Below are 112,452 nucleotides of genomic sequence, written 5' to 3'. Positions count from 1 at the left end.
ACCTCGATGTCGGCAGCGCGCGCGACGCGCCGTTCGAAGCCGGCGGCAGGGGCCTTTTGCTGCTGGGCGATTTCCAGCCGCCCCATGACGTTTACTGTCCACGCGCGCAGCTGCGCGCCGAACTCGCGCGCTACGCCGCGCTGGGCCTGGAAGTGCGCGGCGGCTATGAACTCGAATTCCGCCTGCTCGATGAAAACGCCATGGATCTCACGCGCAAGTCGGCCGCCCAGCTGCATTGCGCGCCGGCCTTCGAGCGCATGTATGGCCTGGTCGACCAGGCCGGCAGTAGCGACTTCCTGCATGGACTCGAACGCTGGGCGGCGGCCATGGATGTGCCGATAGCCACCGTGCATCACGAATTCAAGGGCATGGTGGAAATGTCCCTGGCCAGGACGGGCGGTCTCGCCATTGCCGACAACGCGGTGCTGGCGCGCAGCCTGGCCGCGATACTCGCCGCGCGCGAGCGGCGCCTTGCCTGTTTCATGGCCAGGCTGGCGCCGGGTCTGCAGAGCGCGGGCGCGCATCTCAACCTGTCCCTGTGGCGCGACGGCCGCAATGTCTTTTTCGATGATGGTGGCGATGATGGCAGCGCCACGCTGCGCGCCTTCATCGCCGGCCTGCAGGCCGAAGTGCCCGGCCTGTTCGTGCTGTGCGCGCCGACCATCAATGCCTACAAGCGTTTCGCGCCGGACAGCATTGCGCCTGGCCGCAACTGCTGGGGCGTCAACAACAAGACCGTCGCCTATCGGGTGGTGGAAGATGACGCCGAGCATGCGCGCGTCGAGATCCGCGTGCCTGGCGCCGACGTGCATCCGCACCTGGTGCTGTGCGCGATGCTGGCGGCCGGGCGCCATGGCATCGAGCAAGGCCTCGCGCCGACCGCGCCCTGCCTGGGCGATGGCGCCGATCCGTCGGCGCCGGCGGCCGCGCCGTTTCCGCGCGATCTCGCCAGCGCCACCGCCGCCTGGCGTGCATCCGCCGCGGCCGCGCGACTGTTCGGCGCCGAGTTCGTCGATGCCTATGCGCGCAGCCGCGAATGGCAGCTGCAGCGCTTCGCGAGCGCTGTCACCGATTGGGAGCTGCAGCACTATGCACGCAGCGTGTGAGCGCGCGCCGTGATTGCAATCGCGGGAGGCGGCTGCTTCAATGCGGCCCCGGCACCCGCGGTGCTCCCAATGCCATCCTGATCCCAGCCCGTCATGTCACAAGCGAACATCCCCACGCCCTACATCGGTTATTCCCTGGTCAAGCCCGCGTGGCTGGACGCCAATGGCCACATGAACGTTGCGCATTACGTGTCGGCCTACGACGACGGCAGCTGTCCGATGTTCGACGACTTCGGCCTCGGCTGGGATTACACCCACCAGGGCGTCGGTTCGATGTTCATGGTGAGCTCCAGCATCGATTTCCGGCGTGAACTGATGGCCGGCGACCCGCTGGAAATGACCACCCTGCTGCTCGGCTACGACCGACGCCGCATCCACATCTACCAGGAGCTCTATCACCGCGAGCAGCGCTACCTGTCCGCCCAGGCCGAGTTCGTGTTCCTGCATATCAGTTTCGCCACGCGCCGCGCGTCGGTGATGCCGGAGCCGTCGCTGCAACGCCTGGCCGAGATCGCGGCCGTGCATGGGCGCGTGCCGCGGCCGCCCTTCGTCGGCCGTTCCATCGGTCTCGAATGGAAGCCGGGCTGAGCGCCGACGCGCCCATCGTCGCGCGTCACGGCGCGGCCGCCACCAGTCAGCGCCTGGCGACGCAGGTCGCCGTCGATTTGTTGCGCGCCGGCGGCAGCGCGGTTGACGCCGCACTCGGCGCGAATGCGATGTTGAGTCTCATCGAGCCGCACATGTGCGGGCCGGGCGGCGACCTGTTCGCCCTGGTGTGGGAGCCCGGCGAACGCCGTCTGCATGGATTGAACGCCAGCGGTCGCGCCGCGCGGCGGCTTGAGCCTTGCAGAGCTGCGCGCGCGACTGGGCGACGCCACCACCATCCCGATCCACGGCGTCCATTCCATGACCGTGCCCGGCGCGGTGCGCGGCTGGCAGGCGCTGCATGAACGTTTCGGACGTCTCGATCTCGGCACCATCTACGCCCCCGTCATCGACCATGCACGGCGCGGCGTGGAGATTGGCCCGGCCACCGCGGCGTGGTGGACGCATGCGGCGGCGGCGGTGCAGGCCGCCGACATCGGCGCGCTGGCGGCAGGCTTCATCCGCACCTTCCTGCCGGCGGGCGCCGCGCCGACGGCCGGCACGCGCTTTCGCAACCCGGCGCTGGCCTCGACCTATGCCAGCCTTGCCGCGCGCGGTTTCGATGATTTTTATAGCGGCGAACTCGGCGCACGGCTGGCCGACTATCTCGCCGCCTGCGGTTCACCGGTCGATGCCGCCGACCTTGCCGCTGCCAGCGCAGAGTGGGTGACACCCATCACCACCTCGTATCGCGGCTACGACATTTACGAACTGCCGCCCAATGGCCAGGGCCTCGCGGTGTTGCAGATCCTGAACATGCTGGAGAGCTTGCCGCTCGCCGACTGCGCGCCGCACAGCCACGATTACTGGCACGCCTTCATCGAAGCCAAGAAGCTCGCCTTCGAAGACCGCGCGCGTTTCTACGCTGACCCGGCCTTCAGCGCCGTGCCGATAGCCGCGCTCGCCGACAAGGCCTACGCCGCGCAGCGCATCGCGAGCCTGGGCGTGCGCGCCAACCAGGCGCCGCGGCCGGGCGCCGGCGCCATCGCGGTGGGCGACACCACCTATCTCACCGTGGCCGACGAACGCGGCATGATGGTGTCGCTGATCCAGAGCATCTTCCAGGGCTTCGGCTGCGGGCTCACGCCGCCGGAGCTCGGCTTCGCGCTGCAGTGTCGCGGCGCGGGTTTCACGCTCGAAGCGGACAGGCCGAACAGCTACGCGCCGGGCAAGCGTCCTTTCCACACCATCATCCCGGCGTTCGTAATGCAGGGCGGCGAGCCCTACATGGCGTTCGGCGTGATGGGCGGCGACGTGCAGCCGCAGGGCCAGGTGCAGGTGCTGGTCAATCACCTCGATTTCGGCATGGACATCCAGGCCGCCGGCGCCGCGCCGCGCATGCGTCACGACGGGCTCAACAGCCCGAGCCAGGCCCGCGAGTCCGACGGCGGCGTGGTGTTTGTCGAGGACGGTTTCGCGCCGGCGCTGTTGGCGGCGCTGGAAGCGCGCGGTCATGAGCTCAAGCCCGCCACCCATCCGGTCACGCACTTCATGGGCGGCTACCAGTGCATACGGCGCACTTCGACGGGCTGGCAAGCGGCCAGCGAACCACGCTTCGACGGTTGCGCTCTCGGCTATTGAGGGGCGCGCGCGGCGCGCCCGCGCCGCCCTGCGCGACGGCCTGTTAAACTGCCGGCTTCCCGGTTCCGCGCAGCGTCTCGCCCATCATGAAAGCACCTCCCAAGATCGGTTTCGTCAGCCTCGGCTGTCCCAAGGCCCTGGTCGATTCCGAGCGCATCCTCACGCAGTTGCGCGTCGAGGGCTATGCCATCTCGCCGACCTATGACGACGCCGCGCTGGTGGTGGTCAACACCTGTGGCTTCATCGACAGCGCCAAGCAGGAATCCCTCGACGCCATCGGCGAAGCGCTGGCCGAGAACGGCAAGGTCATCGTCACCGGCTGCATGGGCGTCGACGAGCACAACATCCGCAACCTGCATCCGGCAGTGCTGAGCGTCAGCGGTCCGCAGCAATACGAGGCGGTGCTGTCGGCCGTGCACGCCCACGCGCCGATGACGCGGGAGCATGATCCCTTCACCGACCTGGTGCCGCCGCAGGGCATCAAGCTTACCCCGCGTCACTATGCCTACTTGAAGATCTCCGAAGGCTGCAACCACAAGTGCAGTTTCTGCATCATCCCCAGCATGCGCGGCGCGCTGGTCAGCCGGCCGATAGGCGAGGTGATGGACGAAGCCGAGCGCCTGGTGGCGGCGGGGGTCAAGGAACTCTTGGTGATCTCGCAGGACACCAGCGCCTACGGCTCGGACCTGCGCTATCGCACCGGTTTCTGGCAGGGCAAGCCATTGAAGACCAGCTTCCAGGCGCTGTGCGCGGCGCTCAAGGAACTCGGCGTGTGGGTGCGCCTGCACTACGTCTATCCCTATCCGCACGTCGACGAAGTGCTGCCGCTGATGAGCGAGAGCGGCCTGCTGCCTTATCTCGACGTACCTTTTCAGCACGCCAGTCCACGCATTCTGAAACTCATGCGCCGGCCGGCGGCCGCCGAGAAGACATTGGAACGCGTGCAGGCCTGGCGGCGCGCGCAGCCCGACATCACCCTGCGCAGCACTTTCATCGTCGGCTTTCCCGGCGAGACCGACGAGGACTTCGAAGCGCTGCTCGACTTCCTGCGCGAAGCCGAGCTCGATCGCGTGGGCTGCTTCCAGTATTCGGCGGTGGCGGGCGCGGCGGCCAACGCGCTGGCGGGCGCGGTGCCGGAAGAGTTGAAACTCGAACGCTGGGAGCGCTTCATGGAAACCCAGGCCGAGATCAGCGCCGCGCGTCTCGCGCGCAAGATTGGTCGCGAAATGACCGTGCTGGTCGATGACATCGAAGGCGAGCTGGCGCTGGCGCGCAGCAGCGCCGACGCGCCGGAAATCGATGGCCTGGTGCGCATCGACGGCGCCGCCCATCTCGAGCCGGGCCAGCAGGTGCGCGTGCGCATCATCGACTCTGACGACTACGATCTCGACGCCGAACTTGTGGACTGACGCCATGGCCAATGTCGCCTTCATCGGACTCGGCAACATGGGTTATCCCATGGCCGGTCACCTCAGCAACGCTGGCCACGCGGTGACGGTGTTCAATCGCACGGCCGCTACCGCCGCGCGCTGGCAGAGCGAGTACGAAGGCAAGCTCGCGGCCAGCCCGGCACTGGCGGCGCGCGACGCCGAGTTCGTATTCACCTGCGTCGGCAACGACGACGATCTGCGCAGCGTGGTGCGTGGCGCGGGCGGTGTGCTCGAGACCCTGCCTGCCGGCAGCGTGCTGGTCGACCACACGACCACCTCGGCGGAGGTGGCGCGCGAACTGGCGGGGCTGTGCCACGCACGCGGCGCGGCCTTCATCGACGCGCCGGTGTCGGGCGGCCAGGCCGGCGCCGTCAACGGCGTGCTGACCATCATGTGTGGCGGCAACGAGCATGATTTCGAACGGGCGCGCGCGGTGATGTCGGCCTATGCCCGGGCCTCGGCGCTGGTCGGCCGCGTTGGCGCCGGTCAAATGACCAAGATGGTCAACCAGATCTGCATCGCCGGCGTGCTGCAGGGGCTCGCCGAAGGGCTCAATTTCGGCCAGTGCGCGGGGCTCGACATGAATGTCGTCATCGAAGTCATCGCCAAGGGCGCGGCGCAGTCGTGGCAGATGGACAACCGCGCCGCCACCATGTGTCGCGGCGAATACGACTTCGGTTTCGCGGTGGACTGGATGCGCAAGGATCTCGGCATCGTGCTCGACGAGGCCGCTCGCAATGGCGCGCGCGTGCCGGTCACGGCGCTGGTGGATGGCTATTACGCCGAAGTGCAGAAGCTCGGCGGGCGACGCTGGGATACCTCCAGCATCATCGAGGCGCTGCGTAAACAGTAGGTGCGAATTCATTCGCACATTCGAGCAGATGTGTGCCAGCGAATGTCGCTGAAGTCTGACGAGCTTCGCTCACTTCTTTGTGGGGCGACTTCAGCTGACATCGCAAGGCGCAGAATTCATTCGCACTCTTTACTGTGGGTCAGGCTTAAGCCTGACACGCGAAGCGTGCGAATGAATTCGCACCTACGAGGCCAGCTGTTTGAACAGCGCCTCGGTCGCGGCGTCCTCGGGAAAAAAGGTCTCGACGCGGATCTCGTCGGTGGTGATGTCGTAGGGCGTGCCGAAGGTCGAGATCATCGAGATCAGGCGCAGTTCCAGCGTGTCGTGTCCCATCACCAGCGGTACCAGCGGCGGCGCCGCGCCGAGCGAGGCGTTGGCCGTCATCCACTGCGCGGGGATGCTCGGGTCCTTGCGCAGTTCCTCGATGAAGGCCAGCGCCTTGTCGTTCTTGGCGGCGGCGAGTTCGCGGTACAGGCGTTGCAACATGAACGGCCCGACTTCGTCGAAATTACGGATGAAGGGCCGTGCGCCCGCGTTGTGAAACACCAGGCGCAAGAGGTTGGGGCGGCCGTCGGGGCAGCAGGCCGCCCACACCGCGGCCGGCTCGCCGAACAGGCCGAGCATGGCGGTGAAGCCGCGATTCTCCAGCAACACGTCGTAATCCCTGTCGACCACCACCGCCGGATAGGGATCGTGATGGGCGAGCATGCGCGTCAGCGCATCCTGCACCGGCGCCATGTCGCGTTCCGACAGGCCGCGCTCGCGATAGAAGGGCGCGAAGCCGGCCGCCGTGAGCAGGCTGTTGCGCTCGCGCAAGGGCACTTCCAGGACTTCCGCCAGCTGCAGCACCATCTGTTGACTGGGGCGCGCGCGGCCCGATTCGAGAAAACTCAGGTGGCGCTGGGACACCGCGCTCTCGAGCGCGAGTTCGAGCTGGCTGAGCTTGCGGCTGGTGCGCCATTGGCGCAGCAGCGCGCCAAAACGGAGTTCGGGCAAGGTCATGGTGATCTGCGACATGGGCCGGTCTCGCTGCTCATTCCACGACGCACAGCATAGACGCTGGCGTGCCCGCCACAATTACGTGCAGCGTAATTGCAGGACCTCACCACGGTGCCTGATGGTAGCCCCACGCACCTTTGATGCGTGTATCCAATTCAACCGGGAGTACCGACATGACCATCAAACCTGTTCTCGTCTTTTGCATACTCTTGCCTTTCAGCCTGCTGTCCGCCTACGCAATGTGGGAAGTGGGCTACATCGGTATCTTCACCTCGAGCTTCGACAACTGGGGCACCGTGCAGGTGCTGTGCGATCTCGTCGTCGTGTGCCTGCTGGCGATAATCTGGATGATCAACGATGCGCGTAGTCGCGGCCTCAATGCCTGGCCCTACGTGGTGGTGACGGTACTGGCCGGGTCCTTTGGGCCGTTGTTCTACCTCTTGAAGCGAGGCGCGGCGAGCCACGCGTGAATGTGCGGATGAATTCGCACCTGCAGGTGCCGCGGCACGGGGCCCCCCCCGTGGGCGCCGTCCGGCCCGGCCCGCCCGCGTTGTGGGTCGGGCCGGGGGCGGCGGCCCGGTGTTTGGTTTTGTTTTTTTTTTGTTTTTTTTTGTTTTGGTGTTCGCCGTTGTTTTTGTTTTGTTTTTTGCTTTGCCGTGTTGGCGGTGGGTGTTCCCGTTTTTTTTGTGGTTTGCCCCCGCCCGGCCCCGCGGCGTGGGTGCGCCCTGTGCGGGGCGCCCCGCGGCGGGCGCCCGGGGTCGCGCCGCCCCCCGGCCCCGCGGCCGGGGGCGCGGGCGGGCGGCTTCCGCTTTGTTTGTTGCTGTGCTGTGGTTTGCTGTTTCCCGCCGTTTTCGGGGCCGCGCCGCGTGTTTGTGGGCTTTGGTGGCGGGCGCCCGGGGGGCCTGCGTGCGGGCGGCTCGGCCCGCGGGCGGCGCGGGCGGTGGGCGGGCGGGTTTTTTGGCCGGGTGCCGCGGCTGTGCGCCGGGCTGGGCCCGGGGCGTTTCCTTGGTTGGCCGTCGGGGGCTTGTCGGCCTGCCGGTTTGGTGCCGTTTTTGTTTTTGTGTGGGGGGGTTGGTTTTGTTGTGTTTGGCGGTTTTTTTTGCTGTGGTGGTTTTTTGTTGGTGGTGCGCGCGGGGCGCTTGGTGTGGTGGCCGGGCCGTTTTTGTTTGTTGGGCCGTTTTGGGGGGGGCCGGCGCGGCCCGCGCGGCGCCGGGCGCGGCGAGCCGACCGACCCACAGGGCAGGGCGGCGCGGAACGGCGCCGGCGGCGCCGGGCCCCGCCACGCGCCGCCCGCCGGCGGGGCCGGCGGCGGGGGGCCCCCACAACACCGCCGCCGGGAGACACACGGGCGGCGGCGCGCAGGGCGCACGCGCGACCAGCACGCGCAAGAAAGCCGGCGCGGGGGAAGAGGCCGGGGCCGGGGGGCGAGCACCGCCCCCCCCAAGACACAACAACCAGCCCACCCAACCAACCCGCCCGAACGACCCAACGCCGGGGCGGGCAGGCACCGGCGGGGGGGGCACTCCCCCAACGGCGCGGCGGGGGCGGGGCGCGGCGGCGCGACCGCTCCGGGGCAGAACGACGGGGGGCGCGGCGGCGACGCTACAGGCGGCGGGGGGGCGGGCGGGCCCGGACAACAACCCCGCGGCGCGGCGCGCGGCGGGGCGCGACCGCCCCCCCTTCCCGCCCCGCTTCCTGTAGGTGCGATTTCAATCGCACATTCAAACGATCCTCAGCGCGGCTCGACCTCGCGCAGGAAACGCAGCATCTGCGCGGTGGTCTCGGCGGGTTTCTCGACCTGCAGCCAGTGCCCCGCACCTTCGATGATGTCAAGGAAGCGCAGATCGTCGAAATCTTTCGGAAACGATTCGCGCCAGTTCGGATCGTAGAGCAGCACGTCGTCCTCGGAGCCGGCGACGAACGCCGCCGGCTGCTTGAAGCGCGCCTTGTCGAGTTCCGGCGTGATGGCGTTGTTGTAGAGCATGTTGCGGTACCAGTTGTTGGGACCGCGAAAGCCGCTGCGCCGGTATTGCGCGAGGTAGTAGGCGAAATCTTCGTCGCTCAACCACGCCGGCAGCCGCGTGGGCGTGGGCAGGGTGTCGAGCAGGCCGGCGCCGCGTGGGAATTCGAGCTGCTTCATCCACGCGCCGAAGGGCGAGTCGGCGGCCAGGCCGTAGTAGAGCTTCATGAGGCTGGCGGGCAGATCCTTTTCGAGCTCGGCCTCGGCCACGCCCTGCTGCTGGAAGTAGCGGATGTACCAGAAGCGATCGTCCAGGCCCGGCGGGTTGAGCGTCGCGGCAGTCGGTCGCCAGAACGGCACCGACAGGCCCATCACCGAGCGACAGGTGTCGGCATGCAGCAGCGCGGTGTTCCACGCCACCATGCAGCCCCAGTCGTGGCCGATGAGATTGAATTGTTCATGGCCGAGCGCGCGTGCGATGCCGGCGACGTCGGCCGCCAGTTCGCGGATGTTGTAGGCGCGCACGTCGAGCGGCTTGCTGCTGCCGCCGTAGCCGCGCTGATCGGGCACCGCCACGCGGTAGCCGGCCGCGGCCAGCGGCGCTATCTGGTGACGCCACAGGTACCAGCACTGCGGCCAGCCATGCAGCAGGATGACCAGCGGGCCTTCGCCCGCCACCACGGTGCGCAAGGTGATGCCATTGCTGTCGAGATACTGGAAATCGGGTTCTTGCATCGAAGTGCCTCGTGGTGAGTGAGCGCGCAGCGCCGGCTCAGAACAAGGGCGGCAGGCGCGGCGCGAGAAAATAGTAGGCGACGAAGGTCGTGATGCCGATCAAGAGCGGTCGGTAGGCCTTGACGTTGGGCGCGCCTTCGCTGCGCAGGCTCATGGCCACGCCGCAGGCCGCGCAGGCGGTGCTGAGCGCGAACAGCACGAAGGTCAGGCCGAACTCCACCACGTCGCCGCTGCCGTAACGCGCGCCCGCGGCCTTGGGCATGTGCCCGTACCAAGCGAGCCGGAATGCCACGCCGGCGGTCGCCACGGCGAGCACGGCCCATTCAAGCGAGCGTGCGATGTTTTCCAGGCGGGCAAGGGTCAAGCGGCGGGCCTCCGTACATGAACAAAGCGGGTTGCCGCGCCGCGTCGTGAAGGCTGGCGCGAATTGGCGCCGGCATGCGCCGCGACGGTGCGTCGGCATGGTAACCTGTCGCCCGTTTCGAACCGACTCCGACCGACATGGCCACCATCAATCGTACGGCGAAATTCCAGATCGGACAGGTGGTCCGCCATCGCCTGTTTCCGTTTCGCGGCGTGATCTTCGACGTCGACCCGACCTTCAACAATACCGAGGAATGGTGGTTGTCGATCCCCGAGGAAATGCGTCCGTCGAAAGAGCAGCCCTACTATCATCTGCTGGCCGAAAACGCCGAGACCAGCTACATCGCCTACGTGTCCGAGCAGAACCTGCTGGTCGATGACAGCGGCAAGCCCGTCTCTCATCCCGACGTGCCGCAGTACTTCGGTGAATTGCGCAACGGCTACTACGCCTTGAAGAGCCGTCGCGCGCATTGAGGGATGGCCATTAATTGACGTTGCGCGCGCGCCCGCGCCAATAGGGCTCGCGCAATTCGCGGCGCAGGATCTTGCCGGATGGATTACGCGGCAGGGCGCTGACGAAATCCACGCTCTTCGGCACCTTGAAACCGGCAATGCGTTCGCGCGCATAAGCTATCAATTCATCGGGCGCGACCTCGGCGCCCGGCTTCAACACCACCACCGCCTTGACCGCTTCGCCCCAGCGATCGTCGGGCACGCCGATCACCGCCACGTCGGCGATGGCCGGATACCCGAACAAGGCATTTTCGACTTCCGCCGGGTAGACGTTTTCGCCGCCGGACACCACCATGTCCTTCACGCGGTCGTGGATGTACAGATAGCCTTCATCGTCGAGATAGCCGGCATCGCCGGTATGAAACCAACCATCGCGGATCGCTTCGGCGGTCGCTTCCGGGCGGTTCCAATAGCCTTTCATGACGATGCCGTGGCGGATCACGATTTCGCCCACCGTGCCGGTGGCGACGTCATGGCCTTCGCCGTCGATGACCTTGACGTCGACGCCCGGGTAGGCGGTGCCGCAGGAACGCAGCTTGCCGGCGGCATGGCCTTCGGGCATCAGGCAGGTGCCGCCGCCGGTGGTCTCGGTCAAACCGTAGAGGCCGAAGAACTCGCAGGCGAACAACTGCTGCGCGGTCTTCAACAGGTCTTCGTTGATGGGCGAGGCGCCGTAGAACAATTTGCGCAGCGACGAGAAATCGGTGTTCGCCGATTGCGGCAGCTGGGTCAGCATCAGGATCAGCGCCGGCACGAACAGCGCATAGGCAACGCGATAGCGCGGCACGAATTCGAGAATCTTGTGCGGGTCGACATCCTTCAGGATGAGATTGGTGCTGCCCTGGGCGAGGGCGAACACGCCCATGTTGCAACCGGCGACGTGGAATACCGGCATGCAGGTCAGGGTCACCTGTTCGGCGTCGAACAAGCCCCAGCGCGCGGCTTCCGAGGCTTGCCACAGCGCGCAGTAGTTGCCGTTGGTCAGGCGCACGCCCTTGGGGTGGCCGGTGGTGCCGCTGGTGTAGAGCTGCAAAACATCGCTATCGGCGTGCATCGTCAGCAAGGGATCGATGGCGCCATGGGCATCGCGCCAGGCGTCGAAGGCCGGCCAGGCGGGATGGCCGCCATCGAGCGCGATGATGCGTGCGAGGCCCGGGTTGCGCGCCGCCAGCTGTTCCATGAGCTCGTAATACTCGGCGCCGACGAACACCGTGCTGCAGCCGGCATCGTTCAATATGTATTCGATCTCCGGCAAGGCCAATCGCCAGTTGATGCCGACCAGCACGTTTTCGGCCTTGGCGGCGCCGAACAGCAGTTCGAAATAGCGGTCGGAATTCTTGCCCAGGAAGCCGATGCGGGTCTGCGCGGGCAGGCCGGCCGCGATGAGTCCCTGCGCGACCTGGCTGGTGCGCCGGTCGAATTCGCTGAAAGTGGTTTCGCGGTCCTCGAATATCTGGGCAATGGCCGCGCCGCGGCTGCGCGCCTGCAGGCGTGGCACATCGGCCAGGCCTCGGATCTCGTCGAGCTTGAACACGCGCTCCCCCTTTGTATTGTTATGCTCAGCCAGTGTAACCGCTCGCGCCGGCTTTGAACCGCCGGGCCGGCGGCGGAGAACCCATGCCCACGGAGGCCAGGACCATGCGCTTGATGACATTCCTGTTGGCGCTTGCCACGCTGCTCGTCGGCTGCGGCGCCCCACACGATACGCCCACCGTCACGGTCAGCGACGCCTGGATACATCCGCCGACCGTCGAAGATCCAAAGGCAGTCAAGCTGCCGCCCTTCCTGGTCTACCGCGTGCACGCCGACATGTTGAAGGAGACGGCCACCGAACTCGCCGAGGAACCTTACATCCAGATCAGCCCGGCCATGGCTTCGCGCTACACCAAGAGTGACGTGCACGTGCCGATGGAAATGCGGCCGTTCCTGATCCGCGGCGTGGTGGGCGGCGCGACTGACATCACGGTCGTGCAGTCGATGCAGGGGCTGTGGGTGAAAGCGGTGGGCAGCGACGTCGCTCACCCCGCGCGGCAGCCGCTGGTGGTGCTGGTCGACCCTACCCCCATCGATATCTTCGTCACGCTCGAGCCCAAGGGCTGACGCGCCGTGGCGGCCTGCTAGAATGCGGGGACCATGTTCAGCAAATGAGGAGTGAGGCCGTGAGCATACAACCCGGAAGCATGGCAGCGAGGGATCTCGAATCCATGCTGCACCCGCAGACCCACCTGGGCCAGCATGCCAAGACCGGTCCGATGATGCTGAAGCGCGCCGAGGGCGTGTACATGTACGACGACCAGGGCAAGCAGTACCTGGAAGGCCTGGCCGGCCTGTGGTGCACCTCGCTCGGCTACGGCAACGAGGAACTGGCGCGCGCCGCCTATGACCAGATCAAGGAACTGTCCTACGCGCAGCTGTTCTCCAGCAAAAGCCATGAAGTAGGCGTGATGCTGGCGGAGAAGATCAAGGCGCTGGTGCCGCTGCACAAGTCGAAAGTGTTCTTCGGCAATTCGGGCTCGGATGCCAACGACACCCAGATCAAGCTGGTGTGGTACTACAACAATGTCATCGGGCGCCCGCAGAAAAAGAAAATCATCGGGCGCGTGAAGGGCTATCACGGTATCACGCTCGCCTCGGGCAGCCTCACCGGCCTGCCGATGTCACACAAGGGTTTCGATCTGCCGCTGGCCGGCGGACGCTTCCTGCATACCGATCTGCCGCACCACTGGCGCAATGCACAGCCGGGCGAAAGCGAAGAGCAGTTCTCCTCGCGCCTGGCGGACAACCTCGAACAGCTCATCTTGAAGGAAGGGCCGGACACCGTGGCCGCCTTCATCGCCGAACCGGTGATGGGCGCGGGTGGCGTCATCGTGCCGCCGCGTACCTACTTCGAGAAGATCCAGGCGGTGCTCGCCAAGTACGACGTGCTGTTCATCGACGACGAAGTGATCTGCGGCTTCGGCCGCACCGGCCAACCCTTCGGCGCCGACACCTACCACATCAAGCCCGACAGCATTTCGCTGGCCAAGGCGCTGACCTCCGCCTACCAGCCCTTGAGCGCGGTGGTGGTGAAGGATGAAATCTACGACGCGATCCTGAAAGCCTCGGATGAAATGGGGCCCTTCGGCCATGGTTTCACCTACAGCGGTCACCCGGTGGCCTGCGCCGTCGGCTTGAAGACCCTCGAGATCTACGAGCGTGACAAGATCTTCGAACATGCCGCGAGTCTCGCGCCGCAGTTCCAGGCGCGCCTCGCGCGTTACGCCGACCACCCACTGGTCGGCGAAGTGCGCGGCGTGGGCCTGGTCGGCGCGGTCGAGCTGGTGGCCAACCGCCACACCAAGGCGGCCTTCGAGCCGGCCGGCAAGGTCGGCGCGGAGTGCTTGAAGAACTGCCAGGACAACGGCCTCATCTGCCGCGCGATCGGCGACGTGATGGCGTTCTGCCCGCCGCTGATCATCACCTCGGCGCAGGTCGACGAGCTGTTCGACAAGTTCGACAAGGCCATGGCGCAGACCTTGGAATGGGCCAACGGCCAGGGCTTGCTCGCCGCCTGAGGACCACGCCATGACGACGGCCGAGGCGGGCCTGCTCGCCGCGGCCGGGCATGCCATCGAATTCGAGCGCCTGCCCGGTTCCCAGCCCGGCCCGACCCTGGTGTTGCTGCACGAGGGTCTGGGCTGCGTCGGCATGTGGCGGCGCTTCCCGGCATTGCTGAACGCGGCCAGCGGCCTGCCGGTATTCAGCTATTCACGTCCCGGCTACGGACGCTCTTCGAGCGTGGACTTGCCGCGGCCCTTGGATTTCCACACCCGCGACGCCCTCGAGGTCTTGCCCGCGGTACTGGACGCGGCCGCGATCGCCGACTGCATCCTCATCGGCCACAGCGATGGCGCGTCGATAGCCGTGGTGTATGCCGGCGCGACGCGCGATGCGCGCCTCAAGGGCCTGGTGTTGATGGCGCCGCATGTGCTGACGGAAGAGAAGACCGTCATGAACATCCGCGAGGCGCGGCTGACGTACCAGGCCACCGACCTGCGCGACAAGCTCGCGCGTTATCACGGCGACAACGTCGACTGCGCATTCTGGGGCTGGTGCGATGCATGGCTCGATCCCGACTTTCGGCGCTGGGACATCACCGCCTGGCTGCCGGCCATCGAATTGCCGGTGATGACCGTGCGCGGCAACGACGATGCCTACAACACCGCGTTGCACGTGGAGCGCATCGCGCGCGGTGTGCGCGGCGCGGGTCACGCGTCTGGACCTCGATGACTGCGGGCATGCACCGCATCTCGAGCAGGGCGAGAAGGTGCTGGCCGCGGTGACGGCGTTCGTCACTGCAGCGGTCGTGCCGCAACCCCTTGTGGGTCAGACTTCAGTCTGACATTCGAAGGAAGGCTGTCGGTTTATCTGCGTCGTTCGTCAGACTGAAGTCTGACCCACGAGGAATGGATCCCTTCGCACATTCAAGCCAACACCCCAGCCAGGAACCTCGCCACCGCCAGGCGCGCTGACGCGAGGCCTATGCCCTGTACGTCGATGGCGGCGAACGGCAACCACTCGATGGCCGACACGTCGTCCTGTGCCGTCACGGCGGGACGCGCCGCCAGCTCGATGGCGAAGAAGCTGTCCGCGGTGGCGTAGGTGACGTCGGCATAGGGATAGACATTCGGCAGTGAGAACAGGTAGCGCGGTGCGCCCGCGTCCAGGCGCAGCCCGAGTTCTTCGTCGAGTTCCCCGATGCGTCAACAGCAGGTGGCCGTCGTGCACCAGCAAGGCGGCGACGGCGGCGGCGACATTGTGGAAATAGCGAAAGCCACACCTGTCGCAGCGAAATTCACGCGGGTTGGTCGAGGCGCTGGGGGCGGCGCACGCCGGGCAGTGGCGGAAAGGCGAAGCGAGTTCGGTCAAGTGAAGATGCCGCGAGTCGGAAGCGCCGCTATTGCATACCGGCGTCGGCGCTTCGTACAAGCGCCAAGCGCGGCGGCGATGCGTCGCCGCCGTGATCGGCACGAGAGGGCGAAACTAGGCCCGGCTGCGGCGACGACGCAGCGCGCCGACGCCGGCCAGCGCCAGGCCACTCAGCACCAGCGAACCGGGTTCCGGCACCGGGTTGCCGGTGAAATCGCCGCGCAGTCCCATGATGGCGTTTATTTCGTTGTCGCCGTCCGACTGCAGGCCGCCAGGGCCGCCCCAGATCACCGAGGCGTAGCGGAAGGTGTCGCTGGTACCGGTGCCGACCGCGTAGACGAAGCCGTCCCACACCACGCTGGTGTCGCTGAAGATGCCTTCCAGCCACACGCGTTCGGTGACGGCCACCGTCCAGTTGATGAGATCGTTCGACAGGTAGACCGTCGATTCGATCGCTTCGAGCGGCAACGGTCCGTGATCGATGGTGTTGAAGATGGCGGCCTTGGTCGCCTTGAAGCCGAGATCCCACACCGTGTTGCCGACGACGTTGTCGGTCTGGATCCAATGGGCGTCGACCGCGTTGGCGGCGGGACTGACGTCACCAACGCCCGTGCCGTAGTTGTAGGTGCCGTCGTTGGCGTCGCTGACGCCGGGCTGATCGAAGGAGGTGCCGGTGGCTCCGGCGAGCGGGCCGGCCACCGCGCTGCCGTTGTACTTGATGATCTGGCCGGAGACATAGCCGGTCGAATCGAAGTTGCCATCGTCCAGCAGCTGATCGTCGATGACCTGCTGACGATTGGCGGCGTTGTCGGCGCCGTGATAGAGCTGCGCGAACGTGCCAACCGTGGCGCCCTGCCAATTGCGGGCGTCATTCGGATCGGTCAGCAGCGTGGCGTGCGCCGGCAGGGCGGTGCTGACGAGCGTGGCGCAGGCCACGTTGAGTAAGGTCCGGTGGTTCATGATGTGATCTCCCTCGCGCGTTATTTTCGTGCGCGGCGCCGCGCCCATGGCGCACACCGCGACCCTCGATGCTCCTGGTCCTGGCCCGAGTGTGCCACCGGAGCGGCCCGCAACCTGTGAACTATTCCCGCAAGGGCTAGCCCGGTCGCAGGCGGAATGACTTCATGGTGTGCCGGCGGCCGGGTTGCCGACCTCGACCGTCGCCGCCCGCGTGATGAGCGCCTTGAGGGCCGGGCTGGTCAGGCTTTCGAGGAAGGCCACCAAGTCCTGGCGCTCCCCGGCCGTCAGCTGCAGCGGTTTCAACAGCGGGTCGAGCAAGTCGTTCTTGACGCCGCCGCCATCGTAGAACGCCACCACGTCGGCCAGCGTCGACAGCGCGCCGTTATGCATGTAGGGCCGCGTGAGGGCGACATTGCGCAAGCTCGGCGTGCGGTATTTCCAGCGGTCGTCGGGATCCTGGCTGACCTCGTAGCGGCCGAGATCATTGGGCGGCGTTTCGCTGGACGGCGCGACCGCCGCGAGGTCGTAGTCGATGGCGGTGCCGGGCGCGAGTTCGGAGCGGCGCCGTCCGCCGGCGGGCGCCATCGAGGCCAGGAATCCCAGGCCGGTGTTGTGCAGTTTCTGGTCGGTGAACAGCGCCGATTTCTCGCCGATGGCGTGGCAGGCCACGCAGCGCGCCTTGCCGCGGAACAGGGCGAAGCCACGCTGCGCAGCGGGGCTCATCGCGCGCGCATCCTTGCCGTAATACCAGCGGTCGAAGTCGCTGCCGCCCGCCACCAGTGTGCGCTGGTAGGCGGCGAGGGCGTGCCCGACGTTCTCCATGCCGGGGCCGGCGCCGTAGGCCGCCTGGAAGCGCGCCGGGTATTCGGGCCAGCGCGCGAGATTGTCCAGCACGTAGCCGATGGAAGGATTGCCCATTTCATTGGCGGCCAGCAGCGGCGCCCACACCTGCTGCTCGAGACGGTTCTCGCGGCCGTCATGAAACAGGCTGTGCAGGTAGCCGACATTGAGCAGCGTCGGCGCATTGCGTTTGACGGTACGTCCTTCGATGCCGACCGCGGTGGCGAGATCGTTGACCGCGAAGGCCTGCGCCGGCACGTGGCACATCGCGCAGGACAGCGTGCGGTTCAGCGACAGGCGCCGATCGAAGAACAGCCGTTCGCCGAGTTCGACCTGGGCACGGGTATCGGGCGCGCCGACGTTGGCCATGTGCGCGGGCAGGCCGAGATGCGCGTCGTCACCTGCCGCGACGTGCGCGCCGGCGACGGCCGCGCCGTGCGCCTTGCCGCTGGCATCGATATCACCTTGTTCGCGCAATACCGTTTCGACGTCGGCGGCGAGCGTGTCGGCGTGCAGGAAGGCCGGGCTGTAGATGTTGCGCACGCGGTTGTGCGAGTCGATGAGGAACACGCGCAGGATGTGGGCAAAGGCATGGCCTTCGCTCTGCTGCACGCCTTGCTGGTAAGCGGCGAGGGTCGGCGCCAGCGTGGCCAGGCTCGGGCTGGTGACGAAATCCCAGTCCACGCCCGGCGGACGGAAAGGCTTGGCATAGCGTTCGAGTTCGGCCGGCGTGTCGCGCGCCGGATCGAAGCTGTAGCTCACCAGCCTGAGCTTGGGCGCGATGCGCGGGTCGGCATGGAGGCGCTTGGCAATCTGCCCCATCACGAAGCTCGCCAGCGGACAGCCGTTGACGTCGTCGCAATGGGTGTAGATGAAACTCAAGATCGTGACGCGGCCAGCGTACAGGTCGTGCAGCTGCCCGCGCTGACCATGGGAATCGACATAGGGCGCATCGGCGGCCGGCTGTATCGGCGGCAGCTGGTAACTGCCCGGCAGCGGCGCCGGGTAGTTGAGCGGGCTGTAGCCGGGCGCCAGCACCACCGGCGGGCCCTTGGGCTGTTCATGGGCGACGGCGCCGGCTGCCAGCAGCGCCATCGACAAAAGGAGGCCGGATGCGCGGGCGCGCATCCGGATACGGGACATGACGGGCGACCGAAGCGCGGGGTCGCTCAGGGCTGCGTGGCGACCTGCACGTCGGCCGCCGGCTTGGCGGCGTACAGCGCGCGTGCGCCGAAGCGCATCTGGTGCGGACGACCGAGCTTGGCGGCGATGAAGTCGATGGCGAACGTCTGCTTGAGCGCCTCGCCATCCCAGCCGTAAGCCTTGAAGTACTGCACGTCGCCGGCCTTGCCTTCCTTCTTGTCCCAGTTGCCGAGCAGCGACGAGGTGTAATACACGCGCTTGCCGTCCCAGCTCTGCGACAGCATGTTCACCTGGTCACCAATCTTCTGCGTGAAGATCTCCTTGGCCTTGCGCGGATCGGAGACATCGAACAGGCGCGTCATGCCGTCGTTCCAGGTGTTGACCCACAACAGCTTGTCGTCGGCCGAGATCGAGATGTCGACCGGCAGCGGGATCTTGGAGGCGTCGCCGATGTCGGCGATTGCCTGCGAAGTCCAGTTGCCCTTGGCATCGGCTTCCAGCAGCCAGATCTTGGAGGTCAGCGCGGTGGTGGTGAAGCAGTAGTCGTGGTTGGCGCCCCACGCGCAGCGGATCTCGAGCGGCGCCCCCGGCACGTCCAGCACCTGCTTGGGCTTGCGCGTATGCAGGTCCCACACCACGGCGGTGTTGCCGAAGTGCTTCATGGCCTCGGGGTCGGCCATCATCTTGCCGAGGTCCATCATGTAGTTGTTCCAACCGGTGAAGGACGAGGTAAGCAGCACGTTCAGACGCGGCAGCGCGCGCACGTCGTAACCGTAGCCGTCGGCGAACTTGCCGGTCTTGACCGCACCGTTCAGGGCGCCATCCTTGGGCATCCAGTAGGTCGCGATGTAGTCGCCTTCGTTGGTGTATTCGACCATCGCGGTTTCGCCGCCATGGTCCTTGTGATTGCTGAGGCCGGTGACGAGCATGCGACCCGGCAGGGCGTAGGTGGTATGCGGACCGACCACGCCACCGCTCTTCTCGACGAAGTCGGTGATGGTCTTCTTCAAGGTCGGCTTGGCCGGATCGCTCTTGATGTCGAAGATGAAGATCTTGTTGGTGTCGAGGCCGCCCGCCCACAGCATGGAGCGATCGTCGGTGAGATCGGAATGATGGGCTTCGTTGCGACCGCCGACCGACAGGGCGTTGATCACCGTGCCATAGGTCTTGGAGGCGGGATTGACGTCGACCGTGACCAGCTTGTCCTGTTCATCGCCGAGGCCCTGCACGCCCAGCGTCCAGATGTAGACGAAGTCCTCCTGGCCGACGATCTTGGCCATGTAGGGCGACAGGCACGTTTCGTCCGCGACCGCGCTGCCGGCGGTCGCGACACAGGACAATCCAAGCGCAAAATTGATCGCGCGCGTCACTGCGCGCACCGAGCTACGTAGGGTGCTGATGCGTGATTTCATGGCTGCCTCCAACCTCGTTGCCGCCGGACGGCGGCGCGGGTCCGAGACCATAATCCAGCCCATGGTGATAAGCAAATGCACGCGCCGCGCGCCCGCGCGCCGACGCTGTCAGTCGCTGGGGCGACGCAGTCCGCGCACGCGCTGCGAGGCGAGCAGGGCCAAGGTCACGATCGCACCGCACAACAGGCCGAAGTGCGCGGTCGGCGCAAAGGCGGCGGTGCCGAGCGTGGCGAGTCCGGCGCCGACGCTGACGATGCCGAGGCTGGTCACGGTGCTGCCATAGGGATCGCGCGGCGGTGGCGCGCTGTTGTTCTTCAACACCTGCGGCGCGGGGTTGTCGACCAGGCGCCGCCCGGCGGTGCGGATCTGTACGAACAGCGCGAAGGCCACGCCGCTGGCGGCGACCGTCAGGATGTCGAGATGGATGCCGTGCCAGCCGGCCACGCCCATCACGCCCAGCGCCGCGATCAAGGTCGGCGTCAGCAGGCGCGAGGCCGCGCGCGGCGTGCGTCCGCTCAGGATCACGAGGGCAAGGCTGGCCAGCGCCGACAGCGTGCCCACCACCACCAGCGTGGGCGGCAACAGGTCGGCCATGTGGGCATAGACCACGTAGGCGCCGCTCAGACGATAGTCCGAGGCCTGTAACTTGAAGCGCGCCACGAGTTCGCGTTCGATATGCGACAGCAGCGCGGCGCGCGTCATGCCGGGCGGCGGCGTCTTCATGCGCACCTCGATACGCACCGCGTCGTGGCTCGGCTGCACGAACGGATCGATGAGGCTCTGCCGCACCGCGCGTGGCAGGCGCTTGTACATGAGATTGAGTTCGAACGGGCTCAAGGGCGTGCCGTCGTTCAACTGCTGCCCGACTTCCAACAACGAGGCCAGCGACAGCACGCGGCCGACGCCGGGCTGGGCTTGCAGCCAGCGATGCACGGCCTCGACGCGCTTGACGCGCTCGCTGGTGAACCAGGTGTCGTCGCGGTTGCTGTCGCCGGCGGCCTCGCGATAGGGCGAGTCGGCGATGATGGCGGGCGCCGGCGTGGCCACCTTGACCGGCGGCAGCGTCAATACCAGGTCGAAAGTCAGCGCACCGCCGTACAGGTGTTCGACGGTGCGCAGGGCGTCGCGCGCGGCGCTGGCACGTGGCAGGTAGGCGGCCAGCCCCGCCTCGTGAATGAAGCGCGGCACGCCACCCACCGCCGCCGCCGCCAGCACCGCCGCGAGGCCGATGCTGAGCCAGCGTGCCGGCACCACCACCGGCACCGGCGACAGGGCCTGGGGTCGGCGCCGCGCCACCGCCAGCAGGCAGGGCCCGAGTCCGAAAGCCGCCAACCACGCGCAGCCGAGTCCGCCCAGCAGCAGCACGCCGAGCTGGTGGGCGGGATGCAAGGGACTCAAGGACAAGGTCGCCGCCATCAGCAGCAGCACGCCGCTGGCCGGCAGGCTCGCGCGCAGCGCGTGCTCGACGGTGGCCGCCAACACGTCGTGGGGATCGTCGCTGTCGGTCTGCGAGACATGCAGCTTGTAGCTGACGCGCAGCGTGAAACTCAGCAGCACGGCGAGCACCACCACCAGCGGCAGCGCCGCCGCCGGCACCGCGCCCAGTTCGTCGAACAGCGTCTGCCACAAGCCGGCCGTGGTCAGCACCGCGAAGCTGCCACAGGCGAACTCGAGCACCGGCGGGCGTCGCGTGGCGGCGGCGATCAGCAACAGCATGACGGACAGCACCAGCACCGGCAGACGCGCCAGGTCGGACGTCACGGCGCGTGCCACCTCGTCCGCCACCACCGCCGCGCCGCTGAGTCCCACCTCGGCCTGGGCGGCGTAGGGTTTCAGCACCTCGCGCAAGGCGGCCAGCGTGGCGCCGCGCGACGCGGCATCGGCGCCTTCGTCCGTCGCGCGCAACGAGACCAGCAGCGCGGTGTTGCGACCGTCGGCGCTGATCAGCACCTCGCGAAACAGCGGACTGTCGATGAGTTCCGCGCGCGCCTTGTCGTAGTCGACATCGGCGCTGCGCAGCGTGCGGCGGTTGTTCTCGAGCTGCGCCAGGGGCCCGTGCACCTGGCGCAGCAGCGGCGCGTCGAGCACCGAGTTCACCGCCGCCACGCCGGGCACGGCGGCAATGTCCTTTTGCAGGTGCTCGAGCAGGGCGCGGGTCGCGGCATTGCGCACGCCGCCCGGCGCCGCCACCGTCACCACCAGTTGCTCGGGCAGATGGAACATGCGCGCGGTGTCGCGCCAGGCGTCGACGGCGGCATGGGGTTCGCCGAGCAGCGTACGCGCCGACACGTCGACGGCGAGATCGGGCAGGCGCACCATGAGCAGCGCGCCGGCCACCAGCAGCAAGGCCAGCAGACTGCGCGGCCAACGCAATACCAGCCGCGCGGCGGGGCCGGTCACGGGCGTGTTCATGGCGGCGCCGAAAGCGCGGCGCCATCCATGGCCATCCTCGGATACGGCGCGTGCGACTGTCGCGCCGCATTCGTCATCAAGCCTGTCATCCCGCCCTTCATAGCAATGCATTGTGCCGCAATGTGCCCCACGGTTGTGCAGCCGCGCGCGGTTGGCAAGTGCGCGAGGCGATGCGATCATGCGCGGCCCTTCTTCGCCCGCGGGTAATTACGCACGTCATGGCCGGTCTCGATCGCGACACCATCTGGGAATTCTTTCAGCACCTGGCCGAGGTCGCGGCACGCGAGACCTTGCCGCGCTTTCGCGCGCCGCTGGCCATCGACAACAAGGACGCGGCCGGCGGCTTCGATCCGGTCACGCAGGCCGACAAGGCCGCCGAAGCGGCGCTGCGCGCCGCCATTGCCGCACGCTTTCCCAGCCACGGCATCCAGGGCGAGGAGGAGGATGACAAGCGCGGCTCGAGCGTGTGGTCGTGGATCATCGATCCGATAGACGGCACGCGCAGTTTCGTCAGCGGCATGCCGACCTGGGGCACCCTGGTGGGCCTGCTCGAGGACGGTGTGCCGCGCTACGGCATGATGAGCCAGCCCTTCGTCGGTGACTGCTTCATCGGCGGCGGCGGCCATGCCGACCTGTTCAGCCACGGCCAGCGCACCGCGCTGCGTTGTCGGCGCGATCGTGGCCTCGAGGCGGCCACGCTGTTCTCGACCACGCCCGACATGTTCGCGCCCGGCGCCGAGCTCGATGCGTTCAATGCGCTGTCCAAGGCGGTGCGCCTGACGCGTTTCGGCGCCGACTGCTACGGCTATTGCCTGCTCGCCGCCGGCCATGTCGACCTGGTGGTGGAAGCCAACCTCGGTTTCTACGATGTCGCGCCGCTGATCCCGATCATCGAGGCCGCTGGCGGCGTGGTCAGCGACTGGTCGGGCAAGCCCATGCGCGGCGGTGGCCGCGCGGTGGCCGCGGCCAGCAGCGCCCTGCACAAGGCCGCGCTCGAGTACCTCGGCTCGGTGGCCTGAGATGGCCGATATCGCGGTGGTGTGCGCGCGCTGTCAGCCGCCCACCCGCGCGCACTTCGCGGCGCTGGCCGCCGCCGCCACGCTGGCGCCGCGCGTGGCGCTGCTGGTGCTGAACGCCGACGACGCCTGCTCGCCGGCCAATCCCTTCGACAACGACACGCGCCTGGCGCTGCTGGGCGCGGCGCTGGATCCCGCGCTGCCGGTGCTGCTGCTGCGCGATCGCCGTTACGAGCCGGCGCGCTGGGCCGCCGCCGCCGAGGCCACGCTGCGCGCCGCGCTGGGCGCGGGCACGGTGGTGGTGCTGGGCGATGACGACAGCGCGACCAGCAGCCTGCCGCTGCCGCCCGCGTGGCGGCGCGCCGCGCACGACACGCGCCTGGCGGCGGCCGAGGCCGAAGCGCGCGCCGCGCTGTTCCACGACGAGGGGACGGACTGGGCGCGTCTCGCCGCCATGCTGCCGCCGCCGGTGCTGACCGAGCTGCGGCGCTGCATGGCGACGCCGCAGCTCACGCGCATCGCCGCCGAGGCGCGCTTCCTCGGCGACTACCGTCGCGCCTGGCAGGCCGCGCCCTATGCGCCCATGTTCGTGACGGTCGACAGCGTCGCCACCTGGCACGACCAGGTGCTGTTGATCGAACGCGGCCACATGCCGGGGCGTGGACTATGGGCGCTGCCCGGTGGTTTCATCGATGTCGATGAACGCATTGCCGCGTCGTGCCTGCGTGAACTGCGCGAAGAGACCGGCGTGGTGCTGGACGAGGATGCGATACGCGCTTGCCGCGTGTTCGACGATCCGCTGCGCTCGCAGCGCGGTCGCACCATCACCCATGCTTTTCGCTTCGTGCTCGACGCGCTGCCGGCGCCGCCGCTGGCGGTTGGCGCCGACGACGCGGTCGCGGCGGCCTGGCTGCCGATAGCCGAGCTGCGGCCCGAGCGCCTGTTCGACGATCATTACTTCATCCTGCAGACCTTCCTCGGGCTCGATTGAGCGTCCGCAGCGGTCAATAAAGCCGCTCGCGGGCCGCTAAGGCGGTCATGAAATTGCCGTCGACCCTGTTTCCGAGCCTGGCAGCGTGGCTGCTGAGCGCCTGGCTGACGCCGGCCGCGGCGCTGTCCAGCCAGCAATCGCTGGCGAGCGCCGCGCCGGAACTCGGCCGCGCCTCGGCCGCCACCCGCGCGGCCTTCGTCGAAGCGGCGGTCGCGGAACTGGCGGCCGCCCATCGCGCTGCCGCGCGTGGCAAGGGCGGCAAGCCGCGCGCGCGCGGCGCCAATCCGAAAGACAACAAGCAGGCCAACTGGCAGCGCGGCGCGCAAGCCTATATCGCGCGTCTCGAGAGCGCCGCCGCCGCCGCGCGCGCCGGTGCGCCGGTGCGCCTGGTGGTCGACCGCGGGCGCTTGCTGCGCGTGGTGGTCGGGCGTCAGCCCGCCCGCCAGTTCATCGTCACCGCGCCGCAGGCCAAGGGCCGGCCGGCCCTCGAGCGCGCCATCCTGCGCCGCCTGTGCGCGGTCGAAGGCTGCGAAGGCCAGGCGCTCACGGCCGCCAGGGGCGAGCCGCCGTTGACCAGCGTGCGCATCACCGCGCCGAACGGTGGCGCCGCGCCGGCCGGGCAGCCGGCGCCGCCCTTGACCGTCTACCACCCGCCACCCGCACCGTCGCCACCGCCGGCGCCGCGCCTGGTCACCACGCTGCCGGCCAACGACGGGCTGTCGTGCGCGCAGGATGGGGTGCGCCATCACGTTCTGTACGACAATGCCTGCAAGGCGCTGCTGACCGACACGCGTGCGCTGCTGGCGGCGCTGCACGCGGCGGCGCGGCGTGGCACCGTCATCGACTGGCGCATGCCGGCGCGCCCGCAGGCGCGCGGCGAGACCTTCGAACTCGCGGTCAATGGCCAGGGCGGCAAGGTGCAGGTCAAGATGCCGGCCTTGGGCGCGGCGCCCGAACTGCTGGTCGCCATCCTGCCGTGGGCCGAAGCGCGCCTCTACGGCCACGCGCGGAGCCTCGCGCTGCAGCCACCCGATTACCTGGTGTACAGCGGTGCCGTTGCCGCGCGCTGAACTCACCATCGACGAGTCCTGAACGAGCATGGAAACGATATTGAAGAAACTGCTGCTGGCAGCCTCGCTGCTGTGTATGAGCATCGGCGCGCTGGCCGGCTCGGAAGGGCGCTACCAGGCGATTCCCATCGACCCGGGCGAGGGCTACGGCGCGGAGAAAGCCCTGATCCTCGATAGCGTGTCGGGCCACCTGTGGATCTGGATCGAGAGTCCGACCGTCGATGACGATCCCGGCGGTCGCTTCCTCATCTACCAAGGCCAGCTCACGCCGGGCCGCAAGATGGGCGACATCATCGACAAGCAGGAGTGGGCGGCCAAGCCCGGCAAGGACACGCCGCCGGCGATCAAGACCGACGTGCTGCCGGAGCCCGCGCGCAAAGCTCGTTGAGCGCGCGGCACGCTTTGCAATGCGGCGGTCAAGTGCGCTGTAATCGGCCCTCGCTTCAAGGGGAGACCGATCATGCCGAAACTCACCGATGCCGAGCGCGACAGCTTTCTCGCCGGCGAAAATCTCATCATGAACATCGCGACCGTCGACAAGGACGGCGCACCGTTGGTGACACCCATCTGGTTCATCCACGAAGAAGGGCGCATCTGGTTCACGCCGCGCCAGCATTCCGAATGGCTGCGACACATCCGTAACGATCCGCGCGTCGCGCTCAGCATCGACGAGCCCGTGATTCCCTATCGCAAGGTGGTGGTGCGCGGTCGCGCGACCATCGACTTCGAAGTCGGCAACGACGACGCGTGGCGCGATCGCTATCGCCGTATCGCGCAGCGTGACATCCCGCTCAACGACGCCAACGCCTATGTCGACGGCACCGACGATCAACCGCGCGCGCTGTGCTCGGTGGCGCTGGCCGGCGCCGAGGTGCGCAGCTGGCGCATGCCCGTCGGCGACGAAGCCTATGACGGTATCTGGGCCAAGCGTTACTGGACCAAGGACGCCAAGGTCAAGCAACAGGCGCCGCAGGTATTCGACAAGAGCGTGTGAGGCGATGGCCGGACCTCGCGCCGGCCGAGTGCGCGCCGCCGTGCGGCGCGCCACGCGTGATGGCAGTCGACATGATCCAGGGTGTATTCCGCTGTGCGCTGCTGCTCACGCTGTTGGCCGTGTCGGCCTGTGGCTGGCAGCGCTACCAGGCGGCGCCCCTCGATCGCCAGCGCGTACCGGGCACGGCGGCCGTCGCCAGTCTCGACGATGCCACGCTCGGCGCGGAGCTCACGCGGCGTGGCGCGGTGGGCGTATGGCCATTGTCGACGTGGACGCCGACGCAACTGGCCCTGGCCGCGGCGCTCGGCAGCGCCGAGGTGCGCGAGGCCCAGGCCGCGCTCGCGACCGCGCTCGCGGCGCGCGTGGTGGCCGGCCAGCGCGCCAATCCCAGCGTCGCCCTGAGCGTCGAACACCACGGTCAGCGCGACAGCGACCAGTCCTCGCACTGGAGCGTCGGGCCCAGCATCGAATTGTCCCTGAGCCCGCAATCGCGCCGGCGCATCGCGGTGGCGCTGGCCGACACCGCGGTGGTGACGGCGCGTGTCGACATGCTGGAGCGCGCCTGGCGGGCGCGCCAACGCGCGCTCGACGCCGCGCTCGACGTGCTGGAAAGGCGCGCGAGCGCAGCGCTGCAGGCGCATGAGGCCGAGGCGCGCACGCGGCTGGTGGCGGCGGCGCGCGCGCAGGTCGCGGCCGGCCTCGATTACGCCTTTGAATGGCAGACCCTGGAACTCGAAGCCAATAGCGCGCGCCTGGCGCAGCTCGACGCCGAGCACGCGCGCAGCGTGGCCGAGGCCGAACTCGCCGCCGCGCTCAAGGTCGGCGCCGCGAGTGTGCACGACGTGGCGCTGGTCGCGCCGTCGTCAGCGACGCCCGTCGAACTCATGACTTTGCAGGCACAGAGTCTGAATGCGCATCCCGATATCCTGCGCGCGCTGGCCGAGTACGATCGCGCCGAGCACGCGCTGGCCATGGCGGTGGCCGCGCAATATCCCGACCTGCGCCTCGGCCCTGGTTATTTCTTCGACCAGGGCGACAACGTGTGGTCGCTGGTGGGCGGCGTGGTGGTGCCCTTGTTCGCCAGCCATGATGCCGCCATCGGCGAGGCCAGCGCCGCGCGCGATGCCGCGCGTGAACATTTCTACGCGGTGCAGGCCGCCACCATCGCCGCCGTGCAGAGCGCCTACGCGCAATGGCAGGCGGCGCGCGCCGCCGAAAGCGCCACGCGCGCGGTGGCGCGCGACATCGATGCCAGCGCCGCGGCGCTGCGCGAGGGCGAACGCGACGGCATGGTCGACAAGATCATCGTCGCACGCGCCGGCGTACAGCAGGCCGAGGTCGCGACACGCGTGGCCGGCAGCGAGGCGCGGACCTGGCGCGCGCGGTCGGCGTTGGAAATGGCGGCACGTGTGCCGCTGGATGACGCGCCCTTCAGTGCCTATCTCGGCGAGCTCTACGCCGAGCCCGATCCCACCCACCCGGTATCCCCCTGATGCGTGCATGGCTGTTGATTGTCGGTATCGCGCTGGGCGTGGCGGCGAGCGCCCTGTGGCAGGCGCGTCATGCCGCGCCGCCCGTGTCGTCGGCGCGCGAGGCGCCGTCGCGCGCGCGCGACGCACAAGCGACGGATGATGCGCCCGGCGCGGCGAGCTCGCCGCGCGTGCATCTCGATGCCGACGCGCGCGCCTTGGCCGACATCCACACCGAGCCCGCGCAGGCGAGCGAACTTCGCGTCGAGCACTACACGCCCGGGCGCGTGCTGGACGGCGGCGCGCTGCTGGCGGCGCTGCGCGAACGGCGCGCCGCGCGCGACGCGGTGCGCACCCAGCAGGCGTTGCTCACCACTCAGCGTGCGCGACTCGAACGCCTGCGCGCCTACGCCGCGCGCGGTGAAATCAGCGTCGCGCGCGAGCTCAACGCGCTCGAGCTCAGCGTGCGACGCGAAGCCGATGTCGAGGCCCGCCGCGTCGCGCAGCTGGCCGCCAGCGAAACGCTGCTCGGCGCGCGCTGGGGCACGACGCTTGCCAGGCGCGACGGCCTGGAAGCGAGTCTCGCCGCCGGCGACGCGCAGCTGGTGGAATTCGCGGCGCCAGCCGCGCCGCGCCAGGTCTACGTGGCGCGCGACGAGCAACGCGCGGCGGCGCTGCCCGCCGAGGTGTTGGGCGCCGCGCCGGCCGCGCTCGGCAACGCCGCCGCCAGCACCTGGGTGGCGCTGCTGGCCGATAGTTCGCTGCGCGTGGCGATGCGCGTCAGCGTGTGGGTGCCGAGCGGTGACGCCACCCTGCGCGGCGTGCTGGTGCCGGCCGCGGCCATCGTCTGGCACGGCGGCGTCGAGTGGTATTACGTCGAAACCGCGCCCGGCGAATTCGAACGCCGGCGCCTCGGTGAAGCTCACCGCCATGCGCTCGGCGTCGTCATCGGCGACGGCCTCGAGGCCGGCAGCGCGGTGGTGGTGCGCGGCGCGCAGGCGCTGCTGGCCGAGCAGCTGCGCCAGCACATCCCGTCCGAGGACGATGACTGACATGCGCGCCGCGCGGCGATGCTGAGCGCGCTGGTCCGCTTCGCCATCGAGCGGCGCGCGGTGGTGCTGGCCGCTGCCATCGCCCTGGTCGTCTACGGCGTGTTCAAACTGTCCAGCACCGGGCTCGACATCTTTCCCGAATTCGCGCCCAAGCTCGTCATCGTGCAGACCGAGGCGCCGGGCCTCAGCGCCGAACAGGTCGAGGTGCTGGTCACGCAGCCGCTGGAGGCTGCGCTGGGCGGCCTCATCAATCTCGATCATCAGCGCTCGGAATCGATCCAGGGATTGTCGATCCTGACCCTGGTGTTCAACGACGCGAGCGATATCCATCGCAATCGCAACCAGGTGAGCGAGCGGCTGGCGAGCGTCGCGGCGCTGCTGCCGGCGGGCGTGCGCGAGCCGGTGATCGCGCCGCTGGCGTCGTCGTCGGCGACGGTGCGCACCATCGGCCTGGTGGCGGCCGACGACGACGCGCTGCGCCTGCGCGACATCACCGAGCAGGTGGTGGTGCCGCGCATGCTCGGCGTGCCGGGCGTGGCCGACGTCAACGTGTTCGGTGGCGCCGCGCGTGCGCTCATCGTCGCGCCGCGCGACGTGGCGATGGCGCGCCTCGGCGTGACCATGGCCGAGCTCGCCGCCGCCGCGCGCAACGCCGGCGCCGACCTGGCGCTGGGCGTGGTCGAGAACCTCAATCAACAGATTGCCATCACCGGCACGAGCGCGGCGCTGACGCCCGCCACGCTGGCCGCCGCCACGGTGCGCGCCGAGGACGGCGGTGTCATCACCATCGGCGATGTCGCCGACGTGCGCTGGGGCGCCTTGCCGCGCATCAGCGCCGCGCAGGTGGGTGGACGCGCGGCGGTGGTGATGATGGTGATCGGTCAGCTCGGCGCCAACACGCTGACCGTCTCGAATCGCCTGGACGAAGTCTTCGCCGACCTGGAACCGACGCTCGCGCAGCACGAGGTCACGCTGCACGCGCGGCTGTTCGTGCCGGCCGAGTACATCACCACCGCCATCGGCGACATCGCCCGCCATCTCCTGTTCGGCGGCGCGCTGGTGCTGCTGGTGCTGCTGGTCGGCCTGTACAACCTGCGCACCGCCTTGATCTCGGCGCTGGCCATCCCGCTGTCATTGATGACGGCGGTGATCGTGCTCATCGCCGCCGGCGTCAACCTCAATGTGCTCGTGATCGGCGGCCTGGCCATCGCGCTCGGCGAAGTGGTGGATGACGCCATCATCGATACCGAGAACATTTTCCGGCGCCTGCGCCAGGCCGCGCCCGGCGAGCATCTGGCCAGCGTGGCGTTGGCCGCGTCGCTGGAGGTGCGCGGCTCGGTGGTCTACGCCACCTTCATCGTGGCCTTGGTGTTCGTGCCCTTGCTGACCTTGGGCGGTGTCAGCGGCCGCCTGTTCGCGCCGCTGGGGTTGGCCTACATCCTGGCGGTGCTGGCCTCGCTGCTGGTGGCGGTCACGGTCACGCCGGCGCTGTGCGTGAGCCTGCTCGGCAACGCGCGCACGGGCGCGCGCGAGGCGCCGGTGTTCCGCTGGTTGAATCCGCGCTACGGCGCGGCGGTGCGCCTCATCGCCGCCAGGCCGACGTTTGCTGTCTTCGCGAGCGGCCTGTGCGTGGTGGCGGTCGCCGCGCTGCTGCCGGGCCTCGGCGCGCGCTTCCTGCCGGACCTGCGCGAAGGACATTTCATCGTGCACACCACCGGCCTGCCGGGCACCAGTCTCGACGAGTCGCTGCGCATGGGCAGCAACCTGACGCGACGCTTCCTCGACATCCCGGGTGTCGAGTCGGTGTCGCAATGGGCGGGACGCGCCGAGCGCGGCGCCGACACCTACGGCAGTCATTACAGCGAATACGAGATTGGTCTCGCGCCTTCCAGCGGCACCGCGCAGCAGACCATCCTCGAACGTCTGCGCGCGGTGCTGGCGAGCTATCCCGGCATCACTTTCGAGGCCAACACCTTTCTCACCGAGCGCATCGACGAAACGATTTCCGGCTACACGGCGCCGGTGGTGGTCAACCTCTACGGCAACGATCTCGATGTGCTGGACGCCAAGGCGCTGGAACTGGCGGCGCTGCTGCGCGAGGTGCCGGGCGCCGCCAACGTGCGCGTGCGCGCCGCCTACGACACGCCCGGGCTGCGCATCGCGCTGGACGCGACGCGCCTCGCGCGTTACGGCGTGTCGGCGCGCGCCGCGCTGGAAGCGGTACAGAGCGCTTATAGCGGTCTCGCGGTGAATGAAACCCGGCTCGACAACCGTCGCGTGCCGGTGACGGTGCTCGCCGACGCCGCCACGCGCGGCGACGTGGCGCGCGTCGGCGAGGTGATCGTGGCGGCCGACGAGGGCGGGCCGATACGCCTGCGCCAGGTGGCGGACATCACGCAGAGCGCCGGGCGTTACAACATCCTGCATCGCGACGCGCAGCGCCTGCAGGTGGTGACGGCCGAGGTCGAGGGGCGCGACCTCGACGGCTTCATGCGCGAACTGCGGCAGCGCGTGTTCGCGCACCTGGAGTTTCCCGAGGGCGTGCACGCCGAATTCAGCGGCGCGGCGGTGGAGCAGGCCGCGGCGCGGCGCGAGCTCATCGCGCACGCCGCGATCGCGGGCGTCGGCGTGCTGCTGCTCATCTACATGGCGGTCGGGCGTTTGCGCTACCTGCTGCTGATCCTCATGAACCTGCCGTTTTCGCTGCTCGGCGGCGTGCTGGCGGTGGTGATGGCGGGCGGCGTGGTATCGGTCGGCTCGGTGGTCGGTTTCGTGACCCTGTTCGGCATCACGGTGCGCAACAGCATCATGCTGGTCTCCCACTATGAGCACCTGGTGCGACACGAAGGCTGCGCGTGGAATCTCGATACCGCGCTGCGCGGCGCGCGCGAGCGTCTGCCGGCCATTCTCATGACCGCGCTGGTGACGGCGCTGGCCATGCTGCCGCTGACCATCGACAGCGACAATCCCGGCCGCGAGATCATGGGCCCGATGGCGGCCATCATCATCGGCGGACTGGTGTCGTCGACGCTCTTGAACCTGCTGGTGATGCCGGCCCTGCTGTATCGCTACGGCCGCTTTGGCGAGAGTACGCACGCACACATGTGAACGGGCGGCGTTTTCGCGTATGGTCGCGCCTCGGCGTCGCTGAACGCGCGCGCGACAGTGCACACAGCACACCGCGCGCATGGCCCTCGTGTTGGCAAGATCGGCGCGCACGCTTGAACCATCGGGGGAGTGCATGAGCAACACCGCGGCTGTCGATTCCAATTACGCCTGGGCGAGGCTGTTCGCATGCCTGACGCTGACCACCATCGGCAGCGCCGGCATGTACGTGGTGGTGGTCGCGTTGCCGGCCTTCCAGGCCGATTTCTCCATCACGCGCGCCGGCGCCTCGCTGCCGTTCACCATGGTGATGCTGGGCTTCGGCATCGGCGGCATCGTCACCGGCAAGCTCATCGATCGCCACGGCGTAGCCCTGCCGATAGCCGGCTGCGTGCTGGCCTTGGGCGTGTCACTGCTGTGTGCCGCCCACGCGCCCAACTATCCCTTGTTCCTGCTCGCGCACGTCGCGCTCGGCTGGTTCGGGCCGGCCTCGACCTTCGGGCCGCTGCTGGCGGATATTTCCAAGTGGTTCTTCAAACGACGCGGCCTTGCGGTCGCGATCGCGGCCAGCGGCAATTACCTGGCCGGCGCGCTGTGGCCCAAGCCCTTGTACAAGCTGCTCGAAGCCAACGGCTGGCGCGATACCTACACGACCATGGCCATGATCAGCGTGACGGTGATGCTGCCCCTGATCTTCATGCTGCGCGCGCGGCCCGAGCGCAGTTCGGTGGCGGTCAGTCACGGTGGTTCAGCGGGTTCGCCCGCCGAACTCGGCCTCACGCCGACCAGCTTGACGGCGCTGCTGTGCGTGGCCGGCGTCGGCTGCTGCGTGGCGATGGCCATGCCGCAGGTGCATCTCGTGTCGCTGTGCGCCGATCGCGGCTTCGGCGCGGCGCGCGGCGCCGAGATGCTGAGCGTGATGCTGGGCGCCGGCATCATCAGCCGCCTCATCTTCGGGCAACTGTCGGACCGCCTGGGCGGGCTGCGCACCCTGCTGATCAGCGGCATTCTGCAGGGCGTGGCCTTGCTCATGTTCCTGCCGGCGCAGGGCATGGTGGCGCTGTACGTGGCGTCGGCGATGTTCGGGCTGTTCCAGGGCGGCATCGTGCCGTCCTATGCGCTGATCGTGCGCGAATACTTTCCCGAGGCGCAGGCCGGCGGACGCATCGGCCTCATCATCTTCGCGACCATTGTCGGCATGGCTTTCGGTGGCTGGGGCTCGGGCGCGATCTACGATCTCAGTCACTCCTACACGCTGGCCTTCGTGCACGGCATCGGCTGGAACCTGGTCAACGTGTGGGTGACGGTGTTCCTGCTGTCGCGCGCGCGCGGACGTCAGCGGCCGTCCGACAGCGATGGCGTGATGGCGACCGCTTGAACCTGGCGAGGAATGATCGTGGACAAAGATGTGAACTTCGATTCGGTGGCGGCGTTCTTCGACGACATCGCGCGAACCTTCGGTGGCGGTGACCTGGCGGGCTTCCGCGCCCTCTACCAATTACCGGCGATGGTGGTGGTGCCGCAGGGCGCCCATCCGCTGGCGGACACCGCCGAATTCGACGCGTTCTTCGCGGTCATGCTGGATCGCCTGCGCGAACAGCATTTCGCACGCTCGGCCTGGGAGCGGCTGTCGGTCAAGACCCTCGCGCCGACCCTGGCGCTGGCCGCCATGCACTGGACGCGTTATCGCGCCGACGGCAGCGTGCTGGAAACCCTGGGCGCGACCTATACCCTGGTGCGCAATGACGGCGGCTGGCGCATCGTGGCGCTGGTCGGCCACGGCGCCGATGCCGTGCCGGTATTGAGCTGAGCGATAGCCTGCGTCGGCTTTACAGGCCGGCGCCTTCCGGCAGGCCGAGCATGAGGTTCATGTTCTGCAGCGCCGCGCCGCTGGCGCCCTTACCAAGGTTGTCGAGACGCGCCACCAGCATCGCCTGCTGCTGGTCATCATTGGCGTACACGAACAATTCCAGCCGATTGGTGTGATTGAGCGCTTCGGGCTCGATGAAGCTGCCCTCGCGCAGCGCCGCGTCGTCATTCAAGGGCCGCACGCTCACGAACTGCTCGCCGGCGAAATGAGCGGCGAGCGTTTCTTGCAGGCGCGCGCCATTCACGGCGCCGGCGCATTGCGCGTAATGCAGCGGCACGAATACCAGCATGCCGCGTTCGTAATAACCGACCGAGGGTGAGAACACCGGCTTGTGGCTCAGAAGGCCGTGCCCCTGCATTTCGCCCAGGTGCTTGTGGTTGAGCGTCAGGCCATAGGCGCCGAAATTCTGTGGCTGGCTGCCGGGCGCGGCGTCACGGTAGGTTTCGATCATCTTGCGACCGCCGCCGGAATAGCCCGACACCGCGTGCACCGCGAGGCGTGCATCGGCGGCCAGCAGGCCGGCATCGCGCAGCGGCCGCACCAGGCCGAGAAAGCCGGTCGGATAGCAGCCCGGGTTGGCGACGCGCTTGGCGGCCGCGATGGCCGCGCGCTGGCCGCCACACAATTCGGGAAAGCCATATACCCAGCCCGGCGCGGTGCGATGCGCGGTGCTGGCATCGATGACGCCGGTGCGCGGGTTGTCGATCATCGCCACGGTGGCCTTGGCGGCGTCGTCCGGCAGGCACAGGATGACGAGATCGACCGCGTTCACGACCTCGCGCTTGGCGGCCTCGTCCTTCGATTTGTCCCGCGCCAGGCTCACCACCTCGACATCGCCACGCGCACGCAGCCGCTCGCGGATCTCGAGCCCGGTGGTGCCGTGTTCGCCGTCGATGAAGAGCGTGGGTGTGGCCATGGGGGAGGTCTTGTGTCTGGTTCCGTGAGAGGGGCGACATCATACTGGCCCCTGCGGAGCGCGGGAAGCTAAGGGGCGAGCGGTCCCCGCATTGTGGGTCAGACTTCAGTCTGACATTTCATCGACCGGCAGCGTGCGATTCACAACCCGATTCGGCCGGGTTACATTCGACCGGCGACAGGATGTCGCGATGAATTCGGAGGCCAAGGATGGTCTATGCCCAACTGCGCAAGGGACGCGTAAGCCTTCCCGGTCAGGTTTATTTTCTTACGACGACGACTCACCAGCGGCGGCCGCTTTTCAGCGATTTTGCATGCGCACGCTTCGTCATCAACGAAATGCGGCGTCTGCACGAATGCGCCCTGGTCACGTCGTTGGCGTGGGTGCTCATGCCTGACCATCTTCATTGGCTGTTTGCATTGGGCCACAGCCACTCGCTCGAGATCGTCGCGAAGTTGCTCAAAGGCCGCACCGCCCGTGCTGCGAACCGGACAACCTGTCGCGATGGGCCGGTATGGCAACCGGGCTACTACGAACATGCAGTGCGCGAAACCGAGGATTTGACGGCCATTGCCCGTTACATCGTTGCCAACCCGTTGCGACGGCGCATTGTCGTGCGGGTCTCTGATTATCCCCATTGGGATGCGGAGTGGTTGTGATTGCGCATGTCAGACTGAAGTCTGACCCACAAAGAAAAAGCTAGCGTCGGACCAGGAAAAACGCCTGCTCCGTGCCCGGCTGCCCCTTCACGTCGGCGGCGCGCGTGCCGAGATCCTCGATGGTCCATTGTTCGCCGTACAAGGCCGTGACTTCAGCGGCGCTGACGGCAAAGGGCGGTGCTGAAACGGCGCCGGCCTCGTACTCGACGCTCACCAGCAGCATGCGCGTGCCGGGCGCGGCCAGTGCGCCGAGCGTCGCCGCGTAGTCACGACGCATGGCGGGCGGCAGGGCAATCAGGGCCGCACGGTCGTAGATGGCGCTGAAGGCGCCAAGCACGTCGCGCGTCAGCGCGAAGAAATCCCCGCACAACAGGCGATAGCCGGGCGCGCGGTATTCCTCGTAGCCCGCCACCGCGCTGTGCGCGGGCGCGAGGCCACGCTCGCTGAAGAACGCTTGCACGGCGATGTCCGAGAGCTCGATGCCGAGTACCGCCAGGCCGCGCGCGGCGAGCCACGCCATGTCGTTCGATTTTCCGCACAGCGGCACCAGCACCGCGCCGCTGTCGCCGAGGCGCGCGCCATGGGCGAGCAGCATGGGATGCACCTCGGCCTCGTGGAAGCCAATCTGGTTGGCTTCCCAGCGCGCTTTCCAGAACGACGCGTCCACTAGCGGGCCGCCATCACTGGCACTGGTCCAGCGCTTCCTGCAGCAGTTCCAGCGCGGCGCGCGTGAAGACCTGCATGTTGCCTTCGCGATCCGGGCTGCCGGTCTCGAGACGACGGGTGACCGTCACCGGGCCGACCACCGCCAGCACGCAGATGCCCGGCGGATGGCCATAGGGCGTGCCGGCAGGGCCGGTGGCGCCGAGTTCGGCGATGCCCCAGGTCGCCTTGAGACGCTCGCGTATGCGCTGGGCGCACAGCGTCACGTAGTTTTCGGTCAAGGGTTGTTGCTGATCGAGCGTGGCCTTGTCGATGCCGAGCAGCTCGCGCCGCGCGCGCATGGTGTAGATGACGCTGCCGCCCATGTAATAGGCCGAGGCGCCCGGCACCGCGAGCAGGTTGGCGGAAATGAGACCGCCGGTGGACGACTCCGCGACCGCGATGCTTTCCTTGCGTGCCTTCAATACCTCGGCCACATCGGCCGCCTGTCTGGATAACGTGATCATGCTGATTCCGATTATGATGCCTGCCGTTCTAGGGGATAGCTGACGCATGAGCGAGAGCACTGCGAGTCACCGCGCCTGGCGCTGCCACGCGTTCGGAGATTACCACACGCTCGGCGTGGCCGAAGTCGCGTCACGCGCGCCCGGCCCGGGCGAGATCCTGGTGCGCAACCGCGCGTTCGCGGTGGGCTTTCCCGACATGCTGATGGTGCAAGGGCTGTATCAATACAAGCCGCCGCTGCCGTTCACGCCCTGCGCGGAATTCGCCGGCGAGGTGCTGGCGGTGGGAGAGGGCGTCGAACGTTTCCAGCCCGGCGCGCGGGTGATGGGCACGATTCGCGCCGGCGCCGCCGCCGAGCAGGTGGTGACGGCCGCCAGTGATTGCATGCACCTGCCCGACAATTTCGACTTCGCCCACGGCGCGGCCTTCATCATCGGCTACAAGACCGCCTACGTCGGCCTGATCGTGCGCGGCCATCTCGCGGCCGGCGAAACCGTGCTGATACACGGCGCGGCCGGCGGCGTCGGCCTCGCGGCGGTCGAACTCGCCGCCGCCATGGGCGCGCGCGTGATCGGCATGGCGGCCGGCACCGCCAAGCTCGAATTGGTGGCGAGCCGGGGCGCGGCGGCGGTCATCGACTATGCGTCGGGTCCGTTTCGCCAGGCGGTCAAGGCCTGGACCGACGGCCGCGGCGCCGACCTGGTGTTCGATCCGATAGGCGGCGACGTGTTCGATGAATCCCTGCACTGCATCGCGCCCTTCGGACGCATGCTGGTCATCGGCTTCGCCAGCGGCCGCATTCCGAGCGCCACCGTCAACCATGCCTTGCTCAAGCAGTATTCCATCATCGGCGTGCGCGCCGGCGAGTACGGCCGCGTGTATCCCGAGGGTGGCCGCCAGGTGCACGCCGCGCTCGAACAATGGGCGGCCAGCGGCAAGCTCACGCCCCATGTGCATGCGCGCCTCGCCTTCGAGGACCTGGTGGACGCGCTCGACACCATTGCCGCGCGCCGCGTGATGGGGCGCGTGGTGTGCGAACTGCCGTGACAAGAATCTTCACACGTCGGCCAAGAGGAAAGTGACATGCGCCATCGCATCGAATGTTTTTTCGACTGTTCCAGCCCGTGGACCTACCTCGCCTTCGAGTACCTGCAAACGCGCATGGCCGGTCTCGATGTCGACATCGAGTGGCGGCCGATCCTGGTCGGCGGCATCTTCAACACCGTCAATCCCAGCGTCTACCAGTCGCGTGAAACGCCGGTGCCCCTGAAGGCCGCCTACATGCGCAAGGATCTCGCCGACTGGGCGCGCCTGGTCGGCATCGGCATCACGTTTCCGCCGCCGGTATTCCCGGTCAACAGCGTGAAAGCCATGCGCGGCGCCTATCTCGCCATCGACCGCGGCTGCCTGGTGCCCTATGCGCGTGCGGTGTTCAAACGCTACTGGACCGAGCTGGTCGATATCTCCCAGGACGAGGCGCTGGCCGACATCGCGACCGGCCTCGGCTTCACGCGCGAGGAGTTTTTCGACGGCATCGCCAGCAGTGCGTGCAAGGAGCGCCTGCGCCAGGCGACCGAGGAAGTGGTGGCGCGCGGCGGCTTCGGCTCGCCGACAATGTTCCTCGACGGCGACGACATGTATTTCGGCAACGACCGCATCGACCTCATGCGTTCGCGCATCACCCATTCAGCCTGAGGAGCCAAGCATGACGAACCTGGTCACTGTCGAGATTGCCGAGGGCATCGCCGACGTACGCTTCAATCGCCCCGACAAGCACAACTCCCTGACCCTGGAGATGTTCGCCGCCATCAATGATGCCGGCGCCGCGCTGGCCGCCAATCCGGCGGTACGCGTGGTGGTGCTGTCGGGCAATGGCCCGAGCTTTTGTGCGGGCCTCGATTTTTCGGTCATGGCCGAGATGCTGAAAGGTCCCGACGCGGCGCGCGCGGTGATGGACCGCCTGCTGGCGCGCGACGGCGCGCCCGACAACCGCGCGCAGCGCACCGCGGTGATCTGGAAAACCATGCCGATGCCGGTGCTGGCGGCGCTGCACGGCGTGGCGTTCGGCGGTGGCTGCCAGATTGCGCTCGGCGCCGACATCCGGTTCGCCGCGCCCGACACGCGCATGTCGGTGATGGAGATCAAGTACGGCCTGGTGCCGGACATGGGCCTGACCCAGACCTTGCCGGACCTGGTGCGGCTCGACGTCGCCAAGGACTTGACCCTGAGCGGTCGCATCATCGATGCCGAGGAAGCGTGCGCGCTCGGCCTCGTGACGCGCGTGGTGGCCGACCCCTTGGCCGAGGCCATGCGCAGCGCGCGCGCCATCGCGGCCCGTTCGCCCCACGCGGTGCGCGCCTCCAAGCGCCTGTTGAACGAGTCCTGGCGCGCCGACGCGCGCACCGGTCTCGCGCTCGAGGAGTCCCTGCAGCTCGAACTCTTGGGCTCGCCCAACCAGGTCGAAGCGGTCAACGCCGCGCTGCAAAAGCGCGATGCGCGCTACGCCGACGTCGGTGGCGCGGCGTGAGCCATGAGTTGACGGCGCTCGAAGCGCGCGTGGTCGGCGCGCTGATTGAAAAGGAGATCACGACGCCCGATCAGTACCCGCTGTCCTTGAATGCCCTGCAGGCGGCGTGCAACCAGAAGACCAACCGCGAGCCGATACTGGAGTTGTCGGCGCACGAGGTGCAGGCCACGCTCGACGGCCTCATCAAGGCCCACGTGGTCAGCGACCGCGGCGGCTATGGCGGTCGCGTCACCAAGTACCGGCAGCGCTTCTGCAATACCGAGTTCGGCCAGTTGAAGTTCAACGCGCAGGAACTCGGCATCGTCTGCGTACTGCTGCTGCGCGGTGCGCAGACGCCCGGCGAATTGCGCGCCCATACCCAGCGCCTGTGCGAGTTCGCCGATGCGCAGGCCGTCGAAGCCACGCTCGAGGGCTTGATGACGCGCGGCTACGGGCCGTTCGTCGCGCTTTTGCCGCGTGCGCCGGGCGCGCGCGAATCGCGTTACGCGCACCTGTTCAGCGGCCACATCGATTCGGTGGCGGCGCCGCCGCCGTCAGTGCCGGCCGCGCGCGGCGACGATCTCGAGGCGCGCGTGGCGAGTCTCGAACAAACCGTCGCGCGCCTCGGCGCCGAGATCGCCAGCCTCAAGGCCAGCCTCGGCGAGTCCTGAGCCGGCCGCGCGCGCACTGCGCCGCGCGCCGGCGCGGCCGCTACCCTGGCCGCGAACTGCTACCATCGCCCCACACCACGGAGGAGTCGAGCATGCTCAGTGCCTTGGAATCTCTCCTGCCTCAGCGTTACTGGGCGTGGGCGGCCTGCGGCGCGGTCACCGTGCTCGGCGCCTTGCTCACGCCCCTGGTCCACGAACTGCTGCCGTTCACGCTGCTGGCGGCCGGCCTGTCGGTGGTGGGATTCATCGATTATCACCAGACGCGCCAGGCCATACGCCGCAACTACCCGCTGCTGGCCCATTTCCGCTTCTTCTTCGAATACATCCGTCCCGAGATCCGCCAGTACTTCATCGAAGCGGATCGCGACGAACTGCCGTTCTCGCGCGCCCAGCGCTCCATCGTCTACCAGCGCGCCAAGGGCACCATCGACAAGCGCCCCTTCGGCACCCAGCTCGATGTCTACCAGCCGCACTACGAGTGGATGAACCATTCCATCGCGCCGACGGAAATCGGCAGCCACGACTTTCGCATCGAGGTCGGCGGCGGCGACTGCACGCAACCCTATTGCGCCAGCGTGTTCAACGTCTCGGCCATGAGTTTCGGCGCGCTGTCGGCCAACGCCATCATGGCCTTGAACGAAGGTGCGCGCCGCGGCGGTTTCTTCCACGACACCGGCGAAGGATCGATTTCACGCTATCACCGCGAGAAGGGCGGCGACCTGGTGTGGGAGATCGGCAGCGGCTATTTCGGTTGTCGCGATGCCGAAGGCCGCTTCGATGCCGACAAGTTCAGCGCCAACGCCGCGCTCGCGCAGGTCAAGATGATCGAGGTGAAGCTTTCGCAGGGCGCCAAGCCCGGCCATGGCGGCGTATTGCCGGGGCCCAAGGTCACGCCCGAGATCGCGGCGGCGCGCGGCGTGCCGGTCGGCGTGGACTGCATATCGCCGGCGCGTCATTCGGCGTTCTCGACGCCGCTCGAACTGATGGCCTTCGTCAAGACCTTGCGTGAACTTTCGGGCGGCAAGCCGGTGGGCGTGAAGTTCGCCGTCGGTCATCCGTGGGAATGGTTCGGCATGGCCAAGGCCATGCTCGAAACCGGCATCACGCCGGACTTCATCGTGGTCGATGGCGGTGAAGGCGGCACCGGCGCCGCGCCGCTGGAGTTTTCCGATCACGTCGGCGCGCCGCTGCGCGAAGCGCTGATGCTGGTGCACAACACCTTGGTCGGCATCGGCCTGCGCGAACGCATACGCATCGGCGCCTCGGGCAAGGTCATCACCGCCTTTGACGTCGCGCGCACGCTCGCCATGGGCGCCGACTGGTGCAACTCCGCGCGCGGCTTCATGTTCGCGGTCGGTTGCCTGCAATCGCAGACCTGTCATTCCGGGCATTGTCCGACCGGCGTCGCGACCCAGGATCCGAAGCGCATGCGCGCGCTGGTGGTGACGGACAAGGCCGAGCGCGTGTTCCAATACCAGCAGAACACCTTGTCGGTGCTGAAAGAAATGCTGTCGGCGGCGGGTTTGAGTCATCCGCGTGAACTCGGGCCGGAACACGTGATCCGACGCGTGTCCTCGACCGAAGTGCGATCGCTGGCGGCGCTCTACAATTGGCTCAAGCCCGGCGAACTCTTGAATTCGACGCCGGACTCGCCGGTGTTCAAGGTGTTCTGGGAGGCGGCGCGCACCGATACCTTCGCCGCGCCGCCGAATATCCTGTCGATGCGTTCGGGCAAGGCCCAGTAGCGACCGCGCCGCGGGTTCAGGTGCGCGGCTTCTGCGCGTCGAGGAAGCCCTGGATGGTGGCGGTGGCGAGCACCTTGCCCTGTCGGTCGAGCACTTCGAACAACTTGCCGTCGTCGACGGCCTGGCAGCTGAACAACACCACCGCGCCGCTCGGTCCGCCGTGTTCCATGTGCACGTCGCCGCCGGCGCTGTGGGTGTAGAAGCCCGGCTTGCGCACCTTGTGGATGGTTTCGAACGGCGTGGTCTCGATGATGTGCTGCTCGCCTTCCAGCACCAGCACCGACATCGGGCCGAGGTGACGGTGGTAGTGGCAATAGGCGTTCGGTTCCCACTTGCTGAGGAAATCGATACGGCCGGTTTCAAGGTTGGCGCCGAGAATCGCGACCCAGTAATCAATCGGGTAGTCGAACCTGGCCGAGCCGATGGAGCGGGTCCAGAGGATGGGCTGGGTGGTGTAACCCGACGCGACGGGATGCAAAGGGGAGACGGCGTTCATGGAGTGCCCTCGTGCTGGCTGCCTGATGGCCGGATTGTCCCCGCCTTGGCGGCGACGCGCAATTCCGCCAGCGGGGGGCCGCGCCGTAACGCTAGAAGCGCCAACCGTGGCTGCCGGCAGCGGCGCCGAGCACCGTCACCACGCTGACGGTCAGCAGCACGCGGTGCAGGCGCTGGATGAGGGCGAAAGTACCCTCGGCATCGAGCGCCGCGCGGGCATGGAACCAGCGGTGCAGGAACCACGGTTCGAACACGAACAGCATCAGGGTGAACAACAGCCACACCGCGACCATGGCATGCATCCACCAGTAGTGAAGGTCGCCAAAGCGTGACCAGGCGTCGAGCCGGTGCACCAGCCACAGGCCCGACAGCCCGGTGACGGCGGTGGTGACGCGCGCCTGCGTGGCGAACGCGCCCTCGATACGGTCGAACATCGCCACCCGTTCGTCGGCCGCGACGCTGCGGCGCAGCGCTGGCAGCAGCACCAGGGTGACGAAGGCCACGCCGCCTATCCACAACACCACGCCCAGCACATGCAGGGCGCGCGCGAGGTAGAAGTCACCCATGGAAGTCGCGACTCAGGCGCGCTGCACGAACTCCACCACGTTGCCGTCGGGGTCGCGCACCATGGCGATGGTCACGCCCGGCATGAATTCGTTCATCTCGACGTCGAACTTCACACCGGCCTGCTTGCAGGCCTCGCACACCTCGGCGATGTTGGTGACCGGGAAAGTGAGATAGCGAAAGCCCAGCGCCTGCTCGAGCCCGAGCGTGCCGGCCGGCGGCACCTTCTTCGGATCGACCAGCTTGATGAAGCTGTCGCCGAACGCCATGCGGTGCATGGTGCCGAACCACAGCGGCATCTCCTGCACTTTCTTCAAGCCCAGCACGCCTTCGTAAAACGCGAGGCTGGCCCGGATGTCGCCGACCACCATGCCGATGTCGACCGCGTTCTTGGCGGGATTCATGCCCATGTGAGTGTTCCCCTGGCTAAGATTGAGTAGCCGGGAGTGTACCGTAGGTGCGAATTCATTCGCACGCCGACGATCAGCGACGGCGCCTCGGCGCCCTTCCTGCAATGTCCGAATGAATTCGCACCTACGGAAGATGCGCTAGCATGCCATGCGCGCCGAGTCCCCTGAGGAGCCCCCCCTGATCCCCGCCGACGCCGCCGCGCTGGGATTCGACCCCGACCGACTGGCCCGCGTCACGCGACGCGTCGAAGCGGACATCGCCGCCGGCCGCTGCAATGGCGTGGCGCTGCGCGTGGCGCGTCACGGCCAATGGGTGCTGGACATCTGCGAAGGCTACGCCGATCGCGACGCCGACCTGCCACTGGAACCCGACTCGGTGTTCCATCTCATGTCGCTGACCAAGGCCTTGACCTCGACCGTGGCCTTGAAGCTGGTGGAAGACGGCATGTTCCATCTCACCACGCCGATTGCCGAGGTGATTCCGGAATTCGGCCGCGCCGACAAGCAGCTCATCAACCTCCATCATCTCCTGACCCAGACCGGTGGCCTGCCCATCGACACGCCCGGCGTGCCGCCCGAGGTCATCGCCAATCTCGAACAGTACGCGGCCTGGACCTTCGACCGGCCGGCCTCCTGCACGCCCGGCACGGCGGTGGCCTACTCGGTGCTGGTCGCCCATTCGGTGCTGGGCCTGTTCATGCAGCGCGCCAGCGGGCGTGCGTTCACCGAACTCATGCAGGAGCACCTGTTCGCGCCTCTCGCCATGCGCGACACCGCGTTCGGTCCGCGCGTCGACCTGATGGCACGACGTTGCCCGTTGCAGCCGGCGTCCTATCTCCTGCTGCCGCAACACCAGCACGCCGCCAACATCGCCGCCACCCATATCGCGCGCATCAGCGGCTATGCCACTCATCCGCACTCGGTGGTGCCGGGCGGCGGCGCGTTCTCGACGCTGGCCGACATGTGGCGCTTCACCGAGATGCTCAGGCGCGGCGGCGAACTCGACGGCCAGCGCATCCTGTCGCCGGCCATGATCGACCTCATGTCACGCAATCACACCGGCGAAATGCCGAACCAGGTGTTCAAGTGGTTGTTCGCCGGGCGGCACTGGCAGGAATGCCCGGCCTACCTGGGCCTGGGTTTCTGGGGACGCGGTGAGAAGCCGACGCCCGGACCTTTCGGCGATCTGAACTCGCCGCGCACCTTTGGCGGCATCGGTCGTGGCACGACATTGTTCTGGGTCGACCCGGCACGTGATGTTTCGCTGGTGTTGCTCAGCACCGGCCTCATGGATGAAGCCGACAACTTCGTGCGTTACCAGACCCTTTCCGACCTGGTGATTTCTTCGTTGGTGGCGTGAGGGTTGTCGCGCGGCGCGCTCACGCGCGCCAGCGCAGTTCGAGGGCCGGCATGCTGGCGACGATGCCGCCGTTGGTACGCGGTGCCTGGGCATTGGCGAGTTCGAAATCAGGAATGCGCTTCAGCCACTCCTGCAAGGTGATCACGAGTTCCTGGCGACCGAGGATGGCGCCGGGGCAGCGGTGGATACCGTGGCCAAAAGTGGCCAGTTGCACGGTGCGACGCGCAGGATCGAAGCGCAGCGGCTCGGGAAAGATCTCGGGGTCGAGGTTATAGAGCATGGTGGCGGCAGTGATCATGTCGTCGCGCCGCAGTGCGGTGTCGGCGAACGTGATGTCGGCGACTACGCGACGACTCATCACCACGATGGGGAAGCGCCGCGTGAACTCGGTGGCCGCGCCCTGCAGGCGCGCCGCATCATCGCGCAGCGCGCGGCGCTCGTGGGGATGACGGGCCAGGTACTCCAGCACGAACACCAGCAGCGAGGCGACCGTGTCGAGACCGGCCATGCACAGGTGGATGGCGGCGCCCACGGCTTCTTCGGTCGCGATCGGCGCGCCGTTGACTTCCAGGTTTGCAATCGCGCTCAGCATGTCGCTGCCGCCGCCACCGCGCCGCGCGGCCAGCACCGGCGCGAGGTAATCGGCCAGCGCCATGAAAGCCTGCTGGCGTGCCACGAGGTCGGCGCCGCGCACCGTCTCGGCGGTCCATGCCGCAAGCATTTCGCGATCGGCGAGCGGCAGGCCGACGAGTTCCAGGAACACGCTCAAGGGCAGCACATCGGCGAAGTCGCGCACCACCTCGCAATGGCCGCGGTGCCGGAAGCCTTCGATGAGGGCGACGGCACGGGCGCGGATCGCCGCTTCGTTGTCGCGCACCACGCGCGGCGACAGGCCGACATTGAGAAATTGGCGCCACTGGCTGTGCTCGGGAGGATCCTTGATCAAGGCGCCGAGCGGCTGTTGCGCGCCGACCGCGCGCGGCACGCCGAAGGCATCGACCGAGAATCGCGTGGCATCGGCATAGACCTCGAGCACCTGCGCGCCGCGCGTCACCACCCAGTGTCCGCCGTGGCGCGGCGTCCAGATCAGCGGGAAGGGCATTTCGTTGCGGAAGCGCAGCCAGGCTTCGAAGTAGTCTTCACCGGCGGCGTGGGGAGCGTAGATGTCGAAGTCGAACACGCGCTCGGGCGGCACGTGGGGCGGAATCGCGATGTCGGTACCGGATGCTCGCAGCGCTTCGTTCATGGCCTGTCTCCCCGCGGTGCAAGCAGTCTACAGGCGCGCGCGCGGCGCGCCACGGGTGCCGCTGTCAGCTCATGTAGGTGGGCCAGTGTTGGTCGGCCACGACCTTGTGCGTGGCCTCGGCCCGCCATCAAGCCTTGAAGAACGGCGCGGCGCTCAGGATCTTGTTTTCCTGGTGCTGGATGAGCGGCGCGGCGGACTCCGCATACACCGGCCACGCCGGGTCCGCCATCATGCGCGCGCGACGCTCGGCGCGGTCGTTGAGATCCTTGAAGCGCCACATGTGCACGACCTGGTTCAACTGCCCGATGTCCATCGAGCTGTACCAGCCCACGCAGTCGCCAAGGTACTGCTGTTGCAGCGGCCAGCCCTTGCTGCCGTAGAGTTCGACAAAGGCCTTGAGCTTGCCGGGATAGAGGGTGTAGGTGCGGTGATCGACGATCATGGGGTGTCCTCGCTGGGGATATACGATGCGCCACCGCGCGTGGCGCGGCGCGCACGCACGATGCCATAGATGCTGATCGCTATCCACGCCACCTCGATGATGAACGACGACAGGTTGAAATCGTAGATGAGCGACACCGTGATCATCAGCGAGCCGACGAGGTTGACCAGCGAATAGCTCAGCGACTGGCCCGACCAGCGCTCGGTCTGCAGCAGGAAATAGGCGATGAGGATCAGCACCACGCCGACGGTGCCGACCACGTCGTACCAGGCGATGTGCATGCTCATGCCTGCGCTGCGCGTGCCAGCAGCTTGTCGAACTGGTTGGCGAACGCCTGCCTGTCCTTCTGATCGAGCGGCGGCGGGCCGCCGCGCACCAGGCGCGAGGAGCGCAGCTCGTCCAGCATGTCGCGTACCGCGAGACGCTCGCCGATGTTGTCCTTGGTGTAGAGCGTGCCGCGCGGATTGAGCGCCAGCGCGCCCTTGGCGATGACGCCGGCGGCAAGCGGAATATCGGCCGTGATGACGATGTCGCCGGGCGCGACCGAGTTCTCGATGTGCTTGTCCGCTTCATCGAAGCCGCCCGGCACGCGCACGCTGCGCACATGGGCCGAAGGCGGCAGGGACAGCGACTGGTTGGCGACCAGGGTGGTGGCGATGGCGCGGCGCTCGGCGGCGCGGAAGATGATGTCCCTGATCACGCGCGGACAGGCGTCCGCGTCCACCCAGATGTGCATGGCCGGCTCAGCGCTTCAACTCGTAGACGTCCTGGAACAGCTCGAACTCACGTTTCCAGTCCATGTGATGATCGCCGCGTGCGTTCTGATCGACGAAGCTCGTCAGGCGATACATCCATTGGTTGAGCGACTGCCACTCGGCGATGTCGTGCTGACGGTTGGGGGTGTCGTTGTCCGGGTCCTGCGCGTAGGCCTGGCAGCGCCCGATCTCGAGCATGAGACCATTCATGTGCTTCGCGACGGATTTCAAATCGACCTTGCTGTCGGCATAGGCCGGCGTGAGCGTGCTCTGCACGGTCCTGGGCGCGGAGTCGAGCGAATGTCCGCAGGGCGGTGGCGCATCGGCGGCCAGCGCGCCGTCCAATCCCAGGCCGAGCAGGCCTATCACAATCACGCGCGTCGACAGCATGGGTCTCTCCTTGTCAGGTGATGAATGCGCGCCACGCGAGCGGGGCTCAGGGCGCGCGCTGGTATTGGTCATGACAGGCTTTGCAGATCTTGAGCGTGTCGTCGAACAACACGCGCATCTGCGCCTGGTCACCGCGCTGCGCGGCCTTGGCCAGCGCCGAACTGGTGGATTCCAGGCCTGCATGCGCTGGCTGAAATCGTCGAAGTTTCGCCACACTTTGGCGCTGGTCAGTGAACGGGCCGCGGCGCTGTCCGGCGTGAAGCCTTCCAGCGCCATGGTGGCGAGCACCGCGGTACGCGCCGCCAGCACCGTGAAGCGCGCATCGTCGAAGCGCTGTCGGCCGGTGACCATGTAGGCCAGTGGTGCGACGTTCCAGGCCATGGCGTTCATGATGCCCTGGCGGAAGCGCACGGCGTCCTCGGGCGAGTCGGCGGCGCGTGCCGCCGGCGCGCACGCGCCGAGCGCCGCGAGCGCCATCGCCAGCCAGTCCGCGCCGCGCGGCGGGCGTGCGCCCGGCTTGCTCAGATCGCGAGCCCCGTGCCTTCGGCGAACTGGCGCATGCAGAAGTAATCGCGCCATTCGCTGATCTTGTCACCGCGCACCTTGAACGCGCCGGCCACCGGCAGCGGAAAGGCGCGGCCGCCGGGCGGCGCGAAATGGTCGAGGCGTTCGTTGAACACGTAATCGCCGACCGCGGCCTGCTGCAAGGTCTCGATACGCACCGGGCCGGTGATCTGGAAGAAGCCGAGCAGGGTGTCGCGCACGCCTTGCGGGCCGTGCACCGGCGGGAACGGCATGTTCTGGTAGACACAGTCATCGGCGATGTAGCGCAGCGAGGCTTCCACGCCTTCGTCGTTCAAGGCCTTGCAGAACGCGTTGACCACTTGCTCCGGCGTCATGGGCGATACTCCTGGTGTCATGTTGACGACGATGGCGCTCGGCGCCGTGATTATCGAACGAAGCGCGGCGCGCCGTCACGCGGCGCGGCCTTGCTTTCGGGGGCCTCGCCACTCACCATGGCGGCCCTGCCATTGGGATGAAATTCTGACGATGCGTATCGCGCTCAAGCTGCGTGTGGCGGCCATGTGTGTTTGCCTGTCGGTGCCGCTGTCGGCGTGTCTCGCGCCGGCCATGTTGCTGCCGAGCCCGGCGCAGCTGATGTGGGCGCTGCTCAAGCCCCTGGTCGGCCTCGACCCGAATGTCGTGCATCTCTACGACCAGCCTTTGATCCGGGATCGCATGACAGCGCTGCTCGGGCCCAACTACGACACCGCCCTGCAGCTGTTGAAGACCGCCGACCAACTGCAACAGCAGGGCCCCTTGTTCTTCGTGGTCTCGAAGTTCACGCCCATTCCCGAGGTCGCCGAGAAAGCCGGCCTGGTCTGGAACGCCGACACCAACCAGATGGCGGTGGCGCTCTTGAAAGGCGACGGCGTGCAGGTGTTCAGCGAAGCGGTGCAACGCAAGGCCAGCGACGAGGCCAATGCGGCCATGACCTCGGTGGTGCCGGTGTGGCCGGCCGTGATGCAGGCGTGGGCACAGCAGCCCTGAGCGAAGGGCGTGGCGTGTTTCGCGGCTGGCAGGTGGTGGCCGCCGCTTTCAGCGTGCTGTTCTTTGCCTATGGGCTGCAGTTCAGCTACGGCGTGTTCGCCAGCGGCATGGCCGCCGAACTCGGCTGGAGTCGTGCCGCCACCGCACTGCCGTATTCGCTGTATGTATTTCTCTACAGCGCCCTGAGCGCCGCCACCGGACGCGCCACCGATCGCATCGGGCCACGGCCGGTGATCACGGTCGGCGCCATCCTGCTCGGCCTTGGCTGGGGCGCCAGCGCGCTGGTGCATGAACCCTGGCATCTCAATCTCACGCTGGGCCTGGTCGCCGCGCTCGGCATGAGCGTGGCATGGGTGCCGTGCAATGCCACGGTGTCGCGCTGGTTCACGCGCCGTCGCGGCACGGCGGTGGCGGTTGCCTCCAGCGGCGGCAGCCTCGGCAACCTGCTGGTGCCGGCGCTGGCCGCGAGCTTGATTGGTCTGGTCGGCTGGCGCTGGACCTTGGCCATCACCGCCGTGGTCGCGGCCGGCTGCATGCTGGTGGCGGCGCGCTTCATGGTGCGCGACCCGGAGTCCGTCGGCCTGTGGCCCGACGGTGACGCCGAGCCGCCCGTGGTCAGCGCGCTCGGCCCGGGCAAAACATTGAACGAAGTGTGCTGGACCGAACCCTTCCTGTTGCTCATCGCCATCTATTTCCTGACCTGGGTGCCGGTATTCGTGCCGTTCGTGCACGCGGTGGCCTATGCCGAGGATCTCGGCATCAGTCGCGTCGCGGCGGCCTCGGTAATCAGCGCCATCGGCATCGGCGGCACGGTTGGACGCCTGTCGTCCGGCGTGCTGTCGGACTGGATAGGCCGCATGCCGGCCCTGCTCGGCGTGTTCGCGCTGCAGGCGGCGGCGTTCATGCTGTTCGCCGACGCCCACGGCCTGGCTACGCTGTGGGTGGCGGCGACGGTGTTCGGTTTTTCCTACGGCGGCGGGGTGACGCTGCTGCCGCCGTTGTGCGGCGATCTTTTCGGTCGCGCCCACGTCGCCGCCATCGTCGGCATGATCTTCGCCGTGGCCGGTGCGCCCGCCGCCATCGGTCCCTATGTCGCGGGCTGGCTGTTCGATGTGACCGGCAGCTATGGCGCGGCCTTCATGAGTTCGGCGGCGCTGAACCTTGCCGCGCTGGCCTTGACCGCGCTGCTGGCGTGGCGCGCGCGACGCGTCGTGCAATGAAAAAGCCGCGCGCTGCGCGCCAGGTCATGCCAATGTCGGCGCGACAGTGACACCATATCCCTGATACGCCCCAGCCCAGGAGTTTTCATGTCCGTGCACGCCCGCGCCGGCCTCGTCGCCGAGCCCGCTGACCTCATCGATGTCGATGCCTTGCTGGCCGCCTACACCGACATCACGCCCGATGCCGGCAGCCGCGAGCAGCGCGTGGCTTTCGGCACCTCGGGTCATCGCGGTTCGGCATTCAAGGCCAGTTTCAACAGCGCGCACGTGCTGGCGGTGGTGCAGGCGGTATGCGACTACCGCGCCGCGCAGGGCACCAGCGGGCCTTTGTATCTCGGCCGTGACACCCATGCGCTGTCGGCGCCGGCGTGGCAGGACAGCCTGGAAGTGCTGGCCGCCAATGGCGTCGATACCATGATTGATGCGCGCGACGGCTACACGCCGACGCCGGCCATCTCCCATGCCATCCTCACCTACAACCACGGCCGTGACAGCGGCCATGCCGATGGCATCGTCATCACGCCCTCGCACAATCCGCCGCAGGACGGCGGCATCAAGTACAACCCGCCGCAAGGCGGACCGGCCGACACCGACATCACCAAGTGGATAGAACAGCGCGCCAACCAACTGCTGGCGGCCAGGCTCGCGGGCGTCAAGCGCGTGCCGCTCGCCGCGGCGCTGCGCGCCGCCACCACCCATCGCCACGATTACATCGCGCATTACGTGGCGGATCTCGGTGCGGTCGTCGACATGCCGCGCATCCGCGCGGCGGGGCTGCGCATCGGCATCGATCCGCTGGGCGGTTCGGCGGTCGACTACTGGGCGCCCATCGCCGAGCGCTACGGGCTGGATATCACCGTGGTCAATCCCGTGGTGGATGGGCGCTTCGCCTTCATGCCGCTCGACTGGGACGGCAAGATCCGCATGGACTGCTCGTCGCCCCACGCCATGGCCCAGCTCATCGCCATGAAGGACCGCTACTCGCTGGCCTGCGGCAACGATGCCGATTGCGATCGCCATGGCATCGTCACGCCCAGCGTCGGGCTCATGAATCCCAATCACTACCTGGCCGTCGCCATCGATTACCTGTTCGGCGCGCGGCCCGGCTGGCGGCGCGAGGCCGGCGTCGGCAAGACCCTGGTCAGCAGCAGCCTCATCGATCGCGTGGCGGCGCGTCTCGGCCGACCGCTGGTGGAAGTGCCGGTAGGCTTCAAGTATTTCGTGCCCGGATTGTTGTCGGGTGAACTCGGCTTCGGCGGCGAGGAGAGCGCCGGCGCATCGTTCCTGCGCCAGGACGGACGCGTGTGGTGCACCGACAAGGACGGTCTCATCATGGACCTGCTGGCGGCCGAGATCATGGCAGTGCGCGGCCGCGATCCGGGCGAGTGTTACCGGCAGCTGGTGAGTGAACTCGGCGAGCCGGTGTATGCGCGCATCGATGCCGCGGCGACGCCGGCCGAGAAGGCCATCCTCGGCGCCTTGAGCCCGAGCGCCTTGACCGCCACCACCTTGGCGGGCGATCCGATCACGGCCGCCTTGAGCCATGCGCCCGGCAACGGCGCCGCCATCGGCGGTCTCAAGGTGGTGACCGCGCAGGGCTGGTTCGCGGCGCGCCCGTCAGGCACCGAGGACGTCTACAAGCTCTACGCCGAAAGTTTTCGTGGCGCCGATCACCTGCGCCGCATCCAGGAGGAAGGCCAGGCGTTGATCAAAGCCGCCTTGGCCAGCGCATGAGCCTGCGCCTGCTCGGCAAGCGCGCGGTGGTGACGGGCGCCAGCAGCGGCATCGGTCGCGCCGTGGCGCTGGCCTTCGCGCGCGAAGGCGCGACGGTGGTGGTCAACTACGCGCGTTCGGTGGAGCGCGCGACGGCGGTGGTCAGCGACATCGAGGCCGATGGCGGTCGCGCCCATGCGGTGCAGGCCGATGTCGCGCAGCCCTTGGCGATTGATCGCCTCGTCGATGAAGCCGTGCGCCTGCTGGGCGGCATCGACATCTGGGCCAACATCGCCGGCGCCGACATCCTGACCGGCGACGGCGCCAAGGGCAGCGATCTCGCCAAGCTCGCCAGTCTCATCGATGTCGACCTGCGCGGCACCATGCTGTGCGCGTGGGCGGTGGCGCCGCGCATGCAGGCGCAAGGGCAGGGCGTGATCCTCAACATGTCCTGGGATCTGGCGCTACGCGGCATGGCCGAACGCCATCCCGAGATGTTCGCCGCGACCAAGGCCGGCGTCACCGGTTTCACGCGCTCGTTCGCGCGCAGCGTGGCGCCAAGCGTGCGCGTCAACGAAGTGGCGCCGGGCTGGATCACGACGGCGTTCGCCGAAACGGAGATGGCGCCGGAGTATCGCGACCGCGTCATCGCCCAGACCCCGCTCGCGCGCTTCGGCACGCCGGAGGACGTGGCGGCGGCGGCGCTGTTCCTGTGTTCCGACGAAGCGGCCTTCATCACCGGGCAGACCTTGAAGGTCAATGGCGGCTTGAGCAGTTAGAGGGACGGCGGGTTCCTGTGTGCGAATGAATTCGCACCTACAAAGAATGACGCCGCCCGTGTAGGTGCGAATTCATTCGCACGCTGGCAATCAAGCCCTCACGCATCCCGCGCCAGGCGTATGCCCGTGAACGGCCAGCGCTGGTGCGCGTAGAAGAAATTGCGATAGCTGGCGCGCGCATGTCCCGCCGGCGTCGCGCAGCAACTGCCTTTCAAGACCACCTGGTTGCTCATGAACTTGCCGTTGTACTCGCCGACGGCGCCGGCCGGCGCCTTGAAAGCGGGGTAGGGCAGGTAGGCGGAGCGCGTCCATTGCCACACCGCGCCGAACAGGTCGTCGAACGCCGCGCCGCTGCGCGTGGCGCGCGGATGCAGGTGTTGCCCTTCATCATCGTCGCTGGCGAGCGGCGGCGTGGCGGCGGCGGCCGCTTCCCATTCGAACTCGGTTGGCAGACGCGCGTCAGCCCATTGCGCATAGGCATCGGCTTCGTAGTGACTGACGTGGCAGACCGGCGCGTCGACATCGAGCGGGTGCAGACCGCAAAGCGTGAATTCGAACCACGCGCCATCGACTTCGCGCCAGTACTGCGGCGCCTGCCAGGCTTCGCGCTGACAGCTTGCCCAGCCATCGGCCAGCCACAGCGTGGCGCGCTGGTAGCCGCCGTCGCGCATGAAGGCGAGGTATTCACCGTTGCTGACCAGGCGCGAGGCCAGCGCGTGGGGCGCAAGCAGCGCGTCGTGACGCGGCGTTTCGTTGTCGAAATGAAACCCCGCGCCGTCATGGCCAACACGCACGATGGCGCCGGTCTGCGCGTGCCAGCGCAGTGGCTCGGCCGGCGCGGAGGGTGGCGGCGCCGTCTCGCGGTAGGCCGGCGCCAGCGGATTGAGCGACAAGAGATACTTGATGTCCATCAACAGCAGCTCCTGGTGCTGCTGTTCGTGATTCAGACCGAGTTCGATGAGCGCGACGGTGGTCGCGTCGGCATCGGCAATGATGCGCGCCATGCGCGCATCGACGTCGGCGCGGTAGGCGAGCACTTGCGCCAATGAAGGCCGCGTCAGCAGACCGCGCTGGGGCCGCGGAAATTGCCTGCCGACCGCGTTGTAGTAGGAATTGAACAGCTCACGGAATGCCGGGTGAAAAGCCTTGAAATTCGCTTCGCGCGCCTCGAGCAGGAAAGTCTCGAAAAACCAGGTGACGTGCGCCAGGTGCCACTTGGCGGGACTGGTGTCGGGCATGGCCTGCACGCAGGCGTCTTCCGCGGACAGCGGCGCGACCAGCGCCAGCGAGCGCGCGCGCACCTCGGCGTAACGCTGCGCCAGCGATGCGGCGGGCGCTGACGGGCTCAATTGGCGGGCGGAATTCGGCATGGTGTTTTGATGCTAACCGCGGCTCGCGGGCAGTTCAAACTCGAAGCGACTGTCGCCGCTGATCTCGGCGTGGCCGTCGTAGCGACGTTCATGGAAACTCACGTGACCCGCGTCGCTGATGGTCAACACGCTCGAACAGCGCGTGCCATAGCCGGCGCCCTCGATGAAGATCGACGACAACCAGCTCTCGCGCTCGTGGCCGATGCCGGTGTCGGGCAGATGTTCGTCGGCGGCGCGCGTGTTGTCGCGCAACACCGCCAGCAGGCCCGTGATCGGGTCGTGTGCATGCTCGGCCATGACGCGATTGAAGGCATGACGCAGCCGGTCGGTCTTGGGCCAGGCGGTGTCGAGCAGCGCATTGCTCAAGGTGTGCACGCCGGGCGCCAGGAGCCGTGGCGCCTCGACCTGGTTGGACAGCCACGCGAGCTGCTCGCCGTCCCAACTCAGCAGATTGAAGCCGTCGTAGTCGCGCGCGCTCGTCATGAGCTGCCGCGCGTGCGCGTGGGCGTCGCTGTCGCCGAGCAGGAAGTCGGTGACGATGAGTCCGCGTGAGCGCGGTCCGCGCCGCACGGCATGGCCGGAGCGCACGTTGGTCACGGTCGCGAAGCGCCCATCGACGTGCATGCCGAGCCACGTGCCGCCGCCTTCCAGGTCGCGACCGGCGACGATGTCGGGATGATCCTGCCAGTGGGCCGCGGCGGCGGTCGGTCGGCCGTGGAATTCATCACGGTTGGCGGCGACGATCAGCCGATAGCCGGGGCAGGCGCGATGCGCGATGAGTACCAGGCACATGCTTCAGCCCTGCCCGTAGTGATTGCGATGGGCGGCGAGGAACGCGAGTTCGTCCGGCGTCGATTCGCGATCAAGCACCAGGTTGCGATGCGGGAAGCGTCCGAAGCGCGCCACGATGTCGTGATGATCGCGCGACCAGTGCAGCGCATCGGCGGTGAAATCCTTGAGTGCGACGGGCGCGTCGGCGTGCAGCTGTTCGAAGCAGCGCAGCGAGCGCGCCTGCGCTTCGCGGTCTTCGGCATGCTCGAACGGCAGGTAGAAAAACTGCGCTCGGCGACGCCGAGGGCGCGGTCTATGCCTTGCGCCACGCCATCGCGCGCCAGCGCCTGGGCGCGCGCATCGAGCGCAAAGGCGCGCGGCGTGGCGCGATGGATGTTACGCGGGAACTGGTCGCACACCACGATCAGGGCCAGCGTGCCGGCCGGGCTCAGCTTCCACAGCTTGAGTTCGCCGCGCTCGGCCGCCTCGACCAGCCCACCGAAGCGTTGGCGAATCTCGTCGTCGAAGCGCGGATTCGTGCTGTACCAAACCTTGTTGCGCGCCGCGAGCGCGTCGGCATCGTCGCCGACGCCGGCAAACCAGAAGTCGAGGACCGCCTGCGCGCTGAGGTCGTCGGCGTTCAATCAGTAATGCACCAGGGAATGCACGCGGCAGTCGCCGAGCGCGGCGCGACCGCCGAGGAAATCGAGCTCGACCACGAATGCGCAGCCCGCGACTTTGGCGCCGGCGCGGCGCGCGAGTTCGAGACTGGCGGCGGCGGTGCCACCGGTCGCGATGAGATCGTCGACCAGCAGCACGGTGTCGCCGGGCCCGATGGCATCGTCATGCATGTGCAACTCGGCGCTGCCGTATTCGAGGTCGTAGCGCACCGAACTGGTGGCCGCCGGCAGCTTGCCGGGTTTGCGCAGCGGCACGAAGCCGACCTGGAGTTCATTGGCCGCCAGCGCGCCGAACACGAAGCCGCGCGCCTCCATGCCCAGCACCGCCGTCACGCCCGCGTCGCGAAACGGTTTGACCAGTTCGCGGCAGGCATAGGCCAAGGCTTCGTGGTTGCGCAAGAGCGGCGTCAGGTCCTTGAACAGGATGCCGGGCTTGGGGAAATCCGCCACGTCGCGGATGTGCTGGATGATGGTGTGCATGATGTCGACCTGTGGGATGGCGGGATGATAAACGCTGGGCGCGGGCGCTCGAAAGGTGTCGCCGCGCTCAGCCCTCGCGCCGCCACGCGTGGTAGCGCGCCAGCCACCCCATCACGCGCGGCCAGGCATGCGCGCGACGCCAGGCGCCGGCCGCCATCTTGTTGGCCTCGGCCAGCGTCGGGTAGACATGGATGGTGCCGAGGATCTTGCCGAGGCCGAGCCCGTGCTTCATGGCCAGCACGAACTCGGCAATCATCTCGCCGGCATGCTCGCCGACGATGGTCACGCCGAGGATGCGGTCGCTGCCGGGCGGTGTCAGCACCTTGACGAATCCTTGCGTGGCGCCGTCGGCGATGGCGCGATCGAGTTCGGCGAGCGGGTAGCGCGTGACTTCAAAGGCGATGCCCCGCGCGCGCGCTTCCCGCTCGTTGAGGCCGACGCGCGCCACTTCCGGATCGACGAAGGTGCACCAGGGCATGACGCGGTAATCGACGGCGAAACGCTTGAGGTTGCCGAACAAGGCATTGACGGTCGCGTACCAGGCCTGGTGCGAAGCGGCGTGGGTGAACTGGTAAGGGCCCGCCACGTCGCCGCAGGCAAACACGCTGGGCAGATGGGTTTCGAGATAATCGTTGACCGCCAGCGCGCCGTTGTCGGTGAGCGGCACGCCGAGTTCTTCCAGGCCGAAGCCTTGCACCCGCGGGCGTCGACCAAGCGCGATGATGACTTCATCGAAAGCCACGCTGAAACCGTGGCGCTGGTCGCCGTCGGTGCGCTCGCACATGAGGGTGCGGCCGTCGTCGTCGCTGACGAAGCGCGTGGCGCGCGCGTTGAGCTCGACCCGTATGCCTTCGTCGCGAAAGACCTCGGCCAGCAGCGCGCCGACTTCGTCATCCTCGCGCGGCAATAGTTGCGCCGCCATGTCGACCACCGTCACTTCGCTGCCGAGCCGCGCGAAGGCCTGCGCCAGCTCGCACCCGATAGGGCCGCCGCCCAGCACCAGCAGGCGCGGCGGCAGGCGCCGCAGATCCCACAGCGTGTCGGAAGTGAGATAGGCAATCGCGTCGAGTCCCGGGATGGGCGGCACGTGGGGCTCGGCGCCGGTGGCGAGAATGATGGCGCGCGCCGACATCTCGCGCTCACCCACCGCCACGCGGTAGGGTGACAGCAGCCGCGCGTTGCCTTGTATGCACTCGACGCCGAGGCTTTCGAAGCGCGCCACCGAATCATGGGGCGCAATCTCGGCGATGACCTCGCGCACCCGCGCCATGATGTCGGCGAAATCGAACTCGACGCTCATGTGACGAATGCCGAGGCGCGCGGCATGGCGCGCCTGGTGCACCTGCCGCGCCACTTTCAACAGCGCCTTGGATGGCACGCAGCCGGTATTGAGACAGTCGCCGCCCATGCGTTGCTGCTCGACGAGCGTGACCTTGGCGCGCAGGCTGGCGCCGATCAGCGCCGCCACCAGCCCGGCCGAGCCGGCGCCGATCACGATCACGTTGCGATCGACCTGCGCCGGTGGCGGATGGTCGGCGAGGAAACGTCGACGCTTGAGCGCGTCCCGCAGGTGCGTGGCCAGCAATGGAAACAGGCCCAGCAGCAGCAACGACACCAGCACCGGCGTCGTCAGCACATCGCCGAGGGATTCGACGCGCGCGAGCTGCGTGCCGGCGTTCACGTACACCATGGTCGCCGGCAGCATGCCGAGCTGGCTGTAGTGCATGAAGTCGCGCACGCGGATCGGCGTCAAGGCCATTACCACGTTGACCACCACGAACGGGAACAGCGGCACCAGGCGCAGGCTCAACAGGTAGGATGGCCCGTCGCTGCGAATACGACGGTTGATGGCCTCGAGCCGATGGCCGAAGCGCGCCTGCACCGCGCCGCGCAGCACGTGGCGCGCCACCAGGAAGGCGCAGGTCGCGCCCAGCGTGCTGGCGAAGGACACCAGCAGCGTGCCCCATGTGAACCCGAACAGCGCGCCGGCGGCGAGGGTCATGACCGCCGCGCCGGGGATCGACAGCGCCGTCACCAGCACGTAGGTGGCAAAGCCCCAGGCCATGGCCGTGCCGCGGTCGGCGCTGACCCAAGTCGCGAGTCGCGCCTGCTGTGCTTTCAGGGTGGCGAGGTTGAGGTAGGCGCCGGGATCCAGGGCCAGTATCGCCAGCACGCCGATGACCAGCGCTGCCAGCAGCGCCGCCCGCCCGCGGCTCACGGCGCGCGACCGGGCCGGCGCGCGGCCACGTCGAAGGGAGTCGTGTACACTGCCGCCCGCGGACCGGGGCGGGCCCATCGGCCACGCCGCGCGCCGCGGCGCCGGCACGGCTCGGTACTCGACGCTGACCGTTGGCGCCCAAGCTGAAATTCGTTCATGACACAGGTAACTCCAGTGAAGGCATCATTGAACTCCCTCGTGCTGGCCGGCCGATTCCTCGCGCTTGGCCTGTTGCTGGTCACCGCCAGCGTTGCCCAGGCCGCCGATTCGCGCGCCTTGAACGCGCTGTTCGACGGCGTGGTGTCCGAGCACGTCAAGGATGGCTACGTCGATTATCCCGCCATCGCGCGCAACGTGCGCTTCACCAAGTACCTCGAATCGCTGGCCGAGTTCAATCTCGACTCGCTGACCGACGACAAGGAAAAGCTCGCTTTCTGGCTGAACGTCTACAACGCGCTGGTGATCAAGAACATCATCGACGGCAAATCGCCCAACGGCATGATGGATCACATGACCTTCTTCGGCAGCAACATCAAGATCGGCGGCCGCGGCTTCGATCTCAATGCCATCGAAGGCGACATCCTGCGCAAGTTCAAGGACCCGCGCGTGTATTTCGGCATCGTGCCGGCCACCTCGTCGGCGCCCAAGCTGCGTTCGCAGGCCTTCACCGGCGAACAAGTCGATCAGCAGCTCGAAGCGGCGGCCCGTGACTTCATCAACGACAAGCGTCGCAACCGTTTCTCCGCCGCCCTGCAGGCCGCCAAGCTGTCCAAGATCTTCGAGGAGCACCGCGCCGAGTTCGGCAAGAGCGACAAGGAACTGCTGACCTACGTGGCGGGCTACGTGAACGACGAAGAGGTGGCCAAGATCTTGAAGCGCGGCACCTACGACGTGAAGTTCATGGATTACGACGCCACCATCAACGGCAATTCCATCCAGTCGCACTGAGGCGGCGCCAGCGCGGCGCGTTCAGGCCTGCTGGCGCAGGTACAGTTCGCGCAACGCCGGGTAGTTGATCTTGCCCGAGCCGAGCAGCGGCATGGCATCGTGATGGATGATGTGTCGCGGCAGTGCCAGCTCGCTGTGCGCGGCGGTACGCAGCGCCGCCAACAGGTCGGCGCGATTGACCGCCTCGGTATCGCTGAACAGCACGATTTGTTCGCCCTTGCGTGCATCGGCCACCGCCAGCGCGGCGTGTATGCCGCGCGGCCACAGTTGCGCGGCCAACTCCTCGATGATCGCCAGTGACACCATTTCACCGCCAACCTTGGCAAAGCGCTTGGCGCGGCCCTTGATGCTCACGTAGCCGTCGTCGTCCAGCGCGACGATGTCGCCGGTCGCGTACCAGCCGGCGCCGTTGCGCTGTGTCCACGGCGGAATGATGGTGCCGTCGCTGCCGTGGAAGAGATAACCCTGCATGATGTTCGGACCGCGCACCACCAGTTCGCCGCCCTCGGCGATGCCCGCCACCGGCTCGAGATAGTGTTCGGTCATGGCCAGCAGTCTGCCGACGCTGCCGCGGCGCGCGGCGAGGGGATGATTGACGGCGATCACCGGGCTCGCTTCGGTCGCGCCGTAGCCTTCGAAGATGCGCACCCCGAAGCGCTCCGCCCACAGTGCGCGGGTGTCGTCGGTGAGTCTCTCGGCACCTGCGATCACGTAACGCATGCGCTGCATGTCGAAGTCGTGCGCATGCTGCGCGTAGGCGCGCAGAAAGGTGTTGGTGCCGAACAGACAGGTGACGTTCAGTTCGTAACAGAGCTCGGGCACCAGGCGGTAGTGGAGCGGGCTCGGGTACTGGTAGCTCGGACAGCCCTTCAGCAAGGGCAGCAGTACGCCGCCCAGCAGGCCGAAGGCGTGGAATACCGGCAGCACGTTCAGCACGCGGTCGCCACGCGTGAGATCGAGCAGCGATTGCACCTGCGCGAAGTTCGCGAGCAGGTTGGCGTGCGACAGCACCACGCCCTTGGGGATGCCCTCCGAGCCGGAGGTGAACAGCACCACGGCGGCCTGCCCGGCATCGACCGCGCCACCCAGCAGGCGCAGCGCGGTGAGCGGCACGCGCGCCGCCAACGCGCCGGCGAGCTTGGCCAGCGGGCCGATAGTTGCGCGCAGATCCTCGAGGTACACGAGCTTGACCAGGCCCTCGATGGCGCTCACCTCGGCCTCCAGCGCGGCGCCCTGGATGAAGGCGCGCGAGGTCACCACCAGGCGCACGTTGCCGGTCTCGATGGCGGTGACGAGGCCACGCGCGCCGGCGGTGAAGTTCAGCATCGCGGTCTGGCGCCCACGCGAGGCGCAGGCGAGCAAGGTGACGACCGTGGCGGCGGTGCTCGGCAACAACACGCCGACGCGTTCGCGCTCGCCGAGTTGTCGCGTGAGCGCGCCGCCCAGCACCAGCGCGCGGGTCAGGAGATCGCGATAGCGAAGGCGCGCGCCGGTGGCGTCCTCCAGCACGCATTGCGACATGCCATGGTTGCGACCGGCGCGCACCACCGCCGCGAACAGCGTCTCGTGGTGAAAGGCGGCCGTGTAGCTGACCTCCAGCATGGTGGTCAGCAGCGCATCGGCGGCGCGCGCCCGCCGCTCGCTGCCGCGCGCCTCGGCTGGCACCGCGAGGCGGCGCGCCGGCAACACCGTCAGGGTGATGGCCGGCAAGCAGCGTTGCCGCACCTTGCCGCGCAGGCCCGAGAAATGCGAATACTGCGGACCGTCGATCGCGACCGGCAGGAGCTCGGCCTCGGCGTGCTCGGCGATGAGCGCCGCGCCTTCGTAGATTTTCATCAGCGCCGCGCTGGTCGCCACGCGGCCTTCGGGAAAGATCATGAGCGCGCGGCCGTCACGCAGCAGGTGGGTGAGCGACTTGATGGCGCCGGGGTTGAGGGTGTCGAGTTCGTGCCAGTCGACCAGACGCAACAGCGCTCGTACCCACGGTCGGCGCGCGGTGGCGGGACTGACGGCGAACACCGGCTCGAGCGGCAGGAACAGGTACAGCAGCAGGCCGTCGATGAGCGAGGGATGATTGGCGACCAGCATGACGCGCGCACCGGCCGCGCGCAGGTGCTCGAGGCCGCGCACCTCGACCCGGCACAGCACCCGCAGCAGGGCGGCGGCGCAGGTGCGCAGCAGGCCCGTGGGCAGGGAAGACCGGCGCGGATGCATCATGGCGCCGGCATCGCCGGGCATGGAACGCGCAAGGGAATGGGCCGCGCGACGGCGGCGGCGCTCAGGTTTCGCCGTTGATGACGAGGCGTTGTCCGGGTTGCAGCGGCGTGGTGTCGGTCGGCAGCCGATTCCACTTCTTCAGGGCGTCGACCGAGACATTGAAGCGCCGAGATATTGTCCACAGAGAATCCCCTTCCCGGACCTGGTAGCGCGGTTCTTCGGCGGTGTCGGCGTTGGCCAGCGACACGCCGGGCAGTTCGCCGCGCGCCGCGACGCTCGGCAAGCGCAGCTTTTGTCCGAGCTTGAGCACGCTACGCGCAGTGAGGCCGTTGGCTTGCGCCAGGGCTTCGGCGCTCACGTGGTGGCGCTTGGCGATGTCCCACAGGTTATCGCCATTGCTGACCACGTGCACCGCGGGCGCCGATTTGACGGCCACGCGCGGCGCCTTGCCGCCCTTGGCATCGGCGACGCGCTTGGCGCTGTCGGGCAGTCGCAGGACCTGGCCTAGGCGCAGCTTGGTCGAACCAAGGTGGTTTACCTCGCGCAGCGCGCGTACCGACACGCCGGCCCGCGCCGCGATCAGCGACAGTGAATCGCCGGCGCGCACCGTGTGTTGACGCTGACCGGCGCGGCTCGGCGCTGCCTGGGCGACTTCGCTACGGACTTCGGGCAGACGCCGCACTTCGTCGGACAAGGACGACAAGGCCAACACCACGTCATCGCCATGACCGTGGGCCACCAGCACGCGGGTCGCGCCGGCCACCGTGGTCTGGCGCACGAAGGCGGGATTGATGGTCAGCAATTCCTTGGCGGACAGACCGCTGGCACCGGCGATCCGCGACAGCGGCAGGTTGATGCCGACGTCGGCGACGTCGAAGTAGGGGCGGTTCGGGATCTCGACAGGCTTGATGCCGAACGCGGCCGGCTCGGCGACCAGCGCCGCGACATTGATCAGGCGTTCGACGTAGGCGCGCGTGCCACCCGGCAGGCTCAGCGACCAGAAGTCGGTGGGGCGACCGCGATCGCGATTACGCGCCACCGCCTGTTGCACGGTGCGCTCGCCGCAGTTGTAGGCGGCGATGGCCAGCAGCCAGTCGCCATTGAAGTGATCGCGCAGCTGCTCGAAATAATGCAGCGCCGCGTCGGTGCTGGCGACCACGTCGCGACGACCGTCGTACCAGGACGTCTGCTCGAGGCCGAAGCGTTGACCGGTGCTCGGGATCAGTTGCCACAGACCGGCCGGCCCGCCGCGCGAGCCCGCAGCGGGATTGAAGCCGCTTTCCAGAAGGGGAATCAGCGCCAGTTCGTAGGGCAACTTGCGCTTGTCGAGTTCGCTGACCACGAAGTGCAGGTAGGGACGGGATTGCACGGCGCCGTTTTCGATGACGCTCTTGGCGTACTGAACTTTTTTCAGGGGGTGGCGCGGGAAATGATGCGGGGTCTTGTGCAGCGTGAGGCCGTCGCCAATCTTGCGCCACAGGTCGGGGCCCTGCACCGGCTCTTCGACGTTGCGCACGACTTCGCGTGCGGGCGCCGGTGCGTCGGGCTCCTCGGGCAGCGTCAAAGGCTTCACCTGCGGCCCCGGATGCGGTGTGTTCTGAACGAACGGGACCGGCACCGTGCAGCCGAAAAGCGCAGCGCTGAGCAGGGCGATAAAAGCCCCTGTCCGGATGTGGTTTCCCCCCAACATGGGGGTAATGTAGAAAGGCCCGGGGGCCGAGGTCAACCCCAAGCGTTGCGCCGGCGCGTGGCCCCGTGCCAAGCTTCCGACCGTTTCCTGACCTCGGCCCACGCCGCGCTTTCGCATTTATCTGTCTGTTTTTGATGAAAATAAATTCCAACGAAGGTTTCGGCGACGCCGGCCTCGCGGCGGCGTTGAGGCGCTGGTACCAGGCGCCTCCCGGCAGCCTGCTGGCGGAGGTCGAGCGTCGGCTGCTGGCTCGCTACCTGCCGGATCTGTTCGGCTTCCACATCGTGCAACTCGGTTGTCACCACGTCGACGGGCTCATCGATGCCAGTCGCGTCACGCACAAGGTGCGCATCGATCTCGGGCATACGCTCAACGTCGAGGCCGACATGCATTGCGTCGAGGACGCGCTGCCGCTGCAGGCCAACTCCATCGACGTGCTGGTGCTGCCGCACGTGCTGGAGTACGCCATCGACGCGCACCGCGTGCTGCGCGAAGCCGAGCGTGTGCTGATCGGTGAAGGGCATCTCGTGATCCTGGGCTTCAATCCCTGGAGCTTGTTCGGTGTGCGTTCGCTGCTGAGCCGCTGGCAGGGGCGCGCGCCCTGGCATGGTCGCTTCATCGGCGTGGCGCGGGTCAAGGACTGGCTGCAGTTGCTCGGCTTCGACGTGCTGCACGTCGAGCGCGGCAGCTATCGACCGCCGGCGCGCGGCGCCAAGCTCAATCTCCATCTCGAATTCATGGAGCGCCTGGGGGCGTTCTGCTGGCCGGTGCTCGGCAACATGTATCTCATCGTCGCGCGCAAGCGCGTCGAAGGCCTGACCCCGCTGCGCGCCAGCTGGCGCCAACGCCGGCGGCTGGTCGCCGGCAGCGTCATCGAACCCACCACGCGCGCGCGTCTGCGCGGCAAATCCGCGCCATGAGCAGCGACGCCGACGTCGTCGAGATCTACACGGACGGCGCCTGCCGCGGCAATCCCGGCCCGGGCGGCTGGGGCGCGCTGCTGCGCTATCGCGGGCGCGAACGGCATATCAAGGGCGCCGCGGCGAGCACCACCAACAACCGCATGGAACTGACCGCCGCCATCGAGGCGCTCGGCGCCCTGACGCGCAAGAGTCGCGTTCACATCCACACCGATTCACAATACGTGAAGAACGGCATCACCGAATGGATGGCGAACTGGAAGAAACGCGGCTGGAAGACCGCCAATCGCGAGCCGGTCAAGAATGTCGACCTGTGGCAGTTGCTGGACCAGGCCTGTGCCGCCCACGAGGTGCGCTGGTACTGGGTGAAGGGGCACGCCGGGCACGTCGACAACGAACTGGCCGACAGCCTGGCCAATGCCGCCATCGATGAAATGCTGGCCGCGCGCTGAGCGCGCGCCGTGGAGACAGTCATGCGTCAAATCGTGCTCGATACCGAAACCACCGGCCTGGAAGCCTCGCAGGGGCACCGCATCATCGAAATCGGCTGCGTGGAAATCGTCAACCGGCGCATCACCGAGCGCCGTTACCAGCAGTACATCAATCCCGAGCGCGACATCGACGCCGGCGCGGTCGAGGTGCATGGCATCACCCTCGCCGATCTCGCCGAGCGGCCGACCTTCGCCGACATCGCCATGGAGTTCGTCGAGTTCGTGCGCGGCGCCGAGCTTGTCATCCACAACGCGAGCTTCGACGTCGGCTTCCTGAACATGGAATTGGAACGGCTCGGACCGGCGTGGGGCCGCACCGAGGACTACTGCACGGTGTTCGACACCTTGCCGCTGGCGCGCGAGATGCACCCCGGCCAGCGCAACAGCCTGGACGCGCTGTGCAAACGTTATGACGTCAGCAACGCCCATCGCGAACGTCACGGCGCGCTGCTCGACGCCGAGCTGCTGGCGGAGGTGTACCTGGCCATGACCGGCGGCCAGGCGACGCTGGCGCTGGATGCCGGACGCCGCCAGGAGCGTCACCCCGGCGCCCAGGCGCGGCCACTGCAAAGACCGAGTTCGCTGGTGGTGGTGATGCCGAGCGCCGAGGAACTGGCGGCGCACGAGCTGGCGCTCAAGGCCGTCGACAAGGCCAGTCGCGGTCAGTGCGTGTGGATGAAATCCTGAGCAGGGGCGTCATGCGACGCCGGGGCGGGGTGTGCGCCGTTGGAGACCGGCGCACACCGTCGATAAGGGAATGAGAAGCTGACTTAAGCCAGGGCTTCCTGGGTCATGCGCTGCAGGTCGCCGCTCTGGTACATGCCGAGCACGATGTCGCAGCCGCCAACCAGTTCGCCGTTGATGAACACCTGGGGGAAGGTCGGCCAGTCGGAATAGCGCGGCAGGTTCTGGCGCATTTCCGGCTCCGCCAGCACGTCCACCGAGTGGAAGTCGACGCCACAGGCCTTGAGGGCTTCGACCGTGCGCATCGAGAAGCCGCATTGCGGAAACTGCGGCGTGCCCTTCATGAAGATCACGATGGGATTGGTCTCGACGATGTTCTTGATACGTTCCAGGGCGTCCATACGCTCTCCTTCAATATGATGGGTGCCAGCGCCGCCACCGTTCGAACTCGGCGGGCCGCGAGGGTTGCCGGCAGTCTAAGATTTTCGCCCGTGTTTTCAAACGGGCATTCGCTGGGGGATTAAGCCGCGCCCCAGCCGCCGCCGCCGGCGGACATCACCGTCAGGCGATCGCCGGCCTTGAGATCGACTTCACATTTGCTCGCGAGCGGCGTGTCGTTGAGGGCATTGCGCCCGCGCGCGCCGGCCGCGCCGCCGGCCAGTCCCCACGGCGCGGTATCGCGGCGTTCGCTGAGCACCGTCACCGCCGCGTCGGCCAGAAACTCGTAGCAGCGTTCGATGCCGTCGCCGCCGCGATGGCGCCCGGCGCCGCCACTACCGCGTCGTATGGCATAGCGCCGGATGCGCAGCGGATAAGTCATCTCCAGCACTTCGACCGGCGTGTTCAAGGTGTTGGTCATGTGCGAGTGCACCGCGTCCAGACCGTGATTGCCGGCGTGGGCGCCGGTGCCGCCGCCGATGGTTTCGTAATAGTCCCAGCCCGCGCCGCCCATCGCGACATTATTCATGCTGCCGTTGGCGGCGGCGGGAATGCGTTGCGGCAGCGCCTGGGCGAGCGCGCCCAAGATCACGTCGACGATACGCTGACTGGTTTCGCAGTTGCCGGCCGCGACCGCCGCCGGCCGCGCGGCGTTCAACACCGAGCCCGGTGTCGCCACGATCTCGAGCGGGCGCAGCGAGCCGGCGCACGGCGGCGTGTCGCGCGGCATGAGGCTGTAGAACACGTAATAGACGGCGGCCGCGGTGACCGCCAGCGGGCAGTTCAGGTTGCCTGCCACCTGCGCGGCAGAGCCGCTGAAATCGACCCGCGCGCGGCCGTCGGCGAGGGTGACCGCGACTTTGAGCGGCACCTGGCCGGCGACGATGCCGTCACCATCGAGCGCGTCGACATATACATAGGTGCCGGCCGGCAGCGCCGCGAGCGCGCCGCGCGCGAGCGTCTCGGCGTAATCGTTGACCGCCGCCAGGCCGTTCTCGAAGTCGCGCGCGCCGAGGCGCCGGAACAACGCGCCGAGACGTTCCAGCCCGATGCGGTTGCTGCTGACCTGGGCGGCGAGATCGGCCAGTGTCGCCGCCGGGTTGCGCAGCCGCGCCGCCAGCAGGGCGTGCATGTCGGCATCGGCTTGGCCGCCGCGCAGCAGGTGTCGCGGCGCGATCACCAGGCCTTCCTCGTCGAGCGTTCGCGACAAGGGCATGGAACCCGGGCGCGCGCAGCCGATGTCGGCGTGGTGGGCGCGGTTGGCGACGAAGGCCACGCAGGCGCCATCGATGAACAGCGGCGCGATGACGGTCACGTCCGGCAAATGGGTGCCGCCCAGGTAGGGGTCGTTGACGATGATCATGTCGCCGGCTTGCCAATCGATGGCGCTGACGATGCCGCGCATCGCGAAGGCCATGCTGCCGAGGTGCACCGGGATGTGGGCGGCCTGCGCGCACAGTTCGCCGCGCGCGTCGAACAGCGCGCAGGAATAATCCAGTCGGTCCTTGATATTGGGCGACAACGCCGCGCGACGCAGCGTCGCGCCCATCTCGCGGCATATGGACGAGAGCCGCTTGACGAACAGTGACAAGGCGATGGAATCCACTCTATCTCACCGTTTCCATTGGCTTTTCAGCGGGGCTTGTGTTGCATAATACGGGACTCTTTCGCACAATGCGCAACAGGATGCGCTGACAGTCGCGCGCATCCCGTTTCACTCTGCAGCCCGGCCATGCGGCCGGGTTTTGTTTTTTTGGCGGGGCATGAAGGCTATGGCAGCAGCGGGTATACCAGGATTGATGTCGAACTACGGGCGCATGGACGTGACGTTCAGTCACGGTCGCGGCGCGTGGTTGTGGGACACCGAGGGACGTCCGTATCTCGACGCGCTGTCGGGCATCGCGGTATGCGGCCTCGGCCACGCCCATCCCGACGTGACCGCCGCCATCGCCGCCCAGGCCACACGCCTGCTGCACACCTCCAATCTCTACCGCGTCGAACGCCAGGAACAACTCGCCACTCGGCTGTGCGCGCTGTCGGGCATGGACCGCGTGTTCTTCTGCAATTCGGGCGCCGAGGCCAACGAGGCCGCGATCAAGATCGCGCGCAAGTTCGGCCATGAAAAAGGCGTGGCGCGGCCCGCGGTGATCGTCACCGACGGCAGCTTCCATGGCCGCACGCTGGCGACCTTGAGTGCGACCGGCAACGCCAAGGTGCACGCCGGCTTCGAGCCCTTGGTCGAAGGTTTCGTGCGGGTGCCCTATGACGATGTCGACGCGGTCGGCAACGCCGCCGGCAATGCCGACGTCGTCGCGGTGCTGGTCGAACCGGTCGAAGGTGAAGGCGGTATCGTGGTGCCGGAGGCGCGCTATCTCGCGGCGCTGCGCAAAATCTGCGACGACCGCGGCATCCTCTTGATGCTCGATGAAGTGCAGACCGGTATGGGGCGCACCGGACGCTGGTTCGCCCATCAGCATCACGGCATCGTGCCGGACGTCATGACGCTCGCCAAGGGACTCGGCAACGGCGTGCCGATCGGCGCCTGCGTGGCGCGCGGCGCGGCTGCCGAGGTCCTGCAGCCCGGCACCCACGGTTCGACTTTCGGTGGCAATCCGCTGGTGTCGGCGGCGGCGCTGGCGGTGATCGATACCATGGAGCGCGACGGCCTGGTGCAACGTGCCGGCACGCTCGGCGCGCGCATGGTTGCCGATTTCAAGCACGCGCTGGCGGGCAACAAGGCAGTCGTCAGCATCCGCGGCCATGGCCTCATGCTCGGCATCGAGCTCGATCGCGGTTGCTACGACCTGGTCAAGCTGGCCCTCGCCCAGGGGCTCTTGATCAATGTCACCGCCGACAAGACCGTGCGCCTGCTGCCGCCCCTCATCCTGTCGGACGACGAGGCTCGGCAAGTGGTGACTCGGGTGGCCGGCCTCATCAACGAATTCACCGGCCACGCGGCCTGAGTTCGCGGGCACGCTCATGGCGCTACGGCACTTCCTATCCTTAGACGACCTCGGCGGCGACGAGATCCGCGCGCTGCTGGATCGGGCGCTGGAACTCAAGCGCTGGCGGCGCGCCGGTCGTCGCCCGCCCTTGTTCGCGCACAAGACGCTGGCGATGATTTTCGAGAAGTCCTCGACCCGCACGCGCGTGTCCTTCGAGGGCGCGATGGCGGAGGGCGGTGGCAAGGCCATTTTCCTGTCCAGCCAGGAATCGCAACTCGGCCGCGGCGAACCGCCGGAAGACACCGCGCGCGTGCTGTCGCAACTGGCCGACGCCATCATGGTGCGCACCTTTGCCCACGACACCGTCGAGCGCATCGCGCGCTGCGCGACGGTGCCGGTCATCAACGGCTTGACCGACACGCTGCATCCCTGCCAGGTGCTGGCCGATCTGTTGACCTACCTCGAACATCGCGGTGATATCGCCGGCAAGCGCGTGGCCTGGGTTGGCGACGGCAACAACATGTGCAACACCTTCATCAGCGCCGCGCGGCTCATGAATTTCGAACTGCGCGTGGCGACGCCGGCGGCCTATGCGCCGAGCGTCACGGTCCATCCCATCGGCGACGCGCGCGTGAGCCTCGGGCACGATCCCAAGGCCGCGGTGCGCGACGCCGACCTGGTGGTGACCGACGTGTGGGCGAGCATGGGCCAGGAACAGGAAGCAGACGCGCGCCGTGAAGTGTTCCGTCCTTTCCAGGTCAACGCCGAACTCATGGCGCTCGCGGCGCCGTCGGCCTTGTTCATGCATTGCCTGCCGGCCCACCGCGGCGAGGAAGTGACCGCCGAGGTCATCGACCATCCGGCCAGCGTGGTGTGGGACGAGGCGGGCAACCGCCTCCACGCACAGAAGGCGCTACTCGAATTCCTGTTGAACCCCCGTTGAGTCGCTTGACGCATCGCTTGCGAAGCAGGTGGCCATGGCGCCGCGCGCGACGCCGTGAATTGACAGCATCTGGCGCCGCCGCTAGCGTGTCGGCGCATTCACCATCCAGCTAAGTGCAAGCGAGTGGCTGATCCCCGTGGCATAGGCATGACCTCCCAGCGCGCGCGCAATCGCCTCGTGGAGCAATTGCGCCGTATGGGCATCGAGACCGAAGCGGTGCTGGAAGTGATCCGAACCACGCCGCGTCACCTGTTCGTCGATGAAGCGCTCGCCAGCCGTGCCTACGAAAACACCGCGCTGCCCATCGGCTTCGGCCAGACCATCTCGCAACCTTACATCGTCGCCGCCATGACCGCCGCCTTGTACACCACCGGCCCGCTCGAGCGGGTGCTGGAGGTCGGCGCGGGTTGCGGTTACCAGAGCGCAGTGCTGGCGCAGCTCGCCAAGCGCGTGTTCAGCATCGAGCGCATCGAGGCGCTCGCCAACAAGCTGCGCCAGCGGCTGATGGATCTGCGCATCAACAACGTGCGCGTGCGTCACGGCGATGGCTACCAGGGATGGCCGGCCCATGCGCCCTTCGATGCGATCCTGGTGGCGGCGGCGCCGGTCACCGTGCCTCCGGCCTTGCTCGAGCAGCTCGCGGTGGGTGGACGCCTGATCATCCCGGTCGGCCGCGCCGGCCACCAACAGATGTGCCTGTACACGCGCGGCGAAGAGGGCATCGAGGAAACCGTGCTCGAACGCGTGAGCTTCGTGCCTCTGCTCGAAGGACTGGGGCAGTAACGCATCGATGCTGAAGACGGCTTGCGCAAGGAACGCCGATGCAATGTGCGCCGCGAACGGAGGAAGGCGTGATGGATGAACGCGCAATGCATGGACGCCGGGCCGGCGCGGGCGCGCCACTCGCCGTGTGGTGCGCGATGGCGCTGCTGATCGCCGGCTGCGCCAGTGACTACCAGGCGCCCATCGAACAGAAGCCGGCCTTGCCCAGCGTGGCGCGTGCGACGCCCGCCGTGGCGCCGCGCGTGACCCGCGCGCCGGCGACCGACAACGACCAGGGCGTGCCCGCCGTGCACGTGGTTGCGAGCGGTGACAAGCTGCTGACCATCGCGTGGCGCTATGGACTCGACGTGCGCGATCTCGTGCGCTGGAACCAGCTCTCCAATCCGGATCTGATCGTGATCGGCCAGGCGCTGCGCCTGCGCCCACCGCCACCGGTGGCGCCGCCGCGCATGCCACCGAGCGCCGCGGCAACGGCACCGCGCGTGGCGCCGCCATCGCCCGCCGCGCCGCTGCCCAAGCCCGCGCCGCGCATCAGCATGGCGCCGATCGAGGCAGCGCCGAGCGCGCCACCCGCTGCCGCGGCCGCGCCCACTTCGCCATCACCGCGTGCCGCGCCGGTCATGACGACGGACAATGCCAACGACAAACCAATGGCGAGCGACGCCGGCAGCAACCTCGCATTGAACAAAGCCGGTGTGCGCTGGATGTGGCCGGCGCAAGGAAAAGTATCGGCGGCCGATGCAGGTTCGGTGACCAAGGGCATCGACATTCGCGGCGCGCGCGGACAAGCGGTCAAGGCCGCCGCGGGTGGCACGGTGGTCTATAGCGGAAGTGGACTGCGGGGCTACGGTGAGCTTATCATCATCCAGCACAATGACACGTTCCTCAGCGCCTACGCGCACAATGAAGCGCGCTTGGTACAGGAAGGCCGCCACGTCGATGCGGGGGAAACGATCGCACGAATGGGGAACTCGGATACCACAGACGTGATGCTGCATTTCGAGATTCGTCGAAATGGAAAGGCAGTCGATCCGCTGCAATACCTTCCGAACCGATAGCGCCTTCAACACCCATGGCCGGTCACCGTGGCAAACCACCCGCGAGCGAGAAGCCGGAAGATGCCGTTGAACCCGGCGCCGTAGCGGCGGGTGAGGCCGAGTTCGAGGCCGACGCCGACCTCGAAATCAACGACGAACTCGTCGAGCTCGACGAGGAATTCGACCCCGCCGCCGAGCCGCTGGATGCGGAGTCCGACGGCGACGCCGCGGTCGCCGAAGTGCCGCAGTTCGTGGCCGGCGAAGTCTCCCAGGGCGACATGGATGCGACCCGCCTCTATCTCAACGAAATCGGGTTTTCACCGCTGCTGAGCGCCGCCGAGGAAGTGCACTTCTCGCGCCTGTCGCTGCGTGGAGACGTCGCCGCGCGCAAGCGCATGATAGAGAGCAACCTGCGCCTGGTGGTCAAGATTGCGCGGCGCTACATGAATCGCGGCCTGGCATTGCTTGACCTCATCGAGGAAGGCAACCTGGGCCTGATCCGCGCGGTCGAGAAATTCGACCCGGAACGCGGCTTCCGTTTTTCGACCTACGCCACGTGGTGGATACGCCAGACCATAGAGCGCGCGCTGATGAACCAGACGCGCACCATCCGGCTGCCGATCCATGTCATCAAGGAGATCAACATCTACCTGCGCGCGGCGCGACAGCTGGCGCAGAAGCTCGACCGCGAGCCGAGCCCCGAGGATGTCGCCAACCTGCTCGACCGGCCCATCGACGACGTCAAGCGCATGCTGGGACTGAACGAACGCATCGCCTCGGTTGACGTGCCCGCCGAGCGCGATTCGGAACGCTCGCTGCTCGAGACCATACCCGACGAGCATAACCGCGACCCCGCCAACCTGCTGCAGGACGAAGACGTGCAGCGCCACCTCGAGATCTGGCTGGCGCAGTTGAACGACAAGCAGCGCGCGGTGGTGGAGCGTCGCTTCGGATTGCACGGTCGCGAGATCGCGACCCTCGAGGAAGTCGGCAACGAGATCGGTGTCACGCGTGAGCGCGTGCGGCAGATCCAGATTGAAGCGTTGCGGCGCCTGCGCCAGATCCTCGAACGCGAGGGCTTCTCGGTCGACGCACTGTTCGCCGATTTGTGAGTGAGGCGGTGCGGCTTCAGAGCATGTACAGGGCCGCGATCACGGCGCGGTCTTCACTGACCAGGATATTGAACATCCGACACGCCGCGCCGGTGTCCATCGACTCCAGCGCGACGCCGGCTGCCGCCATCTGGACGCTGCGCGCATGATCGACGAAGCGCTGGCGCGAGCCGCTGCCGATCAGGATGATCTCCGGCCGCAGCGCGGCCATCTGTTCGAAATGTCCGGCGTCGAGTTGATCGAATGCGGTCGGCAGCATATCGGTATGAATGTCCGTGGGGGTGACCACGCATGGTGCCTCGATGCGCGTGTCGCGCACGCGTATCCAGCCGGGGCCGTAGGCGGCGATGGACAGAAGGCCGGAGTGCTGGTCGAAATCGATTTTCATGGGTGTGGATTGCTGCTTGCCGACGGCCATTTTATGCCGCGAAACGCAGCTTCTGGCCAGCCGCGCCTGCCGCGGGTCCGTCGCTGTGAACTCGAGCGAATTCACGGTCGCGATGCCAAGTGCCTCGCGCCAACATCATCCAGGCAACTTTTAAATTGACGTTACAGGAAAGAGGTTAAGGCATGCGTATCATTCTGCTAGGCGGGCCCGGCGCGGGCAAAGGAACCCAGGGCGACGTGCTGTGCGCGCACTTCGGCATTCCCAAGATTTCCACCGGCGACATGCTGCGCGCCGCGGTGCGCGACGGCACGCCCCTGGGATTGGCGGCGAAGGGCATCATGGATGCCGGTGGCTTGGTGTCCGACGACATCATCCTCGGCCTCATCGGCGAACGCGTGAAGGCCGCCGATTGCGCGCGTGGTTTCCTGTTCGATGGATTCCCGCGCACCATTCCGCAGGCCGAAGGCCTCGCCGCCGCCGGCGTCGAGATTGATTACGTGGTCGAGATCGCGGTCGATGATGAAGAGATCGTCAAACGCATGTCCGGCCGTCGCGTGCATCCGGCCTCGGGGCGTTCCTATCACGTGGTGTTCAATCCGCCGAAGGTCGCGGGCAAGGATGACCTGAGCGGCGAAGATCTCATTCAACGCGACGACGACAAGGAAGAGACGGTGCGCAAACGTCTTGCCGTCTATCACGAACAGACCATGCCGCTGGTCGACTTGTACTCGCGCGCCGCGAACGACAATCCGCGTCTCAAGTACGTGCGCGTGAACGGCATCGGTGAAGTCGATGCGATCAGCAAGACGATCATCAAAGCGTTGTCGGCATGACGCATGAATAAAGTTCGAGGAAACATTGCCGACATTGCCCATGGCAATGACGAGTGTTGTGCCGTCAGCACAAATCTAATCGCAGATCAAAAAATTTCTGCAATTGCATTGCAGTTATTTTTTTTGTGATGTATATAGGCCACTGTGGTGTTGCGTTATTAATCTCAACCAATAGTTGAAAGGGGGCCTCTACATGGCGAAGGCAAAGAAGAAGGCAGCGAAAAAGAAAGTAGCTGCGGTTGCAAAGAAGAAGGTTGCTAAGAAGAAGGCACCTGCCGCGAAGAAGAAGGCAGTTGCGAAGAAAAAGGTAGCGAAGAAGAAGGCTACCAAGAAGAAAGCATCCAAGAAAAAGGTAGCGAAAAAAAAGTAACGGCGCGCGACAGCCAGACTGAAGAACTGGAGCGGCTGGACGCCGCCAAAGCAGAAGTCCGAGCCCGCCTTGCCATGCGCAGGGAGGCAGCCCGGCTAAGGAAAGCCGAGCAGACCAAGCGAGCAGCGATGAAGAAGGCTGTCGATTCCTTTACAAGGAAGTGGGAGCGGGAATACGACAGGAAGCATAAGACTTCCTGAATGTGCCCCACCTCCCGAAGGCTGCGACGATTGCACCGTCCGACCAGCGGTTGGACGGTGTTTCGCGACAGACGACCGATTCAAGCCCTTCCTTCGCGGGAAGGGCTTTTATTTTGGCCAGGATTTGGCTTTTCCCCTGGGTTTCTTCACGATTCGAGCCGTGGCCAACAACAGCAAGAAGCGTGACCTGCCGCAGGTGCGCAACGAACCGCGCATCAAGCGTGCCGCCGCGCCGCCACCTTCCAGGACCGGCAAGTCGTCGGGCGGCCCGCCGCCGCCGCGACCGCCGCGATTCCGCCGCACGCGATTCTTCCTGCGCCATCTGCTCATCTGGTTGATTCTCGTCGGCCTCGCCTACTGGCTGTGGCTGGACCGCGAAGTGACCAGTGCCTTCGAACACAAGCAATGGGTGTTGCCGGCGCGGGTGTTCGCCCGTCCTCTCGAGCTGTACCCCGGTGCCAACGTGTCGCGCGAACGGCTCACGCGCAAGCTCGATACCCTCGGCTACCAGCGCGTCAGCGCGCCCAACGCCGTCGGCCAGTATCGGGTCGACGGTGAGCGCGTCGAGTTCTTCTCGCGCGGCTTCAAGTTCTGGGACTTTCCTGAAGCCGGTCGTCATGTCGAAGTCAGTTTCTCGAGTGGCGTGCCGGACAGCGTCATCGATCGCGACAACGGCCAGCCCATCGACCTCATGCGCCTCGAACCGCCCGAGATCGGGCGCATCAACCCATCCAGTTTCGAAGACCGCAAGCTGCTGGCCTTCGACGAGGTGCCCAAGCAGTTCGTCGCGGCGCTGGTGGCGGTCGAGGATCGACGCTTCTTCAAGCATCACGGCGTCGACTTCATCGGCCTCATGCGTGCCTTCGCCGTCAACATCATGGCGCAGCGCGTGGTGCAGGGCGGCAGTACGCTCACCCAGCAGCTGGTCAAGAATCTTTACCTCACCCATGAGCGCACCTTGCTGCGCAAGATGAACGAGATCCTGATGGCGGTCTCCCTGGAGCGGCAGTACTCCAAGGAGAAGATCATCGAGACCTACATGAACGAGGTGTTTCTCGGCCAGGACGGCAATCGCGCCATCCACGGTTTCGAACTGGCCGCGCACTTCTATTTCGCCAAGCCGCTCAGCGAGCTCGATTGGCTGGAGGCGGCAACGCTGCTCGGCATGGTCAAGGGGCCAACCTTGTTCGATCCGCGCCGTCATCCCGAGCAGTCGAAGGCGCGCCGCGACGTGGTGCTCGGCCTGTTGGCCAATGCCAAGCTCATCCCCGCGGCGGATCTCGAAGCACTGCGCAAAATGCCCTTGAAGCTGCGCGGCGGCGCCGGCGGCGGCAGTCATGAGTACCCGGCCTTCATGGCGCTGGTGCGGCGTCAGCTGTCCCGTGAATACAGCCCACGCGATCTCGATGCGGCCGGGCTCAATATATTCACCACCCTCGACGTGGAGGTGCAGCAGTCCTGTGAAGACGCGATACGCGCGACGCTGCCGGATATCGAGAAGCGCATGCGCAAGCGTGACCTGCAGGGCTCGCTGATCATTCTCGACCCCGCCAGCGGCGAGGTGCTGGGCATGGTGTCGGACCGTGACCCCGACTATGCCGGCTTCAATCGCGTGGTCGATGCGCGCCGTCCCATCGGCTCGGTGGTGAAGCCTCTGGTCTATTCGCTGGCCCTGGGCCAGCCGACGCGCTACTCCCTGTTGACCACCCTCAACGACAGCGCCGTGACCTGGACCGGCCCCGACGGCAAGCGCTGGCAGCCGCAGAACTTCGACAAGAAGGAACACGGCAACGTCAGCTTGCTGTACGCATTGACCCATTCGTTCAACATGGCGACCGTCAATCTCGGCCTGCAGCTCGGCCTGTCGCGCGTCACGACCTACCTTCAGCATCTCGGCGTGCCGGGCAAGCTGGCGCAATATCCGTCGGTGCTGCTGGGCGCGGTGGAGGCGTCGCCGTTGGAGTTGGCGGAGGTCTACACGGTGTTCGCCAACGACGGTTTCCGCGTACCGGCGCGCGTCATCAACGCGGTGACCGATCAGAACCAACGCAAGCTCAAGCGCTATGGCCTGGCCTTGCAGCCGGTGATGGAACCGGCCACCGCGGCCTTGATGCGTTACGCTCTGACACGCGTGGTGGCGGAGGGCACCGCCACGGCATTGGCCGCACAGCTGCCCGGCGTGACGCCCTTGGCGGGCAAGACCGGCACGTCCAATGACAGTCGCGACAGCTGGTTCGCCGGCTTCGGCGGCAACCTGCTGGGCGTGGCGTGGGTCGGGCGTGACGACAACAAGCCCACCGGCCTGACCGGCAGCACGGGCGCCATGCGCGTGTGGGCGGCGGCCATGAAGGGCGCCGCCATCACGCCGCTGGAACTCAAACTACCGGCCGAAGTCGAGTGGCAGAATGTCGACCTGCGCTCGGCCAGTGTGCTGCCCGCCGAATGTCCGACCGGCGTGGCGATGCCCATACACCGCGACAGTCCGGTCCTGCATGCGGATGACTGTTCGCCCGACGCGGCGTCACCGACGCCGGCCGCGCCGTCGGCGCGCGGCAGCGTATTTGATCGTTTGGAGGAGTTGCTGCATTGAAACCGTCCGTCCTGATGCGCGCGCTGATGTTGGCCGCGATGGTGGCAAGCGTGAGTGGCTGCGCGGGCTTGTTCGGTCCTCCCGAACCGCCGGCGCCCATCGAAGATCGCGCGAACAAGCGCGTGGTGGCCACGCAACCGGCGCCGCAGCCGAGTGGCGCGCGGGCCATTCCCCTGCCCGAGCAACCGCGCTTGACGGCGCGACCGCTGATCACCAAACCGGCGATGCCGCGTACCGGCAGTGCGCAAGCGCTGCCGCCGGTGACCATGAGTGACAGCGCGCCGGCCTCGACGCCGGAACTCGGCTTCGCCGCCGAAGCCTTGCCGCCGGAAGATCTCGGCGGCGCGGCAACGCCGCCCGCCGAAGCGTCGACACCCGAGGCCGGTGGCGCGCCGCCCGCGCCGGCCCTGAGCCCGGCCGTGCAAAGCCTCGTCAACGCGGCAAACGACGCAGCCGCCGAGCAGAATTGGGACCGCGCACAGGCCGCGTTGGAACGCGCGGTCAAACTCGCGCCGTCGAAATCGAGCCTGTGGCATCAACTCGCCTACACCCATCTCAAGAGCGGCGACCTCGAGCGCGCGCGCGAAGTCGTGCAACGCGCCTTGTCGTTGGCGGCCAACGACGGACACGAGAATGTCGCGGCCTGGCGACTGCTGGGGGATATCGAACAGGCACGTGGCGACACCGGCGCCGCGCAGATGGCACGCGCCAACGCCACGCGTCTGCTGCGCTAGCGCGCGAGCGGGATCACGGCGCCTTGGCGGCGCCGCGCGCGAGGAGGTCGGGGCGGCGCGCGAGCAGGTGTTCGGGCAACTGGCCGCGCACCGTGTAGGCAAAGGAGATCACCTGCGCAATCGCCACGAACAGCTTGTCAGGGATCTGGCGGCCGAGTTCGACTTCCGCCAGCACTTCTATCAATGCCGGTTCCTGGTCGATAGGCACCTGGTGTTTACGCGCCAGTTCGAGAATGCGCTCGGCGATCTCGCCACGGCCCTTGGCCGTCACGCGCGGCGCCGATTGGCCGTCCCAGTGCAAGGCCACCGCGACATTCACCGCTTGTTCGCGCGCCATGTCCTACACCTTTTCGTTGATCAACTGGCGCGCGCCGATGCGCGGTCGCGCTGAAACCGCCACGGGTGCGATGAAGATCTGATTGACCTCGAGTCCGGCGCCGGCGAGGTCACGCTGTAAATCGCCGATGCGTTCGGCGATTTCACCGTTGAATTCGGCGTCGGTCGAACCGAGGCGCAGGCTCAGGGTGTCGCCCGCCAGCTGCAGGCGCGCGCTGAATTCATGGCCGCCATCCAACTTGAGATTGAGCGTGACGCTGGTGCGCGCCGGTGCGTCGGTGTCGTTCTGGTGGCCGTCGCTTTCCACTTCCATGTGCAACAGGTCGGTATGCGGACCGCGCGCGACGGGCAGGTCGATCATCAAGGGCGTCGCTTGGCCCGCGCTCTGGCCGGCATGCTGTAATTGATTCGATTCGAGGCGCGCCACCACGCTCTCGACCAGGCTCTTGATGTCGGTGGCGCGGTGTTCCGCGCCGGCGTTCGACGGAGGCGCGCTGTCCAGGTTCTGCGCCGTGGGCTGGGCGGTATCGTGCCGCGCCACGGCCTGGGCGTGCAGGGTTTCATGCACAAGCTTGTCGAGTGCGCCGCGCGCTGCCGCGGGCAGGGTGGCAATGTCGGCGGCGAGGCGCGCGAACTGCGCGCGCACATCACCACCCACGTCGGGCGTGCCGCCCTCCTGGACGGAGGCCCGCAGGCGGGCCTCGGTCGGCAGTGCCGCCTGTTCGACGGCGCTGCGCAACTGCGGCGCGTTCTGCAGCTGTTCGGCGCTCGGCAGCGCATTGCGCAGGTTCTGCACGTCGCTCGCGAGCGTGGCCGCGGCACTACGGCCCAAGGCCGCGCCGAGGCCGCGAACATCCTGGCCGAGGATGTCGATGCTCTTCATCAGGCGTTCGGTGTCCTCTATCGTCGCCTGTTGCGGCAGCACGCGGGCGAGTGCGCGACCGAGGGTGTTGGCGGCGGCCGCCGGCTCGTGACCGATCACTTTCATGACCGTCGTGTCGCCGGTCGACGTGACCTTCAGATTGAGTTTCTGACCGACCTCCAGCGGCGCGTCGGTGCGTGCCACCACGATGCGCTTGCCGATCGCGAGCTCGGTGAAGTTTTCCGGGGTTTTGCCGACAACTTTTGCGACCAGGATGTCATTGACCGACCATGACAGCGCCGCGGCCAGACGGGCCGCTACCGGTGTCGCGATCGTCGTCGCGCTGGTGGCAATGGTCGGAAACTGGATCTCCATGACGGGTGCAGCGGCAGCGCGCACCGAAACTTGACCGCGCTGACGGTGAAACGCGGCAGGACATGCAGCATGGGCGCGACGCCTGATCAAACCACGAACGAGCTTTGGTATGTACGCCGCGGCGAGCAGGTGCGCGGTCCCTATCGCTGGGACGTCATCGCGCGCAATGTCGGCCTCGGACGCATCCACGCCGAAGACCGGCTGAGCGTCGATCAACAGGACTGGCTGACGCCGGCCGAAGTGCTGCCGCGCCTGCCGACGGCGGGCGCGCTGGTGGGCGGTGTGCATGACGAACGTCGCGCCCAGCGTCGCCGGGCGAGCGACGCGGTGAGCGTGGACCTCGGCGCCGAGCAACGCGACGGCGACGATCGTCGCGCGGCCGAAGATCTTGCGGTCGTCAATCGCCGCGCGCGTTCGGAGCGCGTGTGGGCCAGCCTGCGTCCCCCTGCGGCAATGAGTAATGCGCGCTTGGCCCTGCTCGCGACGGGATTCGCCCTGTCGGTGTGCCTGGCCTTGGCCATGCGCTTGGCGGGCGCGCCCGAGGTCGCCGCGCCGGATTGCCGGGCCACGGCGGCCAGCGGCATCAACTGGGATTTCTGCGCCAAGCCTGCACAGCAACTCGGCCAGCTCAACCTCGAGGGCATGTCGGCGCGCAACGCGCAGTTGCGCGGCAGCAGCTTGGCCAACGCGCGTCTGCGTGGCGTCGATTTCGCCTACGCCGATCTGACCAGTGTCGATTTCACGCTTGCCGATGCACGCCAGGCCCGCCTGGTGGGCGCGAGCCTCAAGCGCGCGGTGCTCAACCACGCGCGCCTGACCGGCGCCGATCTGAGTTACGCCGACTTGAGCGGCGCCTCGCTGGTCGGCGCCGAACTGAGCGCGGCGCGCCTGGCCAACGCCATCTGGACCGACGGCCGCGTGTGTGCACGCGATTCGATCGGGGTCTGCAACGTGAGATGAGCGCGCGGCGTCAGGTCGCTGCCAACGGCCGCGGCGCCGAGTGCTGGGTGATGTAGCGCTGCACGTTCAGCGCGGTGAGGGGCAGGACTTCTTCGATGCCGGCCTTGCGGCGCAATTCCCGCACGAAAGTGCGCGCATCGGGCAGTTGCCGCCATACGCTCGGCAGGTAGGTCGCGCGCCGTCCGCGGTGTTCGACGATCAAGCCATCCACCCCGACCCGCAGCTCGCGATAGAACGCCGCCTCGTCGGAAAACCGCATGGGTCTTGGTGTCGACAGCACCGATACCTCGACCTCGGTGCGCGGCAATTCAAGCACGGCCAGCGGCGCAAAACGCGGATCGCGCAGTGCCGCCGCCTGCGCATTGGCGGCCACGTCATCGCGTAGCGGACGCTCGGCCAGCAGTGAGCCTATGCAGCCGCGCAGACGTCCGTCCTGCAGCAAGGTGACGAACGAGGCGCCCGCCGTCGCGAAGCGCGCGTAGCGCGGGTCGGTAGGTAGCGTCGCCTCGCCATGCAGCACCGCGCGTATTGTCGCGACGGCCAATTCGCCGAGCAGCGCGAGCTCATCGGTGTCCCACATTGGCGCTTCAGTGCACGGCATAGGCGGCATAACCCACCACCCGCGAGCGGTCGCCGGCGGTATCGCCCGAGTTGCACAGTGCGAGCCGCTCGATGGCTGCATCTCGCCGCGCGGCGAGATGCAGCAGGCCGTTCAGGGCATGACAGCCGCAGGCTTGCCGCGGGCCGATGCGCGTGCTGTCGAGGTGCATGATGCTGTGGTCGGTGGCGCGGTCGCGAAGTCGCGCCGCCTCGTAGTCGAGATAATGGCTGAGATCCGTGCTGATCACGGTCAGGCAGTCGTCGCGCTCCCAGGCCGGCGCGATGAGGTCGGCCACGCGTGCCGCCGATGGCTCGGCCACCAGCAGCGGCTGCACGACGATGTCGCCGAGCGCGATCTGCAGAAACGGCAGTTGCACCTCGATGCAATGTTCCTCGGCATGGGCGGCGTCGTTGATATCGATATTGCCAGATGCGGTCCTGACCTCGCCCAGCGGTGTGGCGAACGCCGTGGCGCTGCTCGCCGCAAAGCCGCGCACCGGCACCCGGTGCGGTGGCCCGAGCACCAGCACCTGCTTGATGACGTCGCGCCACGGCGCGAGGCGCGCATAGGCAGCCGCCGCCGCCGCGCCGGAATAGATGTACCCGGCGTGCGGCACGACGAGGGCGCGCGGTCGCAGGCCGTGCTCGCTCCGCGCGCCGTCCAGCAGGCGCCGCACTTCGCCGCGCAGCGTCGGCCCGTCCGCCGGGTAGAAAAGTCCCGCCACCGCCGCCGCCCGCGTCCATCCGCCGTTCATCGTTCGCGCTCTCGTTCCGATGTTGAAAAGTATAGGTCGCCCATCCATATGTGAGGCATGAGCGACACATTCGTACATGGGGACGGCCTCGGCGATTTCGAGCCGGAGGCGACCATCCCGACCCGCTACTGGCACCGCCTGGAGGACGGCCGTGTGCAATGCGATCTATGCCCGCGGGCGTGCCGCATGCACAGCGGTCAGCGGGGCCTGTGTTTCGTGCGCGGCGCCACCGCCGACGGCGTAGTGCTGGCCAGCTATGGTCGTTCGAGCGGTCTGTGCATCGACCCGATAGAAAAGAAGCCGCTCAACCATTTCCATCCGGGCAGCGCGGTGCTGTCGCTGGGCACGGCGGGCTGCAACCTGGCCTGCAAGTTCTGCCAGAACTGGGACATCAGCAAGTCGCGGCAGCATCACACCTTGACGGTGCGCGCGATGCCGGAAGATATCGCGGCCGCCGCCGAGGCCAGCGCCTGCGTAAGCGTTGCCTTCACCTACAACGACCCGGTCATCTTCCACGAGTACGCGCTCGACATCGCGGCCGCCTGTCATGCGCGCGGCATCAAAACCGTGGCGGTGACGGCCGGCTACGTGTGCGCCGAACCGCGCGCCGAATTCTTTGCCGCCATGGACGCCGCCAACGTCGACCTGAAGGCCTTCAGCGAGGACTTCTACCGTCGCGTCACGGGCAGCGCGCTGGCGCCGGTGCTGGACACCCTCGAATACATTGCGCACGAGACCCGCACCTGGCTCGAGATCACCACGTTGCTGATCCCGGGCATGAACGACAGCGATGCGGAACTGCGCGCCTTGAGCGCGTGGGTGCGTGAACACCTGGGCGCGAGTGTGCCGCTCCACTTCAGCGCTTTTCATCCCGACTGGAAAATGCGCGACGTCGCGGCGACGCCGCCGGCCACGCTGACGCGCGCGCGCCAGATAGCGCTCGATGCCGGACTCCGTCATGTCTACACCGGCAATGTGCACGACGCGGCCGGCGACGCCACCCGCTGTCACACCTGCGGCCACACCCTCATTCAACGCGACTGGTACGAGATCAAGGACTACACGCTCACGGCCGACGGCAAGTGTCCACGCTGCGCAACGCCTTGCGCGGGACACTTCGGCAGTGCGGCGGGACGCTGGGGACGACGACGCGTCGCAATTAAATTGGCTTGAATGCCAATTAGCTCTTGAACAATCCTCGATGCATCTCTATCATCCGGTAGCTCAATTGCGGGGTGGAGCAGTCTGGCAGCTCGTCGGGCTCATAACCCGAAGGTCGCAGGTTCGAATCCTGCCCCCGCTACCAACCTAAAAGGCCCCGGGTATTCGGGGCTTTTTATTTTGGGCTGGAGAAAATCGGCTTGACGGTAAGCATACATTCGCAATTGGAACCGACCGTGACGGGGCTGGGCTACGAGCTGCTCGGCGTCGAACGCAGTCGGGGCGGCGCATCGCAACTGCTGCGCCTGTACATCGACCACGCCGATGGCATCACGGTCGACGATTGCGAACGCGTCAGCCGACAGGTCAGCGATCTGCTTGACGCCGAGCAACTGGTGCGCGGCGAATACACGCTGGAAGTCTCCTCGCCGGGTCTTGATCGACCGTTGTTCACACTTGAGCAGCATCGTCGTTTCATCGGCGAAGAGGTGGCCCTGCGCCTGCGCGCGCTGGTCGGCGGGCGGCGCCGCGTGAGTGGCAGGTTGCGTGCGGTCGGCGACGAGACCTTGACCGTGGAAGTGGAGGGTGAGTCCTTGGAGATCCCGTACCGCGAAGTCGAGCGCTCGCGGCTGGTGCCGGATTGGACGGCTGAGATGAATCGCCAGCGGCAGCCCGCGGCGGACTGAGTCAGTATAGGTATATAACTGATGAACAAAGAAATTCTAACTGTCGTCGATGTCGTCTCCAACGAGAAGGGCGTAGGCAAGGAAATCATCTTCGATGCCCTCGAAGCGGCGCTCGGCAGCGCCACCAAGAAGCGCTTCGAAGCCGATGTCGATTGCCGCGTGGCCATCGACCGCGCGACCGGTGATTACCAGGCATTCCGGCGCTGGGAAGTGATCGATCCCGCCAACCGTCCCGCGCTCGATGAACATGACGAAGCCTATGCCGAGGCGCTCGCGGCGGAAGAAAAAATCGCCGACGGCGAATTGCCCTATCCGGACCGTCAGATCTGGCTGAGCGACGCGCTCGCGCAGAACCCCGCGTTGAAAGGCGGAGACTTCATCGAAGAACCACTGGAAGCCGCTGAATTCGGCCGTATCGCCGCGCAGACCGCCAAGCAGGTCATCGTGCAGAAAGTGCGCGAAGCCGAGCGCGCGCAGGTCGTCGACGCCTACAAGGATCGCGTAGGCGAACTGGTAATGGGCATCGTCAAGCGCGTCGACCGCGGCAATGTCTACATCGACCTCGGCGGCAATGCCGAAGCGGTCATCACCAAGGACCAGCTCATCCCGCGCGAAATGGTGCGCTCGGGCGATCGCATCCGTGGCTATTTATATGACGTGCGTCCCGAGAAGCGCGGCCCGCAGCTGTTCGTCAGCCGCACCGCCAAGGAACTGCTGATCGAATTGTTCAAGCTCGAAGTGCCGGAAATCGGCGAGGGCGTCATCGAAGTGTTGCACGCGGCGCGCGATCCGGGCCTGCGCGCCAAGATTGCCGTGCGCTCGCGTGACCAGCGCATCGACCCCATCGGCGCCTGCGTCGGTATGCGCGGTTCGCGCGTGCAGGCAGTGTCCAACGAACTGGGCGGTGAACGCGTCGACATCATCCTGTGGGACGAGAATCCCGCGCAGTTCGTCATCAATGCCATGTCGCCCGCCGAGGTGGTGTCGATCCTGGTCGACGAGGACACTCGCGCCATGGACGTCGCGGTGGTCGAGGAGCAGTTGTCCCAGGCCATCGGCCGCAACGGCCAGAACGTGCGCCTGGCCAGTCACCTGACCGGCTGGGAACTGAATGTCATGACCGAGTCCCAGGCCGAGCAGAAGAGCGAGGCCGAGGTCCACAAGAACCAGAAGATGTTCATGGAACTTCTGGACGTCGACGAGGAGGTGGCCGCAATCCTGGTGCAGGAAGGCTTCACTTCGATCGAGGAAGTTGCCTATGTGCCCGAGCAGGAAATGCTCGACGTCGACGAGTTCGACGAGAGCCTGGTGCAGGAACTGCGGCAGCGGGCCAAGGACGTGCTGTTGACGCGCGCCATCGCCAACGAAGAGCGGCTCGGCGATGAGCGTCCGGCCGACGATCTGCTGGGCATGGAAGGCATGGACGAAGAGCTGGCTTTCCGCCTCGCGGCGGCGGGCATCAAGACGATGGATGATCTGGCCGAGCAATCGGTGGACGAGCTTCTTGAAATCGGCGACCTGGACGAAAAGCGCGCCGCGGCGCTCATCATGAAGGCACGCGAGCCGTGGTTCGCCGAAGCCGGACAGAACAATCAGACCGAGGAGCGCGCCGATGGCTGAAGTGACCGTACAGCAGTTCGCCGGGTCGGTCGGCATTTCGGTCGAGCGCCTTCAGCAGCAGCTCGCCGAGGCCGGCCTGCCGGCCAAGAACGCGGGCGACACGATTTCCGACGACGAGAAATCGCAGCTCCTGGCGTTCCTGCGCAAGATGCACGGCAAGGACGAGGCAAGCCAGGAGCCGGCCAAGATCACGCTCAAGCGCAAGACCGTCACCGAGCTGAAAGTACAGCCGGACAGAGGCCGCCTGCGGCCACGTCCGGGCACCGGTGGCCCGGCGCCGAAACCGGCGGTGGCCAAGACCGTCAGCGTCGAAGTGCGCAAGAAGAAGACCTACGTCAAGCGTTCGCTGTTGCAGGACGACGATAGCGCGCGCCAGGAAAAGGAGCTGGAAGAGCAGCGCCTGCGCGCCGAGGAAGAGGCGCAGCAACGCGCCGAAGAGGAGCGCCAGGCCGCCGAGCGCGCGCGCCAGGAACAAAAAGCCGCCGAGGCCGAAGCCGCGCGTCAGCGCGAGGCCGAGGAACGTCAGGCCGCCGAACGCGCGCGCGCCGATACGCAAGCGCCCGCACGGGGCGTCGCGCCGGCCAGCCCGGCGGGCGCCGCCGCGCCGGCACAACGTCCGGCGCCGCTGCCGAGGGTCGATTCCAACCGCGGCGTCATCACCAATCCGGCCCAGACCCAGCCCGGCAACGCGGCAGACAAGAAGAAGGCGGCGGTCAAGGGCAAGGGGCGTGATGAGCGCGATACCAGCCGCGACGCAGGGCGTGACAGCGCCGGCCGCAAGGAACTGCACGTTCCGAACGAGAAGGCCGGGCGGCGTCGCAAGAAACCGGTCACGTCGCGGCGCGTGGTGCCGACTTCGGGCGGCAACAAGCACGGCTTCGAGCGGCCGGTCGATCCGGTGGTGCGGGTGGTGAACATTCCCGAGAACCTGACGGTGGCCGATCTCGCCCAGCGCATGTCGGTCAAGGCCGCGGAAGTCATCAAGATCATGATGGGCATGGGCACCATGGTCACCATCAACCAGATGATCGACCAGGAAACCGCGGCCATCGTGGTCGAGGAAATGGGGCATACCGCCAAGCTCGTGCATGCCGACGCGATCCTGCACGAACTGCGCGAGACCGTGCGCCAGGACGATGGCACCCAGGAGCCGCGCGCGCCGGTCGTGACCATCATGGGTCACGTCGATCACGGCAAGACCTCCTTGCTCGATTTCATCCGCGATTCGCGCGTAGCGGCCGGTGAAGCGGGTGGCATCACCCAGCACATCGGCGCCTACCGCGTCGACACCGCCCACGGTTCGATCACCTTCCTCGACACGCCCGGTCACGAGGCCTTCACGGCCATGCGCGCGCGCGGAGCGCGCGTCACCGACATCGTGATCCTGGTGGTGGCCGCCGACGACGGTGTCATGCCGCAGACCGAGGAAGCGATCAAGCATGCCAAGGCCAGCGGCGTGCCGATGATCGTGGCCATGAACAAGATGGACAAGCCGGAAGCGGATCCGGACCGCATCAAGCAGGAACTCGCCAGCCGCCAGGTGATCCCGGAAGACTGGGGTGGCGACACGCAGTTCATCCCGGTGTCGGCCAAGACCGGCGCCGGCGTCGAGGCCCTGCTCGAAGCGATTTCGCTGCAGGCCGAAGTGTTGGAACTCAAGGCTTCGCCCGATGGCCCGGCCGTCGGTACGGTCATCGAGTCGCGACTCGACAAGGGCCGTGGCCCGGTGGCCACGGTGCTGGTGCAGAGCGGTCGCCTGAAGCGCGGCGACATCCTGCTGACGGGCTCCGAGTATGGCCGCGTGCGCGCCATGGTTGACGCGCGTGGCGAGCAACTGCTGGAAGCGGGGCCGAGCGAGCCGATAGAAGTGCTCGGCCTGTCCGGCACGCCCAATGCCGGCGACGAAGCGACGGTGGTGGAAGACGAGCGCAAGGCGCGCGAAATCGCCTCCTATCGCGTCGACAAGGATCGCGAGAGCAAGCTTGCGCGTCAGCAGGCCGGCAAGCTCGAGAACATGTTCGCGCAGATGAAGGACGGCGAAACCGCGTCGGTACGCATCCTCTTGAAGGCGGACGTGCAGGGCTCGGCCGAGGCCCTGTCCGAAGCGATCAGCCGCTTGAGCAGCCCCGATGTGCGTGTCGATCTCATCGCCGCCGGCGTCGGCGGCATCAACGAGTCGGACGTCAACCTGGCGCTCGCGTCGCGCGCGACCATGATCGGCTTCAACGTGCGCGCCGACGCCTCGGCCCGCAAGCTGGTCGAATCGGAAGGCGTGGACTTGCGCTACTACAGCGTGATCTACGATGTCATCGACGACGTCAAGGCCGCCATCAACGGCTTGTTGTCGCCGGAGATCCGCGAATCGATCATCGGTATCGCGCAGGTGCGCGACGCGTTCCGTTCCTCGTCCATGGGCACCATTGCCGGCTGCCTGGTGACCGAGGGCGTGGTGCGCAAGAGCAGCCCGATACGCGTGCTGCGCGACAGCGTGGTGATCTACGAAGGTCAGCTCGAGTCACTGCGCCGCTTCAAGGACGACGTCAGCGAAGTGCGCTCCGGTACCGAGTGCGGTATCGGCGTGAAGAACTACAACGACGTGAAGGCTGGCGATCAGATTGAAGTGTTCGAACGTACCGTCGTCGCGCGCACCATCTGAGCGCACGATGGCCGGACGGGAATTCAGTCGCACCGACCGCGCGGTTTCAACCGTGCGCAAGGCGCTGGCCGAACCGATCAACGCCCTGGCGCGAAACCATGGCGTGGCGCTCGTGACGATCACCGAAGTCGAGGTGTCCAAGGATCTGCGCTACGGCACCGTGCATCTGAGCGTGTACGGGGACGAAGGGCAGCAGGAAGCGTTCCTGGCTGCGGTGCGCGGCCAGGCGGCGGCCCTGCAGCGCGTGCTTGGGCAGACCCTGCGCACGCGCAACGTGCCGGTCCTGAGTTTCGCGCTCGATGACTCCATCGCGCGCGGCGATCGCATCCATCAAATGCTGCGCGGTGGCGAGCCGCCGCAAGCCGAGTAGGGCTTCATGGCGCAATCCCATTCCCGTCCGCGCAAACGGCGTGGCCGTCCGGTCAACGGCATCCTGCTGTTGGACAAGCCCATCGGCGTGAGCTCGAACGCGGCGCTGCAAGCCGCCAAGCGTCTGTTCGGCGCGGCCAAGGCCGGCCACACCGGTAATCTCGACGTCGAGGCCACCGGGCTGCTGCCGGTGTGCTTCGGCGAGGCGACCAAGGTCTGCCAGTTCCTGCTCGATGCCGACAAGCGCTACCTGTCGGAATTCACGCTGGGCCGCCGTACCACCACCGGCGACAGCGAGGGCGAAACGGTCTACGAGCGCTCCACGGAAGGCCTGACACGCCAGGCGGTGGAAGACGCCATTGCTCATTTTCGCGGCGCCATCGAACAGCTGCCGCCCATGCATTCGGCGCTCAAGCACAAGGGCCAACCGCTGTACAAGCTGGCCCACCAGGGCATCGAGGTGGAACGGCAGAAGCGCACCGTGACCATCCACTCCTACGACGTGCTGGCCTTCGACAACCCGCGCCTGGAAGTGGCGGTGGGCTGCTCGAAGGGCACCTACGTGCGCACCCTAGCCGAGGATCTCGGCGAGATGCTCGGCTGCGGCGGCTACGTGTCGCGCCTGCGGCGTGACGGCGTCGGCCCCTACCAGCTGGCCGATGCCTGGACCCTCGAACGGCTGGAATGGCTGGCGCAGCGCGGCGAGGCGGAACTCGACCGCAGCCTGTTGCCCATCGACGGCGCCCTGACCCTCATGCCGCGTGTCGATTTGACGGCCGAGAGCAGTTTTTACCTGGAACGCGGCAACGCGGTGCTGGTGCCCAAGGCGCCGACCAGCGGTTTGTTGCGTCTGTACGACGATTTTGGCCGATTCATCGGGGTCGGCGAGGTCCTGTCCGACGGTCGGGTCGCGCCGCGCAGGCTGTTTCGCCTGCCGGTGACCGAGGCCAACGGCGAGTCAGCACGCTCCAGCGCATAAACGCCTTGAGACTTGTGCTGCGCCGCGTTTAGAATACGCGGCCATTTCAATCAATTAGATGACTAGAGTAGCGGTGTAGGAGTTGGTAGATGTCTTTGTCGAATGAGCACAAGAGCGCGATCATCAGTGAATATCAATTGTCGGGAACGGACACCGGATCGCCCGAAGTGCAGATAGCGCTGCTGTCAGCGCGTATCAACGATCTCTCCGAACACTTCAAGATCCACACGCACGACAACCACTCCCGCCAGGGGCTGCTGCGCATGGTCAACAGCCGCCGCAAAATGCTCGACTATCTCAAGCGCAGCGATACCGAACGTTATCGTGGCCTCATTGCTCGACTGGGACTGCGCAAGTAGCCGCGGGTCTTAGCATCCGTCATCGCGTTTCCAGTCTTCGAGCCGCTGCCAAGTCAGCGGCTCTTCATTTTGAATGAGCAGGTAAAAAGTTTATGTCGGCAACAACGGTGTCTTTTCAGTACGGTAGTCAGACCGTCACGCTCGAAACCGGGCGCATCGCGCGCCAGGCCACGGGCGCGGTGTTGGTCACGATGGGTGACACGGTCGTACTCGCGACGGTGGTCGGTTCTAAGGCCAGCGATCCGAATCGCGATTTCTTTCCGTTGACGGTGGATTACCAGGAACGCACCTACGCGGCCGGCAAGATCCCGGGCGGTTTTTTCAAGCGCGAAGGTCGTCCGACCGAAAAGGAAACCCTGACCTCACGCCTCATCGACCGTCCCATCCGTCCGCTGTTTCCGAGCGGTTACAACAGCGAAGTGCAGATCATCGCGACCGTGATGTCGCTGGACCCGACGGTCGATCCCGATATCCCGTCGATGATCGGCGCGTCGGCGGCCCTCGCGGTATCGGGCCTGCCGTTCATGGGCCCCATCGGCGCGGCGCGCGTTGGTTACAAGGATGGCCAATACCTGCTCAACCCGAGCTTCAAGCAACTGGATGACTCGCAGCTCGACCTGGTCGTCGCCGGCACCGCGACGTCGGTGCTGATGGTCGAATCGGAAGCCAAGGTGCTGTCCGAGGAAGTGATGCTCGGCGCCGTGAACTTCGGTCATCGCCAGATGCAGGTCGCCATCGACGCGATCAAGGAACTGGCTGCCAAGGTCAAGCCGACGCCGTGGCAGTGGACCGCTACCAGCCATGACGAAGAACTCGTGAAGGCGGTGGCCAACGGTTACCGCGGCGCGCTTGCCAGCGCCTACAGCATCGTCGACAAGATGGAGCGTCGCGATCGCCTGTCGGCCTTGAAGGGCGAAATCGTCGCGGCGCTGATTGGCGACGGCACGAAGTGGACCGACCGCCAGATCGCGGCGGTGGTCAGCGACCTCGAATACGACGTGGTGCGCGACAGCGCGTTGAGCGGCAACCCGCGTATCGACGGTCGCACCAAGGACGACATCCGCGCCATCACCATCGAAGCCGGCGTGCTGCCGCGCACCCATGGTTCGGCGCTGTTCACTCGCGGTGAGACCCAGGCCCTGGTGGTGGTGGCGCTCGGCACCGAGCGTGATTCCCAGATCATCGACGCCATCGAAGGCGAGCGTCGTGAGCCTTTCATGCTTCATTACAACTTCCCGCCCTTCAGCGTCGGCGAAACCGGACGCGTCGGTTCGCCCAAGCGCCGCGAGATCGGTCATGGCCGTTTGGCCAAGCGCGCCATCGTCGGCGTCATGCCCGACATGGGCAGTTTCCCCTACGTGATCCGCGTGGTGTCCGAAATCACCGAGTCCAATGGCTCGAGCTCGATGGCTTCGGTGTGCGGCACCAGCCTGTCGCTGATGGATGCAGGTGTGCCGCTGAAGGCGCCGGTGGCGGGTATCGCCATGGGCCTCATCAAGGAAGGCGACCGTTTCGTGGTGCTGTCGGACATCCTCGGCGACGAGGACCACCTGGGCGACATGGATTTCAAGGTTGCCGGTACCGCCGGCGGCATCACCGCGCTGCAGATGGACATCAAGATTGATGGCATCACCAGCGAGATCATGGAAGTGGCGCTGGCACAGGCCAAGACCGGCCGCCTGCACATCCTCGGCGAAATGAACAAGGTGCTGCCGGCGGCGCGCACCGAGATGTCGGATTACGCGCCGCGCATCATCACCATCAAGATCCCGCCGGACAAGATCCGCGACGTCATCGGCAAGGGTGGTTCGACCATCCGTCAGATCACCGAGCAAACCGGCGCCACCATCGACATCGATGATGACGGCACGGTCAAGATCGCGTCGGTCGACAATGCCGCGGGGCAAGCCGCCAAGGCGCGCGTGCTGGCCATCACCGCCGACGTCGAAGTGGGCGAGATCTACGAAGGCCGCGTGCAGAAGCTCATGGACTTCGGCGCATTCGTCAACATCCTGCCGGGCAAGGACGGCCTGGTGCACATCTCGCAGATCTCCAACGACCGCGTCGAGAACGTCAGCGACATGCTGTCCGAGGGCGACGTGGTCAAGGTGCGGGTGTTGGAAGTCGACAAGCAGGGCCGCATCCGCCTCAGCATGAAGGCGGTCTGAGCTTGGCTTTGAAGGCGGCGTCCGCAGCGCCGCCTTCATCGTTGACGGTACGCGTCGAAAGCTGGCGGCCGAAGCTCGAATCAACCTCAAGTCATGCGGACCGCTTTCGGCTTTTCAGTAACTTGGAACCGATACCTGGCAGAACCACGAGTTGTGGCCGGCGCAGGGCGGGACCGACGCAAGTTGCGAAGGCGAGGCGATATGTCTTTCTTCGCGGTAGGTTTTTCTCTTAGAATGCGCGCCCGACCCGGAGGCACCGCCGGGCGTGTTCGGTAAAAGTCGGTGCCTTGTTAGATGCACCGAAGTCAGAGGATTTTTTTAAAGATGGTTACGATTCGCTTATCCCGTGGTGGCGCCAAGAAGCGGCCCTTCTATCACATCATCGTCGCCGACGGTCGCAACAAGCGCGATGGTCGTCATATCGAGCGTGTGGGCTACTTCAATCCGCTGGCGACCGCCAACGAGGAAGGCTTTCGTATCAATCGCGAGCGTTACGAGTACTGGCTGTCGGTCGGTGCGCAGCCCTCGGATCGCGTCACGGCGCTGGTCAAGAGCCATCCCGTCGCGGCCTGAGTCACGTCCGTCCCGTTCGAGGCTGACCGCGCTCGCCGGGCGCGGGGTCTCGACGGCGCCGCGCTCCGCCCATTCGCTTCGTTCCCCGTACCTTGACTGATTTCATTCTCGTCGGCCGCATCAACGGCCTGTTCGGCACGCGCGGCTGGGTCAAGGTGTTCTCGCATACGCGGCCGCGCGACAACCTGCTCGATTATTCTCCCTGGTACCTGTTGAGCGACGGCCAATGGCGCGCCTACGAGGTGCAAGAGGCGCGGCGTCATCACGGCGGCGTGATAGCGCACCTTGCCGGCATCGACGACCGCGATCAGGCGGCGAGCCTGGTGCGCCGCGACGTCGCCATCACGCGCGAGCAGTTGGGGCCGAGCAGCGACGGCGATTATTACTGGGCCGACCTCATCGGGCTCAGGGTCGTCAATCGCGAGGGCCAGGCCTTGGGTACGGTGACCGGCCTCATGGAGACTGGCGCCCACGACGTGCTGCGTATCGAAGGCGAGCGCGAATACCTGATTCCTTTCGTGCGCGATGTGTACGTGCTGGCCGTCGACGTGCCGGGCGGCGAAATGCGAGTGGACTGGCACAGTGACGACTGAGCGGTGAACCGCTACACCGTCATCACGCTGTTTCCCGAATTGCTGCACGCGTTCCGCGACACCGGCATCGTCGGCCGCTGCCGGCAACGTGGGCTGGTCGCCATCGAAACGGTCAATCCCCGTACCTACACCCACGATCGACGCGCCACGGTCGACGACACCCCCTATGGCGGCGGACCCGGCATGGTGATGATGGCCGCGCCCCTGCGCGCCGCCATCAGCGCCGCGCGCGAGGCGGCTGGCGCGGCGCGGGTCATCTACCTGTCGCCCCAGGGTCGCCGTTTTCAACAGCGTGAGGTCGCGCGGCTGGCGGACTGTCCGCACCTGGTCCTGGTGGCAGGCCGTTACGAAGGGGTCGACGAGCGGCTGCTCGAGCGCGACATCGACGAGGAGTGGTCGGTCGGCGATTTCGTCCTGAGCGGCGGCGAGGTGCCGGCCATGCTCATGATCGATGCCATCGTGCGCACCTTGCCCGATGCTCTCGGCGACGAACGCTCGGCACAGCAAGACTCCTTCAGTGACGCCTGGCTCGACCACCCGCATTACACGCGCCCCGAGGTCCTGGACGGTCAGGCCGTGCCGTCGGTGCTGCTCAGCGGTCACCATGCGGCCATCGACGCCTGGCGCCGCCAGCAACGCATCGGTCGCACCTGGCAGCGGCGCCCCGACCTGTTGCCGGCCGCCGGACTCGGCGGTGCCGACCAGGCGCTGCTCGATGCCTATCGCCGCGACCTGGAAGAATCTTCAGGTGATTGAAGATTTTAGGGTGAAATGGCCTTAAGACTTGATGTAGAATCGCGCGCTCGCATCATCCCCTAGAGTATTAGTCATGGCGAATATCATCGAGCAACTCGAATCCGAACAAATGCAACGCAAGGTACCCAGTTTCGCGCCTGGCGATACGGTGGTGGTACAGGTGAAGGTCAAGGAAGGCAATCGCGAGCGTCTGCAGGCCTTTGAGGGCGTGGTGATCGCCAAGCGCAACCGCGGACTGAACTCGGCCTTCACGGTGCGCAAGATCTCCCACGGCGAAGGTGTGGAGCGCGTGTTCCAGACTTACAGCCCGATCATTTCCGACATCGAAGTGAAGCGCCGCGGCGACGTGCGTCGCGCCAAGCTCTATTACATGCGCGACCTGCGCGGCAAGGCTGCCCGCATCAAGGAAAAGATCACCTCACGCGCCGACTGAGGGAAGCCGTCTCCGGGGTGCGCGGCTCATGAAGTCGCCGCCCCCTGCTCCTTGCCGAAGCGCTTCGCCAGGTAGGCGATGATGTCGGCCGATTCATACATCCATTTCCCATCCTTGCCGAGACCGATACGCAGACAGGGCACGGTCGAACGACCGCCACCTTGTTCCAGTTCGCGTCGATGTCCGGCGTCACGCAAGACGTCGCGCAATTCGATTTTGAGATTCAAGCTGGCGATAGCCTTGCGTACGCGCGCGCAGAACATGCACGAGTCGTAGTGATAGAGCGCGAGATCCGCGGTTTGCAGATCGACTTGCCGTTGCTCCTCGGGGCTGCGTTCCACCGCCGTCAAGGCGGAACCGGACGAACTGAACCATGATTCAAGCATGTGGGTGATCCTCTGTCGGCGCGTGGAACGACACGTCGCATGCGGCGCCGCGCATCGCGCCGCGCCATGGCGGGCCCCGGCATGGCTCTGCTATGGTGACCGCGTGTCGCCGCATAGAGTAAACGATTGAGCCTGCGCTTGAAGACCAGCGATCCCCTGTCGCGGTTTCTCGACCACCTGTGGGTGGAGTACGGTTTGAGCCCGCATTCGATCGCGGCTTACCGGAGCGATCTCGCCACCTTGGCCGCCTTCCTCGCGCGGCGTGGCCTCACGCTCGACGGCGCCGGGGAGGCGGACCTGTTCGATTTCCTCGGCCAGGCTGACAAACTCAGCGCGCGCACCAAGGCCCGGCGCCTGTCCAGCATGCGCCGCTACTACCAGTTCCAAGTGCGCGAAGCGGTGTTGAGTGCCGATCCGACGGTGCGTCTCAGCGCGCCCAGGCTCGGGCGTTCACTGCCCAAGAGCCTCAGCGAAGCGGACGTCGAAGCGCTGCTGGCCGCGCCCGATGTCGACACCGATCTCGGGCTGCGCGACCGCGCGATGCTGGAATTGCTGTATGCCACCGGCTTACGCGTCAGCGAACTGGTGACATTGGAAGTCGCGCAGGTCAACACCCGCCAGGGCGTGGTGCGTGTGACCGGCAAGGGCGCCAAGGAACGCCTGGTGCCGCTCGGCGAGGAAGCGCTGGATTGGCTGCAACGTTTTGTGCAGGAGGCGCGCGGCGCGCTGTGTCGCGGACGGCCAAGCAATGCCCTGTTTCCGACCCAGCGTGGCGCCGCCATGAGCCGCCAGGCTTTCTGGTACCTGGTGAAGCGCTACGCATTGCAGGCCGGCATCCAGGCGGCGCTGTCACCCCACACCCTGCGTCATGCCTTCGCCACCCACCTGCTCAACCATGGCGCGGATCTCCGCGTGGTGCAGATGCTGCTCGGCCACAGCGATATCTCGACCACCCAGATCTATACCTACGTGGCGGCCGAACGGCTGAAGGCCTTGCACGCCGAGCATCACCCGCGCGGCTGAACGCGCGGCTCAGCGCTCCGGTGCGGGCACCACGCTCAATACTTCCTCGAGCGTGCTCAAGCCCTCGGCAATCTTGATCGCGCCCGCCAGGCGCAGTGGCCGCATGCCGGTCTTGAGCGCGGCCTGGCGCAATTGCTGGGTCTGCATCTCGGACTTGATCAGGCCGCTCAGGCTTTCCGTCAGGCGCATGATTTCGTAGATGCCGGCGCGCCCGCGGTAGCCGGTGTGACGGCATTCGTCGCAACCCTGCGGGCCCATGACGGTGGCGGGGACGGCGATACGATGCGGCGCCACCAGCGCATGCCAGGCGTCGGGCAGCATGGTGCCGGGGCGCTTGCACAACGGGCACAGCGTGCGGATCAAACGTTGCGCGACCACGCCCAGCAGCGTGGCGCTGATCAGGAAGGGCTGCACACCGATGTCCATGAGGCGCGTGACCGCCGACGGCGCGTCATTGGTATGCAAGGTCGACAGCACCAGGTGACCGGTCAACGCCGCCTGGATGGCGACGTCGGCGGTTTCACGATCGCGCACCTCGCCGACCATGATGATGTCCGGGTCCTGGCGCAGCAGGGTGCGCACGCCGGACGCAAAGTCGATGTCGAGGGCCGCCTGCACCTGCATCTGGTTGAACTGCGGCTCGACCATTTCAATCGGGTCTTCGATGGTGCAGACGTTGATCTCGGGACGCGCGAGTCGCTTGAGCGCGGAGTACAGCGTGGTGGTCTTGCCCGAGCCGGTCGGGCCGGTCACCAGCATCACGCCATGGGGTTGCCCGACGATGTCGTTCCACAGGCCAAGGTCGTGCGGCGTGAACCCCAATTGCTCGAACGGCTGGGCGAGCTTTTCCGGATCGAAGATGCGCATCACCAGCTTTTCGCCGAAGGTGGTCGGCATGGTCGAAAGGCGCAACTCGACTTCCTGGCCGTTCGGAACCTTGGTGCGCACGCGGCCGTCCTGCGGGCGACGCTTGTCGGCGACGTCCATGCGGCCCAGCGACTTGACGCGGCTGATGATGGCGCTGATCACGGCCGTCGGCAGTTGGTGGATGAGGTGCAGCACGCCGTCGATGCGAAAGCGGATGTTGCTCTGCTCGCGGCGCGGCTCGATGTGGATGTCGCTGGCGCGCTGCTCGAAAGCGTACTGCAGCAACCAATCCACCAGGTGCACGATGTGTCGGTCGTTGGCGTCGGGTTCGCCGACCGAGCCGAGCTCGGTCAACTGCTCGAAATTGTTGACCAGGCTGCGGGCGGTGAGGCTGCTCTTGCTGGTCGCGCCGGAAATCGAACGGCTGACGCCGTAGAACTCGCGCAGGTAGCGCTCGACGTCGCGCGGGTTGGCCAGCACGCGCGTGATCTTGCGCTTGAGGACGCGCGCGATTTCCGGCTCCCATTCGTTGGCGAAGGGCTCGCCGGTGGCGATGGTCACTTCCTGCTCGTTGACCAGCACCGGCAGGAACTGGAAACGCGTGGCATAGGCCTGCGACACCAGCGCCGTCACCGCCTCGACGTTGATTTTGAGCGGATCGATGCGGAAGTAATCCATGTGGCAGGCGCCCGCCACCAGCCGCGTGATGTTTTCCAGGGTCAGCGGATCGCGGTTGGCGCCGGTCGCGCGCAGGCCGAGATCGGCCAGTTGCACGAACGGATGGCGGGTGTCGTCGAGATTGACGGATTTCTTGACCTGCTGCGCCTGGGCCGCGCTCAACGCGCCCTGGTCCTGCAACAGGCGGATGGTCAGGTCCAGGGTGATGGCAGCGCGTGTGCCAGGGGTTTCGAGACGGGTCGCCATGGAACCTCGCAGGGCTGTGTCGATTGAGGCCGGCGCGGCGCTCAGGGTGTGTCGCCGACCGTCGCGATGCGCTCCGTCGCGTGCTCCAGGCGTTCGATCAGCGCGGTCAGGAAGCGGCGCTGGAACTTGAGCTGACAATTGATCGAGGTGCGGTCGATGACCACGTCGCGCAGTTTCATGACCGTGATATCGGTCACCGCCACGATACTCGCGGTGCGTGGCCGGCGCGACACCAGGCCCATCTCGCCGAAGCAATCTCCGGGATACAAGCGCACGATTTCGCGGCCGCTCTTGCGCACCACCACCTCACCGCTGACCAGCACGTAAAACGCGGTCTCGGCCTGGCCTTCCTGCAGTATCTCGCTGTCCTGGCTCAAGCGCACCCACTCGGCGGCATTTATCAGCTCCCACAGGTCGCTGTCGTGGAAGTCGCGAAAGAAATGCAGGTTCTCGATCTGGTGATATTTCTCCTGCTGGGTCAGGCGAAAGGCCGGCTGCTTGAGGAAATCGAACACCAGGGCGATGTCGCCGGCCATGTCCAGGCCCGACTTGTAGCGGTTGCGCGCACGCTTGGACAAGGCCTTGTCGATGATGCGCTGGTAGATCTGCGGCACGTCGCCGCGCAGCTCGCGCAGCGGCAAGGGCGTGGTGTTCTGGATGCGGTACTCGATGGCGTCGATGTTTTCGCCATGGAAGGGATGCTTGCCGGTCAGCAGTTCGTAGGCCACTACGCCCAGCGAGAACAGGTCGCTCTGGGACACCGGCGCTTCGCGCCGCACCTGCTCGGGCGACATGTAGAGCGGCGAGCCGGCATGCTGGGGCGAGCCGTGGCTGTGCATGCCGGGCGAGACCGCCACGCCGAAATCGGTGATCTTGGCCTCGCGGTCCTCGGTCAAGAGGATGTTGCGCGGCTTGATGTCACGGTGGACCACGCCTTTTTTGTGCGCGTAGTCGAGCGCCATGGCGCATTGATAGAGCAGGGCGGTGACGGTGCCGAGCGGCAGCAGTTCATTGATGCCGGTGTAGCTGTCCAGCGTGTCGCCGCCATGCACGTATTCCATGACGATGTAGTAATGGGAGCGATCGACCCCGGCATCGTAGATGGCGGTGATGTTGGGGTGCTTCAACAGGCCGGCGGTCTGCGCTTCGTTGAAGAACAGCTGCTTGTAGAATTCACTCACCTCGCTTTCACCGGACGGGTCGGGCTTGGCCACCTTGATGGCGACCGGCCGGTCGATGAAAGGATCATGGCCCATGTAGACGGTGGCCATGTTGCCCGCACCAATCTTTTTAAGGATTTGGTACTTGCCGAGCGAGGAACCCTCCAGGTTTTCGGTATCGGTGAGGCTCATGTCGAGTGCTTCAGTCGCCCTGCGCGCAGGTGGTGGCGCGGTCGCGCAAGTCCCGCGCGGCGCTTGTCCTAGCGGCCGATTATAGTATGGCTTGAACAGCCGGCGGGAACTCGGTGCGGCGACTCGGTCTCGAACTGGCCACGCCGGATTGGTAAGCGGGCGTGGGGCTCTCTACAATCCCACAACCGCCATTGAGGACGAATCATGAAACGCACGACGACTATCCTGCTGACCTGGCTGCTGGCGCTGGTGGCCGGCGCGGTTCACGCCGAGGACGTCGCTGGGCAGTTGGCCGCCAAGATGGCCAAGCTGTTCCCCAAGGAAAAAGTCACCGATATCACGCCTGCGCCCATCCCCGGCCTGTACGAGGTGATGGTCGGGGCTTCACTTTTTTATGTCAGCGCCGATGGCCGTTACGTGGTGCATGGCGACCTCATCGACCTCGACGCCCACGTCAACGTTTCCGATCAGCGTCGTGCGCAGGCGCGCAAGCAGGTGTTCGAAGCCATGGACAGCACGGGCTTCATTGAATTTCCGGCCAAGACCAAGGAAACCAGGAAGACCCTCTACGTATTCACCGACATCGATTGCACCTATTGCCGCAAGATGCACAACGAAGTCGGGCAGTTGAACAATGCCGGCGTCACCGTGCGCTACCTCGCCTTTCCGCGCACCGGCATCAAGGGGCCGTCATTCGACAAGGCCGTGGCGGTCTGGTGCGCGGCCGACCGCCAGGAGGCCCTGACCCGGTCGAAGCTCGGCAAGACCGTCGATTCGCGCAAGTGTGATAACCCGGTGGCCAAGGAATACGAGCTTGGCAACGCCATGGGCGTGACCGGCACGCCATCGGTCTACACCGAGCAGGGCAAGCATATCGGCGGCTACGTGCCGGCCGCTGAACTCATCAAGATGATCGACGACGGCAAAATCTAGGCAAAGGAAGCAAGCCATGGGCGCGACCTCATCCTCAAGCGGACGCGGACGGTCGCGTCGCCGCCAGCGCATCGCGCGCAACATGGGGCTGGCGGCGCTGGCCGTGGTGCTCGCGGCCGGCGCCGCGTTCATGTGGCACAAGCAGCGCGGCAGCGACCCGGCGATGCTGGTGAAGCGCGCCGCGACCGCTTACAAGGCCGCCGACTACAAGGCTGCCACCATCGATCTGCGCGCCGCGCTGGCCGCGGACAGCGATAACGCCGAGGCGCGCGAGCTGCTGGGCCTGGCCTACCTCAAGCAAGGCGACGCCAACGGCGCGCTACGCGAACTGGAGAAGGCCCGCACGCTCGGTGTCGAGACCCAGGAGGTGGCACTCAGCGTGGTGCGCGCCCAGATCATGCTGGGCAAATTCGACCAGGCGCGCGCCGAACTGGTCGGCCATGGCGACGACGAGTCGCCGGACTGGACCGCTCTCGGCGGCATGCTGGAATTCGGTCAGCAGAATTTCAAACAGGCGCGCGAGCTTTTTCAGAAAGTGCTGGACAAGCACCCGCAGCACGAGGACGCGCGCCGCGGCCTGCTGCAGGTCGCGCTGCGCGAAGGCGACGTCAAGGCCGCGCGCGGCCAGATCGACACCCTGCTCGAAAGTGCGCCCAAGGACTCCGGTCTGTGGCTGATCAAGGGCGCCCTCGAGCTCGAGGACAAGCAGCTGCCGGCCGCGCGTGACGCCTTCAAAAAAGCGCTGGCGCTCGCGCCGCGCAGCCCGGGCGCGATCCTCGGCATGACCCAAGCCTTGCTCACCAGCGGTGAACTGGACGCCGCAAGCACTCAGCTCGATGCCATCGGCGCGCAGGGCGCCGACGATCCGCGCGTCAATTTTCTGCGCGCGCGCATCGCCGAACAGCGCAAGGACTTCGAGACCGCCTTGTTGGAATTGAAGAAGGTGCTGCTGGTTGCCCCGAACGACCGCGACGCGCTGGTGATGGGCGCGCGCCTGTGTTTTTCCATGGGGCAGTTTTCGCGCGCCGAAGAATATGCGTCGACGCTGCTGCAACTCGAACCGGAGAACGAGGCAGCGCGCCGTCTGCTCAACTCCATCCAATTGGCCGGCGGCCGCCTGGAAGGCATCGAGAGCGCGACCGGCGAGAATGGCGCGCGCCTCGCCGACAGCCAGGATCCGGGCATGCTGGCATTGCTCGGCACGGCCTATCTCAAGCGTGGTGACTACGCCGGCGCCGAGGCACAGCTCAACAAGGCGGCCAAGCTCGCTCCCGATTCGCTGCCGATACGTACCCAACTGGCGCTGGGCAAGCTTTCCAGCGGCAATGCCGAGGAAGCGGTCAAGGATCTGAAAGCCATCATCGCCGAGCAGCCGGATTTCGTGCAGGCCAACGTGATGCTGGTGCTCGCGTACCTGTCCGACAAGCACTACGACGATGCGCTCGCGGCGGCGCGTGCGCTGTTGGCCGCCAAGCCGGACGATGCCTTGGCCAACAACGTGCTCGGCTTCGTCTACGAATCGAAGAGCGACACGGCCGAAGCGCGAAACGCCTACCAACAGGCCCTGGCCAAGGATGCCGATTTTCATCCGGCGCGCATCAACCTCGCGCGCCTCGCGGTGCAGGACAAGGACCTGGCCGGCGCGCGCAAGCATTTCCAGGACGTGCTGGCGCGGGATGAATTCAATCCCAACGCGCTGCTCGGCCTGGCGGCGCTGGCGCTGAACGACAAGAACGCCGACGAGGCGGAGAAATATTGGCAGCAGGCGCGCGAACATAACGCCGAAGCAGTGGCGCCGCGCCTGGCCCTGGCGCGTTACTACCGCCAGAAAGGCAAGCTGCCGCAGGCCGAGCAAGCGGTGCGCGAAGCCTGGAAACTGGCGTCCTATGCACCGCAAGTGCAGAGCGAGTACACGCAGATCATGCTCAACGTCGGCGACAACGCCGAAGCGTTGAAGGCCGTGCAGGCCTTGGTCGCGCGTGCGCCGACTTCGGTCGCCGCGTTGGAACTGCTGGCCCGTACACAAAACCAGCTCGGCAACGAGAAGGGCCTCGGCGAGGCTCTCGAACGCATCATCAAGGTGGAGCCGGAACACCAGGCGGCGCAGCTGTTGTTGGCGCACCAGGCGCTGCGCCGCAAGGACATCGAGGGCGCTGAGCGCATCGCCAAAAACTTGGTCGGCCAGGGCAAGAACGAGGCCGCCGGACACGAACTGCTGGGTGACATCGCCATGCAGCGCGAAGATCTGAAAGCCGCCGCGCAAGCCTATGCGCGCGCCTTTGAAGTCGAGCCCGATACCGGCAAGGTGTTGAAGCTCGATCGCGTGGAGCAGGCGCTAGGCACCGGCAAGCAGCGCCTCGACGCATGGGTGAGCGCGCATCCCGACGACCAGCGCGCGCGTTTCGCGCAGGCCGCCGTTTTGCAGCAGCAGGGCGCGGCCGACGCCGCCACCGCCGCCTACGAGCAACTGCTGGAAAAGAGCCGGCAGGATCCGGTGGTGCTGAACAATCTCGCCTGGCTCTACTTCGAACGCAAGGACGCACGTGCGCTGGAAATGGCCAAGCAAGCCTACGACCTCGCGCCGCGCCAGCCGCAGATCGTCGACACCTACGCCTGGATCCTGTTTCAACAGGGCAAACGCGAACAGGGCCTGGAACTACTGAAGAAGGCTGTGGAGCTGGCGCCCGCCGATGCCGACATCGCGTTTCACCTGGCCAGCGCGATGGCCGACAGCGGCCAGGAAACGCAGGCCTTGGAGCGGGTGCGCCAACTGCTGGACGCCAACAAGACGTTTTCGTTGCGCAAGGATGCCGAGGCGCTGGCCGCGAAGCTTGCCAAGCAGTAGGCGGCTTGACGGCCGCGGCGCAGGGCCGCGCGCTTAGAGCTTTTTGAACGAGCGCAACAGCGCCGTCGTGACGCTGCCGTCCTTCTCGCGGTATTCCACTTTCACCGGCAGCCAGTCAAGTTCCTCGGCGCACCACACCACCGTGCGACGCTCGGCGTCACGCGCGCCGCGCTCGAGTCGCACGGCCTGGTAGCGGCCCGCGTCGGTGGCGACTTGCTCGCGGCCGCGATTGTCGAACAGGTAATCCTTGAGCTTGTTCTTGTCGGCGATGCTGTAGCGGAGGGTGGCCGGCTGTGCCGGGAGATCCAGCATCATCTGCATCTGGTAGACGAGTTTGTCGAGCGCCGCCGCCGGCATCGCCGCGCTCCAGCCGCGCGCCTGGTCACTGCGCTGCACCTGGCCGTTGGCATGATCGAAGCGCAATGCGAAATGCTTGTCGCCGCGAGAGTTGTGATAGCTGTAGGTGTCGGGCACGAAGTGGCCGTCGCGCAGCCGACCGTTGCTCGATTCGGTGATCTTGTCCGAGCGCACCAGCGACAGCACGCCGCTGGTCTTCATGCGCGACAGGAATCGATAGGCGCCGTCGGCTTTCAATTCGTAGCGCCGCTCCATGGTGCCGAATGACAGCGAGCCCTGGGACAGGGCATAGACCGCGACAAACGGGGCGGGCCCATCGCCCGCGACGGCGTTCGTGGCGAAGACCAGCAGCAGCAGGAGTCGGCCGAGGTGAAGCATGGCCTTATGGTAGGATCCGGCCGTCAAAACACAAGCGCCGCGCCCCTGCGGGTAGCGGCTGCGGCTATCGAGAGCGGGTTGGCGAACGAGACGATGGATCCAAGATTGAGCCTCATGCGAGGCGCGCGCGTGATGGTGGTCGGCGACCTGCTGCTCGACCGCTACTGGTATGGCGCCACGCGCCGCATCTCGCCCGAGGCGCCAGTGCCGGTGGTGCTGGTGGATGGCATCGAGGAGCGCGTCGGCGGTGCGGCCAATGTCGCGGCCAATGCCGCCGCCCTGGAGGCGGAAGTGCTGCTGGTCGGTATCGCCGGAGAGGACGCCGCCGGCGAGCGACTCAAGGCGCTGTGTCGTGAGGCCGCGGTCGAACCCATATTCGCGGCCCGCGCCGGCCACGAAACGGTGGTCAAGCTGCGGGTCGTCAGTCAGCACCAGCAGTTGGTGCGCCTCGATTTCGAACGTCCGGCGCCGCCGGATCTCGGCGATGAGGTCGCGGCGCTGGTCAAGGCGCACCTCGAGCGCTGCAACGTGGTGGTAGTGTCCGATTACGCCAAGGGCGCCACGTCGCGCGTCGAACAGGTGATCGCGGGCGCCCGGGCCGCGGGTAAACGTGTCATCGTCGATCCCAAGGGCGTCGATTTCTCGCGCTACGCGGGAGCGAGTCTCGTCACGCCGAATTTGCACGAGTTCGAAGCCGTGGTCGGCGCCTGCGCCGACGACGCGGACCTGGTGCGCAAGGCCGAGGCCTTGTGCCAGCGCTTCGACTTCGAAGCCATCCTCGTCACGCGCGGTGAGGCCGGCATGTCACTGGTGCGGCCTGGCCACGCCGCGCTGCACCTCGAAGCACGTTCGCGCGATGTGTTCGATGTCACCGGCGCCGGCGACACGGTGTGTGCCGTGACCGCCGTGGCGCTCGCCGCCGGACACGATCTCGCGAACGCGGTGGCGCTCGCCAACGTCGCCGCCGGCGTGGTGGTCGGCAAGTTCGGCGCCGCCAACGTCAGTATCGAAGAGTTGGATGTCGCCCTGACCGCGCGCGATAGCGTGCGTCGTGGCGTGCTGACGCTCGACGAATTGCTCGAAGAGCGCGCGCAAGCTCGGCGCCGCGGTGAAATCGTGGTGATGACCAATGGCTGCTTCGACATCCTGCACGAAGGCCATGTGCGCTACCTGCGCGAAGCGAAAGCGCTGGGCACGCGCCTGGCGGTGGCGGTCAACGACGATGCCTCGGTGGCGGCGCTCAAGGGCACGACACGGCCGCTCAATCCGCTCGCATCGCGCATGTGCGTGCTGAGCGCGCTGGACGTGGTGGACTGGGTGGTGCCGTTTTCGGGCGAGACGCCACGCGAGCTCATTGCGCGGGTGCTGCCCGACGTGCTGGTCAAGGGCGGCGACTACGCAGTCGACGCCATCGCCGGCGCCGCCGAAGTGACGGCGGCCGGCGGCCGCGTCACCACTGTCGCCTTCCATGACGGCTTTTCCACCACCGCCCTGGTCGAGCGCATCACCGGCCCGGAGATCGCGTCGTGATCGTCGTCACCGGCGGCGCCGGCTTCATCGGCAGCAACCTCGTGCACGCTCTCAATGCCCGCGGGCGCGAGGATATCGTGCTGGTGGAGGAGTTCAGCGACGGGCACAAGTGCGCCAATCTCGCCGCCGCGCGCATCGCCGACTATTTCGATCGCGACGAGTGGTTGGCGCTGATGCGTGCCGACGGCGGCCAGCACCTCGACATCGAGTGCGTCTATCACCTGGGTGCGTGTTCCGACACCACCAACTGGGACGGACGCATGATGATGGAGAACAATTTCAGCTACTCGCGCGCGCTGTTCGAATATTGCACCGCGCGGCGCATTCCGCTGGTGTACGCCTCCAGCGCGGCGGTGTATGGCAAGGGCACACGCTTTTGTGAAGAGCCCGCCTACGAGCATCCGCTCAACGTCTACGGTTATTCCAAGCTCGCTTTCGATCAGTACGTTCGTCAGCGCCTGCCGCGCGTCGAAAGCCTGGTGGCGGGACTGCGCTACTTCAACGTGTACGGTCCGCGCGAGCAGCACAAGGGCCGCATGGCCAGCGTCGCTTTGCACCTGCATCAACAGATGGAGCGCGATGGTCGCGTGCGCCTGTTCGGCGCTTCCCATGGCTATGGCCCGGGCGAACAGCGGCGCGATTTCGTGCACGTCGATGACGTGGTCGACATCACGCTGTGGCTGGGTTCGCGGTCGCGCGCCGACTCGGGCATCTACAACTGCGGAACGGGACGCGCCGAACCGTTCAACGCGGTCGCCGCCGCGGTGCTGGCATTTCACGGCCGTGGTGAACTCGAGTACATCGATTTCCCCGCCGACCTGGTCGGCGCCTACCAGGCGTATACCGAGGCCGATCTGACGCGGCTGCGCGCCGCCGGTTACGGGCGGCCGCTGCGCGACGTGGCGAGCGGCGTGCGGGAGTATCTCAGCTGGCTGAGTTCCTGAGACGGCTGTACACCGCGCTGTTCGCGCTGCTGGTGCCGGCGTTGCTGGCACGCCTGTACTGGCGCAATCGACGCGCCGGGCTGACCTCGGACCGCTGGCGCGAGCGCCTCGGCTACTACCGCGAGCCGGCGCGCGGCACGGCGCCGATCTGGATCCACGCGGTATCGGTGGGGGAGTCGATGGCGGCGGTGCCGCTGGTGCGCGCACTGCAGGAGCAGTGCGACGGCACCTCCATCCTGCTCACCACCACCACCGCCACCGGCGCCCAGACCGTCACGCGCATGCTCGGCGACAGCGTGCAGCACGCCTATTTCCCCTACGACCTGCCGGGCGCCGTGCGGCGCTTCGTCGATCATTTCCGGCCGCGCATCCTGCTGGTGATGGAGACCGAACTGTGGCCCAACACCTTCGCGGTGTGCCATCGCCGCGGGTTGCCCATCGTGCTGGCCAATGCGCGGCTGTCGGCGCGTTCGATGCGCGGCTACCAACGCGTCGCGGCCTTGAGCCGCGATATCGTGCGCAGCATCGATCACATTGCCGCCCAGACCAGTGACGACGCCGCGCGCTTCATCGCGCTCGGCGCCGATGCACGTCGCCTGGCGGTGATCGGCAGCTTGAAATTCGACCTCGACCTGCCGCCCAGCGTGCACGAGCAGGCTGCCGCCGTGCGCCGCGAACTCGGCATCAATCGTCCGATCCTGATGGCCGCCAGCACCCGCGAGGGCGAAGAGGCGCTGGTGCTGGATGCGCTGGCCGACATCGCCGCGCAGCTGCCCCACGTGTTGCTGCTGCTGGTGCCGCGCCATCCCGAGCGTTTCGACGAAGTCGCGCAATTGTGCGCCAGTCGCGGCCTGCGTTTCCGTCGGCGCAGCCAAAGCAGTCAGTGCGACGATCGCGACCAGGTCTACCTGCTGGACAGCATGGGTGAATTGCCGCGTCATTACGCGGCCGCCGATGTGGCCTTTGTCGGTGGCAGCCTGCTGCCTTTCGGCGGACATAACGTGCTCGAGCCGGCGGTGCTCGGGCGACCGGTACTGGTTGGTCCGCACACCTTCAACTTCACGGAAATCGTGCGCCTGTTGCAGGAAGCCGGTGCGCTCAAAGTGGTGGCGGACGCGCAGGGCCTGGCGCAGGCGGCGCTGGCCTGGCTGCGCGACAGCAACGAGCGCGACCGGGTAGGTGGGCTCGCGCGCGACATCGTCCACCGTCACCGTGGCGCCACCCACCGTACCGTCGGCGTGGTGCGCGAACTCATCGCGTCGACGCCGACCACCCATCAAGCGCGGTGACGCTGCAACCGCTATTCAGTGTCGCCCGCGGCTCGAATGAAATTCGAACAAGGACTCATAAACTTTTGATCGCGGTGCCGAGTCCACGCCATATAATCGCGACAATTGAAACGGAGTAGCCATCCATGAGCGTCGCCAGAGCCTTCAGAGCCCCCCTCGCCATGTCTTTAATCGCACTCGGTGCGACCGCCGTGCAGGCCCAACAGGGCGGCGCGTTCGTCTACCCCAAGGCCGGTCAATCGGAGCAACAGCAGTCCAAGGATCGTTACGAGTGCCACCAATGGGCCGTGCAGCAGACCGGTTTCGATCCCACCACCGCGCCGCCGATTGCCTCGGCGCCGCCGCCACAGGCCTATGGGCAACCGGTGCAACAGCAGGCGCCGCAGCAGCGCGGCGGCGGCTTCCTCGGCATCGGCAATGGCGGCATGCTGCCCGGTAGCGGCGTGATGGGGGATGCGGCGACCGGCGCGGCGCTCGGCGCGGCGGGTGGCGCAATCGCCGGCAATGCCGGGCAGGGCGCCGCGATTGGCGCGGTGGCATCGACGCTGTTCGGCGCGCTCAACCGCGCCACCGACAAGCCGGCGCCGCCACCTCAGCCGCAGGTCAACCCCTACCACCAGCAGCAGCAGGCGGCCGCCGCGCAGGAATACAACCAGCGTCTGCAGATGACCAACGATTACAACCGCGCTTTCGGCACCTGCATGTCGGCGCGCAATTACACGGTCAACTGACAGCAAGCGGCGCGGCGTGCCCTGAGGTGCGCCGCGCATGCGGCGCGAGGCCCCGGCCGCTGCTCAGCGCAGCAGGCCCTGAATGGCCTTGAAGTGCGGATGCCGGGCATCGCGCAGCCATTCGAACACCACCGATTCGGCACTCACCACCTGGACCTCCGCCTGGCGTAAACGGTCCAGCGCGTTCTGATAATTCTCCAGGCGCCGTGAACAGATGGCGTCTTCCACCACCAGCACCTGCTGGCCGCGGGCGCGCAAGTCGAAGGCGGTCTGCAGGATGCAGATGTGCGCTTCCATGCCGACCAGCACCACCTGGCGGCGCGCCAGCGTCGCGAGCGCGGCGTTGAAATCGTCACCGTCGCAGCATGAGAACGCGGTCTTGGTGAACGTCCGGACGCTGGGCGGCAAAGCCTCGGCAACCGTCGCATGGGTTGCGCCCAGGCCCTGCGGGTACTGCTCGGTGCGCAATACCGGGACATCGAGCAAGCCGGCGGCCCGCGCCAGCAGGCTTGCGTTCAGCAGCACGCGATTCAACACCTTGCCGGGCATGGCGTCGCCGAGTCGCTGTTGCAGATCGCACACCACCAGTATCGACTGGTTGGCATCGCACTTGGCGATGGCCGGACGCGGTTCTAGGGCTGACATCGCCGCTGCTCCTTCACTCAGGGTGACGCCGCACCGGTGTCGGCGGGTGTGGCCGGACCATTGTCGACCAGCCATCCGTTGGCGGCCACCAGGTCGTCGGGTTCGAGGCTGCCGGCGGCTTTCTTGAGACGCAGGGTTTCGATGATGTAGTCGTAGCGGGCGCGCGCGAAATCACGCTTGGCCTGGTAGAGGCTGCGTTCGGCCGCGACCACGTCGACCGCGGTGCGCGTGCCGACCTCGAAGCCGGCGCGCGTCGACTCGAGGGCGGTCTGCGACGACACCACGGCCTGCGACAAGGCCTTGACCGAGCTGATCTTGGTCACCACGCCGAGATAGGCTTGGCGCGTTTCGCGATGCACGGCCCGGCGGGTCTGTTCCAGGCGCTCGAGGCTGGCGTTGCTGTCGTGTTCCGCGGCGCGCGTGCGCGATACCACCTGGCCGCCTTCGTACAGCGGCACCGTGACCTGCACGCCGATGTCGTTCTGTTCCACCGACGAATTGCCGAAGCGACCGCCCTGCTTGTTGAAACTGTGGCCGCCGACAATGTCGAGGCTGGGGTAGTGGCCGGCGTACTGGCGGCGGATCTCTTCGTGGGCGATGTCGGCGGCGATGTTGGCGGCCGACAGGTCGAGATTGCGTTCCAGCGCGGTGGTCGTCCAGCGGTCGATATCCAGCGGCTCCGGCACCACCAGCGGCAGGTGTTCGCCGAGCGGCGCGAGATCGAGATCGTAATTGGCCGTCACTTCGCGCAGCGCCTCGTTGGCGTTCTCGACTTCGTTCTCGGCGCTGATTTCGGCGGCTTGTGCGCGGTCATGGCCGGCCTGTGCTTCCTGCACGTCGGTGATGGCGATGAGGCCGACCTGGAAACGTTGCTGGGCCTGCTCGAGCTGGCTCTTCAAGGATTGCGTTTCGGCCTTGGCGAACGCCAGGCTGTCATGGGCCGCGAGCTGGTTGAAGTAGCGCTCGGCGACCCGCAGCATCAGGTCCTGTCGCGCCGCCAGGACTTCGAACTGCGCCTGTTGCAGGCGCTTGTTGGCCTGGCGCAGTTGCACGTAGCGGTCATGGTGGTAGACCGGCTGCGAGAGGTTGATGCGATATTCCTTGCTGGCGTAGGTCGGGCTGTTGTCGCTGCCCGGGATGCTGAAGCCGCCGGACAGCGACTGCTCAATGTGCGAGATGCCGGCGCTGAAATTGATGTTGGGCAGCCATAGCTGCGCACGCGCCTGCGGGATGCCTTCGGCGACCGACAGCGCCTGTTCCTGCGCCTGGCGATATTGCGGGTCGGATTGCTCGGCGGCGTCGAGCGCGCCCAGCAGATCGGTGTGCGCGGCGCTCGGCAGCGCGCTACAGGCAAGCAGCGCGCACAACAGCGGACGCAGGTGGCGCAGGGCGTAGGGTGGCATGATGTTCAGTGAGCCCGGTCCTTGAGAGAGGGTTGCGAGGTCAGTAACGCGCGAGCGCCGGGTCGACCGTGGCCGCCCAGGCATCGATACCGCCGTCGAGGTTGGCGACATCGGCAAAGCCGCGGGCCGCCAGAAACTGCGCCACCTGCAGGCTGCGCATGCCGTGGTGGCAGATCACGATGAGCGGCTCATCGGCAGGCAGTTCGGCGTAGCGTGTGGGGATTTCGCCCATCGGCACGTGCAGCGCGCCGTCGACGTGCACCAGTTCGTATTCCCACGCCTCGCGCACGTCGAGCAGGCGCGCCTGGCCTTGCGCAAGGAGCGTGGCCGCCTGCTGGGCACTCAACTGGCGCATCGGCTCGCGCTCAGAATTCAAACGCGGGCTTGTTTTCCGCGCCGATGAGCGGCGTCAGCTCGGTTTCGAACAGGCTCTCGACCGACCAGCTGTCCTTGGCGAGGCGCGTGATGAGCAGGGCTTCCATCACCGGTGCGTTGCCGACCACGATGAACATGCGTCCGTTGGGGCTGAGTTGTTGTTCGATGAGCGGGCGGCGCGCGGGAGAGGAACCGGTCACCACGATCACGTCGTAGGGCTCGGCGGTGCTCCAGCCGTCGACCGCGTCACCGACATGCAGGGCCACGTTGCCGATGTTGGCATTGCGCAGGTTGTGCTTGGCGCGGGCCGACAGGTCTTCGAAGATCTCGATGCTGGTGACATGCGCGGCGAGGGTCGCGAGCAAGGCGGTCAGGTAGCCGCTGCCGGTGCCGATCTCGAGCACGCGGTCGCCGCGCTGCACGTCCAGGGCCTGCAGCAGGCGCGCTTCGATCTTGGGCGGCATCATGGCCTGGCCGTGTCCGAGTTCGATGGCGGTGTCACTGAACGCGAGCTGGCGATAGCCTTCCGGCACGAAACGCTCACGATGCACTTTCGAACAGGCGTCGAGCACGTTGGCGTCGAGCACTTCCCACGTCCTGATCTGCTGCTCGACCATGTTGAAGCGGGCGGTTTCGAAATCCATAGTCATGTTTGGCTGGCTCACGGTGACACGAACGCCAGCCGACGGCGGCGGGCAGCGCATTATATGCGCTCAGCAGAGTTACCAGCCAGCGTTACGCCGCCGCCGGAGCGCACCTGCTTGAGGCTAATCATGTCCGGCCGACGGCGCGGCGGCGGCCATCGCGGCGAGCGCCTGTTCGATGACCGCGCGCCCGGCCGCGGGGCGGTGGGCATTCTCGCTCAAGGCGCGTCGCCAGCGGCGGCCGCCGGGCTGGCCCTGGAACAACGTCAGCAGGTGGCGCGTGATGTGATGAAGCTCGGTGCCGGTCGCGAGTTCGGTATCGACGTAATCGAGGTAGCGCGCGAGACACTGCTCGCGTGAGCGCGGCGCGGCTTCGCCGGCGCCGAACAGCGCGGCGTCGATGGCAGCCAGGCCATAGGGGTTGTCATAGGCCGCGCGGCCCAGCATCACACCGTCGACCTCGTGCACGTGGTGCACGACCTCGTCGACGCCGCTGATGCCGCCGTTGATGACGATGACGGCATCCGGCAATTCGCGGCGCAGGCGATAGACCCAGGCGTATTCGAGCGGTGGGATCTCGCGGTTCTCGCGTGGACTCAGGCCCGACAGCCAGGCCTTGCGCGCATGCACGTGGAACACGCGGCAGCCGCTGGCGTGCAGCGCGCCGACGAAATCCGAGAAGTATTCGTAGCTGTATAGGTCGTCGATGCCGAGCCGTGTCTTGACGCTGACGGTGATGCCGGCGGGCACGGCGTCGATGAGGGCACGTACGCAATCGGACACCAGTTGCGGCTTGGCCATCAGGCAGGCGCCGAAATCGGCGGCCTGCACACGATCGCTCGGACAGCCGCAGTTGAGGTTGACCTCCTGGTAACCCGCCGCCACGCACAGGCGCGCGGCGGCCGCCAGTTCGGCCGGTTCGCTGCCGCCGAGTTGCACGGCCAGCGGCTGTTCGTCGGCATGGTGACGCAGCAGCATGGCGGTATCGCCGCGCAGGATCGCGCGCGCCGTCAGCATCTCGGTATAGAGCCGCGCATGGGGCGCGATGAGGCGTGCGAGGTATCGGAAATGCCGGTCGGTCTTCTGCATCATGGGCGCGATGCACAGGCGCCACGGGCGTGGGTCGGGGGCGCGCATCATGATTGGCCGGCCGCGCGCAGCAGCGTGTGGGTGAATCCCGCGCGCAGGTAGAAGCCGCGCGGCAGGGTTGCGCCAGGCACGCCGCCGCTGTCGCCGACGGCGCTGAGGGCGCGGCCATTGGCCGCCTTGGGGCGGATCTGCAGGGCTTGGCCCAGGCGCGCGTCGAGCAGTTCGAAGCGGCCGGTGGCGAGCAGTTCCATGTGCTCTTCCCAGTCGGCACGCAGCACGCTTTCCTGCGCGGCATCGGGGCTCCACAGGCATGCCGTGCCGAAGCGTCGCGCCGCCAGTGTCAGGTCGGCGCGGTATTCGACCGGCATCCACAGCACGCGGCTGAGCTTGAGACGCACCGTCGAGTGCTGCCATTGCTGGCCGATCAGATCGCCCAAGGCGACGCTGCACACATGGGTCGATTCGCGCGGTCTGCCGTCGTGGCCGATCGGAATGGTCTTAAGTTCGATGCCGAGGTCCATGAAATCCGGCAGCGGCCGCGAACTGGCGGTCGCGCCCAGCGCATGTTCCACCAGCTCGCCCAACCAGCCCTTGTGCCGACGCAGATCGCGGGGCACGGGCAGCGCGAGCGACGCCGCCAGTTCGCCGACGGTTGCGCCCGCCCACTGGCGCGCCCGCGCCAACAGTTCAGCTTCGTCACGCGGCGGGGCGATGTTCATGTCAGCGCCGTGACGATGAGGTCGCGCAGCCGTGCCTGCGCGAGCGGGTCGCTGAACGGTCGTTGGCGACGGTCGGTGATGTAGAAGTAATCCTCGGCGCGTTCTCCGAAGGTGGCGATGCGCGCGTCCACCAAGCTCACACCGCACTGGTCCATGGCGTCGCCGATGGCGGACAAGAGGCCAGGGCGGTCGACGGCGATGACTTCCATCACGGTACGGCTGTGCTTGTCGTCGCGTGCGAATTGCACGACCGGTGTGAAATTGAAATGGCGATGCCGGCGCAGGCTGGCCACGGTCGCGCTGGCCGGCGGGCGCTCACGCGCCAACAGGGCGCGGCGCACGCGTTCGCCGATCTCCGCGCGACGCGCGGCGCTGTCCACCGCGCTGCCGCTGTCGGCGTCGAGCACCATGTAGGTGTCGATGCTGTAGCCGGCGTCGGTGGTGATGACTCGCGCGTCCTGGATGTCGAGCCTGAGTCGATCGAGCGCGGCGGTGGTGATGGCGAACAGCTTGTCCATGTCGGCGCAGTACACGAACACCGCCGTGCAGCCGCGCTCCGGCATGTCGCGCACCGCCACCAGCGGCGCATCCGTCGGCGCCGCGTCGGTCACGACCTCGGCATGCCAGGCGATCTCCTCGGGACGATGGCGCAGGAAATAGTCCGGCGCGAGTCCGGCCCAGAAGCGTTCCAGGCGGCCGGCCGGAATATGGGTCTGGCGTCGGCCGAGACAGGCGCGTGCTTCGTGACGCAAGGCCTCGAGCCGTTCTTGGCGCGCCAGCGGCGTTTCATTGCCGCTGCGCAGATGGCGACGGGTGGCGCTGAACAATTCGCCCAGCAACGAAGCTTTCCAAGGCGTCCACAGTGCCGGATTGGTGGCGCCAATGTCGGCGACCGTCAGCAGGTAGAGATAGTCGAGAT

109 protein-coding genes, 1 tRNA gene and 2 pseudogenes (2 of these 112 running past the window's edge) are annotated in these 112,452 nt (G+C 67.0%); 67 read left to right on the top strand and 45 right to left on the bottom strand.

All coding sequences use genetic code 11. The features are described from left to right. The 7 genes from IPM80_22025 to IPM80_21995 form a co-directional block, all read left to right on the top strand. Positions 1–1,106: the 3' portion of a hypothetical protein gene (locus IPM80_22025; GenBank protein ID MBK8961026.1), read on the top strand. It extends 247 nt beyond the left edge of the window; the window shows 1,106 of its 1,353 coding nt (coding positions 248–1,353); its start codon lies off the left edge, out of view; the stop codon is at positions 1,104–1,106. A 9-nt stretch (positions 1,107–1,115) separates the two neighbouring features. Beyond that, positions 1,116–1,187 (top strand): hypothetical protein, encoded by a 72-nt coding sequence (locus IPM80_22020; GenBank protein ID MBK8961025.1) that lies wholly within the window; start codon positions 1,116–1,118, stop codon positions 1,185–1,187. 12 nt (positions 1,188–1,199) lie between these two features. Continuing rightward, positions 1,200–1,694: a thioesterase family protein gene (locus tag IPM80_22015; GenBank protein ID MBK8961024.1), complete on the top strand. Its 495-nt coding sequence runs from the start codon at positions 1,200–1,202 to the stop codon at positions 1,692–1,694. Next, the gene (locus IPM80_22010) at positions 1,679–2,056 is read left to right on the top strand and encodes a gamma-glutamyltransferase (protein MBK8961023.1); all 378 of its coding nucleotides are present in this window, start codon (positions 1,679–1,681) and stop codon (positions 2,054–2,056) included. Before IPM80_22015 ends, IPM80_22010 begins: the two co-directional genes overlap by 16 nt. Continuing rightward, positions 2,013–3,332, top strand: coding sequence for a gamma-glutamyltransferase (locus tag IPM80_22005; protein MBK8961022.1), 1,320 nt, complete (start codon positions 2,013–2,015; stop codon positions 3,330–3,332). The genes IPM80_22010 and IPM80_22005 overlap by 44 nt, the downstream gene beginning before the upstream one ends. Before the next feature lie 86 nt (positions 3,333–3,418). Next, on the top strand, positions 3,419–4,741 hold the full coding sequence (rimO, locus tag IPM80_22000) for a 30S ribosomal protein S12 methylthiotransferase RimO (protein MBK8961021.1): 1,323 nt from the start codon (positions 3,419–3,421) through the stop codon (positions 4,739–4,741). A 4-nt stretch (positions 4,742–4,745) separates the two neighbouring features. Further along, on the top strand, positions 4,746–5,615 hold the full coding sequence (locus IPM80_21995) for an NAD(P)-dependent oxidoreductase (GenBank protein ID MBK8961020.1): 870 nt from the start codon (positions 4,746–4,748) through the stop codon (positions 5,613–5,615). A 183-nt stretch (positions 5,616–5,798) separates the two neighbouring features. Here the strand turns inward: IPM80_21995 and IPM80_21990 are convergent, their stop codons facing one another. Beyond that, entirely contained in the window at positions 5,799–6,632 is an 834-nt protein-coding gene (locus tag IPM80_21990) for a helix-turn-helix transcriptional regulator (protein MBK8961019.1), read from the bottom strand. A 155-nt stretch (positions 6,633–6,787) separates the two neighbouring features. Between IPM80_21990 and IPM80_21985 the strand changes: the two genes are divergently transcribed. Beyond that, positions 6,788–7,084: a DUF2834 domain-containing protein gene (locus tag IPM80_21985; protein ID MBK8961018.1), complete on the top strand. Its 297-nt coding sequence runs from the start codon at positions 6,788–6,790 to the stop codon at positions 7,082–7,084. Positions 7,085–8,346: 1,262 nt separating this feature from the next. On the opposite strand, the gene IPM80_21980 is transcribed toward IPM80_21985, so the two are convergent. Beyond that, positions 8,347–9,309 (bottom strand): alpha/beta hydrolase, encoded by a 963-nt coding sequence (locus tag IPM80_21980; GenBank protein ID MBK8961017.1) that lies wholly within the window; start codon positions 9,307–9,309, stop codon positions 8,347–8,349. Positions 9,310–9,346: 37 nt separating this feature from the next. Further along, entirely contained in the window at positions 9,347–9,673 is a 327-nt protein-coding gene (locus IPM80_21975) for a hypothetical protein (protein MBK8961016.1), read from the bottom strand. Between the two features lie 137 nt (positions 9,674–9,810). Here IPM80_21975 and hspQ point away from each other — a divergent pair, with 137 nt between their 5' ends. Beyond that, a complete protein-coding gene (gene hspQ, locus IPM80_21970) occupies positions 9,811–10,146 on the top strand; it encodes a heat shock protein HspQ (GenBank protein ID MBK8961015.1) in 336 nt (111 codons plus the stop codon). Positions 10,147–10,156: 10 nt separating this feature from the next. Here the strand turns inward: hspQ and IPM80_21965 are convergent, their stop codons facing one another. Next, positions 10,157–11,839 carry a long-chain-fatty-acid--CoA ligase gene (locus IPM80_21965; GenBank protein ID MBK8961014.1) on the bottom strand — a complete coding sequence of 561 codons (1,683 nt, stop codon included), beginning with the start codon at positions 11,837–11,839 and terminating at the stop codon, positions 10,157–10,159. Here IPM80_21965 and IPM80_21960 point away from each other — a divergent pair. From IPM80_21960 to IPM80_21950, 3 genes and pseudogenes are all read left to right on the top strand, one after another. Continuing rightward, the gene (locus tag IPM80_21960; GenBank protein MBK8961013.1) at positions 11,824–12,285 is read left to right on the top strand and encodes a hypothetical protein; all 462 of its coding nucleotides are present in this window, start codon (positions 11,824–11,826) and stop codon (positions 12,283–12,285) included. The two genes, IPM80_21965 and IPM80_21960, sit on opposite strands and share 16 nt — an antisense overlap. A 44-nt stretch (positions 12,286–12,329) precedes the next feature. Beyond that, a complete protein-coding gene (locus tag IPM80_21955) occupies positions 12,330–13,739 on the top strand; it encodes an aminotransferase class III-fold pyridoxal phosphate-dependent enzyme (GenBank protein ID MBK8961012.1) in 1,410 nt (469 codons plus the stop codon). 10 nt (positions 13,740–13,749) lie between these two features. Beyond that, positions 13,750–14,566: pseudogene (locus tag IPM80_21950) on the top strand (alpha/beta hydrolase). A 641-nt stretch (positions 14,567–15,207) separates the two neighbouring features. Here the strand turns inward: IPM80_21950 and IPM80_21945 are convergent. The 4 genes from IPM80_21945 to IPM80_21930 form a co-directional block, all read right to left on the bottom strand. Further along, positions 15,208–15,324 (bottom strand): PEP-CTERM sorting domain-containing protein, encoded by a 117-nt coding sequence (locus IPM80_21945; protein MBK8961011.1) that lies wholly within the window; start codon positions 15,322–15,324, stop codon positions 15,208–15,210. 891 nt (positions 15,325–16,215) lie between these two features. Then, positions 16,216–18,036: an SCO family protein gene (locus tag IPM80_21940; GenBank protein ID MBK8961010.1), complete on the bottom strand. Its 1,821-nt coding sequence runs from the start codon at positions 18,034–18,036 to the stop codon at positions 16,216–16,218. Between the two features lie 26 nt (positions 18,037–18,062). Continuing rightward, entirely contained in the window at positions 18,063–19,448 is a 1,386-nt protein-coding gene (locus IPM80_21935; protein MBK8961009.1) for a selenium-binding protein, read from the bottom strand. A 108-nt stretch (positions 19,449–19,556) separates the two neighbouring features. Beyond that, a complete protein-coding gene (locus tag IPM80_21930) occupies positions 19,557–21,860 on the bottom strand; it encodes a hypothetical protein (protein ID MBK8961008.1) in 2,304 nt (767 codons plus the stop codon). A 218-nt stretch (positions 21,861–22,078) separates the two neighbouring features. Here IPM80_21930 and hisN point away from each other — a divergent pair, with 218 nt between their 5' ends. The 10 genes from hisN (at position 22,079) to IPM80_21880 (ending at position 33,367) form a co-directional block, all read left to right on the top strand. Next, complete coding sequence (hisN, locus tag IPM80_21925) at positions 22,079–22,879, top strand: histidinol-phosphatase (GenBank protein ID MBK8961007.1); 801 nt, start codon at positions 22,079–22,081, stop codon at positions 22,877–22,879. Position 22,880: 1 nt separating this feature from the next. Then, positions 22,881–23,867 carry an NUDIX domain-containing protein gene (locus IPM80_21920; protein ID MBK8961006.1) on the top strand — a complete coding sequence of 329 codons (987 nt, stop codon included), beginning with the start codon at positions 22,881–22,883 and terminating at the stop codon, positions 23,865–23,867. 47 nt (positions 23,868–23,914) lie between these two features. Next, the gene (locus tag IPM80_21915) at positions 23,915–24,937 is read left to right on the top strand and encodes a hypothetical protein (GenBank protein ID MBK8961005.1); all 1,023 of its coding nucleotides are present in this window, start codon (positions 23,915–23,917) and stop codon (positions 24,935–24,937) included. Between the two features lie 28 nt (positions 24,938–24,965). Then, the gene (locus IPM80_21910; protein MBK8961004.1) at positions 24,966–25,325 is read left to right on the top strand and encodes a hypothetical protein; all 360 of its coding nucleotides are present in this window, start codon (positions 24,966–24,968) and stop codon (positions 25,323–25,325) included. Between the two features lie 72 nt (positions 25,326–25,397). After that, entirely contained in the window at positions 25,398–25,931 is a 534-nt protein-coding gene (locus IPM80_21905; protein MBK8961003.1) for a pyridoxamine 5'-phosphate oxidase family protein, read from the top strand. Positions 25,932–25,987: 56 nt separating this feature from the next. After that, entirely contained in the window at positions 25,988–27,424 is a 1,437-nt protein-coding gene (locus tag IPM80_21900; protein MBK8961002.1) for a TolC family protein, read from the top strand. Beyond that, positions 27,424–28,452: a hypothetical protein gene (locus IPM80_21895; protein ID MBK8961001.1), complete on the top strand. Its 1,029-nt coding sequence runs from the start codon at positions 27,424–27,426 to the stop codon at positions 28,450–28,452. Before IPM80_21900 ends, IPM80_21895 begins: the two co-directional genes overlap by 1 nt. Before the next feature lie 18 nt (positions 28,453–28,470). Further along, a complete protein-coding gene (locus IPM80_21890) occupies positions 28,471–31,560 on the top strand; it encodes an efflux RND transporter permease subunit (GenBank protein ID MBK8961000.1) in 3,090 nt (1,029 codons plus the stop codon). A 133-nt stretch (positions 31,561–31,693) separates the two neighbouring features. Continuing rightward, complete coding sequence (locus IPM80_21885) at positions 31,694–32,935, top strand: MFS transporter (protein ID MBK8960999.1); 1,242 nt, start codon at positions 31,694–31,696, stop codon at positions 32,933–32,935. Between the two features lie 18 nt (positions 32,936–32,953). After that, positions 32,954–33,367 carry a DUF4440 domain-containing protein gene (locus IPM80_21880; GenBank protein ID MBK8960998.1) on the top strand — a complete coding sequence of 138 codons (414 nt, stop codon included), beginning with the start codon at positions 32,954–32,956 and terminating at the stop codon, positions 33,365–33,367. Positions 33,368–33,386: 19 nt separating this feature from the next. Here the strand turns inward: IPM80_21880 and argC are convergent, their stop codons facing one another. Continuing rightward, positions 33,387–34,343, bottom strand: coding sequence for an N-acetyl-gamma-glutamyl-phosphate reductase (gene argC / locus IPM80_21875; GenBank protein ID MBK8960997.1), 957 nt, complete (start codon positions 34,341–34,343; stop codon positions 33,387–33,389). A gap of 209 nt (positions 34,344–34,552) precedes the next feature. Between argC and IPM80_21870 the strand changes: the two genes are divergently transcribed. Continuing rightward, on the top strand, positions 34,553–35,002 hold the full coding sequence (locus tag IPM80_21870; protein MBK8960996.1) for a transposase: 450 nt from the start codon (positions 34,553–34,555) through the stop codon (positions 35,000–35,002). Between the two features lie 40 nt (positions 35,003–35,042). Here IPM80_21870 and IPM80_21865 read toward each other — a convergent pair whose 3' ends face one another. Next, positions 35,043–35,669, bottom strand: a complete 627-nt coding sequence (locus IPM80_21865) for a thiopurine S-methyltransferase (GenBank protein ID MBK8960995.1) — start codon at positions 35,667–35,669, stop codon at positions 35,043–35,045. Positions 35,670–35,682: 13 nt separating this feature from the next. Beyond that, entirely contained in the window at positions 35,683–36,171 is a 489-nt protein-coding gene (locus tag IPM80_21860; protein MBK8960994.1) for a CinA family protein, read from the bottom strand. Between the two features lie 46 nt (positions 36,172–36,217). On the opposite strand from IPM80_21860, the gene IPM80_21855 reads away from it, so the two are divergent. The 5 genes from IPM80_21855 (at position 36,218) to IPM80_21835 (ending at position 41,091) form a co-directional block, all read left to right on the top strand. Continuing rightward, a complete protein-coding gene (locus IPM80_21855) occupies positions 36,218–37,216 on the top strand; it encodes an NADPH:quinone oxidoreductase family protein (GenBank protein MBK8960993.1) in 999 nt (332 codons plus the stop codon). 36 nt (positions 37,217–37,252) lie between these two features. Next, positions 37,253–37,864, top strand: a complete 612-nt coding sequence (locus IPM80_21850; protein MBK8960992.1) for a 2-hydroxychromene-2-carboxylate isomerase — start codon at positions 37,253–37,255, stop codon at positions 37,862–37,864. A 10-nt stretch (positions 37,865–37,874) separates the two neighbouring features. After that, a complete protein-coding gene (locus tag IPM80_21845; GenBank protein MBK8960991.1) occupies positions 37,875–38,696 on the top strand; it encodes a crotonase/enoyl-CoA hydratase family protein in 822 nt (273 codons plus the stop codon). Further along, positions 38,693–39,346, top strand: a complete 654-nt coding sequence (locus IPM80_21840; GenBank protein MBK8960990.1) for a DUF480 domain-containing protein — start codon at positions 38,693–38,695, stop codon at positions 39,344–39,346. The genes IPM80_21845 and IPM80_21840 overlap by 4 nt, the downstream gene beginning before the upstream one ends. A 92-nt stretch (positions 39,347–39,438) precedes the next feature. After that, complete coding sequence (locus IPM80_21835; protein MBK8960989.1) at positions 39,439–41,091, top strand: FMN-binding glutamate synthase family protein; 1,653 nt, start codon at positions 39,439–39,441, stop codon at positions 41,089–41,091. A 16-nt stretch (positions 41,092–41,107) separates the two neighbouring features. On the opposite strand, the gene IPM80_21830 is transcribed toward IPM80_21835, so the two are convergent. The 3 genes from IPM80_21830 to IPM80_21820 all read right to left on the bottom strand — a co-directional run bounded on the left by IPM80_21830 (position 41,108) and on the right by IPM80_21820 (position 42,560). Further along, on the bottom strand, positions 41,108–41,533 hold the full coding sequence (locus IPM80_21830; GenBank protein MBK8960988.1) for a hypothetical protein: 426 nt from the start codon (positions 41,531–41,533) through the stop codon (positions 41,108–41,110). 145 nt (positions 41,534–41,678) lie between these two features. Next, the gene (locus tag IPM80_21825; protein ID MBK8960987.1) at positions 41,679–42,152 is read right to left on the bottom strand and encodes a hypothetical protein; all 474 of its coding nucleotides are present in this window, start codon (positions 42,150–42,152) and stop codon (positions 41,679–41,681) included. A gap of 12 nt (positions 42,153–42,164) precedes the next feature. Then, positions 42,165–42,560, bottom strand: a complete 396-nt coding sequence (locus tag IPM80_21820) for a VOC family protein (protein ID MBK8960986.1) — start codon at positions 42,558–42,560, stop codon at positions 42,165–42,167. 148 nt (positions 42,561–42,708) lie between these two features. Between IPM80_21820 and IPM80_21815 the strand changes: the two genes are divergently transcribed. Next, positions 42,709–43,920: a beta-lactamase family protein gene (locus IPM80_21815; GenBank protein MBK8960985.1), complete on the top strand. Its 1,212-nt coding sequence runs from the start codon at positions 42,709–42,711 to the stop codon at positions 43,918–43,920. Positions 43,921–43,939: 19 nt separating this feature from the next. On the opposite strand, the gene IPM80_21810 is transcribed toward IPM80_21815, so the two are convergent. The 6 genes from IPM80_21810 to IPM80_21785 form a co-directional block, all read right to left on the bottom strand. Further along, positions 43,940–45,166: a cytochrome P450 gene (locus tag IPM80_21810; protein MBK8960984.1), complete on the bottom strand. Its 1,227-nt coding sequence runs from the start codon at positions 45,164–45,166 to the stop codon at positions 43,940–43,942. A gap of 127 nt (positions 45,167–45,293) precedes the next feature. After that, on the bottom strand, positions 45,294–45,608 hold the full coding sequence (locus IPM80_21805) for an NIPSNAP family protein (protein MBK8960983.1): 315 nt from the start codon (positions 45,606–45,608) through the stop codon (positions 45,294–45,296). Then, entirely contained in the window at positions 45,605–45,895 is a 291-nt protein-coding gene (locus tag IPM80_21800; protein ID MBK8960982.1) for a hypothetical protein, read from the bottom strand. Before IPM80_21800 ends, IPM80_21805 begins: the two co-directional genes overlap by 4 nt. Then, a complete protein-coding gene (locus IPM80_21795; GenBank protein ID MBK8960981.1) occupies positions 45,892–46,344 on the bottom strand; it encodes a YaiI/YqxD family protein in 453 nt (150 codons plus the stop codon). The genes IPM80_21800 and IPM80_21795 overlap by 4 nt, the downstream gene beginning before the upstream one ends. Before the next feature lie 7 nt (positions 46,345–46,351). Next, positions 46,352–47,230, bottom strand: coding sequence for a cytochrome c (locus IPM80_21790; protein ID MBK8960980.1), 879 nt, complete (start codon positions 47,228–47,230; stop codon positions 46,352–46,354). Positions 47,231–47,274: 44 nt separating this feature from the next. Then, positions 47,275–47,652: a nuclear transport factor 2 family protein gene (locus tag IPM80_21785; protein MBK8960979.1), complete on the bottom strand. Its 378-nt coding sequence runs from the start codon at positions 47,650–47,652 to the stop codon at positions 47,275–47,277. Positions 47,653–47,803: 151 nt separating this feature from the next. Between IPM80_21785 and IPM80_21780 the strand changes: the two genes are divergently transcribed. The 4 genes from IPM80_21780 (at position 47,804) to IPM80_21765 (ending at position 52,016) form a co-directional block, all read left to right on the top strand. Continuing rightward, positions 47,804–48,304, top strand: coding sequence for a hypothetical protein (locus IPM80_21780; protein ID MBK8960978.1), 501 nt, complete (start codon positions 47,804–47,806; stop codon positions 48,302–48,304). After that, positions 48,286–49,524 (top strand): MFS transporter, encoded by a 1,239-nt coding sequence (locus IPM80_21775; protein MBK8960977.1) that lies wholly within the window; start codon positions 48,286–48,288, stop codon positions 49,522–49,524. The genes IPM80_21780 and IPM80_21775 overlap by 19 nt, the downstream gene beginning before the upstream one ends. A gap of 87 nt (positions 49,525–49,611) precedes the next feature. Continuing rightward, positions 49,612–51,258 carry an alpha-D-glucose phosphate-specific phosphoglucomutase gene (locus IPM80_21770; GenBank protein ID MBK8960976.1) on the top strand — a complete coding sequence of 549 codons (1,647 nt, stop codon included), beginning with the start codon at positions 49,612–49,614 and terminating at the stop codon, positions 51,256–51,258. Then, on the top strand, positions 51,255–52,016 hold the full coding sequence (locus tag IPM80_21765; GenBank protein MBK8960975.1) for an SDR family oxidoreductase: 762 nt from the start codon (positions 51,255–51,257) through the stop codon (positions 52,014–52,016). Before IPM80_21770 ends, IPM80_21765 begins: the two co-directional genes overlap by 4 nt. A gap of 98 nt (positions 52,017–52,114) precedes the next feature. On the opposite strand, the gene IPM80_21760 is transcribed toward IPM80_21765, so the two are convergent. The 5 genes and pseudogenes from IPM80_21760 to IPM80_21740 all read right to left on the bottom strand — a co-directional run bounded on the left by IPM80_21760 (position 52,115) and on the right by IPM80_21740 (position 57,613). Next, a complete protein-coding gene (locus IPM80_21760) occupies positions 52,115–53,386 on the bottom strand; it encodes an ergothioneine biosynthesis protein EgtB (GenBank protein ID MBK8960974.1) in 1,272 nt (423 codons plus the stop codon). A 12-nt stretch (positions 53,387–53,398) separates the two neighbouring features. Further along, positions 53,399–54,178 (bottom strand): NRDE family protein, encoded by a 780-nt coding sequence (locus IPM80_21755; protein ID MBK8960973.1) that lies wholly within the window; start codon positions 54,176–54,178, stop codon positions 53,399–53,401. A 3-nt stretch (positions 54,179–54,181) separates the two neighbouring features. Beyond that, positions 54,182–54,801, bottom strand: a pseudogene (locus IPM80_21750) (DUF924 domain-containing protein). After that, positions 54,802–55,317, bottom strand: a complete 516-nt coding sequence (locus IPM80_21745) for an adenine phosphoribosyltransferase (protein ID MBK8960972.1) — start codon at positions 55,315–55,317, stop codon at positions 54,802–54,804. A gap of 67 nt (positions 55,318–55,384) precedes the next feature. After that, positions 55,385–57,613 carry an FAD-dependent oxidoreductase gene (locus tag IPM80_21740; protein ID MBK8960971.1) on the bottom strand — a complete coding sequence of 743 codons (2,229 nt, stop codon included), beginning with the start codon at positions 57,611–57,613 and terminating at the stop codon, positions 55,385–55,387. 96 nt (positions 57,614–57,709) lie between these two features. Between IPM80_21740 and IPM80_21735 the strand changes: the two genes are divergently transcribed. Further along, positions 57,710–58,483, top strand: coding sequence for a DUF547 domain-containing protein (locus IPM80_21735; GenBank protein MBK8960970.1), 774 nt, complete (start codon positions 57,710–57,712; stop codon positions 58,481–58,483). Between the two features lie 21 nt (positions 58,484–58,504). On the opposite strand, the gene IPM80_21730 is transcribed toward IPM80_21735, so the two are convergent. Together IPM80_21730 and IPM80_21725 are read right to left on the bottom strand one after the other, a co-directional pair. Then, a complete protein-coding gene (locus IPM80_21730; GenBank protein MBK8960969.1) occupies positions 58,505–60,700 on the bottom strand; it encodes an AMP-binding protein in 2,196 nt (731 codons plus the stop codon). 61 nt (positions 60,701–60,761) lie between these two features. Further along, positions 60,762–62,264, bottom strand: a complete 1,503-nt coding sequence (locus tag IPM80_21725) for a LysM peptidoglycan-binding domain-containing protein (GenBank protein ID MBK8960968.1) — start codon at positions 62,262–62,264, stop codon at positions 60,762–60,764. Positions 62,265–62,524: 260 nt separating this feature from the next. On the opposite strand from IPM80_21725, the gene IPM80_21720 reads away from it, so the two are divergent. From IPM80_21720 to dnaQ, 3 genes are read left to right on the top strand one after another with little or no spacing between them, the layout of a single operon-like run. After that, on the top strand, positions 62,525–63,310 hold the full coding sequence (locus IPM80_21720; protein MBK8960967.1) for a methyltransferase domain-containing protein: 786 nt from the start codon (positions 62,525–62,527) through the stop codon (positions 63,308–63,310). Next, positions 63,307–63,762 (top strand): ribonuclease HI, encoded by a 456-nt coding sequence (gene rnhA, locus IPM80_21715; GenBank protein MBK8960966.1) that lies wholly within the window; start codon positions 63,307–63,309, stop codon positions 63,760–63,762. Before IPM80_21720 ends, rnhA begins: the two co-directional genes overlap by 4 nt. Positions 63,763–63,783: 21 nt before the next feature. Beyond that, positions 63,784–64,488, top strand: coding sequence for a DNA polymerase III subunit epsilon (gene dnaQ, locus IPM80_21710; protein MBK8960965.1), 705 nt, complete (start codon positions 63,784–63,786; stop codon positions 64,486–64,488). A gap of 83 nt (positions 64,489–64,571) precedes the next feature. On the opposite strand, the gene grxD is transcribed toward dnaQ, so the two are convergent. Next, positions 64,572–64,886, bottom strand: a complete 315-nt coding sequence (gene grxD, locus IPM80_21705; GenBank protein MBK8960964.1) for a Grx4 family monothiol glutaredoxin — start codon at positions 64,884–64,886, stop codon at positions 64,572–64,574. A 119-nt stretch (positions 64,887–65,005) separates the two neighbouring features. Beyond that, complete coding sequence (locus tag IPM80_21700) at positions 65,006–66,529, bottom strand: hydantoinase B/oxoprolinase family protein (GenBank protein MBK8960963.1); 1,524 nt, start codon at positions 66,527–66,529, stop codon at positions 65,006–65,008. A gap of 166 nt (positions 66,530–66,695) precedes the next feature. On the opposite strand from IPM80_21700, the gene IPM80_21695 reads away from it, so the two are divergent. The 5 genes from IPM80_21695 to rpoS all read left to right on the top strand — a co-directional run bounded on the left by IPM80_21695 (position 66,696) and on the right by rpoS (position 71,743). After that, entirely contained in the window at positions 66,696–67,886 is a 1,191-nt protein-coding gene (locus IPM80_21695) for an acetylornithine transaminase (GenBank protein MBK8960962.1), read from the top strand. Positions 67,887–67,902: 16 nt separating this feature from the next. Continuing rightward, positions 67,903–68,811, top strand: a complete 909-nt coding sequence (gene argF, locus IPM80_21690; GenBank protein ID MBK8960961.1) for an ornithine carbamoyltransferase — start codon at positions 67,903–67,905, stop codon at positions 68,809–68,811. 147 nt (positions 68,812–68,958) lie between these two features. Beyond that, entirely contained in the window at positions 68,959–69,594 is a 636-nt protein-coding gene (locus IPM80_21685) for a protein-L-isoaspartate(D-aspartate) O-methyltransferase (protein MBK8960960.1), read from the top strand. 137 nt (positions 69,595–69,731) lie between these two features. After that, a complete protein-coding gene (locus IPM80_21680) occupies positions 69,732–70,652 on the top strand; it encodes a peptidoglycan DD-metalloendopeptidase family protein (protein MBK8960959.1) in 921 nt (306 codons plus the stop codon). A 14-nt stretch (positions 70,653–70,666) separates the two neighbouring features. Continuing rightward, entirely contained in the window at positions 70,667–71,743 is a 1,077-nt protein-coding gene (gene rpoS / locus IPM80_21675; protein ID MBK8960958.1) for an RNA polymerase sigma factor RpoS, read from the top strand. 16 nt (positions 71,744–71,759) lie between these two features. Here rpoS and IPM80_21670 read toward each other — a convergent pair whose 3' ends face one another. Then, positions 71,760–72,236 carry a hypothetical protein gene (locus tag IPM80_21670; GenBank protein MBK8960957.1) on the bottom strand — a complete coding sequence of 159 codons (477 nt, stop codon included), beginning with the start codon at positions 72,234–72,236 and terminating at the stop codon, positions 71,760–71,762. A 77-nt stretch (positions 72,237–72,313) separates the two neighbouring features. Here IPM80_21670 and adk point away from each other — a divergent pair, with 77 nt between their 5' ends. The 4 genes from adk to IPM80_21650 all read left to right on the top strand — a co-directional run bounded on the left by adk (position 72,314) and on the right by IPM80_21650 (position 76,858). Beyond that, positions 72,314–72,964 (top strand): adenylate kinase, encoded by a 651-nt coding sequence (gene adk / locus IPM80_21665; protein ID MBK8960956.1) that lies wholly within the window; start codon positions 72,314–72,316, stop codon positions 72,962–72,964. A 193-nt stretch (positions 72,965–73,157) separates the two neighbouring features. Then, on the top strand, positions 73,158–73,334 hold the full coding sequence (locus tag IPM80_21660) for a hypothetical protein (protein ID MBK8960955.1): 177 nt from the start codon (positions 73,158–73,160) through the stop codon (positions 73,332–73,334). Positions 73,335–73,694: 360 nt separating this feature from the next. Beyond that, the gene (gene mrcB / locus IPM80_21655) at positions 73,695–76,124 is read left to right on the top strand and encodes a penicillin-binding protein 1B (protein ID MBK8960954.1); all 2,430 of its coding nucleotides are present in this window, start codon (positions 73,695–73,697) and stop codon (positions 76,122–76,124) included. Next, positions 76,121–76,858, top strand: coding sequence for a tetratricopeptide repeat protein (locus IPM80_21650; GenBank protein ID MBK8960953.1), 738 nt, complete (start codon positions 76,121–76,123; stop codon positions 76,856–76,858). The genes mrcB and IPM80_21650 overlap by 4 nt, the downstream gene beginning before the upstream one ends. A gap of 13 nt (positions 76,859–76,871) precedes the next feature. Here IPM80_21650 and IPM80_21645 read toward each other — a convergent pair whose 3' ends face one another. Together IPM80_21645 and IPM80_21640 are read right to left on the bottom strand one after the other, a co-directional pair. Continuing rightward, positions 76,872–77,195, bottom strand: coding sequence for an EscU/YscU/HrcU family type III secretion system export apparatus switch protein (locus tag IPM80_21645; protein MBK8960952.1), 324 nt, complete (start codon positions 77,193–77,195; stop codon positions 76,872–76,874). A gap of 3 nt (positions 77,196–77,198) precedes the next feature. Next, positions 77,199–78,431: a hypothetical protein gene (locus IPM80_21640; protein ID MBK8960951.1), complete on the bottom strand. Its 1,233-nt coding sequence runs from the start codon at positions 78,429–78,431 to the stop codon at positions 77,199–77,201. A gap of 69 nt (positions 78,432–78,500) precedes the next feature. Here IPM80_21640 and IPM80_21635 point away from each other — a divergent pair, with 69 nt between their 5' ends. Continuing rightward, entirely contained in the window at positions 78,501–79,391 is an 891-nt protein-coding gene (locus IPM80_21635) for a pentapeptide repeat-containing protein (GenBank protein MBK8960950.1), read from the top strand. 10 nt (positions 79,392–79,401) lie between these two features. On the opposite strand, the gene amrA is transcribed toward IPM80_21635, so the two are convergent. Together amrA and amrB are read right to left on the bottom strand one after the other, a co-directional pair. Continuing rightward, positions 79,402–79,971 carry an AmmeMemoRadiSam system protein A gene (amrA, locus tag IPM80_21630; protein ID MBK8960949.1) on the bottom strand — a complete coding sequence of 190 codons (570 nt, stop codon included), beginning with the start codon at positions 79,969–79,971 and terminating at the stop codon, positions 79,402–79,404. Between the two features lie 7 nt (positions 79,972–79,978). Continuing rightward, entirely contained in the window at positions 79,979–80,746 is a 768-nt protein-coding gene (amrB, locus tag IPM80_21625; protein ID MBK8960948.1) for an AmmeMemoRadiSam system protein B, read from the bottom strand. Positions 80,747–80,803: 57 nt separating this feature from the next. On the opposite strand from amrB, the gene amrS reads away from it, so the two are divergent. The 13 genes from amrS to rplS all read left to right on the top strand — a co-directional run bounded on the left by amrS (position 80,804) and on the right by rplS (position 93,099). After that, positions 80,804–81,919 (top strand): AmmeMemoRadiSam system radical SAM enzyme, encoded by a 1,116-nt coding sequence (gene amrS, locus IPM80_21620; protein ID MBK8960947.1) that lies wholly within the window; start codon positions 80,804–80,806, stop codon positions 81,917–81,919. 56 nt (positions 81,920–81,975) lie between these two features. Beyond that, positions 81,976–82,052, top strand: a tRNA-Met gene (locus IPM80_21615). Positions 82,053–82,101: 49 nt separating this feature from the next. After that, complete coding sequence (rimP, locus tag IPM80_21610; protein MBK8960946.1) at positions 82,102–82,593, top strand: ribosome maturation factor RimP; 492 nt, start codon at positions 82,102–82,104, stop codon at positions 82,591–82,593. 21 nt (positions 82,594–82,614) lie between these two features. Further along, entirely contained in the window at positions 82,615–84,213 is a 1,599-nt protein-coding gene (gene nusA / locus IPM80_21605; GenBank protein MBK8960945.1) for a transcription termination/antitermination protein NusA, read from the top strand. Further along, entirely contained in the window at positions 84,206–86,869 is a 2,664-nt protein-coding gene (gene infB, locus IPM80_21600; GenBank protein ID MBK8960944.1) for a translation initiation factor IF-2, read from the top strand. The genes nusA and infB overlap by 8 nt, the downstream gene beginning before the upstream one ends. A 52-nt stretch (positions 86,870–86,921) precedes the next feature. Beyond that, the gene (gene rbfA / locus IPM80_21595) at positions 86,922–87,239 is read left to right on the top strand and encodes a 30S ribosome-binding factor RbfA (GenBank protein MBK8960943.1); all 318 of its coding nucleotides are present in this window, start codon (positions 86,922–86,924) and stop codon (positions 87,237–87,239) included. A 6-nt stretch (positions 87,240–87,245) separates the two neighbouring features. Then, positions 87,246–88,217 carry a tRNA pseudouridine(55) synthase TruB gene (truB, locus tag IPM80_21590; GenBank protein ID MBK8960942.1) on the top strand — a complete coding sequence of 324 codons (972 nt, stop codon included), beginning with the start codon at positions 87,246–87,248 and terminating at the stop codon, positions 88,215–88,217. An 89-nt stretch (positions 88,218–88,306) separates the two neighbouring features. Further along, positions 88,307–88,576 (top strand): 30S ribosomal protein S15, encoded by a 270-nt coding sequence (gene rpsO / locus IPM80_21585; GenBank protein MBK8960941.1) that lies wholly within the window; start codon positions 88,307–88,309, stop codon positions 88,574–88,576. 92 nt (positions 88,577–88,668) lie between these two features. After that, a complete protein-coding gene (gene pnp, locus IPM80_21580) occupies positions 88,669–90,744 on the top strand; it encodes a polyribonucleotide nucleotidyltransferase (GenBank protein MBK8960940.1) in 2,076 nt (691 codons plus the stop codon). Between the two features lie 324 nt (positions 90,745–91,068). Beyond that, entirely contained in the window at positions 91,069–91,317 is a 249-nt protein-coding gene (gene rpsP / locus IPM80_21575) for a 30S ribosomal protein S16 (protein MBK8960939.1), read from the top strand. Between the two features lie 92 nt (positions 91,318–91,409). Further along, positions 91,410–91,910 carry a ribosome maturation factor RimM gene (gene rimM, locus IPM80_21570; protein MBK8960938.1) on the top strand — a complete coding sequence of 167 codons (501 nt, stop codon included), beginning with the start codon at positions 91,410–91,412 and terminating at the stop codon, positions 91,908–91,910. A 3-nt stretch (positions 91,911–91,913) separates the two neighbouring features. Continuing rightward, a complete protein-coding gene (trmD, locus tag IPM80_21565; protein MBK8960937.1) occupies positions 91,914–92,666 on the top strand; it encodes a tRNA (guanosine(37)-N1)-methyltransferase TrmD in 753 nt (250 codons plus the stop codon). Positions 92,667–92,739: 73 nt separating this feature from the next. Beyond that, positions 92,740–93,099, top strand: a complete 360-nt coding sequence (gene rplS / locus IPM80_21560; GenBank protein MBK8960936.1) for a 50S ribosomal protein L19 — start codon at positions 92,740–92,742, stop codon at positions 93,097–93,099. Positions 93,100–93,125: 26 nt separating this feature from the next. On the opposite strand, the gene IPM80_21555 is transcribed toward rplS, so the two are convergent. Further along, entirely contained in the window at positions 93,126–93,485 is a 360-nt protein-coding gene (locus tag IPM80_21555; GenBank protein MBK8960935.1) for a glutaredoxin, read from the bottom strand. Positions 93,486–93,623: 138 nt separating this feature from the next. Here IPM80_21555 and xerD point away from each other — a divergent pair, with 138 nt between their 5' ends. Then, positions 93,624–94,508 carry a site-specific tyrosine recombinase XerD gene (gene xerD, locus IPM80_21550; GenBank protein ID MBK8960934.1) on the top strand — a complete coding sequence of 295 codons (885 nt, stop codon included), beginning with the start codon at positions 93,624–93,626 and terminating at the stop codon, positions 94,506–94,508. 9 nt (positions 94,509–94,517) lie between these two features. Here the strand turns inward: xerD and IPM80_21545 are convergent, their stop codons facing one another. Together IPM80_21545 and IPM80_21540 are read right to left on the bottom strand one after the other, a co-directional pair. After that, positions 94,518–96,299, bottom strand: a complete 1,782-nt coding sequence (locus IPM80_21545) for a type II/IV secretion system protein (protein ID MBK8960933.1) — start codon at positions 96,297–96,299, stop codon at positions 94,518–94,520. 41 nt (positions 96,300–96,340) lie between these two features. After that, positions 96,341–97,651 (bottom strand): protein kinase, encoded by a 1,311-nt coding sequence (locus tag IPM80_21540; GenBank protein ID MBK8960932.1) that lies wholly within the window; start codon positions 97,649–97,651, stop codon positions 96,341–96,343. 204 nt (positions 97,652–97,855) lie between these two features. Here IPM80_21540 and IPM80_21535 point away from each other — a divergent pair, with 204 nt between their 5' ends. After that, entirely contained in the window at positions 97,856–98,584 is a 729-nt protein-coding gene (locus IPM80_21535; GenBank protein ID MBK8960931.1) for a DsbC family protein, read from the top strand. A 16-nt stretch (positions 98,585–98,600) separates the two neighbouring features. After that, positions 98,601–101,429 carry a PEP-CTERM system TPR-repeat protein PrsT gene (gene prsT, locus IPM80_21530; GenBank protein ID MBK8960930.1) on the top strand — a complete coding sequence of 943 codons (2,829 nt, stop codon included), beginning with the start codon at positions 98,601–98,603 and terminating at the stop codon, positions 101,427–101,429. 33 nt (positions 101,430–101,462) lie between these two features. Here the strand turns inward: prsT and IPM80_21525 are convergent, their stop codons facing one another. Beyond that, a complete protein-coding gene (locus IPM80_21525) occupies positions 101,463–102,164 on the bottom strand; it encodes a DUF3108 domain-containing protein (protein ID MBK8960929.1) in 702 nt (233 codons plus the stop codon). A 93-nt stretch (positions 102,165–102,257) separates the two neighbouring features. Here IPM80_21525 and hldE point away from each other — a divergent pair, with 93 nt between their 5' ends. The 4 genes from hldE (at position 102,258) to IPM80_21505 (ending at position 106,658) form a co-directional block, all read left to right on the top strand. Continuing rightward, a complete protein-coding gene (hldE, locus tag IPM80_21520; GenBank protein ID MBK8960928.1) occupies positions 102,258–103,694 on the top strand; it encodes a bifunctional D-glycero-beta-D-manno-heptose-7-phosphate kinase/D-glycero-beta-D-manno-heptose 1-phosphate adenylyltransferase HldE in 1,437 nt (478 codons plus the stop codon). Continuing rightward, a complete protein-coding gene (gene rfaD / locus IPM80_21515) occupies positions 103,691–104,638 on the top strand; it encodes an ADP-glyceromanno-heptose 6-epimerase (GenBank protein MBK8960927.1) in 948 nt (315 codons plus the stop codon). The genes hldE and rfaD overlap by 4 nt, the downstream gene beginning before the upstream one ends. Further along, positions 104,635–105,927 carry a lipid IV(A) 3-deoxy-D-manno-octulosonic acid transferase gene (gene waaA, locus IPM80_21510; GenBank protein MBK8960926.1) on the top strand — a complete coding sequence of 431 codons (1,293 nt, stop codon included), beginning with the start codon at positions 104,635–104,637 and terminating at the stop codon, positions 105,925–105,927. The genes rfaD and waaA overlap by 4 nt, the downstream gene beginning before the upstream one ends. A gap of 161 nt (positions 105,928–106,088) precedes the next feature. Continuing rightward, positions 106,089–106,658, top strand: a complete 570-nt coding sequence (locus IPM80_21505; GenBank protein ID MBK8960925.1) for a glycine zipper family protein — start codon at positions 106,089–106,091, stop codon at positions 106,656–106,658. A gap of 63 nt (positions 106,659–106,721) precedes the next feature. Here the strand turns inward: IPM80_21505 and IPM80_21500 are convergent, their stop codons facing one another. From IPM80_21500 to glnD, 7 genes are all read right to left on the bottom strand, one after another. Then, on the bottom strand, positions 106,722–107,303 hold the full coding sequence (locus tag IPM80_21500; protein ID MBK8960924.1) for an isochorismatase family protein: 582 nt from the start codon (positions 107,301–107,303) through the stop codon (positions 106,722–106,724). Positions 107,304–107,320: 17 nt separating this feature from the next. Continuing rightward, entirely contained in the window at positions 107,321–108,706 is a 1,386-nt protein-coding gene (locus tag IPM80_21495) for a TolC family outer membrane protein (protein MBK8960923.1), read from the bottom strand. Between the two features lie 40 nt (positions 108,707–108,746). After that, positions 108,747–109,061 (bottom strand): sulfurtransferase, encoded by a 315-nt coding sequence (locus IPM80_21490; GenBank protein MBK8960922.1) that lies wholly within the window; start codon positions 109,059–109,061, stop codon positions 108,747–108,749. A gap of 10 nt (positions 109,062–109,071) precedes the next feature. After that, a complete protein-coding gene (locus IPM80_21485) occupies positions 109,072–109,725 on the bottom strand; it encodes a protein-L-isoaspartate O-methyltransferase (protein ID MBK8960921.1) in 654 nt (217 codons plus the stop codon). Between the two features lie 123 nt (positions 109,726–109,848). Continuing rightward, complete coding sequence (dusA, locus tag IPM80_21480; protein ID MBK8960920.1) at positions 109,849–110,865, bottom strand: tRNA dihydrouridine(20/20a) synthase DusA; 1,017 nt, start codon at positions 110,863–110,865, stop codon at positions 109,849–109,851. Continuing rightward, entirely contained in the window at positions 110,862–111,533 is a 672-nt protein-coding gene (gene mutH / locus IPM80_21475) for a DNA mismatch repair endonuclease MutH (GenBank protein MBK8960919.1), read from the bottom strand. The genes dusA and mutH overlap by 4 nt, the downstream gene beginning before the upstream one ends. After that, positions 111,530–112,452 carry the end of a [protein-PII] uridylyltransferase gene (gene glnD, locus IPM80_21470; GenBank protein ID MBK8960918.1) on the bottom strand. The gene runs 1,762 nt beyond the window's last position, so the window shows 923 of its 2,685 coding nt (coding positions 1,763–2,685); the start codon falls outside the window, past its right edge — the gene reads right to left on this strand; its stop codon occupies positions 111,530–111,532. Before glnD ends, mutH begins: the two co-directional genes overlap by 4 nt.

This window comes from Pseudomonadota bacterium (assembly GCA_016719885.1).
In the GTDB taxonomy this organism is placed as follows: Bacteria; Pseudomonadota; Gammaproteobacteria.
The sequence above is the reverse complement of the archived record's forward strand: the minus strand, read 5'-3'. Positions and strand labels throughout refer to the sequence as shown.

Excerpts from the sequence above, each read along its gene's own strand:
- rpoS (MBK8960958.1), top strand. The coding sequence starts at position 70,667 with ATGGCCGGTCACCGTGGCAAACCACCCGCGAGCGAGAAGCCGGAAGAT.
- IPM80_21910 (MBK8961004.1), top strand. The coding sequence starts at position 24,966 with ATGGAAACGATATTGAAGAAACTGCTGCTGGCAGCCTCGCTGCTGTGT.
- IPM80_21960 (MBK8961013.1), top strand. The coding sequence starts at position 11,824 with ATGCGCTTGATGACATTCCTGTTGGCGCTTGCCACGCTGCTCGTCGGC.
- IPM80_21845 (MBK8960991.1), top strand. The coding sequence starts at position 37,875 with ATGACGAACCTGGTCACTGTCGAGATTGCCGAGGGCATCGCCGACGTA.
- IPM80_21755 (MBK8960973.1), bottom strand. The coding sequence starts at position 54,178 with ATGTGCCTGGTACTCATCGCGCATCGCGCCTGCCCCGGCTATCGGCTG.
- adk (MBK8960956.1), top strand. The coding sequence starts at position 72,314 with ATGCGTATCATTCTGCTAGGCGGGCCCGGCGCGGGCAAAGGAACCCAG.
- IPM80_21790 (MBK8960980.1), bottom strand. The coding sequence starts at position 47,230 with ATGGCGCTCGCGGCGCTCGGCGCGTGCGCGCCGGCGGCACGCGCCGCC.
- IPM80_21860 (MBK8960994.1), bottom strand. The coding sequence starts at position 36,171 with ATGATCACGTTATCCAGACAGGCGGCCGATGTGGCCGAGGTATTGAAG.
- IPM80_21990 (MBK8961019.1), bottom strand. The coding sequence starts at position 6,632 with ATGTCGCAGATCACCATGACCTTGCCCGAACTCCGTTTTGGCGCGCTG.
- nusA (MBK8960945.1), top strand. The coding sequence starts at position 82,615 with ATGAACAAAGAAATTCTAACTGTCGTCGATGTCGTCTCCAACGAGAAG.
- IPM80_21495 (MBK8960923.1), bottom strand. The coding sequence starts at position 108,706 with ATGCCACCCTACGCCCTGCGCCACCTGCGTCCGCTGTTGTGCGCGCTG.
- IPM80_21890 (MBK8961000.1), top strand. The coding sequence starts at position 28,471 with ATGCTGAGCGCGCTGGTCCGCTTCGCCATCGAGCGGCGCGCGGTGGTG.
- pnp (MBK8960940.1), top strand. The coding sequence starts at position 88,669 with ATGTCGGCAACAACGGTGTCTTTTCAGTACGGTAGTCAGACCGTCACG.
- IPM80_21695 (MBK8960962.1), top strand. The coding sequence starts at position 66,696 with ATGGCAGCAGCGGGTATACCAGGATTGATGTCGAACTACGGGCGCATG.
- rplS (MBK8960936.1), top strand. The coding sequence starts at position 92,740 with ATGGCGAATATCATCGAGCAACTCGAATCCGAACAAATGCAACGCAAG.
- IPM80_21660 (MBK8960955.1), top strand. The coding sequence starts at position 73,158 with ATGGCGAAGGCAAAGAAGAAGGCAGCGAAAAAGAAAGTAGCTGCGGTT.
- IPM80_21920 (MBK8961006.1), top strand. The coding sequence starts at position 22,881 with ATGGCCGATATCGCGGTGGTGTGCGCGCGCTGTCAGCCGCCCACCCGC.
- IPM80_21965 (MBK8961014.1), bottom strand. The coding sequence starts at position 11,839 with ATGTCATCAAGCGCATGGTCCTGGCCTCCGTGGGCATGGGTTCTCCGC.
- IPM80_21935 (MBK8961009.1), bottom strand. The coding sequence starts at position 19,448 with ATGAAATCACGCATCAGCACCCTACGTAGCTCGGTGCGCGCAGTGACG.
- IPM80_21525 (MBK8960929.1), bottom strand. The coding sequence starts at position 102,164 with ATGCTTCACCTCGGCCGACTCCTGCTGCTGCTGGTCTTCGCCACGAAC.
- IPM80_21500 (MBK8960924.1), bottom strand. The coding sequence starts at position 107,303 with ATGTCAGCCCTAGAACCGCGTCCGGCCATCGCCAAGTGCGATGCCAAC.
- IPM80_22010 (MBK8961023.1), top strand. The coding sequence starts at position 1,679 with ATGGAAGCCGGGCTGAGCGCCGACGCGCCCATCGTCGCGCGTCACGGC.
- IPM80_21885 (MBK8960999.1), top strand. The coding sequence starts at position 31,694 with ATGAGCAACACCGCGGCTGTCGATTCCAATTACGCCTGGGCGAGGCTG.
- IPM80_21770 (MBK8960976.1), top strand. The coding sequence starts at position 49,612 with ATGTCCGTGCACGCCCGCGCCGGCCTCGTCGCCGAGCCCGCTGACCTC.
- IPM80_22015 (MBK8961024.1), top strand. The coding sequence starts at position 1,200 with ATGTCACAAGCGAACATCCCCACGCCCTACATCGGTTATTCCCTGGTC.
- IPM80_21835 (MBK8960989.1), top strand. The coding sequence starts at position 39,439 with ATGCTCAGTGCCTTGGAATCTCTCCTGCCTCAGCGTTACTGGGCGTGG.
- IPM80_21645 (MBK8960952.1), bottom strand. The coding sequence starts at position 77,195 with ATGGCGCGCGAACAAGCGGTGAATGTCGCGGTGGCCTTGCACTGGGAC.
- IPM80_21870 (MBK8960996.1), top strand. The coding sequence starts at position 34,553 with ATGGTCTATGCCCAACTGCGCAAGGGACGCGTAAGCCTTCCCGGTCAG.
- IPM80_21800 (MBK8960982.1), bottom strand. The coding sequence starts at position 45,895 with ATGAGCATGCACATCGCCTGGTACGACGTGGTCGGCACCGTCGGCGTG.
- IPM80_22005 (MBK8961022.1), top strand. The coding sequence starts at position 2,013 with ATGACCGTGCCCGGCGCGGTGCGCGGCTGGCAGGCGCTGCATGAACGT.
- IPM80_21955 (MBK8961012.1), top strand. The coding sequence starts at position 12,330 with ATGAGGAGTGAGGCCGTGAGCATACAACCCGGAAGCATGGCAGCGAGG.
- amrS (MBK8960947.1), top strand. The coding sequence starts at position 80,804 with ATGAGCGACACATTCGTACATGGGGACGGCCTCGGCGATTTCGAGCCG.
- IPM80_21815 (MBK8960985.1), top strand. The coding sequence starts at position 42,709 with ATGCGCGCCGAGTCCCCTGAGGAGCCCCCCCTGATCCCCGCCGACGCC.
- dnaQ (MBK8960965.1), top strand. The coding sequence starts at position 63,784 with ATGCGTCAAATCGTGCTCGATACCGAAACCACCGGCCTGGAAGCCTCG.
- argF (MBK8960961.1), top strand. The coding sequence starts at position 67,903 with ATGGCGCTACGGCACTTCCTATCCTTAGACGACCTCGGCGGCGACGAG.
- mutH (MBK8960919.1), bottom strand. The coding sequence starts at position 111,533 with ATGAACATCGCCCCGCCGCGTGACGAAGCTGAACTGTTGGCGCGGGCG.
- IPM80_21905 (MBK8961003.1), top strand. The coding sequence starts at position 25,398 with ATGCCGAAACTCACCGATGCCGAGCGCGACAGCTTTCTCGCCGGCGAA.
- IPM80_21985 (MBK8961018.1), top strand. The coding sequence starts at position 6,788 with ATGACCATCAAACCTGTTCTCGTCTTTTGCATACTCTTGCCTTTCAGC.
- hspQ (MBK8961015.1), top strand. The coding sequence starts at position 9,811 with ATGGCCACCATCAATCGTACGGCGAAATTCCAGATCGGACAGGTGGTC.
- IPM80_21805 (MBK8960983.1), bottom strand. The coding sequence starts at position 45,608 with ATGATCGTCGATCACCGCACCTACACCCTCTATCCCGGCAAGCTCAAG.
- IPM80_21540 (MBK8960932.1), bottom strand. The coding sequence starts at position 97,651 with ATGAGCCTCACCGATACCGAAAACCTGGAGGGTTCCTCGCTCGGCAAG.
- hldE (MBK8960928.1), top strand. The coding sequence starts at position 102,258 with ATGGATCCAAGATTGAGCCTCATGCGAGGCGCGCGCGTGATGGTGGTC.
- rpsO (MBK8960941.1), top strand. The coding sequence starts at position 88,307 with ATGTCTTTGTCGAATGAGCACAAGAGCGCGATCATCAGTGAATATCAA.
- IPM80_21545 (MBK8960933.1), bottom strand. The coding sequence starts at position 96,299 with ATGGCGACCCGTCTCGAAACCCCTGGCACACGCGCTGCCATCACCCTG.
- IPM80_21555 (MBK8960935.1), bottom strand. The coding sequence starts at position 93,485 with ATGCTTGAATCATGGTTCAGTTCGTCCGGTTCCGCCTTGACGGCGGTG.
- rimO (MBK8961021.1), top strand. The coding sequence starts at position 3,419 with ATGAAAGCACCTCCCAAGATCGGTTTCGTCAGCCTCGGCTGTCCCAAG.
- IPM80_21730 (MBK8960969.1), bottom strand. The coding sequence starts at position 60,700 with ATGATGCATCCGCGCCGGTCTTCCCTGCCCACGGGCCTGCTGCGCACC.
- argC (MBK8960997.1), bottom strand. The coding sequence starts at position 34,343 with ATGGCCACACCCACGCTCTTCATCGACGGCGAACACGGCACCACCGGG.
- infB (MBK8960944.1), top strand. The coding sequence starts at position 84,206 with ATGGCTGAAGTGACCGTACAGCAGTTCGCCGGGTCGGTCGGCATTTCG.
- IPM80_21760 (MBK8960974.1), bottom strand. The coding sequence starts at position 53,386 with ATGCCGAATTCCGCCCGCCAATTGAGCCCGTCAGCGCCCGCCGCATCG.
- IPM80_21635 (MBK8960950.1), top strand. The coding sequence starts at position 78,501 with ATGGGCGCGACGCCTGATCAAACCACGAACGAGCTTTGGTATGTACGC.
- IPM80_21820 (MBK8960986.1), bottom strand. The coding sequence starts at position 42,560 with ATGGGCATGAATCCCGCCAAGAACGCGGTCGACATCGGCATGGTGGTC.
- hisN (MBK8961007.1), top strand. The coding sequence starts at position 22,079 with ATGGCCGGTCTCGATCGCGACACCATCTGGGAATTCTTTCAGCACCTG.
- IPM80_21780 (MBK8960978.1), top strand. The coding sequence starts at position 47,804 with ATGCGTATCGCGCTCAAGCTGCGTGTGGCGGCCATGTGTGTTTGCCTG.
- rnhA (MBK8960966.1), top strand. The coding sequence starts at position 63,307 with ATGAGCAGCGACGCCGACGTCGTCGAGATCTACACGGACGGCGCCTGC.
- IPM80_21940 (MBK8961010.1), bottom strand. The coding sequence starts at position 18,036 with ATGTCCCGTATCCGGATGCGCGCCCGCGCATCCGGCCTCCTTTTGTCG.
- truB (MBK8960942.1), top strand. The coding sequence starts at position 87,246 with ATGGCGCAATCCCATTCCCGTCCGCGCAAACGGCGTGGCCGTCCGGTC.
- IPM80_21505 (MBK8960925.1), top strand. The coding sequence starts at position 106,089 with ATGTCTTTAATCGCACTCGGTGCGACCGCCGTGCAGGCCCAACAGGGC.
- IPM80_21850 (MBK8960992.1), top strand. The coding sequence starts at position 37,253 with ATGCGCCATCGCATCGAATGTTTTTTCGACTGTTCCAGCCCGTGGACC.
- IPM80_21680 (MBK8960959.1), top strand. The coding sequence starts at position 69,732 with ATGGCGCTGCTGATCGCCGGCTGCGCCAGTGACTACCAGGCGCCCATC.
- IPM80_21740 (MBK8960971.1), bottom strand. The coding sequence starts at position 57,613 with ATGGGCCCGCCCCGGTCCGCGGGCGGCAGTGTACACGACTCCCTTCGA.
- amrA (MBK8960949.1), bottom strand. The coding sequence starts at position 79,971 with ATGTGGGACACCGATGAGCTCGCGCTGCTCGGCGAATTGGCCGTCGCG.
- IPM80_21745 (MBK8960972.1), bottom strand. The coding sequence starts at position 55,317 with ATGCACACCATCATCCAGCACATCCGCGACGTGGCGGATTTCCCCAAG.
- grxD (MBK8960964.1), bottom strand. The coding sequence starts at position 64,886 with ATGGACGCCCTGGAACGTATCAAGAACATCGTCGAGACCAATCCCATC.
- IPM80_21980 (MBK8961017.1), bottom strand. The coding sequence starts at position 9,309 with ATGCAAGAACCCGATTTCCAGTATCTCGACAGCAATGGCATCACCTTG.
- IPM80_21685 (MBK8960960.1), top strand. The coding sequence starts at position 68,959 with ATGACCTCCCAGCGCGCGCGCAATCGCCTCGTGGAGCAATTGCGCCGT.
- rpsP (MBK8960939.1), top strand. The coding sequence starts at position 91,069 with ATGGTTACGATTCGCTTATCCCGTGGTGGCGCCAAGAAGCGGCCCTTC.
- IPM80_21930 (MBK8961008.1), bottom strand. The coding sequence starts at position 21,860 with ATGAACACGCCCGTGACCGGCCCCGCCGCGCGGCTGGTATTGCGTTGG.
- IPM80_21810 (MBK8960984.1), bottom strand. The coding sequence starts at position 45,166 with ATGAACGAAGCGCTGCGAGCATCCGGTACCGACATCGCGATTCCGCCC.
- IPM80_21490 (MBK8960922.1), bottom strand. The coding sequence starts at position 109,061 with ATGCGCCAGTTGAGTGCCCAGCAGGCGGCCACGCTCCTTGCGCAAGGC.
- IPM80_21895 (MBK8961001.1), top strand. The coding sequence starts at position 27,424 with ATGCGTGCATGGCTGTTGATTGTCGGTATCGCGCTGGGCGTGGCGGCG.
- IPM80_21485 (MBK8960921.1), bottom strand. The coding sequence starts at position 109,725 with ATGGATTTCGAAACCGCCCGCTTCAACATGGTCGAGCAGCAGATCAGG.
- IPM80_21535 (MBK8960931.1), top strand. The coding sequence starts at position 97,856 with ATGAAACGCACGACGACTATCCTGCTGACCTGGCTGCTGGCGCTGGTG.
- IPM80_21945 (MBK8961011.1), bottom strand. The coding sequence starts at position 15,324 with ATGGGACTGCGCGGCGATTTCACCGGCAACCCGGTGCCGGAACCCGGT.
- IPM80_21640 (MBK8960951.1), bottom strand. The coding sequence starts at position 78,431 with ATGGAGATCCAGTTTCCGACCATTGCCACCAGCGCGACGACGATCGCG.
- dusA (MBK8960920.1), bottom strand. The coding sequence starts at position 110,865 with ATGATGCGCGCCCCCGACCCACGCCCGTGGCGCCTGTGCATCGCGCCC.
- IPM80_21915 (MBK8961005.1), top strand. The coding sequence starts at position 23,915 with ATGAAATTGCCGTCGACCCTGTTTCCGAGCCTGGCAGCGTGGCTGCTG.
- IPM80_21765 (MBK8960975.1), top strand. The coding sequence starts at position 51,255 with ATGAGCCTGCGCCTGCTCGGCAAGCGCGCGGTGGTGACGGGCGCCAGC.
- IPM80_21785 (MBK8960979.1), bottom strand. The coding sequence starts at position 47,652 with ATGACGCCGGAGCAAGTGGTCAACGCGTTCTGCAAGGCCTTGAACGAC.
- IPM80_21825 (MBK8960987.1), bottom strand. The coding sequence starts at position 42,152 with ATGGGTGACTTCTACCTCGCGCGCGCCCTGCATGTGCTGGGCGTGGTG.
- IPM80_21995 (MBK8961020.1), top strand. The coding sequence starts at position 4,746 with ATGGCCAATGTCGCCTTCATCGGACTCGGCAACATGGGTTATCCCATG.
- IPM80_21795 (MBK8960981.1), bottom strand. The coding sequence starts at position 46,344 with ATGCACATCTGGGTGGACGCGGACGCCTGTCCGCGCGTGATCAGGGAC.
- IPM80_21720 (MBK8960967.1), top strand. The coding sequence starts at position 62,525 with ATGAAAATAAATTCCAACGAAGGTTTCGGCGACGCCGGCCTCGCGGCG.
- IPM80_21855 (MBK8960993.1), top strand. The coding sequence starts at position 36,218 with ATGAGCGAGAGCACTGCGAGTCACCGCGCCTGGCGCTGCCACGCGTTC.
- prsT (MBK8960930.1), top strand. The coding sequence starts at position 98,601 with ATGGGCGCGACCTCATCCTCAAGCGGACGCGGACGGTCGCGTCGCCGC.
- amrB (MBK8960948.1), bottom strand. The coding sequence starts at position 80,746 with ATGAACGGCGGATGGACGCGGGCGGCGGCGGTGGCGGGACTTTTCTAC.